This window comes from Bradyrhizobium sp. USDA 4501 (assembly GCF_054062115.1).
Window position 1 is genome coordinate 9,292,404 of sequence record NZ_JBSSEX010000001.1, and the last position, 112,511, is coordinate 9,404,914.

Here is a 112,511-nt window from a genome sequence, read left to right on the forward strand (position 1 = left end):
CTGCTGCTCCGTGTCGACGCGATGCGGGCGCGGGCGCGTGGCCTGGGCGACGGGGTGGAATCGGAACTCTCGCTCGTCGTCGATACGCTGTTTCCGATCGCCGCCGCGGCCGCAAGAGCGTGGCTGATCTCGCCGATCATCTGCAGATCGTGCTGTCGGATCCGACCCCGCTGTCGGAGGGCCGCAGCTTCGGCGTGCTCTCGCCGCAGATCTGCCGGGTGAGCAATCAGGACACCAAGCACGCCATGATCCTGGCCGGGCTCGGCTGGGGCCGGCTGCCGCTCTGGCAGGTGGCGCGCGACCTGAAGGAGCGCCGCCTGGTGCGGGTCGAAACCGGCGCGCTCGGCCGCAACGCCGCGCTCGCGATGGAGGCCTATCTCGCCCACCGGCTCGATGAACCGCTGGGACCTGCGGCACGTGCATTTGCCGATGCATTGACGCGGATCGCTGCGGGCACGCATGCGCCGAAGATCAGGGCGAAGACGGCGAAGAAACACTGAGCCGCAGCGATCGCTCGCCGGCCCTGTGGCGGCCGACCGCAAGCGCCTCAGTCCTCGATCTCGCCGCTGCGGATCGCAAGCCGGATGGCCTGCGCTGTCGTGGCGACGCCGAGCCGAAGCCGCGCGCGCCGCACATGGTTCTCGACCGTGCGTTCCGACAGGCCGAGCGATGCCGCGATGTCGGCCTGGCGTCGTCCCGCCGAAATCCAGCGCAACACCTCGCGCTCGCGCGGCGACAGGCTCGACGCACCGTTCGGCTCGTGCGCTTCCATCAGCCCGCGGGCGGCGCGGAAGGCCGCCGCGCCGACCATCGTCAGCGCCGCACGCGTTCGCGGCGACGCATCGATCCGCGTTCCGGCGAAGCTCATCGCGCCTTCGAGGCCGGTGCGCCCGAACACCGGAACCTGCAGCCCATGGAAACCGGGCCCGCGCGGCGTGCGCACCACGCGGTACTTCTCGCCGCGCGCCGACATCACCTTGGTCCAGAAAAACGCCTGGTCCACATCGAGGAAATTGCGCGTCACCGGACAATGCCGGACATAGGTTTCGGCATCGACGGTCACGCCTTTGCCGAACCAGTCGCCTTCGACCCAGTAGATCCGGTCAACCAGGTCCTCACGTGCCGGCGACGCCGAGAACATCACGAACCGGTCGTAGCCGAGCGGCACGCTCGCGGACCGCACCGCCGCCTGGATCGCGGGCAAGCTCTCGCTGCCCTCGATCGCAACCACGGCTTCGATGTAGCGGTCCATGCGGTGCCATCGTGTCGTGCGGAAGGCCGGTCGCGCGCGGCCCAGCGCGTTGAGGATTTTCCCTCAAGCGAGGTCGGCCTGCAAGGCGCGCGACATTGGCCCGCCACCGGCGGCGGGGCGCGGTTCACCCCGCCCGCAGGTTGAGCCGCCGTCCGCTCAACGCCCGCCGAGCGTATCGAGCAGAGCCTTTGCGGCTGCCTTGCCGACATTATTGGCGGCGAAGGGGCTGTCACCGGTGATCAGCTTGCGATCCTGATGGGTCTTGCCGGTGATGTCCTTGTTCAGGATCTCAACCCCGAGCGCCTGCAACTGTTCGCCGAACGCCCAGGTCAGCGCGCCCGGCATGTAGCCGATATCGGGCGTGGTCCGATCGATGGCGTCGGGAAATGCGCAGATCTTGTAGCCCTTGAAGGGATAGTCGCCCTTGGCTTCGCCGACCGCGGACGCCAGCAGCGCCGCCGGGCCATGGCAAAGCGAGATGATGTGCTTGTCGTTGTCGAGCGCCCATTTCAGGGCGGCCTTCACGTCGGTGCTTTCGGGCAAGCCGATCAGCGCACCATGGCCGCCGGGAATGAACACCGCGATGTAATCGGAATCCTTGCCGAGTTTTTTTTCGATCACGTCGGAGAGCTTCAGCGGCTGCTTCAGCCTGGCGAGATATTTCTGGTAGATGCTCTTGACCGCGTCGTCCTCCTTCGGAAACGCCCAGAGCTCGAATTTGACCGGATTGCCCGACACGGTCGCGATATCGAATTCGAAGCCCGCCTTGTCGAGGTGATACATCGGCAACAAGGTCTCGACGGGATGGTTGCCGGTCGAGAACATCGTGCCGTTCTGCAACAGCAGATAGCGCTCGTCCGCGGCGATCATCAGAATTTTCCAGCGGCCGCCTCTGTAGGCGTTGGGATAGTCAGCGCCGGAGAGATCCGACTTGGCCGAGGTGAATTGCCCAAGCGAGTAAGGCGACGGAAAGAAAGCATTGTTCTCCGCCGGATCGGGTACGGGACGCTTGTCCTGGGATTGCTCGGACATCGAGATATCCTCTCTCATCGTGTTGCGATCCGGCAAAGGTAAGCACGAGATCCGCGATGAGGAATGAGGGATTTCCCTCAACCCACTTTCCCGGGCATCCCTATCCCTGTTTCTGCAACACCGTGATGTGCAGGCGGCGGCGGATCTCCATGCCCTGGCGGCGATAGAGCGCGATCGCCGAGACGTTGCTGGTGAAGACGTGCAGGAATGGAATTTCGCCACGCGCCACGATCTGGCGGGCGACCGCCGACAGCAGCGCCTGCGCGTAGCCACGGCCGCGATGCTCCGGATGCACGCAGACGGCTGTCATCTCGGTGTAGTTCCCCGGCTTCATCCGTTCGCCGGTCATCGCGACCAGTTCGCCATTGATGCGGATGCCGAGAAAGCTGCCGAGCTCATGCGTCCGCACGCTGAACGGGCCGGGCTTTGTCAGCTCCGTCAACGCCATCATCGCAGGAACATCGGTAGCGCCGAGCGTGACGATCTCGACGCCGGGCGCAGAATGGTCCGCGGGCACGCCGATCATCTGCTCGCCGGTCTCGGCCAGCAGCACCTTGAACTGCGGCGGCACCGGGACAGGATCGGGCGTGAACAGCACCGCGATGTCAGGTCCCGACAGCAGTGCACCGAGCGCGGCAAAGCTCCTTGGCGACATGTCGACCATGTCGGCGAAGGGTGCGATCGCGAGCGGGAAGCGCCGCGCATCGGTGCCGCCTTCCGCCAGCTCGCGTTGTCTCGTGGTCAGCGCGCTCCAGATTGGGCGATCGAGCGGATGATTGGGCGGGACTTCGGACATGCGGCGCTTCGCTCCTGATTTTCCTCGAACAGAGCAAGAAGCGCCGGCAAAATCCAGCATGGCATGGTGCGGTTGCGGCTCACAATCACGACAGCAGTCGATCAGGTGATGCAGTCCACCGGGTCAGGCCACCTTCAGGCAGAGCTCGGTGCCACCCTTGAGCGGCAGCGTGATCGACACGAAGCCGTTGTCGGGACCGCGCACGAACTCCAGGAAATCCGCCTCGGCATTGTCGTTCATGACGTAGCCGCCGACGCGCAGTTGCGGCGCGACGATCTCGACCACCTGGCGCGCCAGCGTCGGCCCCTTGTCGCCCGGCCAGCCGTCGATCAGGATGAAGTCGACGGGACTACCAAGATCGCGCAGCGTCTTGCGCGCATCGCCCTCGCGGATGTCGGCGTAATCGGCAAGGCCGGCGTCCGCGAGATTGCGCTTCGCCGCTGCGACCTTGGCCGGCACGATCTCCGACCCGATCACGGTGCCGCCGCCATTGTCGCGCATCGCGGCGGCGAAATAGAGCGTCGACATTCCGACCGACGTCGCGAACTCGGCGACGCGCTGGGCGCGCAGGCCGCGGCACAACAGATAGATCAGCTCGCCCTGCTCCGGGTGGATCGAGAATCCCTGCTCGGCATAGTCGTGGGGGTCGCGGCTGCCGCTCTGCATCGGATTGCCGCGCACGGGCGCCCGGCGGGTGGCCTGCAGGCGCTCGATGACGGCGGTGACGCGGGCATCGCGGATCGCGCTGTGCGGTTCGGCGTTGTACATGAAGGGGCTCCTTTGCGACTGCGTCATTGCTGCAGGATCTCAGCGGCCGCGCGGTCGAGGATCTTTGCGATCCGCCGCGCCTCTGCAGCATCGCAGCCGCGCTTCTGGCGCAGCGCGCTCTTCAGCGCGTGACGGGCGCGGTGCACCTCGTCGGACGCCTCGCCGTCGAGATCGCTCACGCCGGCGAAGGCTTCGCGCACCTCCTCCATGCGGCGGCCGATCCGCGACAGCGCCTCGAGGATGGTATCCGCGGTCGTGCGGTTCTCGCCGAGATACGCCCTGCCCTGCTCGGTGATGTTGTAGAGCTTGCGCGCCGCGTCCTGGGTGACGCTGGCATGGCCGATCTCCTCGAGGAATGTCAGCGCCGGATAGATCACGCCCGGGCTCGGGCTGTAGAAGCCGTCCGACCGCTCTTCGATCCTCTTGATCAGCTCGTAGCCGTGCGCCGGCTGCTCGCCGAGCAGCGCCAGGATGACCAGTTGCAGATCCTGCGACGAAAGCCGCCGCGATCCCGGAAAATCACCGCCGCCACCCCGCCCGAAGAAGCCATGGCCGCCGCGGCCAAAGCGGTGACCGCCTCGGCCATGCCGGCCCATGGCGAAGAACCCAAACCGGAAGCCGTCATCGTCCCGGTCGCGAAACATCGATCGTCTCATTTGTGCATTCCTTACTGAAAACATATCTTACGATATATCTACAGATGGAGGGACAACAACCACATTTTCGTGAAATTTCCGAAATGGACGGCGACGACTGCTGGCCGAGGACTGGCCGGGCTCTCAGTCCGGGGCTTGCCGACCTTCATGCGGCTGGCCTATGGCTTTGAACGCCTTCCAGCCCCGCGACTCATGCGCCCCAAGACCTTCGAAGCCCATTGCCTGCGCCTGCCCGCCGCCACCAAGGTGGTGCAATGGGAAGGCACGTCGGTGTTCAAGGTCGGCGGCAAGATGTTCGCGCTGGCCGGCGGCTACATCGAGAGCACCGGCGGCTTCATGTTCAAGACCTCGAACATGGCCTATCACCTTCTGATCGAGCAGGGCCTGGCGCGGCCGGCGCCGTATCTGGCGCGCGCCAAATGGGTGCAGTTGATGGCGAACGACTCCCTGCCCGACGCTGAGCTCAAGGCCTATCTCGACCAGGCGCATGCGCTCATCGCCGGAAAGCTCACGCGGAAGTCGCGCAAGGCGCTCGGGCTCGACTGATCGGCCAAGCTGCGACGCTATTCAGCCACCCAGCGGCTTGTCGGAATCGCCCGACAGCAATTTCGGGAACAGCTCCTTGAAGGCGAACTTGTCGTCGCCCTTGGCGCGGTCGAAGCGCAGCACGACGTCGAACCGGCTGCCCTCCCATTTGGTCGGCGGGGTGCCCTTGCTGACCGGGATCAGCGGAAGGATATCGGAGATGATCGCCTTGTGCTCCCAGCACAGCAGCACGACGCCCTTCAGCGCCAGCACCGCAGGCACCAGCCTCGGCTCATCGCCCTTGCCAAAGCTTTCGTTCGGGGTCAGGCCGCGCCGTGCGGCAAGCGCCGAGATCGTCTCGGCCGGACGGCTCGACGGCGGCTGATTGGCCGTGGTGCCCGGTGTCGCGGCATAGATTGCATCGGGCTTGGCATAGTCACCGCCGGTGAGATCGGTGCCGAACAACGCGGTCCACGCGCCCGCACGCTCCCACCCACGGAGCACAAGCGACTCGGTGTCGGAGACGCCATCCGCGGTGAAACCGGGTCCCGGCCAGGAATCGCCCGGCTTCTCGGCATGACGGATGATGAAGAGCGTGAGCGCGTCCATGGGCGGCCTCTCGGGAGAAGATGTGTGGCAGGATCCGGCGTCGGCGACGTCGATCCTATCCCCGATACAGCCTCCGGTTGATGAACCGCATCACAGTTTGCGAAAACTCGCGCGGTACTGCGCCGGGGACACACCGAGCCGCTCGCTGAACACGATCCGCATCCGGTCGGCCGAACCGAAGCCGCAGTCGAATGCAACCGCCTTCAGCGGCCGGTCTGAGCCCTCGAGCAGCCGGCGCGCGGCGTCGACCCGCGCCCGCTCGATGAATTCGTGCGGCGTGATTCCGGTCTCCTGCGCAAAGGCGCGGCCGAAATTGCGCACGCTCATGCCGACGGCTTCCGCCAGCGACTGCAGCGTGTGGCGCTCGCCGACATGCTGCATGACATGCGCCTGCGCGCGCGCAATCGGCGAATCCTCATCGACCGGCGCGGTGAGATAGGGACTGAATTGCGACTGCCCGCCCTGGCGCTGCGCCACCACGACCAGCCGCTTGGCCACCGCGACCGCAACCTGCGGCCCGTGCCGCTCGGCGACCAGCGCGAGCCCGAGATCGATCCCCGCGGTCACGCCGGCCGAGGTCATCAGATGCCCATCGCGAATGTAGATGCGGTCGAAGATCACCTCGGCTGCCGGAAAGCGCGCCGCCAGCCGCTGCGCGTTCTGCCAATGCGTCGTCACCTTGTGGCCGTCGAGCAGCCCGGCATGGCCGAGCGCGAAGGCGCCGGTGCAAATCGAACCATAGAGCTCGGCGCGCGCGGGCGCCCCACGCAGCCACTGTGTCAGTTCGGGATCCGGCGCGGCGTCGGGCAATGCCGGCCCACCCGCCACCAGCAGGATATCGAACCTCTCTTGTGCCTCGGCGAAGCTGAGATCGGCCGATATCTTCATGCCGTTCGACGCGCGGAGCGGTTCGCAGTCGGCACCGACCAGCACGGTCTCATAGCCATCGCCCGCCGGCACAAAGCCGTTCGTCTCCGCGAACACGTCGACGGGACCCGCGACATCGAGCGCCTGAACCCCTTCGTGAATCGCGATCGCGACCCTCTGAACCGCCATGCCTTCTCCCTGCCCGCTGGCGCGAAACGACGTCTGGTTGGCCCGATCCGGCGGCGCGCGATCGTTGCGGGATCGGGCCAAAACGGGCGACAAGCACCCCACGGATCGCGCCATCCGGCGATCCGCACACACCGCAGAGACAAGCGCCGGGCTCGCGTGTTCGCACGCCACGGCATCGTCTTGCCACATCGAGGAGCGTCTTGAAATGACCGAGATCATCGCCGGCATCCGCGTACCCGACAGCGCGATGGCCCGCGCCGCCACCCAGCTGGTATGGGATACCGAGGACGCCCTGCTCTACAATCACAGCCGCCGCGTGTTCTTCTGGGGCGCGCTGACCGGCAACCGCCGCAAGCTGAAATTCGATCCCGAACTGCTCTATATCGGCGCCATGTTCCACGACATGGGCCTCACCGCTGCTCACGCGAGCCCCGATCTGCGCTTCGAGGTCGACGGCGCCAACGCTGCACGCGACTTCCTCAAGGGCTATGGCGTTCCGGAGCGCGACATCGAGGATGTCTGGACCTCAATCGCCCTGCACACCACGCCTGGCGTCCCCGAGCATATGCGTCCGACCATTGCGCTGGTCACCGCCGGCGTCGAGATGGACGTGCTCGGCATCGCCTACGACGATTTCTCGCACGAGCACCGCGACCATGTCTGCGCGCACCATCCGCGCGAGGCGAACTTCAAGGAGAACATCATCGATCATTTCGCCGCCGGCACCATCAGGAAGCCGCTGACGACCTTCGGCAACGTCAAGGCCGACGTGCTGGCGCTGAAGGACATGAACTATACCAGGACGAACTTCTGCTCGATCATCCTCGGCTCGAAATGGCCGACATGACGCGACGTCAATGGCGGTTGGCAGGACCGTGGTCGGGGCCGGGATCCCGACCGGCGGCCGCGTGGGAGAGCCGGCCCATGTAATGCGCCCAACCCTTGTCGTGGCTCTCGCACTGCGCGGCGTTCGGCAGGCCGCTATGGGTCATGCGGAGCAGCGTGCCGTTGTCCTGCTCCATCAGGTCGATCTCGATCAGGCTCGATCCCGGCGGCACTTCCTCGCTGCCCTCCCAGCCGAAGCTGTAGGCGAGACGATGCACCGGCACGACCTCGCGGAACGCACCGCGCGCGGCGCGGCTGCGATCGCTGCCGAGCCCTTTGAGGAAGTAGAGGCCCCCGGGATGCGTCTCGGTCGCAGCTTCTAGCCCCATCCAGCTCACGATCTTCTGCGGATCGGTCAGAAAGGCGAACACGGTTGCAGCCGGGGCTGCGATCTGGATCTCGCGTTGAACGATGAAGGCTTCAGTCATCGATCCATGCTCCATTGACAGTCGGTCCTGAGGGATAATTCGTGACAAGAGTGGTGCGTCAACCCCATGATGGTGTGATGCAATTGTCCTCGACGTTGAGCTGGCTGGTCGACGCCGCCGCCGAAACCGCGGGCGCCAATCGGTTGTTGGCGGACCTCGGTAGCCACCTTATCACGGATGGCCTGCCGCTTGCCGGCGGCGCTCTGACGCTCGAGGTTCCGCACCCCCTGATTGCAAGACGAACCTGGCTGTGGCGTGCCGACAATGGCGAGGTCATCGAAGCGCTCGGATTCGCGCCGGAACAACCTTTTGCGATGCCCGATATGGTCGGATCCGGCGACGCCGGCCGGCGCTGGCTCGGAACTCTCGCGCCCGGCCCGATCCACGAGGGCACGATTGGAACGCGGCCGGATGGCCCGACCCTCGGCTGGATCGGGACACGCGCCTTCACACCTGCCGAGGCGGATCAATTGCGCGAGGCGGCGCGGTTCATGGCCGCGCCGCTCGCCGCGCTCGCGGCGCGCGCGACACTGACGGCGGCGCTGGAGGCGTATCTCGGCCGGCGCAGCGCGGCGCGCGTGCTGGCATCGCCATTGCGGCGTAATACCGGCGAAACCATCCGGGCCGCGCTGCTGTTCGCCGACCTCCGCGGCTTCACCGCGCTGTCGGAAAGCCATCCGCCTGCCGAGGTGATCGCGGCGCTCGATGCCTGGTTCGACCGCATCGCGGGCGCCATCCACGCCTTCGGCGGCGAGGTGCTGAAATTCATCGGCGACGGCCTGCTTGCAATCTTTCCGGTCACGACCAGCGCGCGCAGCGCATCCGAGGCGGCATTGCGCGCGGTGTCGGCGGCGCGCGTCGGTATGGCGCATCTCGATGCAGAGCGACGCAAGCAGGGCTTGCCGCCGTTGCCATTCGGCGCGGCGCTGCATCTCGGCGAGGTGCACTGGGGCAATATCGGCGCCGCCGACCGCCTCGACTTCACCGCGATCGGCGCCGCGGTCAATCTGGTGAGCCGGCTCGAAGGGCTCTGCAAGCCGCTCGAGCAGACCGTGCTGGTTTCGGGCGCCCTCGCCGCCGAGACCGAGACGCCGCTGGTCGCGCTCGGCAGTCATGAACTGCGCGGCATCGCGCGGCCATGCGCGGTCTTCACTTTGCCGGAGACTTGAGCCGGTCATCTGAACAGGCGCAGCCATGGCGCCAGATGAAATGCGCTCATCAGCGCGTACATCGGGACCATACCCTGCAATGACAGCGGTCCCTGCATCGCGCCGCAGATCATGTCGGCCGGCGCCATCGCGGCAATCAGCGCCATCACGGCGAAGGTCGGCGCCGCCGCCAGCGACAGAAAGCGCGCCACGATGGGCCCGCGTCCGCTGAGCCGCCCCCTCACCCAATCCTCACGTGTTTCAATACCGGTCATCGTTCGATCTCTCTGGAGATGATCCATGTCATCATGTGCTAGGTTAGGACCGGGCCTCGGAGGGTGAGAGTGACAAGTGTGTCGGGATTCGAATGGACTCGCTGATCATAGCTGCGGCGCGAGCGCTCGCGGCGGGTGATCCCCTCGGCGCACTGAAACGGGTGGCCCTGCGCGACGATGCGCCGGCGCTGGCGCTGCGCGGCATCGCGATGGCCCGGCTCGGCGATTTCGCCCGCGCCAAGGAGCTGCTGCGGCGCGCAGGCCGCGCCTTCGGCCCGCGCGAAGCGGTCGCGCGGGCGCGTTGCGTGGTCGCGGAGGCCGAGATCGCGCTGGTGTCGCGCGACCTTTCCTTCCCCGGCAAGAGCCTCGCCGCGGCACGCGCAACGCTCGCGGCACGAGGCGATGCACTCAACGCCGCTCACGCCGGCTATCTCGAAATTCGCCGCCTGATGCTGATCGGGAGCCTCGATGCGGCCGAGCGCATGCTTGCTGGCCTCGACCCGGCACCGTTCCCGCCGGCGCTGCGGGTCGGCCATGAACTGGTCGTCGCCGGAATCGCGATGCGGCGGCTGCAGACCAAGCCGGCACGCGAAGCGTTGGCCCTCGCAAGGGAAGCCGCGCGCCGCGCCGGCATCGCCGAGCTCGCGGCCGAGGTCGAGAGTACCGCGCGCCTGCTCGCCACGCCCGCGGCGCGCCTGATCGCGCGCGGTAGCGAGCGGCCTCTCCTGCTCGAGGAGGTCGAAGCCCTGATGGCGTCGAAGGCGCTCGTCGTCGATGCCTGCCGCTACGTCGTGCGCGATATCGGCACGACGGTCTCGCTGACCCGGCGGCCGGTGCTGTTCGCGCTTGCCCGCGCGCTAGGCGAAGCGTGGCCGCAGGACGTGTCGCGCGGCACCCTGATCGCGCGGGCGTTTCGCGGCAAGCATGCCGATGAATCACACCGCGCGCGGCTGCGGGTCGAGATCGGACGGCTGCGCCGGGCGCTGCGGCCGCTGGCCGATCTCAGCGCGACACCGGACGGCTTTGTGCTCCAGCCGCATGGCCGGCGCGAGGTGACCGTGCTGGCGCTGCCGGTCGAGGAGGAGCATGCCGCGGTGCTGGCTTTTCTCGCCGACGGCGAGGCCTGGTCGAGCTCGGCGCTGTCGGTCGCACTAGGGGCGAGCCAGCGCACCGTGCAGCGTGCGCTCGACGCGCTGGCCGCCACCGGCAAGGTGCAGTCGGTCGGCCGCGCCCGCGCCCGGCGCTGGATGACGCCGCCGGTGCCGGGATTCACGACGACGTTGTTACTCCCTGCCCCGCTGCCGAACGGCTAGCATCGGGGCGCAATCGGAAGCGTTTTCGAGCGAAGCGGATACCGGTTCGCGTGAAGAAAACGCGTCAAAGCAGGATTCTGGAGCCTCGATTCTGATTCAATCAGAATTGAAGCTCCAGGCGACAGGAGCGCACATGAAAAAGGCCACGGCCGAGATCATCCGGGAATACGGTCCCTTCGACGGCGTGGAGAACGTCGGCGGCGTCAGCTTCGACGGCGAGCAGGTCTGGTTCGCGGCCGGCGATCGCCTGGTCGCCTTCGATCCCGACAGCGGCAACACCACCCGCACCCTCGAGATCGCGGCTCATGCCGGCACCGCCTTCGACGGCAAGCACCTCTATCAGATCGCCGAGGACCGCATTCTGAAGATCGAGCCGAACAGCGGGCGCGTGATATCCACCATCCCCTCACCCGGCGGCGGCCGCGACTCGGGCCTCGCCTGGGCGGAGGGCTCGCTGTGGGTCGGCCAGTATCGCGACCGCACCATCGTTCAGATCGATCCGGAAACCGGCAAGGTTCTGCGCACCATCGAAAGCAACCGGTTCGTCACCGGCGTCTCCTGGGTCGATGGCGAACTCTGGCACGGCACCTGGGAAGGCGATGAAAGCGACGTGCGGCGGATCGACCCGCAGACCGGCGAAGTCATGGAAAAGCTGGAGATGCCGCAGGGCGTGTTCGTCTCTGGCCTCGAGTCCGACGGCGCCGACCGCTTCTTCTGCGGAAGCGGCTCCGCCAACAACAAGGTGCGTGCCATCCGGCGACCGAAGCGCAGCCGCACGTGAAGCGATTTGCGATCACCTTTCGGCCAGTGAAAGAATAGAGCGGATCACCTGGCGCTTCTCGTCCGACAAACCCGCGAGCAGCGCCTCGTCGAGATGCTGTTCTCGGATGAGCCGTGCGAAGACAAGCGGGAGCTGCGAGTATCGATAGTCGAACATCTCATCGAGCTCCCTCCTTTGCTGGTGCAGATACTCGCCAACTTCCCACATCTCCGACGGCGTCGCTGCCGCAACGGCCCTGCTCTTGAATTCGACCATCACCTTGGCGAGAGCGCACTCCACCGCAGAATCATAGGCCTTGCGCGCAATCTTCTTTTCGGCCGGGGACCATTGGAGATCACGGTACATAGTGGCTCTCATACGCCTGGCATCGTGCCAACAATCAGGGCATTCAGCCGTGGACGCCCGGCCGATGCAATGACGCCACAACGTTGCCCCTTTGCCCGCCGCTCGGCAAGAACAATGCGTCTGTCCGAGCGGCGCGCTGCATGACGGAGTTAAAACCTCACGCTGGCGCCGGCACCGCCGTGGGCCGCGCCGCCGGCATCGGGCGGAACGTCATCATGATCAGGAACGCGCCGATGCCGACCGCCCAGGAGCCGACATAGAGCCACGTGTAGCTCGCAAAGGTGTCGTAGATCAGGCCGCCGGCGAGCGGTCCGGTCGCCATGCCGAGGCTGCCGGCCATCGCGGTGCCGCCGATCACCGTACCCATCATCCGCAGCGGAAAATTCTCGCGGATCAGCACGGAATACAGCGGCATGGTGCCGGCATAGATGAAGCCGAAGATCGCGGCGACCGCGTAGAATGCGGCGAGCTCGCGCACGAAGACGTAGCCGAGCGCGCCGAACGCCTGCGCCAGCAATCCGAGCACCAGCACGCGCTTGGCGCCAAAGCGGTCGCCGAGCAGGCCGAAGGCGATGCGGCCGCCCATCCCGGCGAGCCCTTCGACGCTGTAGATCGTCACCGCAGCAACCATCGGAATGCCGCAGGTGACCGCGTAACTCACGGTATGGATGATCGGGCCCGAATGGGTAGCGCAGCAGAAGAAATTGGTCGCGATCAGGATGATGAATTGCGGCGAGCGCAGCGCCTGCGCCAGCGACATCGGCGGTTCGCCGTTTTCGGAGACCGCTTCAGCGTGGTCGCCCTGCAGCGCCGGCGGGCGGCGCACCAGGAATGAGACCGGTATCATGATCGCGCCGACCACGCCCGAGACGATCAGCATCGCGGTGCGCCAGTCGTGGTGGGAGATCAGCCAGGCCGCAAGCGGCGACATCGTCATCGGCGCCATGCCCATGCCGGCCGACACCAGCGAAACGGCGAGGCTTCGATGGGTGTCGAACCAGCCGGTGACGCAGGCCATCATCGGCGCGAAGATCGCCGCCGTTGCCGCGCCGACCACCGCGCCGAACACGAACTGAAAGGCCAGCAGCGATGTTGTCTGGCTGGCCAGCGCGAGGCTTGCCGCCAGCACGACCGATCCGGTCAGCACCACCGGAAGCGGCCCGAAGCGGTCGGACAGCGTGCCCCAGATCATGCTGGTGAAGGCCATCGCGAGGAAGCCGATCGTCATCGCGCTGGAAATGCCGGTCACCGACCAGCCGGTCTCGCGCGCCATGGGCTGGAGGAACACCGGCAGCGAGAACATGCCGCCGATCGCGACACAGCCGAGCAGGCCGCCAGCCGCGACGATCACCCAGCGATAGGTTGAATTGCTCATTCCGGAACTCCTATGCAGCTCGTTCTGGCTGCAAGACGAACGGACCGGAGTGGAACCGACAGCTGGCGCGCCCGCCAGCTCACTTTTTTGCGAGCGTGGCGTCTGGCGCGGCTACCGAGATATTCCTTCTGGTCAGCGGCCAGCCAGACTGCACCCCGGCTTCGGTGCGATCTCGCCGAGTGCTCGCACCTGCACGAGTTCCGAACCCTGCGTCCTGGCGATGAACATGCTCATCGCCGCTTGATGGTCCTGACCGAGCGTGACAGGGCCGGTCGGCGACGGAATGGCGAGGTCCGCCATCGCGTCGATGATCGCCTCCTTGTCGAGCTTGCCGGCCTTCTCGGCCGCCGCCTTGAGCGCGATCAGCGTGTTGTAATGCGTCATCACATAGTTCGACACCGCGACACCCGGCTCTGCGGCGGCGCGCGCCTTCGCCACGAACGCCTTGACGGCCGGATCCTCGCTCGCCGCGACCGCCGGCACCACTGTGACCATGTTCTGGCCCTTGCCGCGGAAGATGCCGAGGTCGACCTCGGACAGTCCGAGGAATGCCACGGTGATGTCCTTTAGCAATCCGGCCTCGTCGGCCTGCCGGATGAAATCCATCCCGTCGCCCTTCAGCGCGAACAACAGCACCTTGGCCTTGCTCGCCGCGACCTCCTTGATCAGCGGTGAAAAGTCGGTCTCCGTCCCCAGCGTGTATTTGGTCGCGACCACCTTGCCGCCGAGCTTCTCGATCAAGGGCTGCGCGATGCCGAACATCTGGTGCGGCCAGACCCGGTCGGCGCCGAGCAGGAAGTACGTGTTGCCGAAGGTTTGCGTCATGTAGGGCAGCAGCTGGCCGAGCTCCTGGTTCGGCACCGCGCCGAACGAAAACAGATAGCGGCTGCATTTGCCGCCCTCGTAATTGGTGGCATAGAGCAGCGGCGTCTTCGAGCTCTCGGCAAGCGGCACCAGCGCATTCAGGTTGCGCGAGGTGATCGGACCGACCACCGCCAGCACGCCCTGCTTCTCGACCAGCGAGCGCATCGCCTCAGCGGCCGAACCCGGCCGGGTCTTGTCGTCGACATAGATAACCTCGACCGGCCGGCCGAGAATGCCGCCCACCGCGTTGATATCCTTGGCGGCGAGATCGAGCCCGAGTTTCGCCTGCTGGCCGTAAAGCTCGACCCCGCCGGAAAACGGCAGCACCGCGCCGACGCGGATCGGTTCGCCGGATTCCGCTGCGCACGAAGGCTGCAGCACCGCGGCGCAGACTAGCAGCGCGAGCGTCGTGCAGATGATCGAGCGTGATGCCATGTACGTCGTCCCTTCAAGCTTGATACAACCATGCTTGATCGAGGTTATCGGCGCGGCACTGAAGAATTCGTCAAGCGCGCCCCCATTTGCGTCACATTCGAGGCTATGCTCACTCCGCGCGTCGAGAATTTCCGCGCGCCTTCTTCCCCAAGATTTCAAGCCTATCGGGCAACCCGCGTTCGCGGAGTGCTCGTTCATGCGGTGTGACGATTGATGAAAAGATACCTCTTGCAAAACCGCTTCGTCCTGATCTCCGGCTGCTCCGGCGCCGGAAAATCGACGCTGCTGGCCGATCTGCGTGCGCGCGGCTATCCGGTCGTCGAGGAGCCCGGCCGCCGTATCATCGCCCATGAGCTCGCGTCCGGCGGCAAGGCGCTGCCGTGGGTCGATGCGGCAGCATTCCTGCATCGCGCCATTGACGTCGCACTGAAAGATATGGAGATGGCCAAAGCCCATTCCGGATGGGTGTTCTTCGATCGCGGCCTGGTCGACGCGGCGTCGGCGCTGCAGGCATTGACGGGCGAGCCGGTGCTGCACCCGACCTGCTCCGTCCATCGCTACCACAGATGCGTGTTCATGACGCCGCCGTGGCCCGAGATCTACCTCACCGATCCGGAGCGGCGGCACGGCTTCGAGGCCGCAATGGCCGAGTATCGGCGGCTGATGGAGACGCTTCCAACGCTCGGCTACGACGTGATCCACCTGCCGAAGGTATCGCCGTCCGCGCGCGCCGATTTCGTGCTGGCGACGCTCGGCGGCGGCATCCTGACTGAGGCCTGATCAGGCCGTCACTCCGCGGCCTCGCGCTGCGGAACGCCCTGCTCGACGTCGAGCTGCAAGATGTCGTTGAAGCGATTGAAGGCGCCGCACAGCGCGATCCGCCAGGTCAGCTCGACGATCTGCGCTTCCGAGAAATGTTCGCGCAGCCGTGCGAAGATCTCGTCGCGGGTCTTGTTCCAGTTGTTGGTTACGGCGATCGCATATTCGACCACGAGCTTGTCGAGCGCATCGAGCTCGGGATGATCCTGATAGTCGAGCAGCCGTTCGGCGCCCGCTTCCGAAACTCCCTGGATCGCGAGCTTCGGCGCATGGTGCGACACGCAATAATCGCACTTGTTGAGCAGCGATACCGTTACCAGCGCGAGCTCGAGATGCCGCTTCGAGACCACCGCCTCGTCGGCGAGATCGACCAGCAGCGACCACATGTGCTTGAAGATCGGCGGGCGCTGCGCCATGACGCCGGCCTGGTTCTCGAACGCGCCATAGGTGGTCATCTTGTCCCACAGCGGCTTGAGCTCGCCCGGCAGGTCGTTCCTGGTCTTGATTGACACGCGTGACATGGATTGCCTCGGATCGGAAATTGAACCAATGCAGCCTGCCCCGCTTCGCCTGATACCGCAAGCCGCAGGGCGGCATGGCAGGCGTCACGCTGGCCGCAACCCGCGGCGCGGTCCGGCAAGCGGAGCAATCGTCGGCTCAGAACGACGCCCCGCCTCCGAACCGGAACTCCTGCACGATGTCGTATTTACCCTTCGTGAGCGGCACGGCGTAATCGAAGCGCAGCGGGCCAAACGGCGAGGCCCAGATCAGGCCGACACCGACCGAGGTTCGCACCACGTTCCCGTCGTCGTATTGGAGGCCGCATTTGCAAGCAGCCGTATTCACCTCGCCGGTCGCGGCCCACGACGTCGGGCCTTGATAACCCCAGAGCGAGCCGGCGTCCGCATAGACAGCCCCCTTCAGCCCAACCTCAGAGGGCAGGAACCAGAACGGCATCTGCAGCTCCATCGACGCACCCCAGTATTTGGTGCCGCCGAGCGCATCCCCGACCGCGCCAAGGCTCGCATAGGTGATGTCGCGCGGGCCGATGCCGTTGGTGGCAAAGCCGCGCACCAGATTCGGCCCCATCTGGAAATGATCCAGCATGCGCAGATCGTTGTCGCCGACCTTGGTGAGCAGGCCGCCCTGCAGGTGGATCAGTCCGACCAGGTCGGACACCAGCGGCGTATAGTATTTCGCGTCGACCGCGCTCTTCAGATACGTCACGTCGCCGCCGACGCCGGCAAAGTCCTGCTTGAAGTCGATCAGCAGGCCGTCGGTCGGGTTCTTGTTGTTGTCGAGGGTGTTGTAGCTCAGGGTGTAGCCGATCTGCGAGGTCCAGGTCGCCCCTGCGGCCAGCTCCTTGCGCACCGGCAAGGTGGATTCGCCGTCGCCGTAGCAGCCATATCCATACAGCCCCGACGAGACCGAGTTGGTGGGATCGACGCCGCCGAGCACACTCTGGATGTAGGCAGGCGTCGGATTGAACGCGAGCAACGGGTTGGACGGATTGTTGTTGCAGTTCGCGTAGGCGCTATCGAGCGAGATTTCCTGCTGATAGAGCGAGTATCGCAGCTGGAGGGTCAGGTCTTCGCGCAAGGCCAGGCCGAGCCGCGGCGAGAACCCGATCGTCTTCACGCCATAGGTCGTGTAGTCCGTCGGCAATTGCTCCTTGTAATACGCATCGAGCCCGAGCGCGACGCGATAGTCGAGCAAATACGGTTCGACAAAGGACAGCGACAGGCCGCGCGAGTACTGGCCGTAGCTGACCGTTGCCTTGGCAAACAGGCCGCGGCCGAGCAGATTTCGCTCCGAGATGCTGACCTCGGCGAGCGCGCCGTCCGTCGTGGAATAACCGCCCGACACGGAGAAATCGCCGGTCGACTTTTCCTCCAGATCGACAACCAACACCACGCGATCGCTCGTCAAGCCGGGCTCGGTGGTGATCTTGACGGTCTTGAAGTAGTCGAGATTCTTCAGCCGCCGTTCGGCGCGATCGACCAGCGCGCGGCTATACGCATCGCCCTCGGAGAGATCGAACTCACGCCGGATCACGTAGTCTCGGGTGCGGCCGTTGCCGCGAATGTCGATCCGCTCGATATAGGTGCGCGGCCCCTCCTCCACGCGAAACACGATCCCCACCGTGTGGGCCTCGAAATTCCGGTCACCGTCCGGACGGACCACCGCGAAGGCGTAGCCGCGGCGCGACGCTTCGATCTGCATGTCCTCGGCCGATTTCTCGACCGCCTCGACATTGTAGAGCGAGCCTTCGCTGACGCGCGACAATGAACGCAGCGTCGTCGGATCGAAGCCCGCAATATTCGAGCGGAAACCGACCGTCGCAATGCGGTACTGCTGCCCCTCATCGATCTTGAACGTCACCTGAAAACCCTTGCGCTCCGGATCATACTCGGCGAGTGCAGCCACGACCTGGACGTCCGCGTAACCGTGCTTCAGGTAGAAACGGCGGATCAGGTCACGGTCGGCCTCGACCCGATCCGGGTCATAGATGTCGGCATTGCCGAGAAAGCTCAGGAAGTTCGTCTCATGGGTCTTGATCACGTCCTTCAGGCGCGCCGCCGAAAAACTGTTATTGCCCATGAACGCGATGGTCTTGATGCCGGTCTTCGCTCCCTCATCGACGGTGAAGACGAGATCGACGCGGTTGTTCGAGCGTTCGATGATCTCCGGCGTGACGTGCACGTCGTAGCGGCCTGAGCGCCGATAGATCTCGGCGATCCGCAGTGCATCCGACTGTACCATCGGCCGCGACAGGGTGCCCCGCGGCTTGGACTGCATTTCGGCCGAGAGCTGCTCGTCCTTGATCTTTTTGTTGCCCTCGAACGCGACGCGGTCGATCACCGGATTCTCGATCACGGAAACGACGATCCTGCCGCCCGCCTGATTGATCATGACGTCCTGGAACAACCCGGTCCCGACCAGCTCCTTGAGGGCGTCGTCGATGGCAGCTTGATCGAGATGGCCGCCGGGCCCCGGCCTGAAATAGGAGCGGATGGTCTCCGCCTCTACCCTCCGGTTGCCTTCGACCGTGATCGCATCAAGCGATTGGGCCGCCACCGGAGCCAACAATGGCCATATCACCGGCGTCCCCGGGATCGAAAAGCCCGACAGCACGATCGCCGCGACAAAGCCCCGCCACGTCTTCATTCCACACCTCGCGAACAACAAGCCCGTTGTGACGGGATGGTGATGGCTGCGGTGTGGCTGCAGGGTTGCGGAATTATTTCCAGTGGTTTGGGACTGTGAGCGCGATGCGACGCAGCCAGCATCGCGAATTGTTTCGGGCTGCGAGCGACGCTTACAGTTCAGAAACACTATGCTTACGAAAAGGCGCAATGCCGCCCACAAGCGACGCCTATGCTGGTCAATTGGTGGCTGAGCGCGCTGGAACGCGCGCCAATGACGTTATGATGAGGACCCAGTCGCGGATCATGCTTGCAAACACTCCGAAGATCCTGATCGTCGAAGACGATCTGCCGACCAGAGACCTGATTGCCCGCTACCTGCGCGACCAATCCTGCCTGGTGGCCACGGCCTCGAATGGCAGGGAAATGGATCGTTACCTCGCCGGGCATTCGCTCGATCTCGTCATCCTCGATCTGATGCTGCCCGGAGAGGATGGATTGACCCTGTGTCGCCGCCTGCGCGGCGACTCGACGATCCCGATCATCATGCTCACGGCGAAAGGCGAGGACCTCGACCGGATCCTCGGGCTCGAGATGGGCGCGGATGATTATCTCGCCAAACCGTTCAATCCGCGTGAGCTGCTGGCGCGGATCAACGCGGTGCTGCGCCGCCAGGCCCAGGCCGGCCTTGCCGGGCGCTCGGGCCAAAGCGCCGCGCGCCTGCGCTTCCAGGACTGGACCATCGATCTTCGCCTGCGCGAACTGCGCGATCCCGACGGCGCCCAGGTCCCGTTGACCAGCGCGGAGTTCGACCTGCTGCAGGCGTTCTGCGAGCGACCCGGCCGGATCCTCACGCGCGATGGCCTCTTGACCATGACGCGCAGCCGGCCGGCCAGTCCATTCGGGCGCAGCATCGACGTCTTGGTCAGCCGGCTTCGCCGCAAGCTCGATACGAGCGAAGGATCGTCGGTGATCCGGACGGTACGCACCGGCGGCTACATCTTCACACCGCATGTGGAGGACGCATGAGCTGGACCCGCAGGATTGCCGCGCTTTTCAGCTTCCACCGGATCAGTGGCCAGATCGCCGCGCTGATCCTGCTGTCGCTGGTGCTCATCCATGCGCTGATCGGGCTTTATTTCGTCAGCCAGAAGCCGAGATCGTTCGCGGACAGGCCGATCCATCAGTTCCAGCTGGTTGCCAAGCTTCTGGCCGAGGCCCCTGCGGCCGATCGCGCAACGCTGTTGCGCGCGGCCGATCGAGCCTTTCCTCGCCTGCACCTCACATTGCGCGACGCAGGTCCGGGCTCGTCTGACGGTGCTTCGTCAGAGCCGCCCGGCGTCGACGATATCGACGAGTTTTCCTCGAAGACAGCGCCGGCGGCGGCTCGGTTGCCGGACGGAGCCCTGTTCGAAGCGACGATCGGCCCGACGAAAATGCCGCCCTTCTTCGGCGGATTCTGGGTCAGCACATTCCTGTTCCTGTTCGTCAGCGTCACGCTGCTCGGCGTGTGGGCCGGCCGCGCGCTCAGCGCGCCGCTGTCCGCGTTCGCCCGCGCCGCCGAGAATTTCAGCATCAGCCAGGCGGCCGCGCCGCTGCCGGAGACCGGCCCGGAGGAAATCCGCGCCGCAGCAGTCGCGCTCAATCGCATGCGCGAACGCATCACCACGTTGATGAATGACCGCACGCGCATGCTCGCCGCCATCAGTCACGACCTGCGCACGCCGATCACCCGGTTGCGGCTCAGGTCCGAATATATCGAAAACGATGCCCAGCGCGCGGAGACCCTGCACGACCTCGATCAGATGCAGGCGATGCTGGAATCCGTGCTGTCATTCCTGAGCGGCGGCAGCGCGGCGAAGCCGACGCTTGTGAACGTCGCTGCGCTGCTGCAGACGATCTGCGAGCAATTCTCCGATTGCGGTCACGTCGTGCGCTACCAGGGCCCGAACAGGGCTTCGCTCCTGATCCGCCCGAGCGAGATCAGCCGCACCGTGACCAACCTGGTGGAGAACGCCCTGAGGTTCGGTAGCGAAGTCGATATCCGGCTGACCGCGTCAGCCGATCAGGCCACCATCGATGTCTCGGACGACGGTCCGGGGATTCCAGAGCACCGCCGGGCCGAAATGCTGAAGCCGTTCGTCCGCGGAGACGAGGCCCGCACCATGGACGAGACAAGCGGCTTCGGACTTGGCCTTTCGATCGCGCAGGCCATGGTGTGCGGGCATGGCGGCCAGCTGTCGCTGCACGACAACACGCGGCACGGCCTTCTTGTTCGCATCAAATTGCCGGGGCCCGTGCACCCTGGATCGGATCGAAGTGGGACGAGCGCGTCGCGACCCGCAGTTCCTGAGCTCGTTGGCTAGAGCAAATTCAGGATCGGGTTTGGCCCGCAGGATCATCCCTTCCTCGGATCGGCGCGCGTGTTGCGCAGCAGATTGTCGCGCAGCCTCGCGACGGTCTTCTGCACGACGGGAAATTCGTCTCCGAGCCCGGTGGCTTCGACCAGGGACACATTGATGTCCTTGTCGAGTAGGCGCCGGCCCGCCGCCGTCAGGCTCACGCGAACCTGCCGCTCATCGGCGGGATCTCTGACGCGGCTGATATAGCCGCTCTGCTCCAGCTTCTTGAGGATCGGCGTCAGCGTGTTGGATTCCAGAAACAGCTTCTCGCCGAGCGCGCTGACGGTCTGCTGATCCCCTTCCGACAGCGCCACCATGGCGATGTATTGGGTGTAGGTCAGGCCGACCGCATCCAGGATCGGCTTGTAGGCGCGGCCGAAGGCCAGATTGGCCGAATAGACCGCAAAGCACAGAAAATTCGAGAGTTTTCGGCCCTTGGTCTCGGCCTTGGAGGTGCGGGTCACGGGCGTCTCCGGAGTTTGTGATGTCGCGATCCATATAAATCGTATCCGATTAAATCGGAAGTGCTTGACACGATCAAGCATGAAGCCTATTTCGACGCGCACACGATTAGATCGGACACGATCTATATTCATCCCAAAGGAGCTCGCCATGACCGCCAATGCAAAGGTTCTCGTCACTGGAAAGACCCACGTCACCGCCGGCCCGAACGGCGCCGCCCGCTCGCGCGACGGCTTCCTCGACGTCAAGCTGCCGCAGCCGCACCCCGCCGCGGAAAACCTGTTCGCGGCCGCCTGGTCGGCCTGCTACATCGGCGCGATCCAGCTCGCCGCCGGTCAGCGCAAGGTCAAGCTCGCGAGCGAGCCCGAGGTCGACGCCGAGATCGATCTGAACCAGGCCGGCAGCGCCTTCTTCCTGAGCGCCCGCCTCAACGTCCACGTCCCCGGCGTCGAGCGCGAGGTCGCGCAGGAGCTGATCGAAGCCGCGCACGGCATCTGCCCCTACTCCAAGGCGGTCCACGGCAACATCGATGTCACGACCACCCTCGTCTGAAACGAGCACATGACGATCTCCGACGCGGGCCGGCCGCTTGCCGGCTCGCGGTCGGGCAAGTCCAGAAGACTGGAGTTCAAGATGACCAGCAAGCTGATGAAGGCAACGCGCCTGCTCGCAAGGACGGCCTTGTTCACCGCAAGCCTCCTGACCATACCGAGCGCACAGGCGCAGCAACCGGCCGGTTTCACGCGAACCGACCTGCAGCGCCACGACCTCAGCGTCGGCGGACGTGAAGCCGTGCAGGTGCGGGTCGACATCGCGCCGGGCAAGGCCTTCGGCCGCCACACGCATCCGGGCAAAGAAATCATCTACGTGCTCGCCGGCCCCCTCGAATACGACGTCGACGGCAGGCCGCCGGCGAGGCTGAAGGCCGGCGACGTGCTGTTCATTCCCGCCGGCACGGTCCATGCGGCGAGGAATGTCGGCGACGTCACCGCCAGCGAGCTTGCGACTTACATCGTCGAGAAGGACAAGCCGCTGCTGACCCTCGTGAAGTGACCGGTACCGCCTGCCCGCCCCGGCGCCTGGGCAGGCACGGCGACATCGTGTTCACTTCGTGCCGTGAGCCTCGGCCTGCCGCACCGGCCGCGCATTGAAGATCAGGAAGCTGAGCGCGGCCATGATCCACACCCCGATGCCGCCATAGAGCATCACCCAGCCGAAGCCGCTCGCGAGTGCCTGATGCACGACCGGGCCGGTCAGCTCCGGCGCGGCTGCGACGTCGCCGGCCGCGATCCGCTCGCCGATCGCGCGAAGTTGCGCGCCGTCCAGCGCCGGTAGTACCGCCTTCAGATGCGCCAACACGCCGCTTGCCAGGATGAAGCCCATCAGCGCGATGTTGACCGAAAGCGAAACCATCCGCGCGCTCATGTCGATGCCCGAGGCCATGCCGGCGCGGTCGCTCGAGACCGAGCCGGTCGTCGTGTTGGTGACCGGCGTGTTGGTGATGCCGAGGCCAATTCCGGCGAGCAGGCAGCCGGGCAGCATCGTCAGCCAGTCCGGCTGCGCGGCGGCGCTGGCGAATTTCAACAGCATGAATCCGGCGCCGATCGTGAACAGCCCCACCGGAATGATCAGTCCGGGCTGATAGCGCAGCGACAGTCGTTCGGCGAACGGCGGCATCACCAGCGTCGGCAGCGTGTAGGCCAACAAGGCAAGTCCCGCGGACACGCTGTCATAGCCGAGGCCTGCATGAAACCAGATCGGCAGATAGATCATGAAAGGCCAGTAGCTGAGGTTCATCGCCGCCGAGCCGACGATCGAACCGGAGAAAGCCGGGATCCGAAAGACAGAAAAGTCGAACATCGGCCGCCGGCTGATTCTCTCGGCAACCAGGAACGCGGCGAAGCTCGCCGCGGAGACGCCGAGGATCGCAAGCCCCTTCAAGCTGACGAAGCCGAGATCCGGCCCCTGCGTGATGTAGAAGGCGAGGCAGAACACCGCGACCGACATCGTCACGATACCGGCGACGTCGAGGCTGCTGGCCTTTGGGTCCCTCGATTCATGCACACCGCCGATCGTGAGCACGAACGCCGCGGCCGCGAACAGCACGTGGACGAGGAACACCCACTCCCAGCTCAGCACCGCGACAACGGCGCCGCCGATGATCGGGCCGAAGCCGAGGCCGATGCCGAAGATGACGCCCCACCAGCCCCAGGCGACGGCGCGCACCCGGCCGCCCTGGAATTCGTGCGAGAGCACGGCGATCTGGCAGATCAAGAGCGCGCCGCCGCTGAGGCCCTGCAGGAACCGGGCGAAGATCAGCATTTCGACGCTCGAGGCAATGCCGCAGATCAGCGAGGTGATGCCGAACGCCGCGATCGCGACCAGGAAGATGCGCTTGCGTCCATAGCGGTCCGCGACCGTCCCGATCGCCATCAGCACCGTGGTGACCGCGATCGTGTAGGCGTTCATGATCCATTGCAGCGCCTTGAAGTCGGCATGCAGCACTCGCTCCAGCGTCGGCAGGATCGCGGGGATGCTGGAAATCTCTAATCCGAACATCAGGCAGGCAAGGCATACGGCAGACAGCACGACAGCGCCGCGGCGGCTCAGTTCAGTAGACATGATCAGGCCCTTTGTTGTGGCAAGCCAACGGCATACCGCACGCTGTTGCCAGGGTGCTGGCAGCAGCCTCGGTCGATCGACTCACGATGTATTGAGGCAGCAGCGGCAGGAATCGGGTGGCCACGGCGCTTCACAACGCAAAGCTAGTCATGGCTTGAGCATTGGTGAATTGGATGACTAGATATTTCAGAGACAACAAATCCGGATGACTGACATGACCACGCTCGACGTCGACACCGTGAAGACATTCGTGACCATCGCCGACCTCAAGAGCTTTACGCGCGCCGCCGAAACACTCGGCACCACGCAGGGCGCGATCAGCGTCAAGTTGAAGCGGCTGGAAAGCCAGCTCGGCCACAGGCTGATCGAACGGACACCGCGCCTGGTGCGCCTGTCGGCGCAGGGCGCAGCTTTCCTCGCCCCCGCGCAGGAATTGCTCGCCGCGCATGATCGCGCCGTCGCGGCGTTGTCGCCCGTGCGCCCGCGTCGCTTCTCGCTCGGCATTGCCACCCATGTCGGAGGCGCGGAGGTCCCGACCTTGCTGGCGCGGCTGCACGCGCACGACCCGGCGCTCACCATCGAAGTCCGGCTCGAGGATTCCCGCGACCTGCTCGACGCCTTCGATCGCGGCGAGATCGATGCCGCCATCATCCGCCGCGAGGACGACCGCCGCGACGGCGAGATGCTGGTGACGGATCACTATGGCTGGTTCGCCACGCCGGACTTCGTCCATCGCGCCGGCGAGCCGCTGCGGCTCGCCGCTTCCTCGCCGTCCTGCGGCGTGCTCAACATCGCGACGCGCGCGCTGGCGGCCGCGAACATCCCGTGGACGGAAAGCTTCCTGGGCTGTGGGTCCTTTGCTGTCGCCGATGCGGTCGCCGCAGGCCTCGCTACGTCGGTGTTCTCGCGCCGGCTCGCCCCGGCCGGGACGATCGAGGTCAGCGGGCGGCTCGGCCTGCCTGCCCTGCCGCCGTCCGAGATCATGCTGCTGTCGGCGCTGTCAGATGCAAAATCACGCGCGGTGCTGAAGACGATCGTTGGTGCCTTTCGCGAGCATCATCGGATGCCTGCCAATCGCGCGGCAGAGGAAATCCATACCGTCACGGAAGTTGTCGGCTCCTGAACGATCTGTGCGCCGGCCGGCTATTGTGCTGAATGCGAACTTCGTGCGATTTCGCGGCAGCCACTTTCACGAACTTCGCATTCACAAAGCACACTAGAATCATAAGTTTGCTAGTGTCCTTATCGAATCCGAAGTTCGCTCCGAAGGTGCGGCAAATGATGCGAACTTCGGATTCGGGACACTAGCGGCGCGCGCTTCCGGCGCGCTTTCCCTCGAACAGCGCACGCTCCGAGGCGAGCGCCCTGGCGAGAAAATCGAGCGTCGCGCGGATGCGCGCGGTGCGCTTGAGATCGTCATGGGTCAATAGCCACAGCGCCGAGCGCGGCTCCGCGAGTGCTTTCGGCGTCAGGCGGCGCAGCGTGGGCGCGAGATCGCCGACATAGCAGGGCAGCAGGGCAAGCCCCAGTCCCGCCGCAGCAGCATCGCGCAGCGCCGGAAGCGCATCGACCCGGCAGGTGATCCGCACCGAACGCACGTTCTCGCGCATCCAGCCGGCGATGACGGTCCCCGCCAGCGCATCGTCGAGCCCGATCCAGTCGTGCACCGACAAATCCCCGTCGGCGCGGCGGGCGAGATACGGGCGCGATCCGTACACCGCATGGGCAATATCGGCAATGCGCCGTCCGACCAGCAGTTCGGATGGCGCCGGTATCGGCCGGATCGCGATCTCGGCCTCGCGGCGCGTCAGGTTCGCCATCGCATTCGAGATGATGATCTCCGGCTGGATGTCCGGATGCGCGGCGCGCATCGCCGGCAGATGCCGCATCAGCACCGCGCCAAGCGTGTCCGTCGTCGTGATCCGCACCGGCCCCGACGGCCTGAGGTCCTGCCCCGCCAGCTTGCGCTCGAGCGCAAGCACTTCGTCCTCGAGCCGGGCTGCCGACGCCGCCGCGATCTCGCCCGCCGGCGTCGGCGCGTAGCCGTCGCGGAAGCGCTCGAACAGCCGCGTTCCGCTCGCATCCTCGATCGTGCCGAGGCGACGAAACACGGTGGAATGCGTGACGCCGAGCCGGCGCGCCGCCCCCGAGAGGCTGCCTTCCCGCGCGACCGCGAGGACAAGCCGAAGGTCGTTCCAGTCGATGACGCTGTGCATTTTTGCAAACTCACTTCGCAGGGCTGGATAATATCTTATCACCAACGGACAGGCCATCTTCCCCGACGTTCAACCGACGGCCCCCCTCGTGAGGGCGCCGTCGATTGCCGAGAGGAGTTGGCAGGTGACGAGCGAGACCACCGAGACGTTGCAATTGCACGGCGCGCGGCCGGCGACGATCGACCCGCGGCGATGGCTGGCGCTGCCGGTGCTGCTCACCGGCGCCTTCCTGCCGATCCTCGATTTCAATGTCGTCAACCTGGCGCTGCCGGTCATTCGCGACAATCTCGGCGCCAGCCCGAGCGAGGTGCAGTTCGTGATCTCGGCCTATGCCGCGACCTACGCCGTCTTCCTGATCACCGGCGGCAGGCTCGGCGACCTCCTGGGGCGGCGGCGGATGTTCCTGGCCGGCGTCGCTGGCTTCACGATCGCATCCGTGCTGTGCGGCATCGCGTGGTCACCGGCCATGCTGGTCGCCGGACGGATCCTGCAGGGCCTCACCGCCACCGTGATGGCGCCGCAGGTGCTTGCCTCGATCCGCGTGCTGTTTCCGGCGGCCGAACAGGGCCGCGCGCTTGGCTTCTATGGCGCGACCTTCGGCCTTGCCAATATCTGCGGCCAGCTGCTGGGCGGCGTGCTCGTCTCGGCACATCCGTTCGGACTGGCCTGGCAGGCGATCTTCCTGATCAACGTGCCGATCGGCCTCGCCGCCTTCGTCGGCGGCCTGCTGTTCTTGACCGACTCGCGCGCCGCACACGCGCAGCGGCTCGACGTCGGCGGCGTCATCCTGCTGTCGCTCACGCTCGGCCTTCTGGTCTATCCGCTGATCGAGGGCCGGGAATCCGGCTGGCCTATCTGGATCGTCGCGATGCTGCTGGCCTCTCCGCTGATGCTCGCCGCTTTCGTCCGCTTCGAGGCGCGCCTCGAAGCCCGTGGCGGCGATCCGCTGGTCGCGCCGCATCTGCTGCGCAACAGCGATTTCGTGATCGGGCTGGTGATGGCGCTCGCCTTCTACATGCTGTCGTCGTTCTATTTGACCTTCGCGGTCTACCTGCAAAGTGGCCTGCACCAATCTCCGTTGGAGGCCGGCCTTGCCACCCTGCCCTTTGCCGCCGGCTTCTTCGTCAGCTCGCTGGTATCATCGCTGGTGATGCAATGGCTCGGTGCCCGCGCGCTGACGCTGGGCTTTGCGCTCCAGATTGTCGGCTTCGGTGTTGTGATGCTGTCGGTCGGCGGTGCGCTTCCGCAAAGCCTCGAATTCGGCCTGATCTGCGGCGGGCTTGGCTTCGGCACCGTGATGCCCTCGGTGATCAAGGCCGTGATCGGCAGCATCGATCCGCGCCATGCCGGGCTGGCATCGGGCATGATGATCTCGACCTTCCAGATCGGCGCCGCACTCGGCGTCGCGATCATCGGCGGCGTCTTCTACAGCCTGCTCGGGCCGCATCCACAGGCCGACGATTACGCGCACGCCTTCACGGTCGCGCTCGGCTGCAATGTCGCGCTACTGGCGCTCGGCGGCTGGCTGTCGCTGTGGCTGCCGGGCGAGCCGGCGGCGGGTTGAGATCGACACCGCCGACGGGGCTATTGCTTCGCGGCCGCGAGCGGCGGCGGAAACAGCAGCTTGAGCAGGATGGCGGCAAGCAGCGTCACCAGGGCGAGACCGGTGGAGAGATAGAGCGCGCTCGCATCGCCGAACCGGTCGATCACGATTGCATAGATCAGCGGCGCCGCCGCCGGCAGGATGAAGCTCGGGACAATGAGCCGGCCGACCAGCGTGCCATAGCTGCGATGATCGAACAGGATGAGCGGCAGCGTTCCCCTGGTGATGGTCAGAATGCCGTTGCAGGCGCCGTAGAGCAGCGCAAACGCAATCCCCATCTCCCGCGCTGATCCGCTGAACAGGCCGGCGATGAAGGAGAGCGGCATGATCAGGCAGGCCATCAGATTGAGCCCGAGCGGATCGATCCGTCCGCCGAACAGAACTTCGCAGAGACGCGCGGCGGATTGTCCGATCCCCCGCAGCGTTGCGATCCACACCGCAACGGTGACGGTGAGTCCGAGGCCGGTGAGCACCGCGATCATGTGCGCCGACATGCCGGCGTTCAAAAAGTTCGCGCCGGTCATGATCACGGCATAGAGCCCGCTCGCCGCCGCAAGCTGCCGTCGCCCCACCGCGCGCGGTTGCCTCGATGCCACCGCAGCAGCGCCCGGCACGCCGGCAAATCGCTGGTTCGGAATCAGCAGATGCAGCGGGATCGTCAATAGCGCAATGCCGGCACAGGCCAGCACCGCGATGCGCCAGCCGAAATGGTCTGAGAGCGCATGGCCGAGCGGCCAGAACACGGTGGCGGCCAAGCCACCAAGCAAGGTGATCCCGGACATCGCACGGCGCGCCTCCGGCCCGCCGATCCGGGCCAGCGCCGCGAAGGCGGCATCGTACAGCGTCAGCCGCATGCCGAGGCCAAGAACGATCCAGGATGCGAAATAGCTGCCGATCTGGTGCGAGAGCGCGAGACCCGCGCAGCCGAGCGCGTTGATCACCGCCCCCGCGACCATGACCTGCCGGCCGCCGCTTTTGTCCACCCACCTGCCCGCAAGGGGCGACGTCACGCCCATCACCAAGAGCGCCGCGGCAAATCCGCCGTAGACGATGTCGCGGCTCCAGCCGAGATCCGCGGCGATCTGCTCGCCGAACCCGCCGATCAGATAGTAGGTCGCGCCCCACGAGATCAGTTGAGCCAGCCCGAGGGCAATCACGACCCGGCGTGCGATCACCGGGCCGTTTCCCTGTCTGACGGAAGCGTGGAAGCGCCCGGCCCCAGCGGCCGCTGCATCAGCACGGTGTCGACCCATTGCCCGAGCTTGAAGCCCACCGACCTCAGCGTCCCCACCATCTCGAAGCCCATGCGACGGTGCAGCGCGATCGATCCGGCGTTGCCGCTGTTACCGATCACGGCGATCATTTGCCGCCAGGGTCCCGCCTCCGACCGTTCGATCAGCGCCCGCAGCAGCGCCGCACCGACGCGGCGGCCACGCAGGGCTTCCGACACGTAGACCGAGTCTTCAATGGTGTTGCGATAGGCCGGCCGTGGCCGGTACGCCGTCGCGTAGGAGTAGCCGGCCACCCGTCCGTCGATATCGGCCACGAGATACGGCAGCCCCGCGGCCAGCACGGCGGCACGGCGCCCGAGCATCTCGTCGAGTGTCGGTGGCACTTCCTCGAAGGTCGCCAGCCCGTTGAGCACGTGGTGCGCGTAGATGCGCTGCACCTCCGCCATGTCGACCTCTGTGGCGTCGCGGATCACGGTGTCTTCGTTGTCTCTCATCCTTGCCTCGTCTAGCGGCATCATGCCCGTGCTTCGACGGCGCGTCGGTGCACGCTGCGGGCACCACGGGCTCATCTCGACATCGCTGCGCGACAGTCCGACATCCGCCAGCAGGCGATCATCGAGCTCGCGCAGCGCCTGCCGGCGGCGGATGCGCGAATGCGGCGAGACCGCAAGATAGCGCCCCAGCTCGACGATGACACCGCCAATGGACTTGAGGGCGGACAATGCCTGCTCCCGGTCTGCCGAAGCCGTCGCTTGCCGGACTATGCGCCCCGGCGTTATATAAGTGAAGCTTTGACAGCTTATGCACGGCATAAGAGATACTTTGATGAAAAACCTCAACCTCGATTATCTCGAAAGCTTCGCAGTCGTGATCGACTGCGGCAGCTTCTCGGCGGCAGCCGAGCGGCTGCAACTCACGCAGCCCGCGGTGAGCCTGCAGGTGCGCCAGCTCGAGCGCAGCCTGAATGCGACGTTGATCGAGCGGGTCGGACGCAAGGCCAGACCGACCGCCGCCGGCGTCGCGCTGCTCTCCCATGCGCATCAGATCAATGCGGCGGTGGCGTCGGCGGTCGACGCCGTTGCACAGCAGACGACCGGAACGGCAGGCCGCGTGCGGCTCGGCACCGGTGCGACCGCCTGCATCTTCCTGCTGCCGCCGATCCTGAAGGAGCTGCGCGCCGCGCTGCCCTCGCTGGAGATCACCGTCACGACCGGCAACACCGCGGAGATCGCCCGGGCGGTCGAGGACAACACCATCGACATCGCGCTTGTCACGCTGCCGGTGTCGGGGCGCAGCTTCGAGATCACGCCGGTCGTGAACGACGAGTTCGTGCTGATCGCGCCCCGCGACATGCCACTGCCGGCGCGGATCACGCCGGAGGTGCTTGCGACCAGGCCGGTGCTGCTGTTCGAGCCGGGCGGCAACACCAGGCGCACCGCGGACGAATGGCTGGCCCGCGGCGGCGTGTCCTTGAAGCCGTTGATGTCGCTCGGCAGCGTCGAGGCGATCAAGGAGATGGTGCGCGCCGGGCTGGGCTGTGCGGTGCTGCCCGGCATGGCCGTCTCCGCCAGGACCAAGCAGCGCGACCTGGTCGTCCGGTCGCTGTCACCAAAGCTCTACCGCCGGCTCGCGGTGGTGATCCGCCGCGACAAGCGCCTCGATCGCGGGCTGCGGCAGACCTTGTCAGCGCTGAAGGCACTCTCGGCCAAGGACAATGGCCGCTAGAGCGTCGAGCGAGGCGGACGCCGGTCCGCGTCAAGAAAGCAGGCAAGACAAGAAGCGGGAGCTTCGGTTCTGATCCAATCAAAACCGAAGCCCTCGGAAGCACGCCGCGCGTTCTCCCCGTTCTACCCCTTACGTCGCCTTGCGCTCCTGCTCCGCGATCTTGCGGAACGCGGCCTCGCCGGCATCGGTCACCGCCGCCCATTTTGCGTTCGGCGTGGCCTCGGCTTCGTAATTGTCGTGCCAGTTCCACCATTTGTAGGTCGGGCCCTGCGGATAACCCTTCGGCGAGTCCTCCCAGAGTTCCTGGCGGCCGAGCGGCGTGATGTCGAGATAGCTCCACACCGTACCCATCGCCTCGTCGCCGCGGCTGTTGACGAAATAGGTGCGGAAGATCCGCTCGCCGTCGCGGATGAAGACGTTGTGGCCGTGCCACTCGGCAACGCCGAAGTCGGTGTCAAAACTGTCGGTGATCGTGTACCATGGCATGTCCCACTCCATCCGCGCCTTCAGCCGCGCGATGTCCGCCTGCGGCGCGCGCGAGGCGTAAGCCAGCGTGGTGTCGCGCTGGTTCAGATGGGAGAGATGACTGACCTGATCGGCGCCGAGCGAACAGCCGCGGCAGCCATGGTCCGGCCAGCCGAACACGCCGGGCTCGAAGAAGGCGCGGTAGATGATGAGCTGCCGGCGGCCCTCGAACAGGTCTAGCAGGCTCGCCTTGCCGTTCGGTCCTTCGAAGACATACGGCTTCTCGACGGCCATCCAGGGCATCCGCCGCCGCTCCGCCGCAAGCGCGTCGCGTGCCCGCACCTGGGCCTTTTCCTTCACCAGCATCTCCAGGCGCGCCGCCTCCCACGCCTCCCGTGACACCACCGGCGGCGTCTGCATCGCTGCCAGTCCGCCACGACCGTTTTCAGCTGATTTATTCATGATGGTCTCTCCATCTCCGATTTGGACGAACTCCGCTCCCCGAGCGCGGTTCCAGCGCCGGCGACCGTTCGTCATTGGCCATGCCGCAATCTGGCTCGGCAGCGCTAGCGAGCGGGAGTGACAAGTGTGTCGGGATTTTTCGCGCAGGTGGTCAGACCGCATCACCATATTTGTGATATGCTTGCACTTTGCAACTAACTATGCGAACCTCGCCGGCATGAAGCAAAGCGCTGCCCCTGCGTCCGATGATGGCCTCAAGCTAAGCGCCTGGCTGCCTTACCGCCTGTTCCTGGTCACAGCGCAGGTCGCCCGCCCGCTCGAGCGCTTCTACGGCGAGACGTTCGGATTGAGCCAGGCGGGCTGGCGCATCCTCGCCGTCATCGCCGAGCGCGACGCGGCCAACGCCTCCGAGATCGGTCGCGCCTGCGCGCTCGATCCGTTCGCGGTCAGCCGCGGCATCGGCCAGCTCACAGAGCTCGGCTTCGCGGTGCGACGCTCCGGCAAGTCCGACCGGCGCTTCGCCGCCGTCAGCATCACCCGCAGCGGCCGGGCCGCATTCAACCGGATCGCCGCACTCGGCAACGCGATCGAAGCGCGGCTGCTGGCGCGGCTGTCGGAGAGCGAACGCGCCACGCTCGATTCCGCCCTCACCCGGCTTGAGGGAGAAAGCGCGCGGATCGACGCCGGCGGCTGGCGCGCACTGCGCGATGACGCCGGCGCGCCATGACGGCCCTGCTGTTCGCAGTGACCGCGCTGCTCTGGGGCGGCGGCGCGCTGGCAACGGCGATGCAGGCCGGCGTGACGCCCGCGCCGTGGTCGGTCGCGCTGCGCATGGTGCTCGCGGGCGTCATCCTGCTCGGCTACGGCCGGATGCGCGGCGTGACGCTCTCGATCCCGCGCAAGGATCGGCCGGCGGTCGCGTTGCAGGGCCTGCTGTTCTTCGCCATTGCCTTCATCGCCTTCTATGAGGCATCCGCACGCATGCCGAGCGGGCTTGCCGCGCTCGTGCTGTCGACATCGTCGCTGTTCGCGGCCGTGATCGCGCGTGCCGTGCTCGGTGTGCCGATCTCTTCCGGATTCGTGTGGGGCGCGCTGTGCGGCGTTCTCGGCCTCGCGATCATCTTCCTGCCCGGCGTCGCCGCGCATGGCGCCGCGCCGCTTGCGGGATTCGCCTGGGCGCTCACTGCGGCCATCGCAACCGGCGCCGGGACAACGGTCGGTGCGCGCAACCAGCGCGCCGGACTGCCTGTCGTCTCCGTGCTCGGCTGGGGCGCGTTCGTCGGCGCGACAGCGAGCGCGCTGTGGGCCGTCGCGACGGGCACGCCGTTTGCGGCCGACATCTCGCCCTCCTACGTGACGAGCTTCCTCTATCTTGCGATTGCCGCGTCCTGCATCACCTTCATGCTCTATTTCGAGCTGGTGCGTCGGCTCGGTCCTGGCCGCGCGGCCTATACGCTTGCGCTGGTGCCGCTCGTCGCGCTCGTGCTGTCGGCGCTGTTCGAACACCTCGCGCTGGGTTGGCCGGTGCTCGCCGGCGCCGTCGCGATCCTCGCCGGCAACGTCCTGGTGCTGGCGCGCGATTGACCGGCTCGTCGGCGCACGCAAGGAGGCATGCGGCAAGTTGTCCCCGCCGGCGATCGCCGGCCGGTCAACCTCTTATTTCCCGATCGCATTAATCGGACGTTGTCCGGCTCGCATATAAAGAAGCAACCCGGGCCGACGAGGCGGCTTCGCAGGGTTACCCGATGGTGAATTCCATCCGCAAAATCGGCAACACCGAGTACTTCGCAATCCAGGCCGACGGCCAGGATGACTGGATCATGCGTCCTGCCCTCGGCCAGCGGCCCGCGCGGAATGCCGGGCTGCTGCTGGATGGCATCGCCTGATTCTTCAACACCGACGCGGGATTCATCTTCTATGATCTCGCGCGTCGCCAACTCGTCGATCGGCTGCAAACGCCCTGGGCGCGCGGCCACGACGGAAAGGACGCGCGCGACGATTATCTGAGTTACGGATTTCTCCAGAGCAAGGATGGCCGGTTAGTCTATCTCCTGCTTTATCACGCCGCGAACGCGACTGACCTGCATGTCATCGACCTCGAGCGCAGGGCGATCGTCCGCTCGGTTCTGGACATGCCGAGCGGCAACTCGCTGTGTCCGCCGGTTCTGGACCAGGCTGGCCGGATTCTGGTTTCCGCGTTCCGGCACGACAACGGAATCGTTGCACTGTTGCTGCGCATCGATCCGCAGACGGGCCATCACGATGTGTCGAGCTGCGAGGGATCGCGGGCGAGGTCGTTCCTGATCCGCTCGAGCCCGTGCGGCCGCTATTGGCTGCGCGCCGACAATTCCCGGCTCCCCATGATTACCGAGGAGAGCTCGCTCGTCTCCCGGTTGCTGGGCAGAGACACCACGGCGCGGCGGGAGTATTTCAGCTTTGCCGTCGAGATATGGCAGGCCTTTCCGCTGCGGCGGCTGCACTCCGTCGCGCCGATGTGGATGCAGGCGGAAGGGTTGCCCGACACGGCCCAGCTCGACCTCGACAGACGGAAGCAGGGATTGCCGCCTCGGCGAGGCGAGATCTACCGCAAGGTGTCGCAGTTACTCGATCGCGAAGCCACGCTTACGACCAACCAGATCAACGCGAAATCGCATCCCGATCTGTGGCCGGATCCGAACGGCCACTACGCCAATGTCAGCAGCAATCTCCGCGACTTCGAACTCTCCGAGCGCGACGTGATCGGCTGGCAGGGCGATAGCCAGGCTTTCTGGTTGAAGCGGCATGACTTCGTCGCCTGCGTCGGTGTGGACGGGACGGTTTCGCCCAAGATCATGCTGGAGCGGTTCGGGATGGACGACCGTCCCTGGCTGGCGCACGCCCGCGGCTGGTCGAAGGCGACGCCCATGCCCGACCGGCGTCTCGATATGCGGTTCGCGGAGGGGATGGTGACGGTCTCCGGCGCGCCGTGCGATCCGGTACACCGCGTCCGGGCGGTGCCCGTAACCGAGGATCATTTCAGGCCCGCGCCACCCGAGCCGCACGAAGAAGACAAGGATGCCGCGCTCGCCAAGAAGGCCGAGATGCTCGCCAAGCGGTTCAGCACCTACACCGTCGATCTCGCCTCGATGAGCGAGCCCGATTGTATCGCGGCCATCGATGCACTCACGGCGCAAATCGGCCCCGATATCAATGAGCGCCCTCACGACAACCACCTGCAGGCAGTGTTCCGTTGCGATGGCAAGCGGCTCAACGAGAAGAAGTTCTTCTCGCATGTTGCGAAGCACTGCCCCGGCGCCGCACCTGCGATCCGAAGGCTGATCGACGCGGTATGCACGCACATCGGACCGCATGCCAACGCCTGGTACGATCCTTACGGAGACGAGATTCCGACCGCGCTGTTCGGCTACGCCGCGTGGTGCCTCGCGCGCCTGGACAAAACGAGCAACGATGTCCTGCTGCGCTACTACGGGCTGGTCGATACCGACCACGAGAACTTCTTTTTCGAGAAGATCGCTCCGTTGATGCTGGAGAACGCAGGCGACGCGAGTCCTCGCCTGGAGCTCGCGGAGCAATTCTATTTCGGCGACCTCGGCAATGCCATCGATCACGCCGCGCTCTGGCGAATGGCGAAGATGGCCGAGCATGCGGCGAGCCTGATGACGGCGAAGCAGTATGCGGCGCGATTGCTGGCGCGCGCAGCCGCGACCTCCGCCGCGCGATCGAAGTCGGAGTTCGGGGATTATTGTTTCGACAATCTCGCGCGGTTCCTGACGGATCCTTCGCGATGGGAAACAGAGCTGCTGCAAGAACTCCGCCAGGCGGCGAGCGATCTCGCGCCCCAATAGCGCCGCGGCAGATGAAAATATCACGCCGGCATGTCACATTCGCCGTTCCTCGTTCGTCATGATGTCGTCAACCAACCCAGGGAAACCGACCATGACTGTCAGACTTGATCCGCTCGCCGCCGCCCCCAAGATCATGAAGATCTGGTTCGACGCGTCGGTCGCGATCTCCTCCAGCCTCGAGCCGAAGCTCGCCGAGCTCGTGAAGATTCGCGCCTCGGAGATCAACGGCTGCGCCAATTGCATCAATTTGCACACGACATTCGCCCGCGATGAGGGTGAGACCGAGCAGCGCATCTACCTGCTGTCGGCCTGGCGCGAAGCGCCCTGCTACACCGATCGCGAGCGCGCCGCGCTCGGCTGGACCGAAGCCCTGACTCGGATCTGCGAGCAGCACACCCATGTCGCGGCCTACGAGGCGCTGAAGGCGCATTTCACGCCGGAGGAGCAGGTCAAGGTGACCTTGCTGATCAACATCATCAACGGCTGGAACCGGATCGCGGTCGGCTTTGGCGGCTTCGTCGATCCGCACGTGATCAAGGCCAGGATGGCCGCGGCGTGACCGCGGAAACGGCACGAGACGACGCAGCGGCTGACTTCGCGCCGCTGCGTCCCGGGCTGATGCGCGTCGCCTATCGCATGCTCGGCTCGGTGGCCGATGCCGAGGACATGGTGCAGGAGGCGTTCATCCGCTGGATGAAGGCCGACCGCAGCGAGGTGCGCGAGACGGAGGCGTTCCTGCGCCGCACGGTGACGCGGCTCTGCCTCGATCAGCTCAAATCCGCGCGCCGCCAGCGCGAGACCTATGTCGGCCCGTGGCTTCCGGATCCCGTCGTCGAGGAGCAGGACGATGACGTCACCCTGCCGCTGATGCTGGCGCTGGAGCGGCTGTCGCCGCTGGAGCGCGCGGCCTTCCTGCTGCACGACGTGTTCGGACTTGGCTTCGACGAGGTCGCGGCAACCATCCAGCGAACGCCGGCGACCTGCCGTCAGCTCGCCGGCCGCGCGCGCAACCATATCCGCGAGGCGCGCCCGCGCTTCCAGATCGAGAAGCAGCGCGGCATCGCGCTCGCCGAGGCCTTCTTCGCGGCATCGCGCAGCGGCGACATGAAGGCGCTCGGTGCCATGCTGGCGGCCGATGTCAGCGTGCATGCCGACGGCGGCGGCAAGCGTCCGGCAGCGAACAAGCCGATCCTCGGCTTCGATGCCGTGATGCGCTTGCATGAATCGCTGGCGGCGCATTTCCGCAACCACAGCTCGCACCTGGTTCGCACCGGCTTCATCAACGGATTGCCCGGCTTCATCACGCTCGAGACCGACGGCGAGCTGTCGACCACCGCGCTCGACATCGAGGACGGCAAGGTCGTGGCGATCTATCTGGTGAGGAACCCGGACAAGTTGCGGCATCTGCACTAGGCGGCATGGCTTCATTCGGTCTGGATCGCCGGCCGATTGACGCGGCGACGATATCTGACTAAAGTCAGATATATGCTCGACCCCGTGTCCCGCGTCCGTCGCTTCAACCGTGCCGTGACCTCCGCCGTCGGCGCGCTCGACACCTCGTTCCTCGGGCGCGGCCGGCCGCTCGGCGCGGCGCGCGTGCTGAACGCGATCGGACACGGCCGCGCCGATGTCGGCGAGATCAGGGATTATCTCGGGCTCGATTCCGGCCTGATGAGCCGCCTGCTGCGCAGCCTCGAGGACGAAGGCCTGATCGAGACCACGGCGCATGGCGACGATGCGCGCCGCCGCATCGCACGGCTGACGGCGGCGGGTAGGCGCGAGTTCAACGCCTATGAGGCGATCTCCAACCGGCAGGCCAAGGACTTTCTCACCCACCACAGCCAACGCGAGGCGCTGCTGGCGGCGATGGACCTGATCGCATCGGCGCTCGGCCGCGACGGCACCGCCCTCGATGAGATGGATCCGCGCAGCGACGAGGCGCGCTACTGCCTCGGCGAATATTACGCCGAACTGGCGCGGCGATTCGAGAAAGGCTTTGACGTCAAGCTGTCGCGCGACCCTGAGGCCAAGGATATGGTGCGGCCGCGCGGCAGCTTCATCGTGGCGATGTCGGACGGCCTGCCGATCGGCTGCGTCGGGCTGAAGGGCAGCGGCGGCGAGTTCGCCGAGATCAAGCGGCTCTGGGTCGCACCTGGCGCGCGCAGCCTCGGCCTTGGCCGCCGCCTGATGGACGCAGCCGAGCAGGCCGCACGCGAGCTCGGCATCGCGGTGTTGCGGCTCGACACCAACAGCGCGCTGCCGGAAGCCGGCCAGCTCTATCGCAGGACGGGCTGGACCGAGATCCCGCGCTTCAACGACGACCCCTACCCCGATCTGTTCTTCGAAAAGCATCTCTGAACGGCGCGCGCACGCGGTGCCCGGGATCAGCATGTTGTCCGGCGCGATGCACTGGCCTAAGACACGGGCATGACCATTCGCCCCATCGTGCGCTATCCCGATCCGCGCCTTGCACTGCCGGCCGAGCCGGTGACCATGTTCGACGAGGCGCTGCGCGAACTGGCGCAGGACCTGCTCGAGACCATGCGCGCGGCGCCCGGCATCGGCATCACCGCGCCGCATATCGGCGTATCCCTGCGCGTCGTGGTGCTCGAGTTCGATGCCAGCGAGGGCGCGCGGACCTATGTCAATCCGGAGATCATCCGGACCTCGCCCGAGATAATCCTGCACAAGGAAGGCAGCGTCTCGATGCCCGGGGTCAACGACGAGGTCGAGCGTCACGCCCGCGTCCGCATCCGCTATCAGGATCTCGACGGAAACATGCAGACCGAAGAGTCCGACGGCCTGCGCGCCGTGTGCCATCAGCACGAGATCGATCAGCTCGACGGCGTGTTCTGGATCAGGCGGCTGTCCCGCATCAAGCGGGAGCGCCTGATCAAGCGCTTCGACAAAATCTCGCGGACGTGATCGTAGCCCCGCATGAGCGAAGCGACATGCGGGACAAGCCGCGATCAGCAGACGGAAAGGCCCCGGATATCGCTGCGCTCATCCGGGCTACGCGTCTTGCGCGAGCGAACCAACCTGCCTTCGTCCTACCCTCCCGCCATCAAATCCTTGGCCAGCGCCATGTAAGCCGGCAGCGTCACAGGGTCGTTGGCGGCGTTGCCGGCGGCCGGGTGCGAGGCGTAGCGCGCGATCACTATCTCGGCCTTCGGATCGATATAGAGGCCCTGGCCATAAACGCCGCGCGCCATGAAGGCGCCGTGCGCATTGTGCGTCACCCACCATTGATTGCGGTAGGACGCTCCCGGCAGTGTGGTGTAGCCGGCAGGCTTGAATTTCTCGGGATCGCCGCCGCGCGCGATGTCCTCGACCACTTGGGACGGTACGATTTGGCGGCCGTTGAAGCGGCCATGATTACGGATCGTCTCGCCGAAGCGGGCGAGATCGCGCAGCGTCGTCGACAATCCGCCGCCGCCGCTTTCGGTGCCGATGCGGTCAACGTGATAATGCGCATCCTCCTCGGCGCCCATCGGGGCCCAGATCCGCTCGGAGAGCAGGTCCGATAAGGTCATGCCGCTGGCACGGCGGCAGATCCAGGCCAGCACGTCGGTGTTGACGGTCTTGTAGGCGAACGCCTTGCCGTGCTCACCCTGCTTCTGCTGCGCGCAGAGGAAATCGAAAATATTGGTCGCGCCCTCATAGCCCGGCTCGATCGGCGCCATGCCGTTGGCACGCCGCAGCCCCCACACGTCGGAATTCTTGTCGGTATAGACCTCGGTGTATTTGAGGCCGGTGGTCATATCCATCGCCTCGTGCACGCGGGCATCGCCGAACGCGCTTGCCTTCAGCTCCGGCACGTAATCGGTGATCGGCGCCTGCGGATCGATCTTGCCCTCGGCGATCAGGATGCCGGCGAGCGTGCCGGTGAACGATTTGGTCACCGACATCGCGATATGCGGCTTGTGCGGCCTCAACGCGCCGAAATAGCGCTCATAGATCAGCTTGCCCCGGTGCAGCACGGCGATGCCGTCGGCATAGGTTTCCTCGAGCATGCGCGCGAAGGTCATCGGGCGGCCGTCCATCGTCACCGATGCCGACGCGCCGATATCATGGTCTTCGCGCGGCAACACCGACGCCGGCCCTGCCCCGCGCCAGACATTCACGGTCGGCACCAGCTGGCGGATGTTGCTCCAGGCCCAGCGCAATTCGGGGAAGCTGCGGAACGAGCCGTTCTGGAAGGTGATGGTCCTGTCCTGCGGCGGCGGAAAGCCCTGCATCCAGCCAAGCGTCTGCGGATCGGATTCGGCGGCGGTGAGATTTTGCTGTTGATTGGCGGCGGCTGCGACGGACATCAGGGCTGGCTCCAGAGCTGCGAATGCGAATTTCGTATCACGCGACAGCACCAGGCACATCCCGCGTTTGCGCCGGGGTGATCGTCGCGGCGAGCGCACGCGGCAACGTGAATGGCCGCGCGCGGCACATACCGGCTCGATCGGACACCCGACTATCGAGCCCGGGCCAAATCATTCCGGCACGCGGATTACCCCGCCGCCGCGCGCTCGATCGCGGCGATGTCGATGTTCTTCATCGTCATCATGGCCTCCATCGCGCGCTTGCCGGCGGCGCGGTCGGCGCTGTTGACGAGCTCAAGCAGCCGCCGCGGCGTGATCTGCCAGGCAAAGCCCCAGCGATCCCGGCACCAGCCGCACGGCAACTCCTTGCCGCCGTTGGAAGTGACCGCATTCCAGTAGCGGTCGGTCTCCTCCTGGCTGTCGGTGAGCACCATGAAACTGACCGCCTCGTTCGGCACGTAGTTCGAGCCGCCGTTCAGCCCGACGAAGCGGCGGCCGAGCACGGTGAACTCGACCGTGAGTTCCTCGCCCTGCCCGATGCCCGGTATCGGAGATTGATGGCCTGCGCCGACATGGCTGTCGGGAAACGTCGCAGCATAAAACTCCGCCGCTTCGCGCGCCCGGCCCTGATCGAACCAGAGGCATGTGACGAGATCGGTCATGGCAGTCTCCTTCCAGGGATCATCGAGCAGAATGGAGAGGGAATAATCCGTGATTATGGTCCTGGTTCGACGCGGCGCAGGCTTTCGTTCCACAACGTGTTTCGCCATCGCGGATCATGTTTCGCCACTTCGGCTCACGCGCATGATCAACAGCGGCACGATGACGATCACTCCCGCCATCAGCATCACTCCGGATAGATCCGAGAGATTCAGCATCCGGGCACCAAGAATGGCTCCGACGCCGATCGCCCAATTGATGACCGCGGAGTGGACCGCGGCCGCGGACATCGCCATGGAACCGGCCGCGCGTAAGATCCAAGTCTGGAGGCCCGCGAACAGCGCCGCGACGGCGGCGCCCCAGACGACGAGCAAGGTAACAACCGCGCCGGCCCCCAGTTGCGGGCCAAACCATCCAAGCCCGACAAGCGCGCCCGCGAGGGCCAGCAGTCCCCACGTGATGACAGATGTCATGAAGCGATCGATCAGAACGCCGGTCAGGATGTTGCCGACAAATCCTGCTCCGCCAAAACCGAACAGCATCACACCGATCATGAAGGGCGGCACATCCGCGATCTCGCCGAGGAAGGGTTCGATGAACGTATAGGCTGCGAAATTCGCTGCCGCCATGAACGCCGTTACGGAATAGATTCTCCGCAGGTCCTGTCGGCGCACCACCGCTGCCAGCGCTTGCCATCCCGCCGGCGATCCGGCCCGGAGCCGCGGAAGAACGCCGACCATCAGGGCGGACGTGCACAATCCGACCCCGCCGATCACGCCGAAAGCCGCGCGCCATCCGTTGTTCTGTCCGATGAGGTTGACGAGCGGCACGCCGATGACGGTTGCCATCGAGATTCCGCCGAACACGATCGCTGTCGCAACACCCATGCGATGAGACGGCGCGATCTGCGTTGCGATCGCGGCCGCCATCGCCCAGAAGAAACCGTGAACGACAGCACCGACCGCGCGCGCCAACAACAACCCCGTGAAACCGTCGGAGAGCATTGCCGCAAGATTGGTCGCAGACAACACCAGCATCAGAACAACGAGCAGCGGTTTGCGGGGAAAACGTTGCAGCAGAACGGCGGACAACAGACCGCTTGCAGCGCCGATCCAGGCATAGAGCGTGACCGTGAGCCCGACCGCGGCCTGGTCTCGACCAAGATCGAGGGCGATTTGGGACAACAGCCCGACCGGCGCGAACTCGCTCGTGACCATCGTGAACGAAGCAACGCCGAGCACGATGACGGCGAGCCAGACGCGGAGCCCGGGACTGGAAGTGTCAGTCGTCATGCAGGTGACCGGTGTGAACGGGGCGGCCTGATTTCCCGGATGACGCGCCGATAGTCCTGACGTCGCCTTTCATCCACGAACGCAGCCTTGAGGCTGTTGTCGGCGAGGCTCAATTGCTCCTCGGCAGTCAGGCCCAACGCCGCTGCTGCACGGACGAAATTCTCGTTGACGTGACCTCCGAAATACGCGGGGTCGTCGGAGTTGACCGTGACGCAGAGGCCGGCGTGGAGCAGCCGGCGCAGATTGTGACGTTGGAGATCGGGGAAGATCCGCAGCGCCACATTCGACAACGGGCACACCGTGAGCGGCGTCCCCTCGTCGGCAAGCCGCCGCATCAGTGCCGGATCGGCCTCGCATTGGACGCCGTGATCGATGCGGTCGACGCGTAGCCTGTCGATCGCTTCGGTCACGTAAACCGGCGGCCCTTCCTCACCGGCATGCGCGGTCGTCTTCCAGCCAAGCGCGCGGGCGCGGGCGAAGACCTGGTCGAAGGGTCCGGGCGGGTAGCCTTTTTCCGGTCCACCAAGTCCGAGGGCCAGCACGCCGTCGCGCCAGCGGCGCGCTGCCTCGATGGCGGCGAAGGCCTCTTCAACAGGCTTATGCCGGCGAACGCACAGGATCACGCCTCCGGTGATATCGCGTTGTAACCGCGCGTCTGCATAAGCGGCGCTGATGCCGTCCATGACAGCATCGAACGGCACGCCGCGCTCGGTATGGTCGGCAGGGGTGACGTAGATTTCCGCATGAACGACGTTGTCTTCCCGCGCGCGGGTCAGGTACGCGCGTGCCAGCTCATAGAAGTCGCGCTCCGTCCGAAGCACGGTCAGACCAGCCCAGTAGATCTCCAAAAACGACTGGAGATCGGAGAAGCGATACGCCGAGAGGATATCGGTCATCGAGCGGTACGGGATCGCCACGTCGTTCCGGCGGGCAAAATCGAGCAGCATGCCCGGCTCCAGCGTTCCCTCGACATGCACGTGAAGCTCGGCCTTCGGAACGGCCTTGATGTCAAACAAGGGAACGGAATTCATTGAACGCGATCTCTGGCCTCGGCGTGTTCCGCTTCAGAGCTTTTTCCCGCGCGTCCAACCGGATGCGCGTGCCGAAGCTCGTCCGCCGTACGAGCCCGACCTAGCAGCCTTTGTCGAAAGGTCGCCACGCATAAAATATGCGGGCGTTATCCGGCTGAGGCAGCCTCCCCGTGCATTAGGCAATGGTGGTGACCAGCCGCGCGGGGGCACCGTCGGCGAGCATGATGCGCTCCCACAGCATGCGTCCCGGAAGGATCACGAGATCCGCATCGGAGTTCGGACCCGTATTGACCTCGAGCGAGCTGAGCTGCCCGTCATACCAGCCGAGATCATTGAGGGCGATGTCAGCCGCGAGGATTTCCGGAGAGGCATAGACACGTAGCGATTTGCCCAGGAACTCGGATAAGCCGGTTCGCCATTCGGCCTGCCTGGGCGCCGACGCGGCAAGCAGCCGATGCGTCAGGTCGCACACCAGATGGACCTTGCGCGTCGAGGATTCGACGAGACGCTTCAGAGCGGCATCTTGGGCCGGCTCGAACGGACCCATGAGCAATCGGCGCGCCGAGATCCACTGGGTTTCCGACAGATCGAGAATGCCGCGCTCCCAGCGCGACACGGTCGCCTGATCCACACCCATCAATTCAGCGAGGTAGCTTTGCTTCATCTGACGAAGCAATCGCATTCGTCGCAATCCGCGGCCTTGATCACCCATCAACATTCACCCAACTTTGTTCTGCAACTCGTGGCGCTAGGTCAGCGAAGATATACCCCGCGGACACCGCTACCAGGAACGGCTGCGGCGCAAACTCCGCAGCCGTGCGCGCCTGGCGCTGGTCGAACCACAGGCATGTCACGAGCCCGGCCACGGCAGCCTTTCCTTTTTCGCATAGGGTGGTTGGCGAAACCGCACACCGCCATCACGATCGCAAAGCCTGTCCGGATCGGCCAATTCGGCCGCTATCGCGGCGATGACTGCCATTGAGCAGCGAAATCCGGGGTTCTCGCCTTTGGCAGGACCGGCCCCGGATCTCGCTGCGCTACATCCGGGCTACGCTTGGCCAAACGATTCCGGAATCAGCTGTCGGGGCGCGCGCCGCCCGCTCGTCCTCAGAGTCTGACTCATAAATCACCCAACCTTAGCTGCAGCCGCGAGTCTGCGGGTCAGGAGCCTGATGTGTGCAATCAGCAGCCAGGCAGCTTCGGTTGCCGCCGTCGCCTCGAAGTCCTTGGCGAGGCAGCGGCATCTGCCGAACCAAGCGAATGTGCGTTCAACTACCCACCGCCTCGGCAGAAGCTGGAAGCCTTTGACGCCTTGAGGCCGCTCGACGATCTCGACAGTCCATGGACCGCAGTCTGAGAGCGCGTCGAGGAGTTGATTTCCGCGGTAGATCCGGTCGGCAAAGACGTGGCGCAGCCGGGGGAAGTTCATCCGCACGTTCTTCAGCAGCGGTACGGCGCCATGGCAGTCCTGAACGTTGGCCGGATGAACATGAACCCCAAGGAGGAGGCCATTGGTATCCGTCACGATATGCCGCTTGCGGCCGTAGATGCGCTTGCCTGCATCGTAGCCGCGCGGTCCGCCAGCTTGCGTGGTTGGCGCACTTTGACTGTCGATCACGGCTGCCGTCGGCTTCGGTGTCCGTCCAAGCTTTTTTCGCGCCCGTCGGACAAGCACGCTGACAATCCTCTGCCACCGGCCTGTATCCCGCCATCTATAAAAATAGCCCTGCACCGTCGAATAGGGCGGGAACTCCTGCGGCAACGCCCGCCACTGGCAGCCGGTCGAAACGATATAGAGGATCGCTTCGATCACACGACGCAGCTCCGTCTTACGCGGCCGGCCGCGCCGGTTCGCTCGCGGCAACAGGCGTCTGATCACCGCCCACTCCGCATCGGTCATATCGCTTGCATAACGCAGATCGTCCCGCCGATATTGCTCCCGAGTGATCTTGGTCCAGGGCATCGTGCTCTCCCTCGAATCTTTGCAAATCCGATGGAATCACACCCCACTGAGATCACTCACCCATTTTTCAGTCAGGCTCTCAGGACGCAAGGACATGGAGAGAAACGATGACGCCCATCATTACCGCCTTCGAACGGTCGCCCGATGGCGGCAAGGGATTGGCGCGCGATACGCGCGTTCGCTGGGCGCTGGAAGAAACGGGCCAGCCTTACGAGGTTCGCCTTGTTTCGTTCCAGGCGATGAAGGAACCCGCGCATCTGGCGCTGCATCCCTTCGGCCAGATTCCGACCTATGAGGAAGGTGATCTGGCGCTGTTCGAGACAGGCTCGATCGTGCTCCATATCGCCGAGCGTCATGCCGGCCTGCTGCCCGGCGATGCCAATGCCCGCGCCCGCGCGATCACCTGGATGTTTGCCGCGGTCAACACGGTGGAACCGCCGATCCTCGAACTCATGACCGCCAGGATTCTGGAGAGCGACAAGCCCTGGACCAAAGACCGCCTGCCGCTGGTCATGGATCGCATCCGCGACCGGCTGAAGCAACTCTCCCCCCGCCTCGGCAAGGCCGACTGGCTCGACGGCGCGTTCAGCGCGGGCGACCTGATGATGGTGTCGGTGCTGCTCAGGCTGAGAGCATCGGGCATTCTCGAAGAATATCCGGGCCTGTCCGCCTATGTCGCCCGCGGCGAAGCGCGGCCGGCTTACCAGCGCGCTTTCGAGGCTCAGCTGGCGGTCAACACGGGTAAGCGACTGACCGGCTGAGGTTGGCGACAACAGGGACAGCGCCCTTGCGCGGACGGCAAAGCCCCCGGACATCGCTGCACTCGTCCGGGCCAGGTTTGCTAGTCGAATGGATCGTGTTCCGGCAGCGGTTCGGTCAGTTCGAAGCCTGGATGAAGCTGCGAAATAATCTCCAGTGCGGTGCGGCCGGGTGCGATCCCCGCGGGGTGCACGCCCGACGCATCGAAATACTGGTTGCTCAGCACCGCGACACCGCATTGCAGTTCCGGCACGACGATCACGACCGCTTCGAATCCGCCTCTGCTCGTCGCGCCGTTCTTTGTGAAAACGGTATGGCCCTGCGTGTCCGTGGTGAGCTGCCAGGCGAGGCCCATGGTGACGCTGGTCTTCTCCCCGCAGATGGGGAATGTCCCCCGGTTCTGCTGCGTCAGTGCGATCTGCGACCCGAGCGGCCCCTTCGGCGCCGCGATCTGCGCCGCAAGGAACTTGATCATGTCGTCGCCGGTGGTCTTCAGATCAAAGGCCGTGCCGCCGGTCGGCGTGTTGCGGTCGAAGACGATCGGATATGGCGGCTCGGAGCTCTTGCTCCAATGCCCGATACATCCCTGCGCGATCTTCCACGACGAATTGAGCACCGCTCCGGTCTGCTTCATGCCGAGCGGACCGGTGATGTATTCGGCCAAAATTTCGTTGTAGTTATGGCCCTTGTCTTTCGCAAACATCTGCGTGACCGCAAAGCCCAGGGTCACGAAGCCGATGTTGGAATACTGCCAGCAGCCCTGCGGCGGCGTATCATATTGATTCCACCAGTTGATGAGTTCACTGGAGGGCGGCTCGTCCGCAAACAGCTGCTCGCTGTAGCCAGTCAAGCCGTCCCCCGGCTGCTCCGGCATGCCGGAGGTATGGGTGGCGAATTGCACGAGCTGGATGGCGTCCAGCACCGGCGTTCCCACCGCGTTCGCGCTGAAGAGGTTCAGATAAGGGCCGATGGTATCGTCAAGAGAAGGCCCACCCGCCTTGACCGCCACCGCCAGCAATGTGCTGGTGAACACCTTGGTCACCGATCCGATCTCGAACACCGTGTCGGTCGTGACACTGAATGGCGCGGGCGAAGAGCCGGCCACGCCTGACAGTCCCTTGGGGTAGGCGTAGCCCTTGGTGCCGAACGACTTTTCGTCATAGACCGCGATGCAGCAGCCAGGGGCGTTGCTGATGCCGAGATATTTTTCGGCCGCCTGTTGAACGATCTGTGCCGGACTTGTCGTCGCCTCGATCATCTGGTCGCTCATTTCGCCCTCCTGCCGGTGAAGATGCACCATGTTGACCCTTGGTTGCATCCTCTCATACAACGTCGTTCAGAGCGAGTGAAATCACCGTGACTATTTGTTTCAAGTTCGCTCGGTGGAGCGTTCGCGCGGAAAAACAGCGTCGTCAGACGCCGGCTTGCGCCGACTTCCCGGCAGTCGCGAAGAGTCTCGCGGGAAATCGGCGCCGGGTTAGCCGAACGCGTAACCTGCCGCCTCGCGCGTGGCTTCAAGATGTGGCGGATTACGCTTCGCCGGTCCACCTGCGCTCGGCTGGATTATGCTTGCTGCCGGAGCATCGGAAATGACATGGTCGATCTCACACCGCCGATGCAGGCAGAGCGCAGGACTTCTTCGTGAGCACCAATCAAGCGATCAAACTTGCGGTGATCGGACGCGGCCTGATCGGATCGGCGGCTGCGCGGCATCTGAGCAAGATGGGCCACGATGTTGCGCTGATCGGGCCCGATGAGCCGGCGGATTTTTCGCGCCATGGCGGCGTCTTCGGCAGCCACTATGACGAGGGCCGCATCACGCGGAGTTACGATCCAGGGCCGTTCTGGCGGCAAGCGAACCGCGCTGCGATTTCGCGCTACGGCGAGATTTCAGCGGAGAGCGGCGTGGAGTTCTATCGGGAAGCCGGTGCGCTTCACATCGGCCGCAGCGAAACCACTGATGTTGCTTCGATCGGCAGGATCTGTGCCGAAGACGGGATCCGGTGTGAAGCCTATCATGATGCGGGGCTCGCGGAGCGCTTTCCGTTTCTGAAATCGACGGCGGGAATGCAGGGTTATTTCGAGCCACGCAATGCCGGATACATCAGCCCGCGCCGTCTGGTCCGCGCGCAGACGATCGCGGCCGAGCGCGCCGGCGCCCGGATTATCGACGAACCCGCGCTGGGGATTTCGGAAAGCGGCTCCGGCGTGACGATCCGGACGCAATCGGGCAGCGTCGAGGCCGAGCGCGTTCTGGTTGCGGCGGGCGGGCACACCCAATCGCTGCTCGGCCGCTCCCTGAGCTTTACGGTCTATGGGCGGACCGCAGCGCTGTTCCGGCTTGGTGCGGCGGAGACCCAACGCCTGGCCGGAATGCCATCGATGCGTTGTCTCGGGCCCAAGGGTGACAATCCCTACATCCTGCCGCCGATCCGCTATCCGGACGGCCAGACCTGGCTGAAGCTCGGCGGCGATCCGGTCGATCTTCCGCTCGACAGCGAGGCCGATATCAAGGACTGGTTCCGCTCGGGCGGATCGATTGAAGTCGCCGATCGGCTTCAAGGACAGATCCTTGAACGCATTCGCGACCTCGCTTTCGAGGAACGCCGCGTCGTGCCCTGCATGACCACCTTCGGCGACAGCGGACTGCCCTGCATCGGACCGCTTTCGGAGCGCGTCACGGTCGCGTTCTGCTGCTACGGCAAGAGCGCAAAATGTTCGGACGAACTCGGCCGGCTCGGCGGCATGGCGCTGCTCGGCGAGATCAGAGCCGAGCTCGCGCCGTGACGGAGTTTTGTGCGGCGTTTGCGTCCGAAAGTTCCAAGGCACGGGTAGCCCGCATCAGCGCAGCGATATGCGGGACGCCACGACACGCCCCGGATATCGCTTCGCCCGTCCGGGCTACGCTTGCTGAACCCGTAGGAGTGCCAACGCGGACGTAACGCGCCCTCACGATCATCACCCGAAGACGTGATGGATTACGTTTCGTTCATCCGGCCTGTTGGTGATGGTCTGCATCGCGCGACACAGCGGCGAGGATCTCGTTGCTCACGCAGCGTTGAGCCGGCGTGAGTGATGATTGCATTCAAGTCCGCCGATGCCGCGCACAAATATCTGACGAGGCCAGACTCCTTGGCCCCATAAACAACACGGAGAAACTCCATGACCAACGTCAAACTCCTGTCGGCTTCCTTGATCGCGGTTGCCATGATCGCGTCGCCGGCAATGGCGCGTGAAACCCACGCGATGTCCCGCCACGTCGCGGAGGCGAGCGCCGCCGCGCCGACCGAGCACGTCTATGTCGACGGTCGCGCCTGCATTCCGGCGCCGCGCGTCGGTTCATTCGCCACTGCGCCCTGGACCGGCAACAATGTCCCCTGCGAGCCGGGTCCATCTTATTGATCGCGTGGCGCGCATCGATCGGTCAAGCGGCCTCCTAGCCGCTTGACCAGCGCGATGTGCCATCGCTCCGCTGAAACAGTGAGTAGCCCGCATGAGCGCAGCGATATGCGGGACACCACGCGACACACGATAGAAAATGCCCCGGATATCGCTTCGCTCATCCGGCTACGCTTGCTCGATGGTTCTCATTGCGCCCAATGAGTTGATTTGTCGTTGCAGAAACGTTTCTTCGTCTTTGACTCCTGCCCGCGCGTCAGTCGCGTGATACGGACAGTCCGGCGAGAAGCGGAGCGTATGCCGTGAGCCTGCGGGATACGAACTCGGTGAAGAGCCGCACGCGCTTCGTCTTGCGTGTCTCTCCCTGTGTGAGAAGCCAGAGCGTTCCGTACATGTGCAGGTCGGTGCCCGGCACCCTCACAAGCAGAGGGTCGGCATCTCCGACGAAGCACGGCAGCGTCGTCATGCCGATCCCCTGCTGCACCGCGACGATCTGCGCCGCGGCATCTGTGGCCCGGAACGGAACCTCGGCGGCACGAACCTCGCCCTCGTGGGCCCAGTCCGGGATTCCGTGAATACTTATGACAATCCACCTGACGGGATCAGGCGCGCCCGCGCGCCACGCGGCCAGTCGATCGCGGGATATGTAGATGCCGCCGAACAGCTCCGGTCCCTTCAGGCCGTGAAGATTGAGCGGCAGGGTTTTGCGGTCGTAGACGACGCGGATCGCGACATCGGCCTCCCGGTTGGTCAGATTTGCCAGCTCACCGGACGACAGGATTTCCATCTCGATGTCCGGATGCAGTCGTGCGAAATCGGCGAAGTCCGGCATGAGCAGGTGTGTCGCGAGGGGCGGTGCCAGCGTCACCCGCAGAAGCCCGCGCACGCCCTGGTCGCGGCCGAAGACGCGCGTCTCCAGCTGGTGCGACGACGCTTCCATCTGGTCCGCGAGTTCGAGGACCTCCTCCCCCGCAGCCGTCAGGCGGTAGCCCGAAGGCAGCTTCTCGAACATGTGCGCTCCGAGCCGCTCCTCCAGCTGGGCGACGCGTCGCAGCACGGTCGAGTGGTTCACCCCGAGCCGTTCGGCGGCAGCCCGCACCGAGCCTCCGCGCGCGACGGCAAGAAAGTAGCGAACGTCATCCCAGTCGATCATGGTGCAATCCGGCACCGCTGGGGTGCGCCTTCCAAAGCCCGTCTCCAATACATCGAACAGCATCTCGTATGTGAGTAGCACGGGCGATCATCATAGCCCAAGCCGAATAGCCACGCCGACAAGCGCGGCCCAATTCCGAACGGCGGACACCGATCGTCGCGGCTGGCGTCAGTCATCCGGCCGGATCGATTTCGCACCACCGATGTGCGCGCTTCCGCACTCAACGCCTGACGCCGGCAGAGCTACGTCGAGGTTCTCGGGGGCCATCTCGCAAATGGGACCAGAGACGCTGTCCGACACCGACGAAAGGAGAAGTCATGGGAAAGCTTGAGGGTAAGGTTGCAGTCATCACGGGTGGATCGAGCGGCATGGCGCTGGCGAGCGCCAGGCGGTTCGTTGAAGAAGGCGCCTATGTTTTCATCACGGGCCGAAGGCAGGAGGTGCTCGACGAGGCGGTCAAGCTGATCGGCCGCAACGTGACCGGCGTGCGCGGCGACGCGGCCAATCTCGACGACCTCGATCGTCTGTTCGATACAGTCAAGCGGGAAAAGGGCAGGATCGACGTCCTGTACGCGAGCGCCGGCATCGGCAAGGCCGTCCCACTGGGCGAGATTACCGAGCAGCATTTCGATGCGACCTTCGACCTGAATACGCGCGGCACGTTGTTTGCGGTTCAGAAGGCGTTGCCGCTGTTCAACGATGGCGGATCGATCTTCATGACCGGGTCGGTCGCTTCGGTGAAGGGCTTTCCTGGTTACGGCGTATATGCGGCGAGCAAGGCGGCGTTGCGCGCATTCGCACGCACGTGGCTCAACGAACTGAAGGGCAGGAATATCCGTGTGAACGTGCTGAGCCCTGGGCCGATCGCCACACCGATGCAGGACCAGGTTCTCACCGAGGAAGCGAAGCGGATGTTCGAATCCCTGATCCCGCGGGGAAAGATGGGTCGTCCCGAGGAAATTGCGGCGGCCGCGCTGTTTCTTGCCTCAGACGATTCGAGCTTCGTGAATGGGGTGGAGTTGTCTGTCGACGGCGGCTTCTCGGCCATCTGAAATCGAATCATCACCAACACGGATCGGAGAAGCACTATGAGCTACGCGATTGTAGGATTCGGTAAGATAGGCCAGGCCCTCGCCCACGCCTTCGCCCGTAAGAACATCAACGTGACCGTCGCGAGCCGCCGGCCGCCCGAGGCGTTGGCGCCGCAGGCTCGGGCGATTGGACCGACGGTCGTCGCCAAGTCGTTGCGGGAAGCACTCGAGGCCGACACAATCATCCTGGCGGTCCCGTTCGGGGAGCATCGCGAGGTTGGGAAGGCCCTGCCGAGCTGGAAAGGCAAGACGGTCGTCGACGCGATGAACGCGTTTCCAGTCCCTGAAGAGCTGGACGGCGTCCCGTCCTCCGCCTTCGTCGCGAAGGCGTTCACCGGCGCCAAGCTCGTGAAAGGGTTCAATCACCTGGTTGCGGCCAAGCTGGCTGCCGATCCGATCGTCGAGGGCGGCCGCCGGGTGGTCTTTCTGTCTGGTGACGACGAGGACGCGACCGCTCCTGTGGCGGCCTTGGCGAAGCAACTCGGGTTCGCACCCGTCAAGCTGGGAAAGCTCAACGAGGGTGGCGCGCTGGTGCACGCACGCGGGCGCACTTGGGGCCCGCTCATCTTCCAGGATCTGTTCAAGAAGGAGCAGTAACGGATTTGCGATCCGTAGCCCGCATGAGCGGAGCGACATGCGGGACGAGACGCGGAGCGCCGATCGGAAAACCCCGGATGTCGCTGCGCCCATCCGGGCTACGCTTGCTATCTTGGCGATCCGCCCTCGCGTAAGACTCACGAGGGCGGTGTTCGCAAACTACGATCTTAATCAAGATGCCTCGATCGGCTCGGACATCGTTATCCGGTTCTTGACGCTAGGACGCTCCTGCATCGCTGCATACCATGCCAAGAGAGCCTCGCACTCGACCGGCACCGGCACCTTCACCAGTCCCGCGAAGATCAAGCCGCCGATGAGGGTGATATCGGCCATCGTGAATGCGTCGCCGGCGACGAACGGCTGTCGTTTCAGAATGCCGTCAAAGTAGTGCATCCCCCTGAGGGCCTTGTCGCGCTGACGGAATCCCCATTCGGGGTTCTGATAGATCTCGACATGAGGCCCAAGACCCGGCGTGGCGTGGTGGAAATAGACACTGATGGCATCGAGCAGCTCCAGTTCGGCGCGCTTGCTCATCATGTGGATCACGCCCTTGTCGCGCGGCGTCCTGCCGGTCAGCGTCGGCGCGCCATCGAGCGCGTCAAGGTACTCGGTAATGGCCGTGCACTCGCCAATGAACGCCCCGTCGTCGAGTTCGAGCACCGGCAGCGTGCCGGAGTAGTTCTTGGCGAGGAATTCGGGCTTCTTGTGCTCGCCCTTGTAGAGATCGACCAGTACGAACTCCACCTGCGACCGCAGGTTCTTCTCGGCCAAAGCGATGCGAACGCGGGCCGGATATGGGCCAGTTGGCCAATCGTAAATCTTCATCATGACTCCCGTCTACCTGTCACTTGGTAGGGTCAAATTAGCCTTCAAATCCGGCCGGTCAACGCCTATCTATCACTTGGTAGATAACGAAGCAGTGAGGCAATGAAGTGAGTTCGAGCTCTCGGGAGGCCATCCTGGCGTCAGCAAAGCGGACCGCGCAGGCACGCGGCTATGGCGGCTTGAATTTCCGCGATCTCGCGGACGAAGTCGGGATCAAGGCCGCCAGCATCTATCACCATTTTCCGAGCAAAGCCGATCTCGGCGTCGCCGTCGCGCAACGCTACTGGGAGGACACCGCCGCCCAACTCGAGTCGATGCTGGCAGAAACGGCCGATCCTGTCCGCTGCCTGCGTCGATATCCCGATGTGTTTCGCAAAGCGCTCGAGAGCAACAACCGCATGTGCCTCTGCAGCTTCATGTCGGCGGAAGTCGACGACCTGCCGGACGCAGTGAAGAAGCAGGTCCAGACCTTTGCCGACGTCAACGTGGCGTGGCTGAGCAAGCTGTTGGTGGCCGCGGGCCTGGTCAGTTCGAGAAAGAGCGAACAGCGGGCCCGCGCCATCTTCGCCGCCGTCGCCGGCGCGCAGCTCGTCGCCAGAAGCCGCTCCGATATTTCGCTCTACGACTCGATGATCGACAGCTATCGCGCCGCGGGTCTTCTGCCGGCATAGATGGCCCGAACGTCGGATCGAGATGAGGCGGCGACGCCCTACTCCCACTCGATCGTTCCAAGCCATGGTAGCGCGTAGCCCGCATCAGCGAAGCGATATGCGGGACACCAGGCGACACGCTGACAGGAGTGCCCCGGATATCGCGGAGGCCGTCATCGGGCGCGCGTTCGCGCGACCCGTTGGCTCATCCGGGCTACGCTCGCTGGTGCACGCACGCGACCGCATTTGGGGCCCGCTCATCTTCCAGGATCTGTTCAAGAAGGAGCAGTGATCGGCAGAAGTGCGCCGTTCGAAGAGCGGGGAAACACCCTGGCCGCGCCGGATGAACAGTGCGCAATTCGGTTCAACGGTGTCAAACAGCACCAGATATAGCAGCGCGTTCTCGCGACGATCATCGTCCGAGCCTTGATGTTGGTTTCACCCTCTTCGATCAGAGGGCGCAGGGAAGACCGGGTGCCGATCGCACCCATGGGCCCCGAGCAATGGGTAGGAAGCTCGGGGGTAGGACCACAGGTGTAACCGGAAACATCCGGCCTTCCCTGCGCGATGGTTGTGCGGCTTACTTCGTGCTCTCCCCGGCGAGACTGGGCTTTTTTGTCACCGTTTCGCGAAGATGCTTCGCATCTCGCGGAAGACACCTACCACTAGGGCGTCAGGACCACACGACTTCGCCGTCCACTTCATGCGCACTCGTCAGTCGCGCACTCGGCGTCCACCGCATCCCACACCACGTTCGTGACGACCGCGATCCGCCCCTCATGTCGGGTGGGATGCGCATATTGAACATCTGAGTTGGGTCAAACGCCAAGCGGAATATTTTCTTATCGCGGGATTGACGGGTTTTGCTGAGTTGCCCGTCGGGGTGATTTGTCGCGGGTGGCGCAAAGGGATTTGACTTGCGTCCCACCACTACATCGACGCCTAGCCGAGAGCCGCGTCGGGCTGGCGGCCTGGAATGGACAACCTTCCTAACAGCCACGTCACAACGTCTGGCTCAAGCAGACCAGAAACAAAGACCGAGTTCCAGTTGTTCATGCTCTTGTGCAAATCGTCCAGAGCACCACGTTCCTTTTCGAGTAATTCCTCCAACTCAGCTCGAATTGTAACGTTCTTTTCTAGAGCGCGGACTACTAGGCTCGGACGACGAAAGAACGAGCTCCAACGATCCGCCAAGTATTTCGCAATCGCCGACCTTTGAACGATAGACCTGACGTGAAAGCTGATGGCCGAATAGTGTGCGTGAGTATTTGGAATCGTTAGGACAACGGAAACCCGCGGCACATCACCGAGATCGTCAAATTGGGCCCTCACCAGCCGATCACCGAGGCAAGCATCGAAGTATGGGTGCAAGACTCGCTCACCTTGAGCTGCGCCAACACAAACCTCCTTCCGCTTGCTATTGCACTTGCACGCAGGAACGAGGTTCCTCGAGAACACCGCAAAAATTGGAAACGTAGCCTTCGGAAGGTAGTGATCAAGAGTACCACTGTGCATCGATCCGCACATTGGACATACGAGATGTTCCGTGGAGACTCGCATCGCTCGAATGTGGCCTAAATCTATCGGAGGCGACGCGTAGTGATCTCGCAGATAGTTCGCAATAGCGTCGGTCAGAGGTGGGTTCTGAACCAGCGTGGGATTGCCGCCGACAGCAATATACTCGGCATACCAATCCAGCACGTTCGGAGCCAAAGCCTGAAGCTGAGGGTAACTCTTCAAACGCACATTATTTGATAAAGAATGGAATGCCGCCCAGTCATCATAGATCGGCACTGGAATCTTATTCACTGCCAGCCTCGCCCTCAATCACCGCGCGCAGAGTATTGAGCAATTCCAATGACAGCTCGTCCTTGTACTGCTCGTAGACCTGCGGCCAAGGCAATTTCCGAGCGATTAATCTTTGCTCAACTTCAGATGCTAACTTGGACGGTTCATCCTCCCCAAACACGAAGTAAGAGATCGCCCCGACATCTGCGCCGAACGTTCGCAGAGTTGGTCGCTGTGCCAGCACTATTCCGTCACCGTCAACACTCAGCACCGTGACCTGCTCGCGAAATACTTCTCGGACAAAGTACGCTGAATGGGTCGCGATAATTGCAGCTGAGCCTGTCGACTCCAAGAGATTATCTAGGAGCGCGACAAAACGACCAATGAAGTTCGGGTGCAGATGGGTCTCGGGTTCGTCCAGCAATAGTAGCGAACCATTCTCAATATGCAGACTAGCTTGAGCAGCAAATTTTAGGAACGAAAGCTCACCACTGCTAAGAGGATACCCTTCGCCGTCTATGACACGTAGCGGCTCTTGCCTGACATTGATTGCCGCAAACTTCTCCAAAGTCTGCTTTTCCGACCCCCGCATTAACCCAGCTAATGACACGTAGCGCTCTGAAGATAGCGAACTCACCAAGTGAATTTGCCCAGGCTCAGCAATAGCATGCAGCGCCTCAATAAAGATGCTCCAGCGCGACTTCGATGCGACCGTTTGCACCGACCTCGCGACTTGAACGATGAGATCAGACACATAGTCGTTGCGTCTCGACCGACGCGCGCGGTTCATAGAGTAGCGCTGATACCAAATACGAGGTCGTCTCCTCTTGTCCGAAGGGAAGACAGACTCAGCTTCGTTGGTTGGCGCGAATGCCAAGAGGCGATTTATCAGCGGGCGACCGCCACTGACGCCATCGGTGAGCGATGACGATCCGTCCATCGCGGCACGCACGATACGACCCAACGTTTGGCTCTTCCCGACCCCGTTCTTCCCAATAATGACCGCGATCCGCTTCGGTAGATCGGCATCATGGTCAAAATGGAAACGCAAGTCATGGTCACTTCGTCGACCTGGCAGCTGGAATCGAATGGCTAGAGTCGAGGAAAGTCTTCCGATTTCCTCGCTCGATAGCCCGCGGAGAATCGGACCTGCATTTTTCAAGGCGAAGTAGGCATCAGAGCTTCGCATGAATGATAGCGAAAAAACCTCAGTCTCGACTGCCTTTTTCAAGATATCCGAATTCGCGTCGAACTCACCAAGAGCTACGAGATCGTTCACCGCGATGAGCGCTTGTGTGGCCTCTTCAGCACCTAGTGCTTGGACCACAGAACGATAAGCCTCCATGCTTGGCAGCATGGTGAAGAACTGGATTTGATCCCTTGGAATTTCTGTAGGCTGCCCGGTACTCGGAACCAATTGAGCCAACAAGCTTCTGTCGGTTCGACCCGGCTCTGCCGTAACGAAACCAACATAGCCGCTCGTCTCCGCGGGCCGATCTACGATTGACCCACGAAATGTATACTCGATACCCGTGTAGTGCCCAAAATCGTTCCAATTGTCGGCGGCTGGCGTGATCTGAACCGTATTGGGCGCTAAGTCTCCTTGCGGCCCAAGGAACACACGCCAGTTGGACTGACTGCCGCCGGTCGAATCCTTTTCCACCATGACGCTTGTTTCATCTCATCGGGGTTGCCACTTGGCTATAGTAGTCTCCCTTCACTCCCACTCAATCATTTCGAACGACGTTTCGTCGTTGATTTGCAAGCACAAACTTTCAAATTTGACAGACAAATGCCGACGGTATGCCCGCCGCAATTTTTTGGTCTTGAATTCACAGAAAAAATTGCTCCTCAAGAAGAACTGGCAATTCCGTTACCTATCGGAGTCTATCGACTGGATGGCGCGCCGCGTGCGAACTAAGACTGACATTGCTCGCACTGGCACGGAGCCTCAGATACCGTCAGAAATCAGGAAGGCACCTTTGGGTCCGGCGCCGCTCACTCCCACTGCTGTGTGCCAGCCATACAGGCCTGCTCCGCATTCCAAAGCCGCCCTCTCCATCAGCTCGGTTCGTGACGACTCAGGCCAGCTGTTCGAGCAGCGCCCTGGCGTCCCTCAAGATCGGCGTGTCGAAGCCTTCGGTGAACGCGCGATACCGCAGCAAGAGGAGATCGTGAGCTTCCGTGCATTTGCTTTGGTCACGCCACAGGCAAGAGAGGCTGGTCGCAGCGCGCAGCCCTAACGTCTTCGCGCTCTGGCGCTCCGCCACAGCAAGCGCTCGATGATAATTCTGCTCTGCCGCCGCCTGGTCGCCTCGCGCATTCAACATGTCGCCTCGAAGTCGATGCAGCTCGGCCTCACTGGACCGTTCCTGGGTCGCCTCGATGAGCTGCGCGGCCTCAACAAGGCATTGCTGCCCCTCCTGCTGATGCCCGACCTTGGCGTGAGCCTCGGCGAGAAGGCAGAGCGCGCGCGGCGTGTGCACCACAGCTCCGGCACCACGAAGCACCGAGAGCCCTTTCGCGAGCAAGGCGAGGCCGCCCTGCGCCTGTCCTACGGCAGTCAATGAGCGACCATGTTGGAGAAGTCCGAGGCCCAACCAGAGCGGAAAGCCATGCTCGTTCGAGAGAGCCACCAGTTCTTCTGCATGCCGCAGTGCATCATGCGGCAAGCCGGCGGCCGCCTCCACTGCACACACCTTGCTCAATACAAAGGCCACCGTGAACGGATGGTCGAGCAAACGGGCTTCTGACAACGCCTCGTCCGCGCGCGCGCGTCCCTGATCGATGTCGCCCAGAAGCGCCAACGTCACCGCCAAGTGACCCTGGCTCGCTGCGCGCGGATCGGCCACCGCTATGGCGGCGCAAATCGCGCGAGCGGCCGGATCTCTCAAGCCATCACACAGCTCGAGAAGGCCGCGCGCTGTCACAAACTCCCCGCGATAGTGGCAACTGGCGCCGTGGATATAGTGACCCAGCATCAGAGTGACTTGATCTTTTCTAGTCTCGCCCAATTTCTCCATCTGCTCGGCAAGCGACACCGCCAGCTCGTGCTCGGCACGAACCGAATGGAAGCCCCATTGGAAATAGAGCAGCGGAGCGAGACGGTCCGGTCGATCGAACCGCTCAGCGAGCGCCCGCGCCCTGACGAGGGTATCGGCCACCGCCGGCGCCGAATACCCCCGGGCTGCCATCAGAGCCCGCCCTAGGGCAATCTCAAGGTCGAGCTCGTGCAGTCTTGGCCGCGACTCCTCGGGCATGCTCGCCAGCAGTTCGAGCCCCTTCTGCAACTGCGCCACCGCTTCCGTCATCGCTGATCGCGCGACCGCCTGCTGGCCCGCTTTGAGCCGGTAGCCGACCGCCTTCTCGTTGAAACCGGCCTCCGTACAATGGTGGGCCATGAGTTGGGGCTGAGCAGCCACGATTTCAGGGAACTGGCTCTCTAACGTCGTCGCAACGCGAGTATGGATCTGCTGACGTCGACCGCGCAGCATGGTGCTATAGGCTGCGTCCTGCACCAGCGCGTGCTTGAAGGTGTACTCTGCATCAGGCGGGGTCCCCCGCTGGAAGACCAGTTCGGCGCTTGCGAGCTGCGCCAAGGCCCCGTCCACCTGTTGCTGCGGCATGGCTGCGACGGCGCTGATCAGCTCATGCGAGAACGACCGCCCAAGGGCAGCTCCGATCTGCGCCATCTCGCGCACGGGCGCCAACCGATCGAGCCGTGCCAGGAGCGAGGCATGGAGCGAGGTAGGGATGGCAAGCCGAGGCACGGGCCCCCTCGCATCAAAGCGGTCGCCAGCGTCCGCCAGCATGCCGCTCTCGATCACCGCCTTGGTCAATTCCTCGATGAACAGCGGTATGCCATCGGTCCGATCGATGATTCCTTCGACGATCTCCCGGGGCAACGCCTTGCCGCCGGTCACCCGCATGATCATCTCGGCACGCTGTCGATGCGGCAGCCGGCTGAGACTGATCAATGTCACGTGCGAGCGCCCGATCCAGGCTGGGGCGAACTCTGGCCGGAAAGTGATGATCAGCAAGACCCGGAGGTTGGCCACGCGGTCGACGATGCGGTCCAGCAGGTCGAGCGAGGTGGGGTCGATCCAGTGCACATCCTCGAACACCATCAGCACGGGCCGGCGCGCCGCCAGTCCCTCGAGCTGGGCCAGCAGGACCGCAAGCGTCTTCTCCTTGCGCTTCTGGGGGGTGAGGCTGAGAGGCGGATAGCTATTGCCGATCGGCACGGACAGCAGGTCCGCGATCAGAGGGACGGCCTCGCTGAGGTCAGCGTCTGCCTCCGCGAGCAGCGCTTCGAGCTTGCCCAACCGTTGCCGGTCCGTATCGTCGCGCCGGAATCCCGCGGCTCGCTCGAGCTGTGAGATGGTCGGGAAAAGCGCGCAGTCCTGATGGTGCGGCGAGCAGAAACGGCGCAAACGGATATGTAGATCATCACTCAGCCGCTCCAGCACGGTCTCGGCGAGGCGCGATTTGCCGATGCCGGGCTCACCCGATATCAGCACGACGGAGCCATCGCCGCGTTTTGTCTGCTGCCAGCGGCGCATCAGCAACTCGATCTGTTCATCGCGGCCGAGCAGTGGCGTTCTGGCTACCCGCAAGGCCTCGAAGCGGCTATCGACCGCGTTCGCACCGATGACTCGCCAGACCGGTACAGGCGCGCTAAACCCTGTGATGGACACGCTCCCGAGAGCGAGATACTCGAAGAGTCCACCGACGAGGCGACGGGTGCTGCCGTCGATGACCACCGTATCCGGCTCGGCCACCGCCTGCAGCCGCGAAGCCAGATTGGGGGTCTCACCGACCACCCCATGTTCCTGCGATGCGCCATCCCCGATGAGATCACCGACGATTACCAAGCCGGTGGCAATGCCAACTCGCACTCGCAATCTTGCCGACGGGCCGACATCGAGTCCTGCCACAGCCGCAACCAATGCTAGCCCGGCGCATACCGCTCGCTCGGCATCGTCTTCATCGGCCCGCGGATAGCCGAAATATGCGAGCACGCCGTCGCCCATGTATCTGGCGACGAACCCGCCAGATTTCTCGATTTGCTCGGCACAGCAGCGGTGGTACTTGCCAATGATTTCCCGCAAGTCCTCAGCGTCGAGCTTGGTCGAGAGTGCTGTCGAGCCAACGAGATCAGCGAACATCACCGTGAGTTGACGTCTCTCGGCCGCGGTCCAGGGAGCACGCACGGGTCTCGGTCCGGTCTCCGCGAACTCCGCAATCGCGCGCAACATCTTCTTGCGATGGCCGAGCGAGACACCGATTTTTTCGAGGTCGTAGTCGGTCAGATCGCGCAGAACGCTTGGATCAATGTCGTTCTCGGCAAAGCGCTGCGCGTATTGCCCCAGGCCGAGGATGTTGAGCCAGTCCGCAATCTGTTGCATCGGCTCCCTCGACTGTCTGATTGACGGCCAGCCGGATTTTTGACTACGGCAAGTAACGTTATCCCGATCCTTTCAGCATAGCATGCTTTAGTTCGCGGCGTTCGGCCGCGGCAAGCCTCGATCTTCGCCAAAATGGTGCAACGGTACAGGCGCTCGCTACCAAGCCGCGAGTGGCGCGATAAGAGCAACTCGATTGCCGTTTCGGCGGCAGGGAGCGTTGCGACTCCCAATTGAGGCGCCTCACGTGCTCCGGCCGCTCTGCACGCTGTAATGCGCCACAACGCTCTGTTCGCAGATGCGCGGTGGAATTCAGACTCCGATCGGGGTTAAGTGGAGGCCACAACCCGGATCAGCGCTCGGATATGAGAGGAAGTGAGAACGCCTCACCAAAACTACGCCACACTGCGCGATAGCAGCCAGCCGCTCCCCCTACTGCCACTCTATCATTTCGAACGACCCTTCGTCGTTGATTTGTAAGAAAAATTCCCCAAGTCTGACGGACAAATGCCGACGGTATACCCGCCGCAATCTTTTGGTCTTGAATTCACAGGAAAATTCGAGCCGCTCGCAATGTTGGCGATTCCGCTACCTATCGGAGACAATCGACGGATCAGCGCTGCTTGCCTAACCAAGGCTGCCGTGCCCGCACTGGTGCGGCGACGCTTCAAATACCGTCAGGGGCGCGGGCACTCGGGAACGTGATCGGCAACGGCATGGCGACGATCGTGATTGCGCGGACCGAAGGCGAGCTCAATTCAGTTCGTTGACCGATGTGCTCGACACCAGGAGTGGCGGCCGCCGAAACGATGGGGTCTCCCGCGGCGCTGATCGATGATACCCCCCACTGCCTGCTCGGAACCAGGCCTAGACCTTTGTCCACCCGCCCATGCGGTCCCTCAATGGCGCCCAAGGGACGGGCCGGCGTCGATCATGGACTATCTGCCCTTGCACTCGTAGCTTTTGATGGGTTCGAGCCATTCAAAACGCCGCTCCGACTTCAACATGTTCTTCAGCTTGCCCTCGTATTCGACCCGATACGCCTTCTTCAGGTGGTAATCTTGAAAGTACTGCGCGCTGCATGCCCAGGTTTCGTAGAGTACCAGGGTATCGGAATCTTCCACCGAACGGTGAAGATAAGTGTTTACGAAGTCCGGTTCATTTGACATTTCGTCGAGCACCTTTACGAGGCTCGAATAGAGTGCTTCGCGTGCTTCGGCCTTGACGGGCAAGTGAACGATGAATGAAATAGTCTGAGACATGGATAAGCTCCCAGAGTTGGATCAAGAGTACTCAATCAGCCGTTTCGGCGGCGTTTAGCTCGGCGCAGCCGTGGCGGACTTAAGCAGCTGTTAATCTGCGACGACATCCCCGGCTCCTAGTTATGGTTGGGATTGCGCTGTCCCTGATGGGCTGCGAGGCGGACACCTTCGACGAGAAGCGCATAATCTTCGGGACGCATCCAGGGTGGCCTTTCCTGCCACCGCTCAAGCTGCTCCACCGATTGCAGGGGTGTCCGGGGAAATTCAGGCATAGCGGAGCTCCATCTGGTCAGGTGAGATGGTTGATTTCCGACGGCTGGGGTTGATGGGCGGAGGTTTGTCGATGGCAGCGAGGGATCGACGCGTGAGCAGGAGCTGGCCGACGAGTTCGGCGAACCTGAGCGGGAGCATTTTGATGCAGTTGGTGTGAGCGGCGATGCGCAGCAGCAGGTAGGCAATCATCGCAGCGAGCACCTGAAGGCGGATCGCGTTGTCGTTGGCGCCGAGGAACTTGCGAATATCGAGATGCTGCTTGATCCAGCGGAACAGCAGCTCGATTTGCCATCGGCTCTTGTAGAGGGCGGCGATCTCGACGGCGCTACGGGCAAGGTCGTTGGTCAGGAGTGTGATCTTGCCGCCTTTCTCGCGTCTGATCTTGATGCGGCGGAGCGGGATTGGAAGGCGCGAATCGCCCTTGCTGGTGAGCTTCACCTCGTCATCGGCAAGGATTTCGAAGCCATCCCCGTTACGCTTGCGGATGGCGCGATGCCTGAGCGAGCGAAGACGGATGCTCGTCTTCGCCCGGGTAACGAAGAAAGCCTTGCTATCATTGATCTTCTGCCACCAGTCGAAACGGCAATAGCCCTTGTCAAACACATAGGTGGTGGCGGGCTGGATTGGGGTCTGTCGGCCGATCTCGATGTCATTGACGTTCGCGGCCGTCATCTCGACGCAGGTCGGGACATCGCTCCTTGGGTCGTAGACGACATGCAGCTTCATGCCGCGAATGCGGCCGTTCCACGTCGCCCAACTGCAGACCTTGCCGAGCGGGATCGGACTGGCGTCGATCAGACGCACCATCTCCATGCCTTCACTCCGCAGCTGGCGACGCGCCATCGCCGACAGCGCCGCAAAGGTTTGCGCGAAAATGCCGATCGGACGGCGGGCATTGGCATCGGACAACGTCGAGCGCGACAGCTTGCCGGTTCCCAAGTGATAGTGATGCTGCGAATTGGCGTTGAAGCCAGTCACCACCCCGCGCAGACTGCTGTTGCCGCTAAGCTGGGCATAGATCAGCGCCACCAGATGATCCCAGCTCCTGAACGACTTGTCGTAGGCATCCCCGTCCAGACGATCCACAACCGTCTGAAACTGCCGTCGATTGATCGGTTCAAGCAGCCTTCCAAAAATGCTACCGCGATATCGCATGCTCGGCCCTCTGTGTCTCGACAACCAGAAAAGACCGATTTGCCTCGGTCCTGCCGAGCATGCACCGCGACACAGTGAATCATTCCCCGGACACCCCTGCACCGATTGCGGGGGGACACGTTTTAGCGCTTCGCGCGCCTCGTCCGAACGCCCGAGATGGGCAAGCGACGCTGCAATATATTGGAAGGTGACAACGTAACCCGGACGCACGCGAGCAACTTGGCGCAACGTCTGCAGCGCAGCCGAGAAATCGCTTGAAAAGAACTGCAAAAGCCCACGCCAGATCAACCAAATCCAAATCAGGGGATCGTGTGGGCTGGCACGCAATGCCTGCTGCAGCCTTTCGAGTGCTTCCTCTCGATATCCGCCAAACCCGAGCACACGGCCAAGCATGCTGATGACAAACGCCCTGTTTGAATTGAGGGCAATTGCGGTGCGCGCTTCCGCGATCGCCGACTCCCATTCGCTACCCCACATCATCATGTGTGCCAGTACGGCATGTGCCGTCGCATCCTTGGCGTCGAGTGATACCGCGATTTGCGCTTGGTCACGCGCGGTAAAGCATGGTCCCATTGGTCAGAGTGTGCTCATGCCGCCATCGATAATGAGTTCGCTACCGATGGTAAAAGATGATTCATCTGAGGCGAAGAAGACGACGGCGTCAGCTACTTCCTTTGGCACGCCGCGGCGACCCGCTGGGATTTGGCCGACCAGGCCTTTGATCTCCGCATCGCCCATGCCGATCTTGCCGTGCAAAGGCGTAGCGATTGGGCCGGGGCTCACTGCATTGACGCGAACACCCCGCGGCAGGAGCTCGCCGGAAAGGGTGCGAGCGAGCGAAATTAATCCCGCTTTCGTCAGCGCGTAGACGCTGGAATTCGGCATGCCAATGTGGGCATTGATTGAGGTATTCAGCACAATCGAAGCCGGATTGGCGAGAATCGGCAACAGAGCCTGGATCAGAAAAAACGGCCCCTTCAAATTGACCGCCACCGAGCGGTCGAAGCCAGCCTCGTCCCACTCAGCCAATGGACGGAAGTCGCCGATGCCGGCATTGATGAAGATAGCGTCGAGGCCGCCGAAATTGCCCTGTATCTCAGCTGCTATCTTCTTCTGAGCGGCGACGTCGCCAGCATCCACATGGATAAGTAGCGCGTTTCCGAGTTCCTTGCGAGCGGCTTCCAGCGAGGCCAAATTGCTGCCGGTAATGGCTACGCGGGCCCCTTCCTCAAGGAAGCGGCGAGCCGTCTCGAGCCCGATGCCGCTGCTGCCGCCGGTGATAAGAGTGCGCTTGTTATTCAACCTGTTCATTTGACAATCGTCCTTCGATACGGTCCAACGGGGAAGCACCGCAATGCGGTTGCACCGACAAGCACAGCTGCGTCGATAGTCCGCGCCTTCTGAACTGCTCGCGACTTCCTGATGGTTTCCTGGAGCGGCGATTGATCGACCTCGATGCTTCCGGTCGGGACCATCAACGCACTCTTTGAGTGATCAATCGCCAGGAAATGAGTGTAGAGCCCCGATTATGATGGCTCAATTGTACCATGGTGTGAACAATTCTCGTGCATACCAGCAGAGCTGAAAGCTTGCGAACAAATCGTCGCGCGGGCGAGCAGCTCTCCGATGCCACCTGCAGCCACTTTCCTCACCTAACAAAACCATCGAATCGCGTCATATAAATCGGCTGAAAGTCCACGTTCGCCTTCTTGAACTCATCTGAAGGCGTGCCATAGATCACCCAGCGAGTGAGCTTGGCCATGGCGAAGAACTCTTTCGAGAACGGTGCGAAGCTTTCCACTTGATGGAATAGAGCCACCTTCGAATCCGCATATCGTTCGAATACGTCAACCGTATTCTGGTCCTCACCGATACTGCATTCGAACGGGAGCGCGCCCGGCTACCCCGTTTGCCAACTACTAGAATTGCAAGACCAATTTTCGCAGGCCCTATTGTGACGTTCAGACAGGCCACTCTATTAAGGGCTGTGGCCGACTTCTGTAAAACTTCTTGCTGTTTTTAGTTTCGAGAACGCCCGCACGTCTAGAAACTCAGCACCCCTAAGCCCACGCCCATAGAAGAAGCTATAGCTCGTCAGATTCCCGGATTGATTTGGACCCGAACGATGCGGCAACGAAATGGCTTACCTTCGGCTCGGTCTTGGCGTCGTATTGACGAACGGCGTCTTGGACCACGCGGTCGGCATTCGTAACCCGCTGATGCTGCCGCAAGTGCTCAAGCCACGATGCAACCAGGAATGTTTCCATGAATCGTCCCTCCTCGGCGGCATCTTCAAAGACATCCCAGGCGTACGCGCCGTCCCGTCGACGCTGCTGGCCAAGCTCCTGGAGCGCTGCCAAAAAGGCACCGCGTCGCTCAGGAATGATGTGGTATTCGACTGTTACCAGCACTGGTCCCCGATCCGGCTCCGCGTCGATCGTCAAAACCGGAACGGGCCAATGCATGGAGGGTGTGAGATCAATTTCCGCCCCGCTTTGCAGCTTCCATGGCCAACTCGACACAATTCCAATCAAGGCACCGGCAGCCGCAATGAAGTGAGCGGCCGGCAGGCTGAGCATCGAGGCAACTTGCCCCCAAATCGCGCTGCCCGCGGTCATGGCACCAAAAAAGACGGTTACGAACATGGCAAGCCCGCGGCCACGTACCCAATCCGGCAGGGAGACCTGTGCTGAGACATTGAGGGTCGCGAGGACCGCGATCCAGGAAAGACCAGCGACGATGCAGGCAAAAAGCGCAGTCAAGGAGTCATCTGCGAGGCCGAGCAGGATCAGGCTGACCGCTGTACCAACGGTGCCGAGTGCAACGAGCCGATCGGGCCCGAAGGTGGCCTTCATCCAGGGCAGGCCGAACGCTCCGCTGACCGCGCCTGCTCCAATCGCGCCCAGCATTATGCCGTAAAGCGCCGGCCCTCCCGCGATCTGGTTGCGCGCGACAAGCGGAAGTAGCGCCCAATAGGCGCTCGCAAAGAAGAAAAAGCTCGCAGCTCTTATCAGGGTTGCTCGCAGATGCGGATTGTACCTGGCATGGCGAAGTCCGATCACCAGGGCGCTTGTCAGACGTTCGGCAGGGAGCGCATGACCGCCGGACGTTGACGGGCGCCACCACCAAAGGGCTCCGATAACGCCGAAATTGCTAAGCGCGTTCAACCAGAACGGCGCGGCAATTCCCAATCCGCCGATGATCACGCCGCCCAGTGCAGGTCCGATCGCCCTGCTGATGTTGACGCCAACGCCGTTGGTTGCCACCGCTGCAGCCAGATCCTGCCTCGGCACAAGGCTGGGAACCACCGATTGCCACGCTGGCGCGGTAAACGCTGCGCCCACGCCGAGGAGGAACGTAAACAGCAGCAGGATGGGCGGATTGATGAAGCCCAGCGAGACGAGCACCGCACTCGCCGCCGCAACCAACGTGACAACGATTTCCGTAACGATCAGAAAGCGGCGCTTGTCGACGATGTCCGCAAGCGCGCCCGCCGGAAGCGCAAAGAGAAACATGGGCAGGCTGGTTGCGACTTGAACCAGAGATACGCTCAGCGGGTCGGCGTCCAGGCTCGTCATCAGCCAGCCGGACGCGGCATTGTACATCCAGGTGCCGACATTGGAGACCACGGTCGCAACCCAAACCACCGTAAAGGCCGTGTGGCGAAACGCGTTCCAGGGCAACGTGCTCGGCGGGTTCGTCGTCAGCTTGGGTTGCTGATCCTTCGCCCTCATCATTCGCTCCACTCAGGAGTGGCAGTAACTGGTGCCTGACGTGAGCGGCAGCATCTCTCCCTGCCCCAGCCGCAGTCTGCCGGCAACCGCAAGGTAGTACCCTTCCTCCAAGGCTTCGACCACAAGATCACTGAATAATCTGGCCTCACGGAGAGATGCCGGGTCGGAAGGTAGATCGGATAACGAGTAAACGGCGCCGCCCTCATCTCTCGATCTAATGGTTTGTCGGACCGAGGAACGCGCTATCGATCACATCCCCGATTGACTGCCAAACATTTCCGTCAAATTGCACAAGCCGCATCTGCTTGATCGGCCGAAAGTCGTTTGGACCAGTGCTTATCGCAATTCCGGGGAGCGTGACCGAACTCCGAAAATCCTTCAACGATGTGGCCTGTCGCATGATGTTCTCGCGCGACAAGTCGTCACCGCATTGTTCGAGCACTCGGGACAGGGTCTGAGCAACAGCATAACCAAAGAGAGCGTTGCTATCCGCCTTGTCGCCGCCGGGATAATACCTGTCCATGAACGTTGAGAACTGTTTGATCCCTTCGTCGTCTTTCCAGACCGGGTCGGTCGCATTTTTCAGGAAAGACGTCGAGATCACCCCCACCGCGTTCTGTACGTCGGCTGACCCCAGCGCGCGCACGGCAGGTGCGGCCACGTTGTTGAGGATGACGACCGGGTGCCAATCGATTTCTGCCAACCGCCCTATGGCGAGTGCAGCCATATTCGGCGAACCCGCGAAAAGCAGGACTCCTGCTCCCGACGCTTTCAGGACATCGATCTGTCTATCGATCGATTTGTCCGACATCTCGAAAGTACTGTCAGCTACGATCATGCGCGTCCAGTCTCCGAGCCCCTCCTGCATGCCTATCAATAGATCGCGCCCGAACTGATCGTTCTGCCAGAGGACTGCAAGCTTTTGGTCCGGATAAAACGCCTGCACAAAATTCGCGTAGATGCGCCCCTCGGCGCGAAACGGAGGCTGCCAGCCCATTGTCCAGGGAAACTCAGCGGGCTTACTCCATTCCTGGTCACCGGAAGCGACGAACAACTGTGGTATTCTATTCTCGTTCAGATAAGCGCGTACGGCCAAATTGCCCGGTGTGCCGAACGAGCCAGAAATCAGCAACACGTTATCATCTTCGATCAATTGGCGGGTCTGCTCCACGGCCTTCCTTGGGTTCGACCCGTCATCACGCGAAATGAACCTCACCTTCCGGCCATTGATGCCTCCGCGATCGTTGATCATGTCGAAATAGGCAGACTCCGTCTTTCCGATGGAGGCAAATTCCGTCAATGGACCGCTATAGGGCATGATGTTTCCAATGCGGATTTCGCCATCACCCGTGTCTTTCGTCTCCGAAGCCGCGAGAGGGAGCATCGGGGCGGCGAGCAGCGATGTTGCGAACACGATCTTTAGTATCATGCGCATTTGTTTGGCTCCCCTCGCAAGATTGGGTTACGCTTCAGTCGCTATCGTAGAGCTATCCGAGACGGATCCAGAGCGGCGTCGATATTGCAATTAGAACTTCAACATCGCCTCGACGCCCACGAAGTGAGCCGTCTTTGATGGGCCTGTATCCTGTATAAACTGCCCGGGCACGAATATAGAGTAGGACAGTGCAGCGCTGAACCAAGGGACCGGTTGCCACCCGAGTATCACGTCGGCCTGAGTTCCGATATAGCGGGAGCGACTGTCATCCGAAGGTCGCACGAGGTTCCCTCCAGGACCGTAGATTCCGTCGCCAAGACTTTCGCGCCAATAGAAGACTGTTGCCAGATCGAGGGTCCAATCTTTGTTCAATTGAAGGGTGAGCGTCGGGTGAGCGTTGATCAGGTTGTATGGCCCGAGCAGGCCGATCTCGCCGAAATACTTTCCTTTCGGGAATAGTGGATTGAAGGTCTGAAGATTGAGGTCGTATGGGTTACGGTCGCCGCTGATAATGTTCGCCCGCAGGCCAAGCCGCGGGCTGAAGGTCACGCCGGCGAACGTGTAGCCCGTATCGGAGGCAATGGACCAGGCGCGGATATCTCCGTGATCGAAATGGCCAAACTGAGCCATGCCTTCGAAATTCCAGTCCCAACCATTCGCGGCACCGAAAAACCGACTGCCGATTGTGTGCCGCACTTCCTCTCCGCTCCCTTGATTGTACTCTGCGGCGGCATTGCGGTAGCCGATGTAGTAGACATCAAGTCCCGGCTTGGAGCTGATCTCCGTCAATTGGCGCATGGCATAGATCGACCAGAGTGTTCGCTCTGGATCGAAGCGGTCATTGAAGCTGCCGACCAGGTTTCGGACCGGTCGTGCATAGAGCGCGTCAACCCGCCATGGAGCCGATTGAATCGAGGCCAACGCCGTATCGAAGGAACGAAGCACGTTCGGGCCATACCGCAAGCTGATCAATCGCTCAGTGCCATACGACAGGAGTTGTCGCCCTCCCCGCAAGGTAAGATCGGTGCCGCTGGCCAACGGCAGCTTCAGATCCGCGAAACCCTGCAGCACTTCAATCCCTGTTGCGTCGACGCCCCCAACTGTCTCCTTGTCCGTAACCCAGGCGCCAATCATTTGGCCGAACAGACGCAGGTTTGGGCCGAAATGCAGGTCCGCGTACGGTAGCATCCGGTACCATTGATACTCGTTGACCGGGAGCTCACCCCAATTGAAGTTGCGATATGCCTCCTCCCTGAACCGAAGCTCCAGGCCGAGCGTGAGGTACGCATCATCACCGAACTCTAGCGGAATATACTTGTATGGCTCCCACCAGGCTCCGGTCCGTTTCGCCGGGTCGCGCAAATAGGAATAGTCCTCGTCATAGCGCAGGAGCGTCGTCTTCAGCGGCGCGACATTCGCGTTTTCCGTTCCACTGACTTCCGCTGACAGGGCGTTGGCGGGTAGAGCGACGGCAAACGCAACGAAGATAGCCATCGCCGCGAGGACCTCCGTCACGGGGGCGGCCCCATCGACTAACTTTCGGGTTCCGAAAAATCCGGAAGAGTTAGCATCTCCGACAGCGTCGATCTGCATCTCTGTTGGCTTCGACTTCGTCCTCGAATTTGGAAACAGAATGGAACGTCAGTTTCTCGCTGCTTCTTTCAGCGTCGATTCCGTTAGTCGAGCAAGCAGCGAAAGTCCGCCCAATAGGGGGGGCACCACGAAACACCAAACGTTGTATTGCGCGTACAAGAGGGCCGCGGCAGCGCAGCCGGCGGCGAAAATGATGACGTTCTTGGACATCATCACGACCCGCGACCTGATTTGGTGCCCTGGCGCATCGTCCCTTACATAGATCATATCCGCAAGATCGATCATGATCTGTGTCGTCGTGCCGGTCATCAGCGTCGAGGGTGGTGCGCTTCCGAGATAGACCCGATGTACGGCGTTCTGTATCGCCATGGCCGAAACGAGCACCATTCCGGTAATCACCGCCTGCCAACTGTCGCCGTCCCGGAAAGGTCCGAACTCGATCGCGAGCACAGCGCCGACGATCAGCAGAAGGACCTTAAGGCTGAGCATGGCTTCGAAAACGAAGCGCCAGCGCGGCGTCAGTGCCGAGCTGAGCAGGCGGACAGCCATTACGACCGCACAGAAGACCGGAAGGGCCAGGAGTTTCGCAACAGCTCCCGATGTGCCGAGAGCCAGCGACGCGCCAAGCGTCACGAAATTCCCGGTAACATGGGCCGTGAAGAGACCTTGCAATGCGAGAAAGCCCGCCGTGTCGACATAGCCTGCAGTGAGGCTCAGGAGAAAAGGCACGATCATTGAATTTCCGCTCGACACCGGGGGCACTACCATCCCCGTTTGATCTCTACGCCGACATAGTTCGAGTCATGGCCGCCAGCGTTGCGCAATGCGTTACCGATCGAAAAGTGCACGGCCTCGATTGCGAATGAAGTTGCGCGGTCTATGGTCCAATCGAGCCGAATCTGGCCGTAACTTCCGGTATACGCACCCGGGCGCCCAGCAGTGTTCGGGACGGCTATGTTGGGTTGGGTATAGATCGCATCGGCCGTGTTCTGGCGCCATAGAGCCGCGGCAGCGAGCATGATCTTGAGTGACGAAGTCGGGCTCAGCGTCAGGGATGGCTTGATGTGAATGAGGTTGGTGTATCCGGTGTAACCTGCCAGGGTGAAATAGTAACCGTTGGGGAACAGCGGATTGAACGTCCCAAAGGTTCCTTTGGTGTTGCCGTCACCGGACGCCGCATCGAGTTGGATACCCACCCTTGGGCTCCAGTTCACATCGGCGAAGGTGTAGCCCGCGATTGAACCGACGGCCCAAGCCTCGATCGGCTGGAGGCCGATGCGTCCGGTCTGGTTCATCACTTCGAAGTCAAAATCGAAATGATTAGCGTTACCGTTCAGATGGACATCGAAAATGTCTCTCCGCTCGGCGCCGGAGGCATTTGCAAACTGTGCATTCCCCTGGGTGAAATTGGCATAGTAGCCGGCGATGAAGAGAGACTCGGAAAACTTATACTCTGTCCGCGCCATCCCGAAGGTCTGCTTGGTGACGCTGCTGTAATCATCGAATACCGTAGTGTCCCGAACCTGAACCGGCAGGCTGTAAAAGGTGATGAACCGCCAGGCTCCAGTTTCGTAGTCCGCCCAGGCGGCGTCGTAAGATTGTCGGACGTTGGGACCGTCGCGAACAGCTATGAAGCGCTGCAGGTCGAAGGCAAATTGCTGGCGACCGGCCCGCAGCTTCAGCGTTCCGCCTCCGATGGACTCGGTCAGAGCCACCCAACCCTGCTCAAGATCAAGCCGATCCCGATCGACCGGTGTCAACTGAGTTTTCCAGGGCGCATAGTCGGCCTGAAATTGCACGAAAGCCTGTAGTTGATTGTCTACGCGGAGATCGGCATGGAATTCGTTTCGGCTGATGACATAATTCTGGCTGCTGTTCGCACCGGTGCCGAAGTTCGCGGCGTTATTGGACTCGAACCGTTGGCGGGTGTTCGCACCAAATGAGAGATACGTGTATGGATCGACGCTCGACAGTGGAATGTATTTGAGTTCATCGAAGGGCTCACGCGTCACCCGCGGATCCGCCAGCACCGACCAGTCCTCCTGGAACCGGTTGAACATGATGGCAGGCCGCTGCGGCGCGGAAGCCTGAGACTTCTGATCATCCGCCCACGCCATCTGCGGCGCTGCAGCAAGCAGTACGCCTGCCGCACATACCTTCCGCAAAAGCCATCGTCCCAGCAGGAATGCCATCGCGCCCCCTACTTCGGTGCGGCCGCGTGAATCTCCGCAATATATCCGCCGGGGAACTGTAGCATGGCTTCGGCCCGTCCGTCAGACGTATAGGGCTCGACGAGCACAGTGGCGCCCGAGGCCTTGGCCTTCGTCAAAGTTCCCTGCAAATCGCTCACCTCATAGCCGGTCAGTTCCCGTCCGTACGGGTAGGGCAAGTGGCCATCGGTAACGAGGACCGTCATCTTTCCGAATACTGATTCAATATGGATACGTCGATATGTGTCTTTGGCTCGGCCGATCTCGACCCCCGCGGCATGTGCATCGTCGGAAACAACCTTCCCGTGCGAAAACCGCAGGAAGCTGCGGATAAAGGCATCAGCCCGCTCAGGCGAGACGTAAACGCGGTTCTCAGGAATCGTCTCGAAAGCCGCATAGGAAGGCTTCGTCGTGTGCCAATAGAGTTGCATATTCACGCCGCCCGGCCACTGGATCACCGCATCGCGTCCGATCGGATCCGGGAAGGCCGCCACGAGCACGTCAGCGCCCGAGTCCTTGGCTACGTTGATTGCCTCGTCGAGGTCCGTAACCAGATAGCCGGTTCGCTCGGCGCCAAAAGGATAAGGGACCGGCGTTTTGAATCCGAACACCGAGACGGTGCCAACCGGCGTCTGCAGCAGTTGGCTCGTGGTGCTGCTCGGCGTCGGTGTCACCGTGGCAACGACCTGCTTCGTGCTCTGACCTCCGAACGTAGAGAGAAAGCTGGCCACGAACTTGTCCACGTCCTCGGGAGCGACATAGACATGCGTGGTGTCGTATTGCGCGCCGACGCCGACCTGTGGCGTGGTATGCGCTCCCTGATCCCGCGCGATGGCAGCGGACGCGATCGTCAGCAACGATGAAATCAGCAGGATCTCGATCAGATAACGTTTGCGACACATGGAAGCCTCGAACAAAGTGAGTTGAGCTGTAGTGATCAAGCGCTTTGCGAGCGCAACGACAGGATTGACACAAGCACCAGGCCGGCGATCAGGCCTAGATGCTCGAAAAAGGCGTTCACGGCCAGGAAGCGATCGTGACCGGCTTTGGCCCAGAAATCGTTTGCGGTGAGCATGGCGACCGCCGTCAGGACGCCGAGCCCGCCGGCTCCCAGCCACACCCAGCGTCCAAGAATGACGAGCGCGGAGCCGCCGAGTTCGACGACAATGGCTGCCGCGGCCCAAAGCCACGCCGGCTGAAGTCCGAAATGCGCCTGTTCGGCAACGGCTCCCGGAAAATCGAGGGCCTTCTGAATTCCGCCGATCAGGAACGCTGAGACGAGCGCTATTCTGGCGGCCGCCACAACCCATGACCAAGACAGGATTGTCGCGACCCAGCTCGGCGCATCAGATTTGGCGAACATCTCACACCGCCCAGCAGGCGCAACCGAGGGCACCCCAGAAACTCTTGAGATCCGAAACCGGGAGCCTGCCAGACCATGCGCGCGCGTGGTCGTGGCCGTGCACGGTACACGCGTTGGCACAGCCGCACGTCTGCATTGCATTCGCGCTGATGGCCTGTGCCTTGCCGTCCTGTTCCACCCAGTTGCCGTACCCTCCAAAACTGCGCACCGGCGACCAGTCGGGCATCGCGGGCGGCGGCGCGGTATCGTCGAGAGCTTTGAACTCGCCCGCGCTGTAGACGATGCGCCCGCCGACTACCGTCAGATCGCTCGCGATTTCGGCGATTTCGTTTTCGGCGCAGGAGAAGAAATCCCGATCCGGTACGATCAGGTCGGCGAACTGACCCACCTGGATGCGCCCTTTCTTCCCCTCCTCATTGGAGAACCAAGTGACGTTTTCGGTCCACATCCGCAACGCGGTTTCGCGATCGAGGCAATTGCGCTGCGGATATATCCGCAGACCGCCCACGGTCATGCCGGTTACGAGCCAAGCCAGCGAGACCCACGGATTGTAGGAGGCAACCCTGGTTGCATCCGTGCCGGCGGAGATCTTCACCCCCTTGTCCATAATCTTCCTGACCGGTGGCGTAGCTTCGGCCGCACCAAAACCGTAGCGCTCGACGAAATACTCGCCCTGATAGGCCATGCGGTGCTGCACCGCTATGCCCCCGCCAAGCGCAGCGATGCGCTCGATGGACTGATCGGAGATGGTCTCGGCGTGGTCGAAGAACCAGTGCAGACCATCCAATGGCGTGTCCTGGTTGACCTTCTCGAACACGTCGAGCGCGCGCGAGATCGTCTCATCGTAGGTCGCGTGCAGGCGCCATGGCCACTTATTCTGGACGAGGACGCGGACGACATCTTCGAGCTCGCTCTCCATTTCCGGCGGCATATCCGGACGAGGCACGCGGAAATCCTCGAAGTCAGCTGCAGAGAACACCAACATCTCGCCGGCGCCGTTGTGCCGAAAGTAGTCAGTTCCCTGCTTGTACTTCGAAGTCTTTGTCCAATTCAGGAAGTCCTGCTTCTCCCCCTTCGGCTTCTGCGTGAACAGGTTGTAGGCCAGGCGGACAGTGAGTTGCCCTTCGTCCGACAGCTTCTGAATGACCGCATAGTCCTCAGGATAATTCTGAAAACCGCCGCCGGCATCGATCGCTCCGGTGATGCCGAGACGGTTCAGATCCCGCATGAAGTGCCGGGTGGAGTTGACCTGATATTCAAAGGGAAGCTTAGGTCCCTTGGCCAGCGTCGCGTAGAGGATGTTGGCATTTGGCTTGGCAAGGAGAAGCCCGGTTGGATTGCCCTTTGTATCGCGCACGATCTCGCCGCCGGGTGGTTCGGGCGTGTCCTTTGTGTATCCGATTACGCGCAGCGCCGCAGCATTCAGCATCGCGCGATCGTAAAGATGAAGGATGAAGACCGGAGTATCGGGCGCGACTGCGTTAAGTTCCTCGATTGTCGGCAACCGCTTTTCGGCGAACTGATGTTCGGTGAATCCGCCGACGACGCGCACCCACTGCGGCGGCGGCGTGATCGCGACTTGCTTCTTCAACATGGTCATGGCGTCGGCGAGCGACCAGACGCCGTCCCACCGCAGCTCCATATTGTAGTTGAGCCCTCCCCGTATGATATGGAGATGATTATCGATCAGCCCAGGCAGCACGCGCCGACCCTTCAGGTCAATGATCTTTGTTGAGGAACCGGCAAGCTTCATCACGTCGCCTACGTGCCCCACGGCCGTAAACAGCCCGTCTTTGATTGCTACGGCAGTCGCCGCCGGATTCGAGCGATCAAGTGTCGCAAACAAACCGTGATGCAGGATTAGATCGGGGCCCTGCTTGCTCATGCTTGCTTCTCCGGATTCTTGAGGCCATCAATCGGACCGACCGTGCGTCGGCCCGGTAGCATTCCGAAAATGTGGGAGTCGCAGCTCGAGAGATGGAATGCCTCGGAAAAGCTCGAGCCCCCTATGAGCAGTTTAGTGACCGGGATGATCTGCTCGCCAACCAGGATTCCTAGAAGCCCGACCAGCGCCACCATCGGTGGCGCTGGCGAGCGTACGTTGAGGAGATTGTAGATCACTCCGACGAGGAGGCCTGCAGCCAAAGACAACACATAAACCTTCATGACTGTCGTCCTATCTTCGGCATTTCCAGGAGTTACCGCGGGCCTGCCTCGGAAGCGTGCTCGCCGAGCGCCCACTTCGAGAAGCGCACCTGGATGCCGTATGGCGTATGGGCGCGGAGGATATCCATCACGCCCTCGTAGGTCTCGGCGCGTGCCCAGTCCTGCTGCAGTTCGAAGACGTATTGGCATGAGGTGATCGGAACGGCGCCGGCCTGTAGCAGGCGCTCCATGGAGCGGTTGTGTGCCTCGAGCGACAGATCACCGCAGGCATCTGCGGGAACGTAGATTTCGTAACCCTCCTTGAGCATGTCGAGGCTTGGAAACATCACGCATGCTTCTGTCCAGAGGCCGGCTATGACGAACTTCTTTTTGCCGGTCGCGGCGACGGCTTTGCGGAAGTTCGGATCGAGCCACGAATTCATAGACGTCCGGTCGATGATTTCGTGGTTCGGAAACAGATCTGTCACCTCCGGCATGAACGGACCCGAGAACGAGTCCTTGGCGACCGTCGATATTACGGTCGGAATCTTGAACAGCTTTGCCGTCTTGGCCAGGATTTGGATATTATTGAATACCACCAGCCGGTCATGCGACTGCACGCCCTGGTACATTGCGGGCTGATAGTCGATCAAGGCGATAGCGCTGTTTTGCGGGGTAAGCATATCAAGCTTGGACATTCGAGGGCTCCTGAGTTTGGTAGATGCAGATCAGTCGGAGGCGGCTTGTAATTGATGCTGTCCGTGCCGTTTCCGGAAGTGAAACGATTTCAGCTAGTCGATGAACACGCTGCATTTTTTCCTTCAACGCGTTGTGCGGACACAGCGGCGACTGGCGGGACGGCGATAGCGGCTGCGACCGCTAAAAGGCCTGACCCCTCGGGCTCCAAGCGCCGATGCCCTCTGGTGCTCGCGACCTGAGATTGTGCACTGCGGCGATATTTGCACTGATGATGGCAGCGGCTTCGAATGGGACCGTCACAGGCCGAAGCGTGGTCCGAGTTCTGCCTGTTTCATTCAACCCACTTCCCGTCCACGTCATGGGTGGGGCTATAGTATCGGCATGACGCTCATGTAAATTAGGCACTAGCCCGCTACCAAGTTTCTAATCGGATACCGCACCGTGCAAAATGAAGCTCCTCGTCCTGAACTCATCTACCCGCCAGAGCTGGAAATTTGGCCGTTTCCGGCGGATTGTCCGAATCGGGTGCTGATAGAAGAGATAGCCGACAAATGGACGATCCTGGTGGTTGCGGCGCTCTCGCGAGGCCCGACGCGTTTCAACCAGCTGAAGCGCGCGCTGGAGCCTGTCACTCAGAAATCATTGACGCAAACGCTCCGTCGCCTCGAGCGAAGCGGGATGGTTTCTCGAACGGTGCTTGATACTTCTCCAGTGGCGGTTGAATACGCCATCACCCCGCTCGGTCGTACGCTTGCGGGGCCGTTCTCCGCTCTATACCGGTGGGCCGTCGCATACCAAGACCCGGTCGAGGAGGCCCGACAACGGTTCGACACGCAACGGGGAAACGCCCGCAAATAATGAAATCATCGCATGCGCGGAAAGCAGCAAGCAGCAGCCGCATTGCGAATGCCGGACGCGCTCCCAAGCGCGGGGGAAGCCGCTTGTCTTCCTATCGATAGCTAGATCCACCAATAGTTCATTCGCTCGCACGCGCGGCACTTTCGCGTGCGTCGACTTAATACACTAGCCTCCACGCCCGACAATTACGAGAATTTGGACAAGGCCGAGTTCGGGCAGCCAAGCTGCATCAGATTCATCTCGCGAGTGAAATCGTTTTCACTTTCACCTGCTGCTTGAGTTGGTACAGCCCCGGCGAGCTACTTCCAGCTCTTGAATCAAGAACACTAATAGGTATAAGGGACCGCTCGGTCCAGTAAGATGCGTTTGGTTCAGGAGCGACAATGTCTCGAGTGCGAGAGTTTGATGAAACTGAGGTGCTGGATAAAGCGCTGCAGGTGTTCTGGCAGCAAGGATATGAAGGCACTTCGTTGAATGATCTTCTCGACGCGACAGGGCTTACGAAATCAAGCCTGTACGCTGCGTTCGGTAGCAAGGAGGAACTGTTCCATCGGATTGTCGAGCGCTACTTGTCCAAGCACGTTGAATTTCGTCAGGCATGCGCGCTGGCCGAACCAACCCCTCGGCGGATTGTGGAAAGTTTGTTGTACGGTATGGCAGATCTGCACGCTGGATCGCGTACACCGCCCGGCTGTCTCGTGACAAGCGCGGCACTCGCATGCTCGCCGGCAAATGAGCCAGTTCGCCAATATCTCGTTCGCAGCCGAAATGAGTTTGGCCAGATTCTAAGCGAACGGCTCGAAGCGGTGAAGGACGCCGGGCCGTTGCCTCCTGGCATGACGGCAACGGATGCCGCGCGCGGCTTGTTGTGTTGACCATTCAGGGAATGGCAGTTGACGCGAAGGGCGGCGCGACAAGGAACCAGCTTCGAGAAATCGTGCGCACATTCCTGCTCAATTGGCCAGAGAACTGAGCGGCAGATTCAGAGTCTCGCGCCAGCTGACCTCTTTGAAGGACGCTGGTGCGGCAAACCGCGCCAACTGTCACGCAACATTCGCATTGTCGATCGCAGAGCGGGGACGGAGTGCAACCATCGCGAACAGCAAGGCAACGCTCGCCATCGCGATTGACGCGTAGGGGGTCACCAGCAGCCCGGGCCCTTTCAAGAGCTGGCCACCGATGAAAGACCCGCTCGAGATTCCGAGATTGAAGGCGGCTATATTGAAGCCGGACGCCGTTCCAAGCGCATCGGGAGCCTCCTGCCTCGCCGTGGCAACAACGCCGGCCTGCATAACGGGCGGAATGGCGAAAGCAAACGCCCCCCAAGACAGCGATCACCACGAAAGTTGCCGCTTCATTGTGAATCGCTAATCGAAGCGAGACAAAAGAGACGATCAGTCCGGACAGCAGGATCATCATCGCGTTGCGTGTACCGACGACATCACTCAATGTCCCACCCGCCAGATTTCCACCGACAGTTGTCGCACCAAAGAGCAGCAGTGCGATATTGACGGCTTCCTCCGGTACGCCAGTGACGTCGGTCAGCAATGGCGACAGGAAGGTGAAAACTACAAAGGTGCCGCCGAACCCGACCACCGTTAGCAGGTACATGGTCGCGAGACGTCGATTCCCGAGAAGGCTCAGTTGGGTCGCAAACGAGGCGGGCTGCTGATGCGAAATTTCGCGCGGCAAAAGCCAAGTCAGACCAAGCACCGCGATAGTTCCCATGCCAGTGACAATAAGAAAGGGAGTACGCCAATTGAATAATTGGCCGATCCACGAACCGAGCGGCACCCCGACCACCATGGCGACGGTGAGCCCTCCCATCATCACGGCGATTGCGCTTCCGGCCCTTGCCTTGAGAACAAGAGAACTCGCACACGCCGCACCGACACCGAAGAAGACTCCGTGAGCAACCGCCATGACAATACGTGAGAGCAGCAATGTGGTGTAGTTGGGAGAGACGGCGGCAGACAAATTGCAGATCGTGGTAAGCGCGAATTTCTCCGCACCTTTTGCTTTTGAGTGCTCTGATGCATGAGGTGTCCACTAAAATAGGTGGACACCTTGTGATGGCAGCGGATGATCAGAAACTGCGGGTCAGGCTTGTTGGCCGGAACGGTCGCCGGCGCTACGAGGCGGCATCGAAAGAGCGTCTTGTGGCGGCCTGCCTTGAGCCTGGCGTTTCGGTATCGAGACTTGCGCTCGAACATGGGGTCAACGCGAACCTGCTTCGGAAGTGGATCAAGAAGGACGCCGCGGCCAGGTCGGCGCCGTCGTCGTCACCCTCGGCGTTCATCCCGGTTCACCTTGAGGGGACCGCCGAGCGGGGTTTGTCGCGGCAAGGCAGTGTGGCGGCGGTGGATTTGCCGGCGACTTGCGATGAAGTGGGTGGGTCGGAATCCAAGGGGTCTCCAGCTTTTTGTTCTCCGGCCAAAGTGAGCGCGTCGCTGCCGAATGGCGTGAAGCTCGCGCTGGAATGCGGGGATGTGGATGCATTGACGGCGATCATTGGAGCCCTGGGCCATGTTCAGACTGGGCGGTGACCTGCAGGTCTATCTGCACCGTGAGCCGATCGACTTCCGAGCTGGCATCAACAGCCTTGCGGTTCTGGTTCAGGAGACGATGGCGCTCGATCCGTTTGCGCCGGCGGTTTTTGCGTTCTGCAATCGCCGTTGCGACCGGATGAAGTTGTTGTTCTTCGACCGGTCCGGCTTTGTGCTGGTCCTGAAGCGGCTGACCGAGGACAGGTTCCGATGGCCGCGCCGCCAAGCGGCGGTCGTCACGCTGACGACCGAGCAATTGCACTGGATCCTCGACGGTATCGATATCGATGCGATGGTCCGCCATCCAGTACGGCAATATCAGGTTGCCGGCTGAGCTCTCGAGTTGAGCGGTTGACGCGTCGGAACGGTTCAGATTCAAGAATCCGATGAATCGAACCGGCGATCCGAGTGTTGAAGTGCTGTTGGCGCGCATTGCTGCGCTGCAGGCGGAGAACCGTCAGCTCGCCGACCGCGTCGTCAAGCTCGAGGAAGAACTGGCGCTGGCACGCCTGCATCGTTTTGCGCCACGCAGCGAAAAGCACGTCGACCGTCTCTTCAATGAAGCCGAGCAGGCCGCCGATGAGGATGACGCCGGCAGCGAAACGAACGATACCGCCGAACTTCCGGACACGGGTCTGCCATCGGTCGAAAGCACGACGGGAAAGAAGCGCGGCCGCAGGCCGCTGCCGGCGAACCTGCCGCGTGAGCGCGTCGAGTATGACCTGCCCGACGATCAGAAGGCGTGTCCTTGCTGCCGTGGCCAGATGCATCGCATGGGCGAGGCTGTCACCGAGCAACTTCATATCGAGGTGAAGGCGAAGGTTTTACAGAATGTGCGCTTCAAATATGCCTGCCGCCATTGCGATCGCACCGGGATCAACGCCCCTGTCGTGACCGCGCCGATGCCGACGCAGCCGTTGCCGGGTAGCGTTGCCACGGCCTCGACGCTGGCGTTCGCGCTGGTTCACAAATATGTCGACGGCACGCCGCTCTACCGCCTGGCGCAGGCCTTCGAACGCGCAGGCGTTCCTGTCAGCCGCGGCGCTTTGGGCCACTGGGTGATCGGCTCGAGCGAAAAGCATCTGTATCGCATCTACGACGCCCTGAAGCTGCGGCTCAGATCGCAGCCTCTCATCCATGGCGACGAGACGACGGTTCAGGTCCTCAAGGAGAAGGACAAAGCGGCCACCAGCACATCGTACATGTGGGCGTATCGCAGCGGCAAGGATAGTCACGAGCCGATCGTTCTTCTGGATTATCAGCCGGGCCGCGGCCAAATCCACCCGCAGACCTTCCTCGGCGATTACCGTGGCATCGTGATGAATGACGGCTATAGCGCATGGCGCACGCTGGAAGGGGCCACCCACATTGGATGCATGGCCCACTCCCGGCGGCGCTTTGTCGATGCACTCAAAGCGAGAAGGAAGGGTGGCGGGCCGCCGGAACAGGCGCTCCGGTTCTTCGAACAGCTCTACCGGGTTGAAAGGCAGGTGCGGGACGAGAAACCGGAGAACGGTGAAACACAGGCCGACTGCATTCGCCGCTTCCGCCAGCAACACAGCATTCCCGTCCTGAACGCCCTCAAGGTATGGCTCGATGACATGGCCCCGAAGGTCCTGCCTGACAGCAAGCTCGGCGACGCCGTGTCCTATACACTGAACCAGTGGGATTATCTGACGCGCTACACCGGGGACGGCAGCATGCCGATCGACAACAATCTTCTGGAACGCGACATCAGGGTTTTTGCAACTGGCCGAAAAAGCTGGCTGTTCAGCGACACCGTCGACGGAGCCAAGGCCAGTGCCGTCGTCTACAGCCTGATGCTGACCTGCCGCGCCTCACGTGTCGAGCCGTTAGCGTGGTTGCGCCACGTCCTCACCGAATTGCCTCAGCGCGCGGACGACGCCGATATTACCGACCTGCTGCCCTTCAACTTCCACAAAGCCGCAACTGCCTGAACGGCCCGGTATCGCCCGATACTGGGGCAATCCATCAAAAACCGCCAAACCGCCAGCGTCGACGTGCGGGGAAAATCGCGCTTACAGATCGTGAACAGTGCCATGAGCCCAATGGCCAATCCCCGGCGCGGAAGAGCGCCGGTCAGTGCGGAAAAGATTGGCGTACCAAGCGTGATGGATAGCGCGTAGAGGCTGACGAGGAGGCCGGCCGTTGGGATCGACACACCCAGATCGGTTGCGATCTCTGGAACAAGACCCACAATAACGAATTCGGTCGTACCGATTGCGAAGGTCGCAACCGCGAGGGCATAGAGAGCGGGGGGCATAGCGCTTGACCTCAATCCAGGATCACGACGGCAACGGCCTGCGCGACGATTTCCTCCTCCTCGACTGAACCGCCGGAGATTCCGACTGCGCCGATCATTTCCCCATCCCGGTCGCGCAGCACGACGCTGCCACCGAACCGAACGATCATGCAGCCAACCCAGCGGGCCGCCGCGACTTTCGAGTGATCTGCTAGTGTGAGCAGATCAGGCGCTTCCGTCGGCTCGGGAAGTTGTATCCGTAAACCCGCAAATTCAGACGCGTTACGGCTTCTTGGTCGGATCGTCGGCGGGGTCCTCGTAGACAGTATCCGTCGGCCCTGAGCCGGTGATCAGCACAGTTACCGCCTCGTCGCCGGTCATCGCGAAGTGCGCAGCGCCTGACGGTTCGGTGTAAACTGATCCGACGGGAAGCGTCCGGAGTTCTGCCTTGCTGAAACTGGGACCGTAACCGAACATCCAGGTCCCCTGCAGCACGGTGCCGACCCGATCCCCTGCGTGATGATGCGCGGCAATGGTCGCATGGGGGGCGACCTTAAGCAGTTGGCTGTACGGCCCTGGCTTGGACGGATCGCCTAGAATCGTAACGACCTGGACCTTGGCGTTGCCTGACCCGCCCACGCCACCGGTTGGCGCGATGGCAGTCAATTCGGCAGGCGTCTTGGAGTACTTTGGAAGTTGTGGCTCCGGCGACTGCGCTCCGGCGGCGGCGGCACACATGATCGTGCCGACGATGAAAATCGCTCTGCTGCGAAGCATGGCTTTTCCTTCCTTTCCCGGAATTGGTCGATCGAAACTCAGGGTGTCGAGCCTGGGCTACCTTTTGGATACTCAAGAAACTCCAGAGTCGTGCCGTCCGGCCCACGCACGTAAACGAGGCGAAGTCCGGTGCGCTCTCCGGACTCCACCCTTTGGACTCCGCTTAAAGCGTTCCACCCTACAGCACTGATCCGTTCCAATAATGCGTCGATGTTCTCGACCCGGAAGGCCACATGTACGGATCCCACATCGCAGGACCGAGGCTTCATTACCTTTCGGTCGTTCGGAGACCGGTATTCCAGAAGCTCGATCAAATGACCGGGCGCCTTCACCATTGCTATACGCGCCGCTGCCGCATTCACGCCGACCAACTCGTCGAGGAACGAGCTTTCATCGAAGTCCCAGGTATACAGGTGATCGAAGCCCATGACGTCGACCCAGAACGAAAGCGCCTGATCGAGCGACGAAACGGTGATGCCGGTATGCTCTGTACTCTCGATACGAAATGGAAGGCTTGCTTCGATCATGCCGATTACAACCTGGCACTCTTGTCCCAGAATTGACGGAGTTGCTCGCAAATGAAGTCCGTTTTTTCCTCGAACACCCAGTGTCCGCACTCTTCGATGACACCGCCCTCTGCTCGGTCCGAGAGTGCCTTGGCGCTGTCGAAGCAGTGTGCCCCAAAGGATCGGCGCCCTCCCCACCCCATGGTCGGAATCAAAAGCCTCTTCTTTGCGAAATCAGCGAGTTGCGCCGCTTTTTCATCGATGAAGGCGTAGTGGTTGAGGCTGGCCCGCAGGTTTCCGGGCTGCTTCATCTGAGTAACGTACCGTTGTAGTTCGTCTTCGCTGATTGCGTTGGGATTGTAGGCAAAGTCCCGAAAAAAGTGACGAAGATACTGTTCCTCTCGACCTTCGATCAAGAAACGCGCAGTATCCATATTCGCGTGCATCGACAGATGCCAATATGGCACTCGCGGATCCACGTAGTTCTTGTAGTCGAGTCCGAAGAACGGCGTCTCGATCGTCGCCAGAGACAGCGCGCGCGCCCCTGCCATGTAAGCAAGGGCGACGGACGGCGGCCCTCCAAGGTCGTGGCTGAGAATGTGGAATCGGTCGACCTTCTCAACGTCGGCGAGCTCTAGCAAATCCTGGGCGATGGTAGCCGGCATATAGTCCGCATACGGCTTGTCGCTGTCGGCGTACCCACGCAGGTCCGGAGCTATGAATCGATAGCGCTCAGCACACCTCTCAAAGATCGGCAGGAACTCGCGGTGATTTTGCGGCCAGCCGTGGAGGCAAAGCACTGCAGGCCCGGAACCGACCTCTACATAGTGCAGCGTCACGCCATTCACAAAAGCGCGCTTGCTAATCATCTGTCGTCCACCATTGCTGAGAACCTCCCGTTGCTATGCGTCAGCCAACAGCACCCATCGATGCTTATATCCGGCCGCATTCTCTGACCATCGCGAAGTCGGTGTGCATGTTGCGCAATTTAACGCGCGCGCGGAAGTGAAACGATTTCAGTCCTCGGATGAGCGGACTGCATTTCGGTCGGTCGGCTATTGGTGCACCAATGCCACGGACGATCCGCGATACGCGCTTCGTCACCGCCTCGGCCATCGCAACCGAAGTAGCAAACGTGCCAAGCGCTGGGCCTCCGCCACCAGCTCTCCAGCAACACTAAGGATCTAGCTTTGGCGCGATGCTCACCAATTCGGCGAACGAGGTTACGTTCATCTTCCGCATTACCTGACCTCGATGCGCCTTGACCGTTATCTCACTGATGCCGAGTTCGTGGGCCACCTGCTTGTTTAAGACACCACGAACGATCAGACCCATTACCTGCCGCTCACGTCGACTGAGCAGGGCATAGCGATCTCGTAGCGCCTGCATCTCAGCCTCACGGCGGAGCGAGGCGTCGCTTCGGTCGATGGCACCTCGAATTGCATCCAGCAACAAGGTGTCACTGAATGGCTTAGTCAAAAATTCTACGGCTCCAGCCTTCATGGCTTGGACCGTCATCGACACGTCTCCGTAACCGGTGATAAAGATGATCGGCATATCTGGGCGCTCGACTGCTACCCACTTTTGCAACTCGAGGCCATCGAGCCCCGGAAGACGGACGTCCAAAATCAAACAATGAGGAACAGAGACGCGTGGGCGCGAGAGGAAGGCCCGAGCGGACTCGAATGTCTCTGGCTGCCAGCCCGCGTTACGGATCAGCAATTCTAAAGATTCGCGTACGGAGACGTCATCATCGACGACGAACACGATTGCGTTTTCGTGTGACATAGCGAGCGGCCCTTTCGCTATCGATCTCTTTCTGGTACCTCTCATTCAGGCACGAATACTTTCTACCTCAACGGTCTCCGAAGGCAGCATTGAGCGCCTTCAGCAGAGCTTCGTCGCTGAATGGCTTGAAAAGGCACTCAATCGCACCTTGCTCAAGCATTCGCGGACCCGTCGAATCATCCCCATGCGCGGTGATGAAGACAATTGGAATTCTTTGATTGAGACGCGTCAGCTCTCTTTGGAGTTCTGGACCAGACATGCCAGGCATCGCGATATCGAGCACGAGACAGCCCGTCTGCCCCACATATCCCGACCCCAGAAATTCTTCGGCCGACGAAAACGCTAGAGCAGCGTAGCCGAGTTCCCTCAGCAGGTCCGGCAAGGACTCCCGCACGGACTCGTCGTCATCGACCACCGACACAAATGAACGAGTGACCATCATTCATTCCTCGTGACGCCGCCTCTGGCGGGCGCTCCTTTGGCGTCATGGCTGTGCGCGTTGCTTATAATCTCTGCGCGCCGGGGGATTGAAAACGAGAACGTGGCCCCCGGACCATCATTCAACGATGCCCATATGCGACCGTGATGGCTCTCAATAATAGAGCGACTGACCGATAATCCAATTCCCATACCGTCGTTCTTGGTCGTATAGAATGCGTCAAAAAGCTTTTCTACGGCCTCAGATTCAAAACCATGCCCCGAATCCTGCACGCTCAGGCGAATCCAATTACTTTGATCCCGCTCCGTCCTGATCGTCAGCGTTCTCGGTCGATCATCGATCACGCTCATCGCGTCAATGGCGTTCTGGAGCAAATTCAAGATCACTTGCTGGAGCTGCACCCGATCACCCGCGACAAGCTGACCGTCTTCGGCAAACTCCAGCCGCAAGCTGACTCCATCACGCTGAATCCTGTTTAATAATAGCGGAAGGACCTCTCGTGTTGCCTCGTTAAGGTCCACTGGTTGGGCTACAGGCGCCTTCCTATTGAAGAGCGACCGCAGGCGGACAACGATATCGGACGCCCGGTTGCCGTCGCGAAGCGTACGGCGCACCGTTTCGAGAGCACCTGCAACGTTTGGAGGATCGGCGGCTAACATGCGCAAGCAGGTATTTGCATTAGTGACGATGCCGGATAGCGGCTGGTTGACCTCGTGAGCGATGGATGCCGTGAGCTGACTCATAGTCGTCACCCGCGCCATATGCGCGAGTTTCGCTTGCGTGTCGCGCAGTTGCTCCTCTGCACGCTTTCGGTCTTCTATGTCGGTGTTGATTCCGAACCATTTGATGACGTTTCCAGACTCATCACGTAATGGATTGACGCGGAACAGAAACCATCTGTATGTGCCATCGAAGCGGCGTAATCGCGCTTCCTCCTCACCCGCCTGGCCCGACGCCATGACCGATTGCCACGCTTGAGCGACACCACTTCGGTCGTCTGGATGAAGAGCCGCTGTCCACCCAGACCCTTGGACCTGCTCCAAACTGAGACCCACATAATCCGTGTAGTGCTGATTGAAGAAGTCGGCGGAGCCATCCGCACGAGCGGACCACACGAGCGCGGGAATAGTATTGATGATGAGATTGAGATTGCGCTGGTTGGCTCGCAACGCTTCCTCAGCGCGCTTCCGCTCCTCTACGTCGATTTGAAGTACACACCAGCGTACGATGTCTCCGCCCTTGTCTCGTAACGGAAAGCCGCGGACGTTGAACCATCGGTAGACGCCATCGCTGCGGCGATGCCGGCTTTCCACTTCATATGGCTCACCAGTTTCGACCGCCCGCCTCCACGTGCTGATCGTCGCGGCTACGTCATCAGGATGGACGGCTCCGCTGGTGCCCCAGCGCTTCAATTCATCGGCGCCCATCCCGAAATATTCAAGCACGGGACGATTGACGGCCTCGACCTCTCCATCCGCCGTCATAATGGCTAGAGGAGCCGGAATTGCGTCCACTACCAACTGAATATCAATTTCTCGTACGCGGAGCGATTCCACAACTCGCCTAAGCTCGACAATCTCTTGTCTTCGATCTTCGCTAAGAGCAACAATCTCTTTGGTTCGCTGCTCGACTTCTTGATCTATAGTCTGGTCAATTTGAGCTCGTTGACTGAAGAGTTGCGCCTCCTGAAGGCCGCTCGCGATGTGATTAGTTGCGATTCTGAGGCGAAGCGTCTCTGCCTCTTCGGGAAACTCGGCGCGATGAGACGCAGCCACCAACACTCCTCTATTATCCGGGAGCAACCCAAACTGCAGCGAAACGGTCGAAAACTCTCTGTCGCCCATCGCAATCCGCTGCCTCAAGGGCCATGATTTCGGGTCTTGGCCCAGCGAATTGCTCAGAACGCTGCTCACCTCTTGCGGTTTGATGGCTCCGATCGATGATCTCGCTGTTCGCGCTACTTCAAGATATTCCATCTTGCTTGGATCTTTAAGACGAACGTAAGCAAAGTCCAGGTGGAGCATGTCCACCACGATGTTCAGAAAATCCGGAAGTGTCCGTGAGAACGAGCCATCGTTCCAAATAGAAGGATGAGCTAGGATCCTATTCAGATCGTTGATACAGCACTGAGCGTACTGGCTCTGCTCGGCAGAATGTTTGCTGTTGACCGCCATTTTAGATCGCTGCCCAGGACAACCCGGCGTGCTCAAATTACGCTCGGAAATAATTCCAGCTATCCCATTCCAACGGCGGCACGCTGTCCATTTGGAGGCCGTCGACAATGATCGACCACGATCGCGCAACATAGGCTACCATGCACCTCCCAACCGTCGCAAGTTTGCGCTTGCAGAGGTCGCTTATCGTTACGACGATCGCAGCGGCACACAAATGACACTTCAGACCACGGGTCATCGACTCAAAGAAGCTGAGGCCACGGCGCCGACCTGCCATGTCCTCCATCCCGTACTCCGCTGGCCGCCGGCGGCCGGCCACGGGTCAATCCTAGGCCGCCCACCGTCGGAGTTACTGAGAGCCAGCTCCGGCGAACAGGCCACAAATCATGGTTGCGAAAAACGACGGCTCTTCCTCTAATAGAGCGCCTCTTCCACGAAGGTCTATCGTACCTTGGTGTTGGTTTTGCGGAATACAGACGTGCTTCTCGAAGCTCCTCGGCCCCTCTCACGCTTCCGCGGCGAGCCTTTGCACTGATGGGCTTAATGCGGGTTGCGCGGGGCGCGCAAACTCAAACATACGAGCCCGCAGGGGCTCGGTAGCTCGGCTCAATGTGGCGCGCAGCCACTCTTGCGGCGCCTCACCCTCGTTCCGTTCATGCCACAGAACGCTCACGTCCTCCAAAGTCGTTTTGTATGGCAACTCGTGCATCGACAGTGGGTGCCTGCAGACCAACAACTTGGCGAGCGGCCGTGGCACGATAGCCATCAAATCCGCGTCCTCAAGTATTGAGGGAAGCGCAAGAAAGTGAGGCAATGAGACAGCTATACGCGGACTTCGCTTTGCCCCCGAAAAGGCCCGTTCGAAGGCGGCTCTATCGAACATTTCCGACCGCCGGGCCAGCCCACGTTCAGATACATAGCCGCCGACGGCTCCCTCATGCTCGCTATTCAACGAGACCACGGCTATGGAAAGGGCAGAAAATGCCTCAAGCGATAGCCTGCCGAGTCGCCGTGAAGAACTCGCGACGAGGACATCATCGTATGCAAAGAGCGAGCTTGCCCCGAATCGCTCAGGCACATCTGAGAAAGTACCGATTGCCGCATCAATCCGTCCGAGATCTATCTCCTCGGCCAGATCGATCCAACTATCCGGCCGGATTACGACATTAACGAGCGGCGCCTCCCGCCTTAACATGGCGAGGAGATATGGCAGCATCACCATGGTGGCAAAATCGCTCACCGCGATAGTGAACCGCCTCGTCGAACTACCTGGCTCGAATTTGGGTGAATCGATCGCGGCCTCCAGTGATTTCCACGCCTGGCGTATCAAAGGCGCCATCGCAACCGCGCGCGCGGTCGGTTGCATCCCCGCGGTCGTGCGAACAAACAATTCGTCGTTGAGCAATTCTCTTAACCGGGCAAGAGCGTGGCTAACAGCCGTAGGGCTGACACATATCCTCTGGCTGGCTCGCAGCACACTTCGTTCCTTCATGACCGCGTCGAACACGCGCAGAAGATTTAGATCAAATCTGTTGAGGGACATGGTCATGGCCAAACTGCTAAAGATGATTACTCGTTGCGGAACTTTAGGATGCAGCTCACTCTCGCTACATTACGATAGCTTCGTAGGCGCATCATTGTTATCGACCTAGATGCTTTCGATCGAGATCGTCTACGGTCTCTCAGTCAGCCATGGCGAACGGCTGAGAGTAGAGTCCCTGAAACTGACAGCTCAATTGCACCTTGGTGTAATCCGTGGCCCGCCCGACTGCCCCTGCAACAGTGCGTACGAAATCGTCGCCCAGCTCCAAGCGCGCTCTCGCTTCGTGCATGCGCCACAGCGTGCGCTCGCAAAGTCGTATGTGGCATCCTTTTGTGGCAGCAGGTTCTGGTAGAAACCAGGTCACAGGAACGCCCTTAGAACGGGGGCCAGCAGTTATTCTTCCAGCTTCCCTACATCATCCAAGCAGGGGGTGTCAGCCTAACGTCCATAGGCGAACTAGACCGATCGAGCATCGTGATCAGACCCCGGTGCGGGATGAGTTCCGGAACACTCGTGACAAGCTTTCTTTCGGTTCTGCTGTACCTGCATCACTGCGTCGTCCGGCCAACATCCCGAACATGTGAGCGGAGCGTCCTCCTTCGCGCTAAGCGGCTACGATGCTCGAGCCGACGTGCAGCTCCTTGCTGACAGGACGACGCTGCCCGCAGACGTGAATGCCGAATAATCCGACGAGGGCAACCAAAGAGGGCGCCGGCGAGCGCACGTTGAGAGAGCTATAGGTCAATTCAACAAGGAGAACCGCGCCAAGAGACATAAAATAGACCTTCATATGCTGGTGTCTGGGCGGGCTAAGAGGACAAGGGCCAAGAGAGGTTTTACCGGCTGACCACTCTTTGTGTGCGGTGATCGAGCTCGCGCTCAAGACGCACTCCCCTGTCCGTACTCTGCAATGCGCAGCAATACTCCATCGGCATAATAACAGCAGACGCTCGCGCTTCGGTCGGCTTAGATCGAAGCACGCAACTCTGGTCGACCACTTCGACGTCGAGAAAGGAGAACAGAACCCACCGCAAAATACGTCAAACTACGCGAACGCCGCCGCTGGCACTACTCCTACTCTATCATCTCGGAAAACGTATCGCCGTTGATTTGCAAGCACAATTCTTCAAGTCTGACGGACAAATGCCGACGGTATATCCGCCGCAATTTTGTTCTCTTGAATTCACAGAAAAGTTTGGGACGTTCGCGCTGTTGGCGATTTCGCCATCTATCGTAGTCATTCGAGTGATCCGCGGCACAGACGTGGTCAAGACGGCCGTTACGACATGGAGTTGAGCTTAGTTCAAATACCGTCAAGGAGCGCGCCGGTGCGGTCGTTCGATGGTCCGTACCTGCCGTGCCTGCCATAGCGCGACTGGGATGCGACCAGTTTAATGCATGCTACCTTCAGGTTTCGGCTGAGGACCGCGAACCGCGATTTGCAACGGTCCCCTCCGCACCATCTGAACCGTAGCTTTCAACCGCAATGCGATGCGACACACCACGAGCGATCGCGTAACACCCCGGCGCGTTACATGGTGCTAGCCGTCTACTTTAACCGCTATTGTGTTTTGTGGGCCCTTAGCGGTCTCCAGGCGCTGTAAACTACCTGAAGGATTCAAATCGTCGGCTGAGGCGTCGTACCTCTGATGATCCCGGTATCTTCCGCGCCCATCGGCTTGAAATCGAGGTACATGTCTGCGTGCGGGATCGCAGCTGCACCGGCTCGGGCCACGGCGAGATCCTGCATGCCCGACCCGGAGCCTGCCGCCACTGCGTCAAGAATGAATCCGTCGACGCGGATGGGCAAACCACCGATCAGATTGGTCCAACGACTTTCGTGCGCCAAGGTGACCTGAATCTCCACATCTGCGTGAGCGCCGCCGGTCGGCACGCCGGACAGCGCCGACGTCCGCGCCTTGTTGATGGATGACGTAACGCTCAGGCCTTTCGAGCCGTCCATGCGTCCGAACGCCAAGAGATTGCCGCCAGTATCGACCACCGCGATACACAGCGGTTGCCCGATGCGGGTGGCTTCCGTGATGGCTGCGTTGAGCACCTTGAGCGCACCGTCGAGCGTGAGCGTCTTCGTGTCCCTGACGTCGGTCATTGCCGCTCCTCGAACAGTCCTACCGAGAATTCGCGAGCCAGGGTCCGTGCCGCGGCAACAAGGGGCGCATCACCGCCGCGCCAGCCGATGAGAGACAGCCCCACTGGAATAGAGCCGGATGTCGCGACGGGAAGGTTCACCTGAGGAAGCCCGGTCAGGCCTGCGATGCCGGTCAGGTCGACGATCTCGTGCACCGCAGCGCGGATCTCCGACAGGCGCGCGTCCCGGCTGATCGGCAGAATGGGCGACGTAGGCAGGCACAGCACGCGCCGCCCGTCGAGCAGATCGTCGAGCCGCTTCGACGCGCTCGTGCGAAAAGCCTTGGCCGCAGCGAGGTCGGCCGGTGGCGTGCGGCCGTCGTCGGCAAACGCGCCAGCGACTTCCGAGGAGAACCGCGGGTTCACCCGGTCGACCCAATCGCGAAAGGTCGCCTGGAATTCGCATCTCTGCAGGATGCGCTGATGCCGCGCCCAGTCGCGAAGCTCGCCTTCGGCCAGGGGTGATACGATGGTCGCAGCGGCCTGATGTAGCCGATCAACGACCGGCTGGAGAGCGCCCTGCACTGGCGCGTCGGCGATGGCAAAGCAGTCGGACGCAATGATGATATCAGTCGGCAGGGCGTCGGGCACCTGCTCGCCGAGCAGCACGGCACCGACCCGCGCGAACGTCGTCGCATCGCGGGCGAAATAGCCGACGGTATCGAACGACGGTGCTTGGGTCATCATGCCGGCGACGGAGATCCGACCGTGCGTCGGCCGCAGCCCGTAGAGCCCGCAGAAGCTGGACGGCACGCGCACCGAACCGCCGGAATCCGTCCCCAAGGCAATATCGACCAGGCCGCCGGCGACGGCCGAGGCGGAGCCGCTCGACGAGCCACCCGGAACACGGTCCGGCGCGCGCGGATTGAGCGGCGTGCCGTAAAATTTGTTGATGCCGAGCAGTCCGAGCGAGATTTCATCGGTGATGGTCTTGCCAGTCAACGCGGCGCCCGCCCCCAGCAGATGGTCGACCGCCCAGGCGTCGGCCTCTGCTACCTCATGCGTGGCGGCCCAGTCCGGATTGCCGCAGCCGGTCACGGTGCCTGCGACATCAAACAAGTCCTTCACCGCATAGGTCAGGCCTGAGAGCGGCCCTGACCGGTTTGGACCGCGCTGGATGATGGGGCCTGGAACGAAGGCGCCGAGCGTGTCTTGCACTGTGTTTTCCCGATTGAAAAGGCAAGCGCGCCCGATCGAGCGCGCTTGCCGTCGCCTCATTCCTTGTAGAGCTTGCGGAAGTCGGGATGGGTGTGGAACCAGTACTCAAAGCCCTTGACGTTCTTCTGGACCGCGTAGTCCGCAAAGCGGGTGTAGAGCGGAATGCGCGGCAGATCGGTCATAACGATGTCGACCATCTTGTTCAGACTGGTCTTGTAGATCTCGGGGTCGCGCGTGAAGCGCGCCTCGTCGATCACCTTGTCGAGGCTGGGGTTGACGTAATTGGCGGTATTGAACACCGAGTTGTTGCCGCCATGGAACGTCCAGAAGAAGAAGTAGTCGGGGTAGTCGAGCCAGCCGTAGAATTCGGCGATGACCATCGGCATCGTCTTGCTGGCCATCTGGGCGAACCAGTTCGAGCCCGGCACCTTCTCGATCGTGAGCTCGACACCAATCGTCTTCAGCGCTTCCTGGATCAGGATGGCGGTCGGCTCACGCACGGTCGATTCCGACAGATCGATCGACAGCGTGGTCTTGAAGCCGTTGGGGAAGCCGGCCTCGGTCAGCAATTGCTTAGCCTTCGCGAGATCCTGGCCATGCTTGATCGGAACCGGCCACGTCGCATCCGGATAGGGTTTATCCGGGTCGCCGCCAAACATCGGCTTGGCGCGGTTATAGAGCGCGGAGCTGACGATTTCCTTGTAAGGGATGGCGTAGGAGATCGCTTCGCGCACTTTGGGATTGTCGAACGGGGCGATCTTGACGTTCATGTCGACGAACACGAGGTCGTTTTGCACGGGCACACCGATGATCGCGACCTTCCCCTGCTCTGCCAGTTCGGCATAGTCCTTCGGGGGCAGGCCGACCGACATATCGACGTCGCCCTTTTCCAGCAGCGCACGGCGCGTGCCGGCCGAGGCGATCTGCCGATAGATCACGCGCTTGAGCTGGGGTAGCGGGCCGGACTTCCAGGCGTCGAACCGAGTAAACACGGTCTGCTGACCGGGTGACCAGGACTCGACTTTGTAAGCACCACCGCCACAATCATTGCGTGATACCCACTCGAACGCCCAGGGGTCCTGTGGCGTTGCATGCTTCTTGGCGAGCTCTGAATTGACGATGACGGGCACGGGAACGACGAGGTCGGGCATCGTCAGCTTGTTGAACTGGTCGAAGGTCGCTTTGAATGTGTGATCGTCGACCACTGTGAACTGTTCGGGCTTGACCAGCGATCCCGCCGCCATTTGCACCGCCGGAAAGCCGCCGGCGGCGATAGCGCGGTCGAACGACCATTTGACGTCCTTGGCCGTGACCGGGCTGCCGTCGTGGAACGTGGCATCCTTGCGCAGGTGGAAGATGTAGGTCTTGCCGTCCTCGGCGGCTTCCCAGCTTTCGGCCAGCTCCGGGGTCATGACCTTGGCATCGTACGACACCGTGCCATCCGCCAGCTTCTTCTCGCCATGGCTGACGAGCCGGTCGTAGGCCTGCCACACCACCATGCGGCTGTGATCGTTGGCGGTCGGCACCATCGTGTCGAGGCCGTTGGGGCCCATCTCGGACACGATGACCATCGTGTCCTTGGCGATTTCGGCCGCAAGTGCGGGTGCGCCGGGCAAGGCAGCGGACGCTGTGAGCAGCGCCGCTGTGAGAAGTCTACGATCGAGCCTCATGTCGTGCATTCTCCTTGATATGTGAGTGGGAACGTGACGGCAGCATCAGAGACCGAGGTCGCCCAGCAGCTTCGGCCATTTGTGAGCCCACGGACGCGCTTGTTCGAACGCACCGGAGGCTGCGAGCACGGTGCGGTCCGCCAAATGGCGGCCGATGATCTGCATGCCGACAGGCAGGCCGGTCTCGGTGAAGCCGGCGGGAACGGTCGCCGCCGGCTGACCGGTCAGATTGCAGATGAAGGTGAAGCAGAGCCAGTCGCCGGTCGTGACCATCTTCTCTTCGATGATCTCGGGGCCCTGCATGTAGAGAGGGAACGCTGGCACTGCAAGCGTCGGCGTGATCAGCAGGTCGTAGTTGGCCATGAACCGCCACATGCGATTGCAGACCATCTGGCGCATCATCTTGGCGTCGGTGAATTCCTCCGCGGTCCACTGTCGCTGCAGCAGCGCGACGAGATGCGGCGACATCTCCTTTTCGTGCCCCTTCATCATGCGGCGCATGCCGGTCAGATCAGTGTCGCCGGCAACGATGGTCCAGAATTGCGGGAACGGATCGTCCCATCCGGGACTGGCGCGCTCGACTGTGCAGCCGAGATCAGTCTCGAACACGCGCACCGCCTCGGAGACGACGCGGCGCACCTCCGGGTCAACAGGCGCATAGCCCCAGTCTTCGCTATAGGCGATGCGAAGGCCCTTGATGCTTTCCCTGGTGGCAGCGACATAGTCGAAGTCGGCGGCCGGAATCGAATAGCGATCGCGCGGGTCAGGTCCGGTGATCACCTTGAGCATCAGCGCCGAGTCGGCCACGGTCCGGCTCATGGGGCCGACGTGTTCGAGCGATTCCCCAGCTTGACACGCCGGGATAGCGCTCATCGCGGCAACCTGGGTAGAGCGGCACCCGGCCCATCGAGGCCTTGATTCCGTACAGTCCGCAGAGTGCAGAGGGAATCCTGATCGATCCGCCGCCATCGGAACCGATCGCAAATGGCGCGACGCCCGCTGCGACCGATGCACCCGAGCCGGCGCTCGATCCGCCGGACGTCATGTCGAGATTCCAGGGATTGCGCGTGGCCGGGAAAACAGGATTGTGACCGACGCCGCTGTAACCGAACTCCGGCACATTGGTCTTGCCGATGATGACGGCGCCAGCGTCCTTCAGCCGTTCAACCACGATGTCATCCTCATCAGGCACGAAGTCCCGATAGAGGGGCGAGCCCATCACGGTCAGGATGTCCTTGGTGGCGACGAGATCCTTGATTCCGATCGGCACGCCCGCCAGCAGGCCCGGATCCTTGCCGGCTGCAATCTTGGCGTCGACCGCGGCGGCGGCGGCGCGTGCCACATCGGGCGTCGGCGTGCAGAAGGCATGGATGTGGGGTTCGAGCTTCTCCATGCGGCGCAGAACGGCTTCCGTGACCTCGGCGGCAGAAAGCGTCTTGTCCCTGACTTTCGCCGCGACGGTCATGGCATCCATACGGCAGATCTCGTTGTCAGCGCTCATCGGTTTCTCCAGGTGGTGAAGGAGCAAAATGGCAAGCGGCGAAGTGGTCCGGACCTACCGCGCGAAGTGGCGGCATAACCCTGGTGCAAATATCCGCCCCCTTGGGACAGCGGCCGTAGAAGCGGCAAACGTTCGGATCCGGATCGATGGGGCTGCTCGGACTGCCGTCGAGCCTGACCCGCGCTTCTCCGCGCCGTGCCGGATCCGGGATCGCCGCAACGAGGGCCTGCGTGTAAGGGTGAAGCGACGCCGTGAAGAGCGTCTCGGCCGGCGCGATCTCGACGATCTTGCCAAGATACATCACGACCACACGCGAGCAGAGAAGCCGCACTACGTTGAGATCGTGCGACACGAACAAATAACTCATCGACAACCGGGCGCGCAGGTCGGCGAGCAACCGCAGGATCACGGCCTGGACCGACACGTCAAGCGCAGAGGTCGGTTCGTCGAGGATCAGCAGCGAAGGTTCGACCGCGACGGCACGCGCGATGCCGACGCGTGCGCGCTGGCCGCCGGACAGCTGATGCGGATAGCGCTGCAGCAGCTCTTCCGGCAATCCGACCAGTGCGGCCGTGGCGCGCACGCGCTTGTCCAGCTCAGCGCCGTTGGTCATCCCGAGCAGCCGCTTCAGCGGATCGGCGATTGCCAGAAAAGCGCGAAACGAGGGATTGAGGCTTTCGGTCGCGTCCTGGAACACGACCTGAATGCGCCGCCGGCTCGGCGAGGCTGCAAATTGGGCTTGCGTCACGGCGGTGAGATCCTCACCACCGATCAGGACCTGGCCGACCGTCGGATCGATCAGCCGGCCAAGCAGGCGAACCATGGTGGATTTGCCGCAGCCGGACTCACCGACCAGGCCGACGCTTTCGCCGGCACCGATGGTCAGATCCACATCGTCGACCGCATGCAGCCGCGCGCCGCGCCCTCTCCGCTTGATCGGGTAAAACTTGGACAGCGATTTGACTTCGAGCAGCGGCATCATGACAGCGGAAACCGGCAGCGCACGAGGTGCGCGGGCGACAATTCGGTCCAGGGCAACTCCGCCTCGTCACAGATCAGCTGCCGCCGCTCACAGCGGCCGCTGAAGCGGCATGGCGGCAACGCACCGCGCAAATCGGGCAGATGACCGGGAATAGAATTGAGGTCGTCCAGACGGGATTCGGGCACGGGCGTGGCAGCCAGCAGCTGGCGCGTATAAGGATGTGCCGGATGCTGCAGGAGCGCCTCAGTCGTCCCGATCTCGACAATGTGCCCGGCGTGCATGACCGCGATCCGATCGCAATACTCGCCGGCTAGGCCGAGGTCGTGCGTAATCAACAGCGTCGACATCCGCGTCGACCGGCTCATCTCCCTGATAAGATCCATGATGACGGCTTGCGTCGTTACATCGAGCCCCGTCGTGGGCTCATCGGCAATCAGCACGGACGGCGTGCAGGCCAGCGCCATCGCGATCATCACGCGCTGGCACATGCCGCCCGAGAGTTCGAACGGATAGGCGTCCGCCCGACGTTCGGGATCGGGGATGCGGACCCGCGCCAGGGCCGCAATCGCCGCTTTCTTGAGATCGCGGCTCGGCAAGCCGGCATGCTCCTGCAGCACGTCCTCAATCTGCTTGCCGATCTTGCGGATCGGATTGAGCGCCGTACGGGGGCTCTGAAAGATCATCGCCATCTCGCGCCCGCGAATCTCGCGCATGGTCTCTGGCCGCGCGGCCAGAAGATCGATTCCGCCCATCGTGATGCTGCCCTTGGTGATCCGCGCGGCTTCATCGTTCAGGCCCATGACGGTGTAGGCGGTAACCGATTTTCCGGACCCGCTTTCACCGACCACGCCGACGATCTCGCCGCGCGTCACGGACAGGCTCACGCTGTCGAGTGCGCGCACCACGCCGTGACGGGTACGAAATTCCAGGGAGAGGTCGTCGATCTCGAGCTGTGCCATCAGACGCGCTTCCTCGGATCGAGCAGGTCGCGCAGTCCGTCGCCCAGCATGTTGAAGGAAAACACCGCGAGCACGAGCGCCGCGCCCGGGAACATGAAGGCCCACCACTCGCCGGAAATGATGTAGCTCGCGCCTTCCGACACCATGATGCCCCACTCCGGCGTCGGCGGCCGCACCCCGAGTCCGATGAAGGACAGGCCGGCGGCGTTGAGGATCGCCCAGCCCATGTTGAGCGAGGCCTGCACCATCATCGGCGGCAGAATGTTCGGCACGATGTGGTTGACGAGAACGCGCATAGCTCCATTGCCGCCCATGCGCGCCGCCTCGACATAGCCGAGCTCGCGCCGCACGTTGACCTCGGCGCGCGCGAAGCGGCAGTAGAATGGCAGGTTGATGATCATCGTGGCGATGATGATGTTGGCGACGCTGTTGCCGAGCGCCACCACGATGCCCATCGCCAGCACGAACAGCGGGAACGCCATGATGGTGTCCATGGCGCGGCCAATGATGCGGTCGGTCCAGCCGCCGAAATAGCCGGCCATAGAGCCCAGCGCGAGGCCCACTACGAACGACAGCGCTACCGCCGAAACCGCCATGCCGAGGTCGAGGCGTGTCGCCACGATGACGCGGCTGAGGATGTCTCGGCCGAGCGCATCGGTGCCGAACGGATGCAGCGCACTGGGTCGCGCCAGCTTGGTGGTGGCGGAGGTCAGCAGCGGATCATAGGGCGCGATATAAGGGCCAAAGATCGCGAACAGCGCGAGCAGCGCCAAAATGATCACGGCGACCAGCGTCAGGCGATTTTCGCCGAAGGCATAACCGGTGTTGCGGGCGAGCGTGATGATGCTCATCGCTCAGCCCTCGTACCGGACGCGGGGATCGACCAGCGTCGCGAAGATGTCGACAGCGAGATTGAGCAGAACGTAGAGCACCGCCATCATCAGGACGAAGCCCTGCACTGCGGCGTAGTCGGAGGCGATTACGGCCGATACCGCATAGGCGCCGACGCCCTGCCAACCGAACACCTGTTCGATCAGGACGTTGGAGCCAAGCAGGAACGAGAACACCATGCCGAGAACGCTGCTCACGGGTAGCAGCACGTTGCGGAATGCGTAGGTCATCAGGATCTTGCGGACCGGCAGTCCGCTGGCGCGCGCGGTGCGGATGAAATCGCTGCCCAGCGCCTCCAGCATCGCTGCCCGCGTGATGCGCGCGATCGGCGCCAGCGCGAACAGGCCGAGCGATATCGCGGGCAGGATCAATTGGGACAATGCCGCGCGGAGCACCGGCCAGTCACCCGCAATGAGGGCGTCGACGGTGTAGGCTCCGGTGACGTGCGGCGGCGGCGAAAAGGTAATCTCGTTTAGGCGGCCGAGCGGCTGCGGCGCCCAGCCGAGCAGGAAATAGAAGATATATACGAACAGCAGACCGACGAAGAACGTCGGAAAGGCTGCACTCACGGTGACGAGCCCGCGGCAGGCATGATCGACCCCACCGTTGATGCGGGTCGCAGCCCACACGCCCATCGGGATGGCGATGCTGATCGCGAACAGCAGCGCGAAGGACGATAATTCGAGCGACGCCGGCAGCCTTTCGATCAGATCGGTCAACACCGGCTGGCCGGTCGTGAGCGAGCGGCCGAGGTTGCCATGCGCGAGGTCAATCACATAGTGCAGGAACTGCACCGGAAGCGGGCGATCGAGTCCAAGTGTAGCGCGGATGTTCTCGATCGATGCGGCGTTCGCGGCGGGCCCAGCGAAGAAGGCCGCAGGGTCGCCGGGCAGCGCGTGCGAGATGAAGAACGTGAGAACAACAACTCCGATCAGGCTCGGGATGGTGCCCAGCAAACGTTTCCAAACGAAAGCCATCAGCGGTTCGCCTGCCGTTACTCACCGAAGCGACGGCATCGCTGCCGGAGCGCATCAACGTGATCGGGCCCCGTCAACGTCAGACGCAGCCGGGGGCAATCGACATGCATCACAGTCATGCAAAAGGTTAAGCAAGCGCTATGCCAGCTCGGTCGTTCCGGTGATCGAGCCAGCAAGTTCTCGAACTGGAGGTTTTTGGGATGCAACGCCGTCGCGCTCGCGCCGAAAAAGAAGCGATGTTGAGCCATCGCTGCTTCAGTTTTCGCCACATGCATCTAATTCATGCACTGGCGCGATCGCCTCAGTGGACCTGCGGCGTGTTGACCCAGACGATCCGCGCTTCGTCCGGCCCGACATTGCGATAACTGTTGGTCAAATAAGCCTTGAAGAAGAAGGAGTCGCCGGCCGTCATCAGATATGTGGTGTCGTCGACGGTGAGTTCGATGGTTCCTGACACGAGGTAGCCGACGGCTTCGCCCCGATGGGTGATGAGGTCGACCTTCTCGCCGCCCGGGGCGACCACATGAATGTTGCCCTCGAGCAAATTGCCCGCGGCGATCGGCACCAATCGCTCATAGGTCACACCGGTGCCGCCGCGCAGTGCGTCCACCGGCACCTTGAGCCGGTCCTCAGGCTTCTGCACCAGCTTGTAGTCGTCGATCTTTAGGCCAAAAAACGAGGCCATGTCTCGGTCGAGCGCGTGGACCATCTTGTCGAGCATGGGCAGCGACGGCATGACCTTGCCGGCCTCGATCTTGGAAATCATGCTCTCGTCACATCCGACGACCTGCGCCAGGTCTCTCATGCGCAGCCCCTTGGACAACCGGGCACGCCGGAGGCGCGGTCCAATATTCAAGGCATTGTTTTCGGACGTCACGTTACGTTCCCAGCAATGCAAGCGGGCTAATACTATGCATATAAATCACATGATTTACCAGCATGTCATGGCAAATCTAGAGGAAAGTTGGAGAAGCCCCTCGCCCGCATAAAGACCGCCTTGGCTGAAAACGAGAGTTTGTTGGGATTTTGCTTCACGGGGCTTCAGGTCTCGCCGGCGTCGATGCGCGGCCTCGGGTGTCCTGGCGTAATGTCGAACTCCGGCGCGGCAAGGCCTGACAGCACGTGCGTGGGAACGTACATCTCACGGACGATTGGTTGAGGCCCACTGCGAATAGTTTCCGGTGCCGAACCGGTCGAGCGGCGGCGCCGCCGCTTTCTGTGTTAGACGACCGCGCTAGGAAAGCCCGCTACTGGCCCGTTGCCGACTGGCTTCGGGTGCCACAACGTCTGCTTTGAGAATCGTAGCCGATCGAGATCGTGCAAACCGTCGGACGTGAGCCATTTCGTAGCTAACGCTAGCTTTGGATGGAGCGCAGCAAATCGGCAGATTATCCAGAGCGCTAGTCATTCGAGTTTGGAGGAGTGGATAATCTGCAAACAGTCTGTCTGCTTTGCACTGGACCTGCAGATGCTCGGAACTGGAGCTTTGGATGCCCAGCCCTTCTGTACGAGTAAGCACGCTGCAGTACTGCGCCAGCCTAAGTGCGGTGGATTCCTGACTCGACCGGCATTAAGTCAAGCTCACGGCTTCAGTCAGAGCCTAACGCTAGGGGGCAACCGACCAAGACTAGGCTAGATTGCGCATAACAGCCCGCGCTACTCCCACTCAATCATATCGGACGACGCTTCGTCGTTGATTTGCAAGCGCAAATTCCCACTACCTATCGGAGTCAATCGACCGGATGGCGCGCCGCGTGCGGTGCCAAGACTGACACTGCTCGCACTGGCACAGAGCTTCAGATACCGTCAGAGGTCAGGAACACACCTTTGGTCCCGGCGCCGCTCCCCCACTGCTGTGCGTCGGCCATGCAGGTCCGCTTCGCAATCAAGGCCGACCGAGGTCAGCCCTTAGCGGGATGCTTTGCTGACATCAAATGGTCGGCATCTGCGGCGACGCGCTTCTCGAGGAAGCTTATGACCGCCTTGATGCGGGCGATGTGCAGCAGATCCTCATGGACGGATAGCCAGATGTCGCGGACGGAGAAGTAGCTGGGTAGGATTGGGTGCAGGTCCTTGTTGTGGGCTGCCACATAGGACGGCAACATGGCGATGCCGAGCCCGTTCGATGCGGCCACGTACTGGGAGACCAGGCTGGTACTGCGGAACACGACATGAGCCGGCCGCAGGATGTCGGAGAGCCACCGGTTCTCCTTGAGCTGTATGTGCTCGTCGATGAAATCGATGAAGTCGTGGTTGTCGAGATCCTTCAGGGCAGACGGCGTGCCCGCGCGCTGCAAATAGGCACTGGAGGCGTAGAGAAAGATCCTGAATTCGCCAATCTTCTTGACCGAGAGCCGTCTTCCCTTTGGTCTGAAAAAGCTGATGAAGATGTCGGCCTCGCGGCGCGTCATGTCGAGAAGCCGTGTATCGGTAATCAATTCGACCTGAATCGAGGGCCAGGCCTTGCTGAAGGCGGCCATGCAGGTCGTCAGGTACATGCTGCCGATGCCCTCCATGGCAGCAATCCGCACCGCTCCAGCGGCGTCCGCCTTTTCGGACCCCACCACGGCCTCGATGATCGCGTTGGCGTTGTTCTCCATGCCTTCGGCAAACTGGAGCAGCCGCAGACCTGCTTCGGTGAGGGCGAAGCCTGCCTTGCTGCGCTTGAACAATGTGGTGTTGAGGCTGCGTTCGAGCTCCCTCACGCGCCGGCTCACCGTGGTGTGGTCGACCTTCAACTTCTGGCCCGCGCGAATGAGATTTCGGGTTCGCGCCACTTCCAGGAAGAAGATGACGTCGTCCCAATTGTAACGCAGCGTTCGCGCAGCCTTTGCCACCTCGGCCGTCCTGATATGCCCGTTCGCGAGCTTCGGCATCTAACGCTCGCCATTTTCGGGCATATCGGCTGGCCCGGCAATCGTCACGCGGCGATGATCGGAGCGTAGGTCTCGACGAGCCGATTGGCGAACATATCGACCTTGGGGATCATCAGTTTCTGCCGGCAGACTGCCAGATCGATGTGCTTGGGCATGACGGCACCGAGCTTGAGGCTACGCGGCGCGACGACATTGATGTCCCAGAGCGGAAAACCTGTCGGTGGGATCACGAGGCTGCCGCCGGGATAGGGCGAATCGACTCGGTTTGCCAATATCACCGCCACGCGATTGTCCTCGGCCCTTGGAATGGCCAGCAACTCGCGTTCGAACGGCTCGCGCAGCGAGGCCGGCCACAGGATAATGTCCGCGGCCGCAATGCCGAGGCAGCGCGAGACCTCGGGGAATACGGCGTCGTAGCCGGACATGACGCCGATCCGACCGAAGGGCGTCTCGAACACCGGATATTCGTCGCCCGCCTTGGCCCATTTCCGCTCTTCGGCGGTCAGATGTGTCTTGCGATATTTGCCGGCTTCCTTCCCATCAGGGCCGATGAGGAACGTCGTGACGTACAGTCCGGCTGCGGCAAGCTCGACCGTCGGAAGCGCAATCAGGCATTGGTAGCGAGACGAGATCGCGGACGCTTTCGCCAGCAGAGCCGTCGTCTGATCGGCCAGTGCGGCGGCCTCCACCGCGTCGGGAATAGCGGAGCGACAGAATGCATATTCCGGCAGCGCAAGAACCTTGATGCCGAGCTTGGCGGCGTGATCCACCATGTCGAACACGTCATCGGCCGGACAGTCCTTCATCACATGCATCTGCACGGCGGCTACCTTCGCCACAGACTTGGCAGGGATCAGCGGCTTCTCGGCGATCCGGTAGACGGGCGTCTTCTCATACGGCAGCGCCATCAACCCGTAAGTCTCGGGACGGCGATCGGCGATCTTGTCGTTCGCCGCGTAGATCGACTTCTCGTGGGCGGCATCCAGATCGACATCGGCGATGGCCATGCCGTGGGTATCGTGGGGCACCTTCGACAGCACGCGTCCTTTGGGGTCGACGATCATGCTGCCGCCGGGATAGTAGATCGACCGCTCATAGCCCGCCTTGGTGGCGGCCACGAGCCACAGGCCGTTCTCATAGCTGCGGGCCGGTCCCCACATGTCAGCCTGGTCCATGGCGAAGAAATTCGCCATGTCGACGATCACCTCCGCGCCCTGCATCGCCATCGCGCGGAAGATTTCGGGAATGCGGCCGTCAAAGCAGATCAAGAGGCCGATCTTCCCGAGGTCCGTCTCCACCACGGGGCAGCCGCGCTCGCCGAACGCAAACCAGTTCTGATCATGCGTCGCGAGAAACTGCTTGTGGTAATGGCAGACTGTTTCCCCGTCGCGGCCGAACATGATGCCGGTGTTGAAGATCTTCTCCTTGTCCGGGTCCCACTCGGTCACACCGCTGGCGACGTAGATGCGGTGCTTCCGGGCGAGCGCGGCGAGCGCCGTCACGAACGGCCCATCCTTCATCGTTTCGGCAAGTTCGCGGCAGTGCTCGGCGGAGTCGAAGAGGTAGCCGGTGTCCATGCACTCGGGGAACACGACCAGCTCGGCTCCCTGTCTCACCGCGTCCTCGACATATTGAGTCGCCAGCGCGATGTTGTGGTCAAAATCCCCCAAACGGGCGAGCGTCTGGACGGCGGCAGCGCGGAAACAGCGCTTCGTCATGTTGGTCTCCATCTTTTGAAGGTTGATCGGATCAGTCTCGCTTGACTTCCCGCCAGAAGCGGTCGAGGCAATGGCGCTTCAGGTTGATGAACTCCTCGCCCGTCGTGACGTCGAGGTCACGCGGCCAAGGCAGATCCACCGGAACGATTTCCGCCACCCGGGTCGGCCGGCGCGTCAGCAGCACGACCTGATCGGCGAGCTGTATGGCCTCCTCTAGATCGTGCGACACGAGCAGCATCGTCGTCCTTAGCTTCATGAAGATGTGCTGGAGCCGCTCGCGCATAAACAGCGTCATCTCGTAATCCAGCGCAGAGAAGGGCTCGTCGAGGAACAGCACCTCGGGTTCGGTCACCAGCGCGCGTAAGATCGAAACCGTCTGCTGCTGGCCTCCGGACAACGTGTAGGGATAGGCGTTGAGGTCGAACGGCACGTCGAAATCGGCAAGCAGCTTCTCGACGCGCCGGTGGCGCTCCTTGCGATCCACCCCCATGACCTTCAGGGGATAGCGGATGTTGTCGATGGCGCGCATCCAGGGAAACAGCGCCTCCCTGTAATTCTGGAAAACGTAAGATATCCCGGTGTCGCGAATGGTCTGGCCGTCGTAGAGCACTTCACCTGCATCCATCGGCATCAGGCCGGAGATCATGTTGATGAAAGTGCTCTTGCCGCAACCGTTCGGGCCGAACACCGAGATGAACTTTCCCATCGGCAGGTCGATCGAGAAGTCGTCATAGATCGTCGTGCCCTGGAATCGCTTGCTCAGCCCGCGAATGGTGACGTGGGCCTGCCGCGGCTTGGGCGACGGGTCGTGGGACATGTTGTCGGTGACGGGCCAGTCTGTGGTGCGGATCGCGGTCACGTTCCCCATCGGATTGTCCACTTAGTTTCCGAGATCGGACTTGGCGAGGATCTTGTCCTTGACGTTGATCGGACCCGTTACCACGCCTTCCTTGATGAAGACGTCGACCAGCGCCTGGTACGACTTCATGTCGGTCTCGTTCAGGTCCTTGAAGCCGCGCAGATAGGGCTGGGCCAGGAATTCGAGTTGATCCTCCTTGGTGGGCGTGTACTTGGTGAGGATCGGCTTGTACTTCGCGAAATTAGCGTTCACGAGATCGGTCGCCTCGTCGATGACTGCGACGACCTTGCGCGCCACCTCGGGCCGCTCTTTCAGGAACTTCGTGGTGATCAGCGACGCCCCGGAATAAAAGGGATCGGCGATCACGCGCGCGACCGGATTGGTCATGGCGCGGTAGGCCTTGCCCGAGGCGACCGCGATCGATCCGACCGGCTCGAGCGACAGCGTCGCATCGACCGTCCCACCGACGATGGCAGGCACCTGCATGGCGACTGCGAGGTCGACCAGCTTGACGTCGGTATCAGGATCGAGGCCCGCCGAACGAACCATGTAACGGGAGATGGTGCGCCACTGAATACCCGGGACGTGGCCAAGCGACTTGCCCTTCAGGTCGGCAAAGCTCTTGATTGGGCTGTCCAGCTTGACGATCAGGCCGTCATTGATGCGATCAACCGCGATCCCTCCACCTTGCAGGCCGAATACCTTCAGCTTGCCGGGAAACTTAGCCTCCGCGAGCATGGCGATGCCGGCCGCCGCGCCCGGAGGGCCAAAATCGGCTCGTTCCGCGATCAACGCGTCGATGATCTGGTTTGGCGCTTCCATCTTGGTGGAAACGATGTCGATGCAGGCCTTTTCGAACAGCTTCTCTTCGAGAGCGACATAATAGGCCGTGGTTTGCATGATCGGCAGCCAGACTGCCGTCACCTTCTCGGTCTTCTCGCAGGCCGCATGTGCGCCGGTCGCGCCAAACAGGACCGTGGAAGCTGCGAATGCCGCGAGAAATCTCTTCATCTGCATGGTGGCCTCTTCGTTTGGATTGTGCTGGCTATCTGCCGGACCAGTGAATGAGCGAACGTTCGATCATCAGAAGCATGAGGTTGAGCCCGTATCCCATCGCACCTGCGATTAGGATGGAGCCGTACATGTCGGTGAGCGAGTAGGAGATCTGCGCGTCGATGATGCGGTGGCCGATGCCGTCAGTCGCGCCGATGAACATCTCGGCGACGATGATCACCACCAGCGCAAGCGACACGGCGGTTCGCAGGCCGATGAAAGTCTGGGGCAAGGTTTCGTAGAAGATGACGTCCTTGAAGATGCGGAGCGACGAGGCGCCCATCGAGCGCGCTGCCAGGATGCGGGTCTGGCGAGCATTCATCACGCCGTAGGCGACGTTGAAGACGATGACCAGCCAGGCGGCGAAAGCGGCAACTGCGATCTTGGCGAAATCGCCGAGGCCGAAGAGCAGCAGGAACAGCGGAAACATCGCGGTTGCCGGCGTGGAGCGAAAGAAGTCGACCAGGAATTCGACCGAGCGATAGATCGCGGCTTTGGCGCCAAGCACGATCCCGATGGGAACACCGGCCGCAACGGCGATCAGGGTCGAATAGCCAACGCGCGCGATGGTGTGGACGAAATCGCCGGTCATCTTTCCGGCCGCGATGCTTGCCGCGGTGTCGCGCAGCGTGCCGACCGGCGACGGCAGCAGGTCCTTGTTGACCAGCTGCCCCTTGAAGGCGATCCACCAGAACGCGAACAGCAGCAGCGGCCCGATCGCGAGTTCGATCGCGCGCTTCGTCTTTGGACTCGAGATCGCCCTGGTGATCCGTTGCATCAACATCCTCGTGGCCTCCGCGTTTTGCTGTGCGCTTTCCGCCGTGAGCACGAGAAGTGTTGGCTTCAGGGACGAGAAAGAAAATGGCGAGATGTGCAATCAATCGTGCAGGAATGCATATTGAAATCAATCGTTTGGGTGATCGATTTGCAGGCTTGCAGTGCACAGCGCTTGAGCAAATCGCGCATTTTCGCCCACGCGAACGGCAGCGAAGCATGAAGGCGATCGCGTTTGGCGGGCGGATCTTCCGGTGATCGAAGGGACGCCTGGGCCTGCTCTTGGCCCTTCTAAGACATGCGGGACCGGCCGAACGTCCGCTTTGCGCCAAGGGCTGCCTTCGCCCAACAAGCTCCGACCTTTCTGCACGCTGCAATGCGCCACAGTACTCACCTAGCGAAAGCAGGATGAAAGTCTGGCCCCGATCAGGTTAAGTGGAAGTAACAACTTTGAAGAGTGCCCGGCGATGAAAGGAAGCGGAGAACTGCCTCACCCAAACCTACGCCAAACCACGCGGTAGGAGCCGTTCCCACTACTCCCACTCTATTATCAACGAACGTGCTAAGCCGTTGAGAAATGAAGCGAAAAAATATTTATGAAAGACCAAATACCGTCACGAGGACCGTCAAAAAAAGCGGATTTTGAAATCATTGAGTTTTTTGGCTTCGACGCAAACTCAAACATTTCGCCATCTATCGCCGAGCACGCTTCTTGAGATGGTCAGCGCCTCCCGAGAGAGAAAGTGTCAGCAACATCTCCATCATAGATCGACGCACCTCAAAAGGCGATGCATTGCGAACGATTCATGCGCTAGCTCCCCTCGGTGTTGTCAGGCTCAGTTCGCGCCCCTTCCCATTCGGCTATGTCGCAATAGACAATCGCCGGGCAGGAATGCTCACCGCGAAAAATTATCGCACAAAATGGTGACCTAGATGAAAACTCCAACCGACGGTGTTTCGACATGAAAGAGCCATTTAAGCAGAACGACGTTTTCAAACACATCGATGGAGACCAGTTGAACGCGTGCGTTGGCAACAACGGTGGTCCATACGACCTTTACGACTACGCCAAAGGATATTTCGACTCGACCAAGACCCTCCTGACGCACGTGCAAGACGATGGGAATTACATCGACCTCATCGTGTATCCGATTTGTTTCAACTTCCGCCACGCCATCGAGCTATACATCAAATACGTCATTACCGATCTCTCGAAGGCTAAGGGGACAGGCCATCGTTTCAAATCAAGTCACACCCTTGGGAAGAACTGGATTGCGGCGAAAAGCCTCCTCGGGCGTATCGAAACCACGGAGGAAGACGTCGCCTATTTTGAGAAAGTCGTTGCCTGCATCGACGAGGTTGATCAAAGCAACGGCCAGACTTTTAGATATCCCGAGAACATCAAAGGCGATCAGCACCTCAAGGAATGGTCGACCATCAATCTGCCGACTATTAAGGCGCACAACGAGAAGGTCGCCGCCATCGCTCACACTTGGCATGGCCGGATCGAATCCGCGCTGGAAAGCAGTCACATTGCTGCTGCGGACAATGATTAGCGACGCAGCTTCTTCGGCTTGACAACGCCATTCGCAATGGTTTCCCCCTTCACCTGCGCAGGCGAGCCGCAAAACGGTGTAGCGCGACCCGATCGCTGTCCATCATCAGAAAACCGCGGGACGGATAGTCGTCAGTGCCACCCTGCAGAACGCGCCGATCGTCGATCTGCGACACCAGGTACGCGAACGGCGGGTTGAAACGGCGAAGCGGCCAGCCCGTCGCTTGATGTAGTTCTTCCGGCCCGACGGTCGCCGTCCCGGATTTTCCCAGCGCGAGATCGACCAGAGCAACTACATCCGCTTCGGGATAGCTTTTTCCCGTATGTGGGTCGAAGGTGATGAAGAGGTCCGCGGTCGTGAACATGCGCGGTAGCCGACTCGAGATGAATGAAGACGTCCTGAAATAGCCGTCGCTTTCGAGCTCGGCGATGGCGAAGGCCAATTCGTCGATGCTGGATTCGGGGAAGGCCTCAATCAGGTCCTGCTCGGGAACGAAGCAGTCGAAACCTTTCTCGGACTGTTCGGATACCCACAATCCAATGCGGACCGCCAAGGGCCCAAGCTCACCGATCTTCAAGCTGACCTTTGCTTTTGACCGCGGCGCAACCAGCCGACCGATCGCCCTATCCCTCGCCATCGGCGGCGCCTCTCCTCCAGCAAGCCATGCGTCGATATTGTCGATCACCAATTGGCAGATCGCGGCAAATTGCAGGATGTCATCGCCGACCAGCGGCACTGTTTCGCCGAGCCGAGCCTCCCCGGCATGTTCGGCGAACTTTGCATCGGCCACACCCAGATTGTGTCCGATTACGTGGCGCTTCTGAATGTTCAACGTCAAGACGGCAAGGGCTTCGGGCGTTAAGCTTCCGAATGGATCGAAATCAAATTCTCCGAAGTGCTTTCGTCCCCGATCGATACTTTGGAAGGCGTTGCCGACCGACTTTGTATCGGCGGCAGCGGGTTCGCGCGTCGTCGCCTTGTGCAGGTAGACTGTCTTCAGGGTCGCTTCGAACGCAGTGAGGACGTCTTCGTGCGCGTTGCCCATCATGCGATAGGCAAGTTCCTGCCGTTCCGGACCGAGCTTCCCTGCAAGTTCGACTTGTTCCCGAACGAGTTCGGCCTCTCGGGCAAAGTGCAAGTGAATATTCGGCGCTCCGCAATCCGGACAGAACAACGAGATCGCGTAAACCCCGTAGTCGCGGCCGCATTCGTCACACACCAGTTCGCGGAGAAGATCGCTTCGAGCAAACCGCGGCGCTGGTTTGGGTGACGGTCGCGGTCCCGCCTCTATCTTAACGAATTTGTTGCCGGAGTTTTTCCGGGCGAGGTCATCGAACATGCCGTGAATTGCCGCCGCGGCGTCGGCGTGAAAAGCGTGGGCGACAATTTCCTTGGCGGCGGCGACGTCATCCGGATGAGTGAAATTCTGGTCGTCGTCCAAGGTCCCGCTATACGGACAGACGGTCCCCGGGGTGCCCGGCGGGTGTGTCATGCGCGTCGTCAAGGCCTCTGGCAGGATGAACTCCGGCACGCGATCGCCCAGAAGAAAAAGACGCGGATGGGCGTTTTCGTTGGGCGAATAACGGTAAACGCGCCCGTCCGGCGTCTTCGGGAGTGGAATTTCAAGGGTCAGGTTATTGCCTGAGCCACCCGTCTTGTACTTTTCCAAATTGCGGAATCGCATGGTTGACCCTCGGCTCGATTGGACTCGCTTACGGTATGCTGACTTTGGGATCGGTGGCGCGAACCGCACTGCTGAGTTTGGCGGGATCTACGCCCTTCCCTTTCGCCCATTCGAGGAGGTTTGCCGGACGATAGGTCTCGTCTGCGCGCCAACGCTCAAACACCGATGCGTCGACGGTCTCGTTGATCCTGCCCGTCGTGGCCTGCGTTCCTTGGTCGGGCGGCAGGCCGACGGGACGGTAGAACGGTCGCGAAAAAAAGCGATAGAAGCCGTGCGCGAACTCGCCATAGGAGTCAGTAACGGGTGGCACGACCTGCGCCGTGTCGATGACGACCTGATCTCGGAAGGCGAGGCCGAGGCCGGCGGCTTTGTCCATAAGCCATTTCAACGGGCGCTGCGCCAACGGGTCGCTCGCGTATCCGCCGCCGACGTTGGCGTGAGCTCCGACGAACCAGCGCTGCTCCACATGATCAAGCGGACGATCCGGAGGGGCCGCCTGCCCGGTCCTTATCGTCCGGGTCCAGAAAGTCGGCTCGAAGTTCTTTCGGTGTTCGTCCAAGGCGAGTGCGTGAAAAGCGTTTTCGTTATCCAGCCGGAGATGCGTGTCGAGGAACTTGTACTTGTGGACCTTCGCCGCTGCGCTTCCTAGAGGAAGTCCCAGTGAGCCGACGGTGTCCCAGACGCCGATCATCTTGACCTTGGTCGGCCGCGAATACCGGGTCAGCCACTGTTCCTCGATGGAGGCGTCCTTCGGCAGCGGCTTGCCCAGTAGCGACCTAATCGTGGGCGCGTCGTAGATGCGGTACCGCGCGTAGAGCTGCTCGATCGACAACGGCGCGCCCAGTTTGAGGACGCCGCACTTGCAAATGAGTCCCGACAGGCTACGGGCCGTGTATGCTCCGCGGCTGAAGCCAAAGACGAAGATCTCATCCCCTTCATCGAAGTTCTGGATCAGCCAAGTGTAGGCCTCGATGATCTCGTCGTCGATGCCCCAGCCGGTGATGCCGCCGCGCGCCAGCCTCGCCGCGCTGCGTACCGACGCCCTGGCTATAGTAGACGCGCTGATCGGCGCTCTCTGCCGTCAGACTCTTCAAGCGCCAGACGTTGGTGTTGTTGTTCAGCGTATTCCAGGTGCCGTCGAGATATATCGCGAGCCGTTTCACGGGTGCCTCCGTGGCGCGCCTAGCGCGGGTAGCGCCGCCGCACGCCGTACCGCTGGCGTAGCGAGTCGGCGTTGGCGTCGAGAATGTGAGCCTTCTTCGAGACGAATGTGAGCCTGGACGAAACCTCCGTCGACTTGGCCTTCAGGTTGACGACTTCGTAGGCTCCCGTGTGGTCACCGATGGAATGGATGATCACGTCGCCAGTCTTGGTCGTCTTGAGATCGATGCCCTCTTCGTAGAGCAGATCGCGGATCTCCTGTCGGGGATGGTCGTACATGTTGTCGTAGTTGGACGAGCAGATCGCCACCGCCGGATCGACGTGCCTCAGGAATTTCTTGGTCGTGAAGCCGTTGTCCGCACCATGGTGCGCGAGGATCATGACGTCGGTTTCGCTGGTGAGGATGCGGCACCTGCGGAGCCTCGCGCCGATCAGCGAATCCTCAACGTCGCCGAGGCTCAGGACGTTGAAGCTTCCCTCGCGGAAGAGCTTCACGGTCGAGTTGTCGTTGGCGTTCTCCACGATATGGTACGGGTTGTAAAACATGTCGTTGAAGGCGAGCGCGGACGCGTGGTCCAGGCCTTGGATGTAGGTCGGAGTGATATGCCTGATGATGGGCACAAACCCGGTGTTGCGACGCCTCGCACGGTACTCGGCGATCGTCGCGAGGCAGTCCTCGCCGTGACCGTAGTCCTTGATCGGGTTGTAGCCGGGACACTCGATGCGGCGCGGGCGGATTAGGTTCAGCAACTCCGGCAATTCGTACTTGTTGCAGTGGTCGGAATCCCAACTGGTGATGTGGAGGCCGGCCGCCTCGTCGACGCCGCAGATTTCCATCTCGCTCTCGACCTGACGCGCCGGCTGTCGTCGGTGAGCCGGCCCTCGATCATCGTGAAGCGCCCATCCACGAAGTAGGAGAATGACGAACCGGAAGTGCCAAGATGATAGGCGCGAAACCGCGTGCGGATGCTTCTCATGCGAGATCTCCCCATGACGACGACCGCGGAAAACGGGCCGGCACGTACGTCGTCAGCGTAGCGTCGGCGATCTCGAATCCATGGCGTGCGAGCATGTCGAACTGGGCTTCCGACGGCGCCTTGAGATCCGTTGGATGCCGGAGCGCGAGCTCAGCCTGGTCGTCGGACTGGAAGGAGTCGTAGAAGGCCGCGGGCCTGGCCGTTCCGCTTTTGACATCGATCGCGCGCACCGAATTGCCCATGCGCAGGAGGACCCCGTCGACTGTCCCGTTCGCGATATCCGCGATCAGCATCCTGCTGCGCAGCGCTCGGATCTGGTCACCGGCGACGTCGAAG

Annotated in this window: 108 protein-coding genes and 2 pseudogenes (2 of these 110 cut by a window edge); 34 read left to right on the forward strand and 76 right to left on the reverse strand. The window is 62.1% G+C overall.

What is annotated here, in order from left to right; translation table 11 throughout:
* A pseudogene (locus tag ACVWZM_RS43545) lies at nt 1–500 on the forward strand (LysR family transcriptional regulator) (it extends 222 nt beyond the left edge of the window).
* A 47-nt stretch (nt 501–547) separates the two neighbouring features.
* Here the strand turns inward: ACVWZM_RS43545 and ACVWZM_RS43550 are convergent.
* The 5 genes from ACVWZM_RS43550 to ACVWZM_RS43570 form a co-directional block, all read right to left on the reverse strand.
* Nucleotides 548–1,252, reverse strand: a complete 705-nt coding sequence (locus ACVWZM_RS43550) for a PA1136 family autoinducer-binding transcriptional regulator (protein ID WP_456856351.1) — start codon at nt 1,250–1,252, stop codon at nt 548–550.
* A 156-nt stretch (nt 1,253–1,408) separates the two neighbouring features.
* A complete protein-coding gene (hchA, locus tag ACVWZM_RS43555; protein WP_456856352.1) occupies nt 1,409–2,284 on the reverse strand; it encodes a glyoxalase III HchA in 876 nt (291 codons plus the stop codon).
* Between the two features lie 100 nt (nt 2,285–2,384).
* A complete protein-coding gene (locus ACVWZM_RS43560) occupies nt 2,385–3,080 on the reverse strand; it encodes a GNAT family N-acetyltransferase (protein ID WP_057019827.1) in 696 nt (231 codons plus the stop codon).
* A 123-nt stretch (nt 3,081–3,203) separates the two neighbouring features.
* Nucleotides 3,204–3,848 (reverse strand): O-methyltransferase, encoded by a 645-nt coding sequence (locus tag ACVWZM_RS43565; protein WP_456856353.1) that lies wholly within the window; start codon nt 3,846–3,848, stop codon nt 3,204–3,206.
* A 23-nt stretch (nt 3,849–3,871) separates the two neighbouring features.
* Complete coding sequence (locus ACVWZM_RS43570) at nt 3,872–4,504, reverse strand: PadR family transcriptional regulator (protein WP_456784706.1); 633 nt, start codon at nt 4,502–4,504, stop codon at nt 3,872–3,874.
* 192 nt (nt 4,505–4,696) lie between these two features.
* Here ACVWZM_RS43570 and ACVWZM_RS43575 point away from each other — a divergent pair, with 192 nt between their 5' ends.
* Nucleotides 4,697–5,050: an MmcQ/YjbR family DNA-binding protein gene (locus ACVWZM_RS43575; protein ID WP_057019824.1), complete on the forward strand. Its 354-nt coding sequence runs from the start codon at nt 4,697–4,699 to the stop codon at nt 5,048–5,050.
* Nucleotides 5,051–5,071: 21 nt separating this feature from the next.
* Here the strand turns inward: ACVWZM_RS43575 and ACVWZM_RS43580 are convergent, their stop codons facing one another.
* Entirely contained in the window at nt 5,072–5,638 is a 567-nt protein-coding gene (locus ACVWZM_RS43580) for a hypothetical protein (RefSeq protein WP_018271230.1), read from the reverse strand.
* A gap of 90 nt (nt 5,639–5,728) precedes the next feature.
* Nucleotides 5,729–6,694 carry a GlxA family transcriptional regulator gene (locus ACVWZM_RS43585; protein ID WP_456856355.1) on the reverse strand — a complete coding sequence of 322 codons (966 nt, stop codon included), beginning with the start codon at nt 6,692–6,694 and terminating at the stop codon, nt 5,729–5,731.
* Between the two features lie 205 nt (nt 6,695–6,899).
* On the opposite strand from ACVWZM_RS43585, the gene ACVWZM_RS43590 reads away from it, so the two are divergent.
* Nucleotides 6,900–7,541, forward strand: a complete 642-nt coding sequence (locus ACVWZM_RS43590) for an HD domain-containing protein (RefSeq protein ID WP_057019820.1) — start codon at nt 6,900–6,902, stop codon at nt 7,539–7,541.
* Nucleotides 7,542–7,548: 7 nt separating this feature from the next.
* Here ACVWZM_RS43590 and ACVWZM_RS43595 read toward each other — a convergent pair whose 3' ends face one another.
* Nucleotides 7,549–8,007 (reverse strand): SRPBCC family protein, encoded by a 459-nt coding sequence (locus ACVWZM_RS43595; protein ID WP_057019819.1) that lies wholly within the window; start codon nt 8,005–8,007, stop codon nt 7,549–7,551.
* Nucleotides 8,008–8,084: 77 nt separating this feature from the next.
* Here ACVWZM_RS43595 and ACVWZM_RS43600 point away from each other — a divergent pair, with 77 nt between their 5' ends.
* Complete coding sequence (locus ACVWZM_RS43600; RefSeq protein WP_229193509.1) at nt 8,085–9,176, forward strand: adenylate/guanylate cyclase domain-containing protein; 1,092 nt, start codon at nt 8,085–8,087, stop codon at nt 9,174–9,176.
* Nucleotides 9,177–9,181: 5 nt separating this feature from the next.
* Here ACVWZM_RS43600 and ACVWZM_RS43605 read toward each other — a convergent pair whose 3' ends face one another.
* Nucleotides 9,182–9,430, reverse strand: coding sequence for a hypothetical protein (locus ACVWZM_RS43605; protein ID WP_411781884.1), 249 nt, complete (start codon nt 9,428–9,430; stop codon nt 9,182–9,184).
* 92 nt (nt 9,431–9,522) lie between these two features.
* On the opposite strand from ACVWZM_RS43605, the gene ACVWZM_RS43610 reads away from it, so the two are divergent.
* Nucleotides 9,523–10,743 carry a helix-turn-helix domain-containing protein gene (locus tag ACVWZM_RS43610; protein ID WP_076831834.1) on the forward strand — a complete coding sequence of 407 codons (1,221 nt, stop codon included), beginning with the start codon at nt 9,523–9,525 and terminating at the stop codon, nt 10,741–10,743.
* Nucleotides 10,744–10,876: 133 nt separating this feature from the next.
* Nucleotides 10,877–11,524 carry a Vgb family protein gene (locus ACVWZM_RS43615; RefSeq protein ID WP_057019817.1) on the forward strand — a complete coding sequence of 216 codons (648 nt, stop codon included), beginning with the start codon at nt 10,877–10,879 and terminating at the stop codon, nt 11,522–11,524.
* A 12-nt stretch (nt 11,525–11,536) separates the two neighbouring features.
* Here ACVWZM_RS43615 and ACVWZM_RS43620 read toward each other — a convergent pair whose 3' ends face one another.
* The 3 genes from ACVWZM_RS43620 to ACVWZM_RS43630 form a co-directional block, all read right to left on the reverse strand.
* Entirely contained in the window at nt 11,537–11,869 is a 333-nt protein-coding gene (locus ACVWZM_RS43620; protein ID WP_018271221.1) for a hypothetical protein, read from the reverse strand.
* A gap of 157 nt (nt 11,870–12,026) precedes the next feature.
* A complete protein-coding gene (locus ACVWZM_RS43625; RefSeq protein WP_141342056.1) occupies nt 12,027–13,244 on the reverse strand; it encodes an MFS transporter in 1,218 nt (405 codons plus the stop codon).
* Between the two features lie 132 nt (nt 13,245–13,376).
* Nucleotides 13,377–14,543 (reverse strand): ABC transporter substrate-binding protein, encoded by a 1,167-nt coding sequence (locus tag ACVWZM_RS43630; RefSeq protein ID WP_057019815.1) that lies wholly within the window; start codon nt 14,541–14,543, stop codon nt 13,377–13,379.
* Between the two features lie 213 nt (nt 14,544–14,756).
* Here ACVWZM_RS43630 and ACVWZM_RS43635 point away from each other — a divergent pair, with 213 nt between their 5' ends.
* Entirely contained in the window at nt 14,757–15,323 is a 567-nt protein-coding gene (locus tag ACVWZM_RS43635) for an AAA family ATPase (protein ID WP_456856356.1), read from the forward strand.
* Between the two features lie 8 nt (nt 15,324–15,331).
* Here ACVWZM_RS43635 and ACVWZM_RS43640 read toward each other — a convergent pair whose 3' ends face one another.
* Nucleotides 15,332–15,883, reverse strand: a complete 552-nt coding sequence (locus ACVWZM_RS43640; RefSeq protein WP_076831821.1) for a carboxymuconolactone decarboxylase family protein — start codon at nt 15,881–15,883, stop codon at nt 15,332–15,334.
* Between the two features lie 136 nt (nt 15,884–16,019).
* Nucleotides 16,020–18,530 (reverse strand): outer membrane protein assembly factor BamA, encoded by a 2,511-nt coding sequence (bamA, locus tag ACVWZM_RS43645; RefSeq protein ID WP_456856358.1) that lies wholly within the window; start codon nt 18,528–18,530, stop codon nt 16,020–16,022.
* A gap of 284 nt (nt 18,531–18,814) precedes the next feature.
* Here bamA and ACVWZM_RS43650 point away from each other — a divergent pair, with 284 nt between their 5' ends.
* Together ACVWZM_RS43650 and ACVWZM_RS43655 are read left to right on the forward strand one after the other, a co-directional pair.
* The gene (locus tag ACVWZM_RS43650) at nt 18,815–19,537 is read left to right on the forward strand and encodes a response regulator (protein WP_057020047.1); all 723 of its coding nucleotides are present in this window, start codon (nt 18,815–18,817) and stop codon (nt 19,535–19,537) included.
* Nucleotides 19,534–20,874, forward strand: coding sequence for an ATP-binding protein (locus tag ACVWZM_RS43655; RefSeq protein ID WP_076831815.1), 1,341 nt, complete (start codon nt 19,534–19,536; stop codon nt 20,872–20,874). Before ACVWZM_RS43650 ends, ACVWZM_RS43655 begins: the two co-directional genes overlap by 4 nt.
* 32 nt (nt 20,875–20,906) lie before the next feature.
* On the opposite strand, the gene ACVWZM_RS43660 is transcribed toward ACVWZM_RS43655, so the two are convergent.
* Nucleotides 20,907–21,404 (reverse strand): MarR family winged helix-turn-helix transcriptional regulator, encoded by a 498-nt coding sequence (locus tag ACVWZM_RS43660; RefSeq protein ID WP_456856861.1) that lies wholly within the window; start codon nt 21,402–21,404, stop codon nt 20,907–20,909.
* Nucleotides 21,405–21,522: 118 nt separating this feature from the next.
* Here ACVWZM_RS43660 and ACVWZM_RS43665 point away from each other — a divergent pair, with 118 nt between their 5' ends.
* Entirely contained in the window at nt 21,523–21,924 is a 402-nt protein-coding gene (locus ACVWZM_RS43665) for an Ohr family peroxiredoxin (protein WP_057019809.1), read from the forward strand.
* 96 nt (nt 21,925–22,020) lie between these two features.
* On the forward strand, nt 22,021–22,425 hold the full coding sequence (locus ACVWZM_RS43670; RefSeq protein ID WP_210262558.1) for a cupin domain-containing protein: 405 nt from the start codon (nt 22,021–22,023) through the stop codon (nt 22,423–22,425).
* 51 nt (nt 22,426–22,476) lie between these two features.
* Here ACVWZM_RS43670 and ACVWZM_RS43675 read toward each other — a convergent pair whose 3' ends face one another.
* Nucleotides 22,477–23,994 carry an MFS transporter gene (locus ACVWZM_RS43675; protein WP_456856359.1) on the reverse strand — a complete coding sequence of 506 codons (1,518 nt, stop codon included), beginning with the start codon at nt 23,992–23,994 and terminating at the stop codon, nt 22,477–22,479.
* 214 nt (nt 23,995–24,208) lie between these two features.
* Here ACVWZM_RS43675 and ACVWZM_RS43680 point away from each other — a divergent pair, with 214 nt between their 5' ends.
* Entirely contained in the window at nt 24,209–25,117 is a 909-nt protein-coding gene (locus ACVWZM_RS43680) for a LysR family transcriptional regulator (protein WP_456856360.1), read from the forward strand.
* A 181-nt stretch (nt 25,118–25,298) separates the two neighbouring features.
* Here the strand turns inward: ACVWZM_RS43680 and ACVWZM_RS43685 are convergent, their stop codons facing one another.
* The gene (locus tag ACVWZM_RS43685; protein ID WP_456856362.1) at nt 25,299–26,210 is read right to left on the reverse strand and encodes a LysR family transcriptional regulator; all 912 of its coding nucleotides are present in this window, start codon (nt 26,208–26,210) and stop codon (nt 25,299–25,301) included.
* Nucleotides 26,211–26,334: 124 nt separating this feature from the next.
* Between ACVWZM_RS43685 and ACVWZM_RS43690 the strand changes: the two genes are divergently transcribed.
* Nucleotides 26,335–27,774 carry an MFS transporter gene (locus ACVWZM_RS43690; protein WP_456856363.1) on the forward strand — a complete coding sequence of 480 codons (1,440 nt, stop codon included), beginning with the start codon at nt 26,335–26,337 and terminating at the stop codon, nt 27,772–27,774.
* Nucleotides 27,775–27,794: 20 nt separating this feature from the next.
* Here ACVWZM_RS43690 and ACVWZM_RS43695 read toward each other — a convergent pair whose 3' ends face one another.
* On the reverse strand, nt 27,795–28,988 hold the full coding sequence (locus tag ACVWZM_RS43695) for an MFS transporter (protein ID WP_253587071.1): 1,194 nt from the start codon (nt 28,986–28,988) through the stop codon (nt 27,795–27,797).
* Entirely contained in the window at nt 28,985–29,767 is a 783-nt protein-coding gene (locus ACVWZM_RS43700) for a GNAT family N-acetyltransferase (RefSeq protein WP_253587072.1), read from the reverse strand. Before ACVWZM_RS43700 ends, ACVWZM_RS43695 begins: the two co-directional genes overlap by 4 nt.
* A gap of 103 nt (nt 29,768–29,870) precedes the next feature.
* On the opposite strand from ACVWZM_RS43700, the gene ACVWZM_RS43705 reads away from it, so the two are divergent.
* Nucleotides 29,871–30,770, forward strand: a complete 900-nt coding sequence (locus ACVWZM_RS43705; protein WP_456856365.1) for a LysR family transcriptional regulator — start codon at nt 29,871–29,873, stop codon at nt 30,768–30,770.
* A gap of 129 nt (nt 30,771–30,899) precedes the next feature.
* Here the strand turns inward: ACVWZM_RS43705 and ACVWZM_RS43710 are convergent, their stop codons facing one another.
* Nucleotides 30,900–31,697 carry a DUF899 domain-containing protein gene (locus ACVWZM_RS43710; protein ID WP_456856367.1) on the reverse strand — a complete coding sequence of 266 codons (798 nt, stop codon included), beginning with the start codon at nt 31,695–31,697 and terminating at the stop codon, nt 30,900–30,902.
* 217 nt (nt 31,698–31,914) lie between these two features.
* Between ACVWZM_RS43710 and ACVWZM_RS43715 the strand changes: the two genes are divergently transcribed.
* From ACVWZM_RS43715 to ACVWZM_RS43750, 8 genes are all read left to right on the forward strand, one after another.
* Nucleotides 31,915–32,424, forward strand: a complete 510-nt coding sequence (locus tag ACVWZM_RS43715) for a MarR family winged helix-turn-helix transcriptional regulator (RefSeq protein WP_456856369.1) — start codon at nt 31,915–31,917, stop codon at nt 32,422–32,424.
* Nucleotides 32,421–33,281, forward strand: a complete 861-nt coding sequence (locus tag ACVWZM_RS43720) for a DMT family transporter (protein WP_253587076.1) — start codon at nt 32,421–32,423, stop codon at nt 33,279–33,281. Before ACVWZM_RS43715 ends, ACVWZM_RS43720 begins: the two co-directional genes overlap by 4 nt.
* A 161-nt stretch (nt 33,282–33,442) precedes the next feature.
* A complete protein-coding gene (locus tag ACVWZM_RS43725; protein WP_253587077.1) occupies nt 33,443–33,583 on the forward strand; it encodes a hypothetical protein in 141 nt (46 codons plus the stop codon).
* Between the two features lie 246 nt (nt 33,584–33,829).
* Nucleotides 33,830–35,542 (forward strand): hypothetical protein, encoded by a 1,713-nt coding sequence (locus ACVWZM_RS43730; protein ID WP_456856372.1) that lies wholly within the window; start codon nt 33,830–33,832, stop codon nt 35,540–35,542.
* Between the two features lie 91 nt (nt 35,543–35,633).
* Nucleotides 35,634–36,101, forward strand: a complete 468-nt coding sequence (locus ACVWZM_RS43735) for a carboxymuconolactone decarboxylase family protein (protein ID WP_057019801.1) — start codon at nt 35,634–35,636, stop codon at nt 36,099–36,101.
* Nucleotides 36,102–36,160: 59 nt separating this feature from the next.
* Complete coding sequence (locus ACVWZM_RS43740) at nt 36,161–36,955, forward strand: sigma-70 family RNA polymerase sigma factor (RefSeq protein WP_143271150.1); 795 nt, start codon at nt 36,161–36,163, stop codon at nt 36,953–36,955.
* Between the two features lie 72 nt (nt 36,956–37,027).
* Nucleotides 37,028–37,900, forward strand: a complete 873-nt coding sequence (locus tag ACVWZM_RS43745; protein WP_141342111.1) for a bifunctional helix-turn-helix transcriptional regulator/GNAT family N-acetyltransferase — start codon at nt 37,028–37,030, stop codon at nt 37,898–37,900.
* Between the two features lie 69 nt (nt 37,901–37,969).
* Nucleotides 37,970–38,467: a peptide deformylase gene (locus ACVWZM_RS43750; protein WP_057020041.1), complete on the forward strand. Its 498-nt coding sequence runs from the start codon at nt 37,970–37,972 to the stop codon at nt 38,465–38,467.
* A 125-nt stretch (nt 38,468–38,592) separates the two neighbouring features.
* Here the strand turns inward: ACVWZM_RS43750 and ACVWZM_RS43755 are convergent, their stop codons facing one another.
* The 6 genes from ACVWZM_RS43755 to ACVWZM_RS43780 form a co-directional block, all read right to left on the reverse strand.
* On the reverse strand, nt 38,593–39,855 hold the full coding sequence (locus ACVWZM_RS43755; protein WP_456784684.1) for a serine hydrolase domain-containing protein: 1,263 nt from the start codon (nt 39,853–39,855) through the stop codon (nt 38,593–38,595).
* A gap of 188 nt (nt 39,856–40,043) precedes the next feature.
* Entirely contained in the window at nt 40,044–40,517 is a 474-nt protein-coding gene (locus ACVWZM_RS43760) for a VOC family protein (protein WP_253608996.1), read from the reverse strand.
* 114 nt (nt 40,518–40,631) lie between these two features.
* The gene (locus tag ACVWZM_RS43765) at nt 40,632–41,756 is read right to left on the reverse strand and encodes an MFS transporter (protein WP_456856374.1); all 1,125 of its coding nucleotides are present in this window, start codon (nt 41,754–41,756) and stop codon (nt 40,632–40,634) included.
* A 47-nt stretch (nt 41,757–41,803) separates the two neighbouring features.
* Nucleotides 41,804–42,838: an adenosine deaminase gene (locus ACVWZM_RS43770; RefSeq protein WP_229190650.1), complete on the reverse strand. Its 1,035-nt coding sequence runs from the start codon at nt 42,836–42,838 to the stop codon at nt 41,804–41,806.
* A gap of 175 nt (nt 42,839–43,013) precedes the next feature.
* Complete coding sequence (locus ACVWZM_RS43775) at nt 43,014–43,550, reverse strand: helix-turn-helix domain-containing protein (protein ID WP_076831778.1); 537 nt, start codon at nt 43,548–43,550, stop codon at nt 43,014–43,016.
* Between the two features lie 414 nt (nt 43,551–43,964).
* Nucleotides 43,965–44,801: an IS5 family transposase gene (locus ACVWZM_RS43780; protein ID WP_456827749.1), complete on the reverse strand. Its 837-nt coding sequence runs from the start codon at nt 44,799–44,801 to the stop codon at nt 43,965–43,967.
* A 107-nt stretch (nt 44,802–44,908) separates the two neighbouring features.
* Between ACVWZM_RS43780 and ACVWZM_RS43785 the strand changes: the two genes are divergently transcribed.
* Nucleotides 44,909–45,562 (forward strand): glutathione S-transferase family protein, encoded by a 654-nt coding sequence (locus ACVWZM_RS43785; protein ID WP_456856376.1) that lies wholly within the window; start codon nt 44,909–44,911, stop codon nt 45,560–45,562.
* A gap of 80 nt (nt 45,563–45,642) precedes the next feature.
* Here ACVWZM_RS43785 and ACVWZM_RS43790 read toward each other — a convergent pair whose 3' ends face one another.
* Entirely contained in the window at nt 45,643–46,818 is a 1,176-nt protein-coding gene (locus ACVWZM_RS43790) for a serine hydrolase domain-containing protein (protein WP_456856378.1), read from the reverse strand.
* 383 nt (nt 46,819–47,201) lie between these two features.
* Here ACVWZM_RS43790 and ACVWZM_RS43795 point away from each other — a divergent pair, with 383 nt between their 5' ends.
* Entirely contained in the window at nt 47,202–48,347 is a 1,146-nt protein-coding gene (locus ACVWZM_RS43795; protein ID WP_456856380.1) for an NAD(P)/FAD-dependent oxidoreductase, read from the forward strand.
* 375 nt (nt 48,348–48,722) lie between these two features.
* Entirely contained in the window at nt 48,723–48,962 is a 240-nt protein-coding gene (locus ACVWZM_RS43800; RefSeq protein ID WP_456856381.1) for a hypothetical protein, read from the forward strand.
* A 253-nt stretch (nt 48,963–49,215) separates the two neighbouring features.
* Here ACVWZM_RS43800 and ACVWZM_RS43805 read toward each other — a convergent pair whose 3' ends face one another.
* The gene (locus tag ACVWZM_RS43805; RefSeq protein ID WP_076831767.1) at nt 49,216–50,112 is read right to left on the reverse strand and encodes a LysR family transcriptional regulator; all 897 of its coding nucleotides are present in this window, start codon (nt 50,110–50,112) and stop codon (nt 49,216–49,218) included.
* A 317-nt stretch (nt 50,113–50,429) separates the two neighbouring features.
* Here ACVWZM_RS43805 and ACVWZM_RS43810 point away from each other — a divergent pair, with 317 nt between their 5' ends.
* Complete coding sequence (locus tag ACVWZM_RS43810) at nt 50,430–51,164, forward strand: SDR family NAD(P)-dependent oxidoreductase (RefSeq protein WP_456856383.1); 735 nt, start codon at nt 50,430–50,432, stop codon at nt 51,162–51,164.
* Between the two features lie 36 nt (nt 51,165–51,200).
* Nucleotides 51,201–51,800: an NADPH-dependent F420 reductase gene (locus ACVWZM_RS43815; RefSeq protein WP_456856385.1), complete on the forward strand. Its 600-nt coding sequence runs from the start codon at nt 51,201–51,203 to the stop codon at nt 51,798–51,800.
* 171 nt (nt 51,801–51,971) lie between these two features.
* Here the strand turns inward: ACVWZM_RS43815 and ACVWZM_RS43820 are convergent, their stop codons facing one another.
* On the reverse strand, nt 51,972–52,625 hold the full coding sequence (locus ACVWZM_RS43820; RefSeq protein WP_456856862.1) for a glutathione S-transferase: 654 nt from the start codon (nt 52,623–52,625) through the stop codon (nt 51,972–51,974).
* Nucleotides 52,626–52,732: 107 nt separating this feature from the next.
* Between ACVWZM_RS43820 and ACVWZM_RS43825 the strand changes: the two genes are divergently transcribed.
* The gene (locus ACVWZM_RS43825) at nt 52,733–53,296 is read left to right on the forward strand and encodes a TetR/AcrR family transcriptional regulator (protein WP_456856387.1); all 564 of its coding nucleotides are present in this window, start codon (nt 52,733–52,735) and stop codon (nt 53,294–53,296) included.
* Nucleotides 53,297–54,217: 921 nt separating this feature from the next.
* Here the strand turns inward: ACVWZM_RS43825 and ACVWZM_RS43830 are convergent.
* The 17 genes from ACVWZM_RS43830 to ACVWZM_RS43910 all read right to left on the reverse strand — a co-directional run bounded on the left by ACVWZM_RS43830 (nt 54,218) and on the right by ACVWZM_RS43910 (nt 76,336).
* Complete coding sequence (locus tag ACVWZM_RS43830) at nt 54,218–55,084, reverse strand: hypothetical protein (protein WP_456856389.1); 867 nt, start codon at nt 55,082–55,084, stop codon at nt 54,218–54,220.
* Nucleotides 55,077–56,729 carry an AAA family ATPase gene (locus tag ACVWZM_RS43835; RefSeq protein WP_456856391.1) on the reverse strand — a complete coding sequence of 551 codons (1,653 nt, stop codon included), beginning with the start codon at nt 56,727–56,729 and terminating at the stop codon, nt 55,077–55,079. The genes ACVWZM_RS43830 and ACVWZM_RS43835 overlap by 8 nt, the downstream gene beginning before the upstream one ends.
* Nucleotides 56,730–57,144: 415 nt before the next feature.
* Nucleotides 57,145–60,471 carry an AAA family ATPase gene (locus ACVWZM_RS43840; protein WP_456856392.1) on the reverse strand — a complete coding sequence of 1,109 codons (3,327 nt, stop codon included), beginning with the start codon at nt 60,469–60,471 and terminating at the stop codon, nt 57,145–57,147.
* 935 nt (nt 60,472–61,406) lie between these two features.
* On the reverse strand, nt 61,407–61,730 hold the full coding sequence (locus ACVWZM_RS43845) for a putative quinol monooxygenase (RefSeq protein WP_456856394.1): 324 nt from the start codon (nt 61,728–61,730) through the stop codon (nt 61,407–61,409).
* A 264-nt stretch (nt 61,731–61,994) separates the two neighbouring features.
* Nucleotides 61,995–63,158, reverse strand: coding sequence for an IS4 family transposase (locus ACVWZM_RS43850; protein WP_057015126.1), 1,164 nt, complete (start codon nt 63,156–63,158; stop codon nt 61,995–61,997).
* A gap of 576 nt (nt 63,159–63,734) precedes the next feature.
* Nucleotides 63,735–64,469 (reverse strand): SDR family oxidoreductase, encoded by a 735-nt coding sequence (locus ACVWZM_RS43855; RefSeq protein WP_456856396.1) that lies wholly within the window; start codon nt 64,467–64,469, stop codon nt 63,735–63,737.
* Between the two features lie 337 nt (nt 64,470–64,806).
* Nucleotides 64,807–64,977, reverse strand: coding sequence for a hypothetical protein (locus ACVWZM_RS43860; RefSeq protein ID WP_456856398.1), 171 nt, complete (start codon nt 64,975–64,977; stop codon nt 64,807–64,809).
* A 265-nt stretch (nt 64,978–65,242) separates the two neighbouring features.
* Nucleotides 65,243–66,895 (reverse strand): MFS transporter, encoded by a 1,653-nt coding sequence (locus tag ACVWZM_RS43865; protein ID WP_456856399.1) that lies wholly within the window; start codon nt 66,893–66,895, stop codon nt 65,243–65,245.
* Nucleotides 66,896–67,106: 211 nt separating this feature from the next.
* The gene (locus ACVWZM_RS43870; RefSeq protein ID WP_456856400.1) at nt 67,107–68,327 is read right to left on the reverse strand and encodes an ABC transporter substrate-binding protein; all 1,221 of its coding nucleotides are present in this window, start codon (nt 68,325–68,327) and stop codon (nt 67,107–67,109) included.
* Nucleotides 68,328–68,417: 90 nt separating this feature from the next.
* On the reverse strand, nt 68,418–69,920 hold the full coding sequence (locus ACVWZM_RS43875) for an alginate export family protein (protein WP_456856402.1): 1,503 nt from the start codon (nt 69,918–69,920) through the stop codon (nt 68,418–68,420).
* 48 nt (nt 69,921–69,968) lie between these two features.
* Entirely contained in the window at nt 69,969–70,655 is a 687-nt protein-coding gene (locus ACVWZM_RS43880) for a YoaK family protein (RefSeq protein ID WP_456856403.1), read from the reverse strand.
* A 26-nt stretch (nt 70,656–70,681) separates the two neighbouring features.
* Nucleotides 70,682–72,112, reverse strand: a complete 1,431-nt coding sequence (locus tag ACVWZM_RS43885; RefSeq protein WP_456856404.1) for an alginate export family protein — start codon at nt 72,110–72,112, stop codon at nt 70,682–70,684.
* An 8-nt stretch (nt 72,113–72,120) separates the two neighbouring features.
* The gene (locus tag ACVWZM_RS43890) at nt 72,121–73,032 is read right to left on the reverse strand and encodes a glyoxalase (RefSeq protein ID WP_456856406.1); all 912 of its coding nucleotides are present in this window, start codon (nt 73,030–73,032) and stop codon (nt 72,121–72,123) included.
* 35 nt (nt 73,033–73,067) lie between these two features.
* Nucleotides 73,068–73,493, reverse strand: coding sequence for a DoxX family protein (locus ACVWZM_RS43895; protein WP_456856863.1), 426 nt, complete (start codon nt 73,491–73,493; stop codon nt 73,068–73,070).
* A gap of 1 nt (nt 73,494) precedes the next feature.
* The gene (locus ACVWZM_RS43900) at nt 73,495–75,378 is read right to left on the reverse strand and encodes an amidohydrolase (protein WP_456856407.1); all 1,884 of its coding nucleotides are present in this window, start codon (nt 75,376–75,378) and stop codon (nt 73,495–73,497) included.
* Entirely contained in the window at nt 75,375–75,659 is a 285-nt protein-coding gene (locus ACVWZM_RS43905; protein WP_456645957.1) for a XapX domain-containing protein, read from the reverse strand. Before ACVWZM_RS43905 ends, ACVWZM_RS43900 begins: the two co-directional genes overlap by 4 nt.
* A gap of 32 nt (nt 75,660–75,691) precedes the next feature.
* Complete coding sequence (locus tag ACVWZM_RS43910) at nt 75,692–76,336, reverse strand: hydrolase (RefSeq protein ID WP_456856410.1); 645 nt, start codon at nt 76,334–76,336, stop codon at nt 75,692–75,694.
* 442 nt (nt 76,337–76,778) lie between these two features.
* Between ACVWZM_RS43910 and ACVWZM_RS43915 the strand changes: the two genes are divergently transcribed.
* Nucleotides 76,779–77,195 (forward strand): winged helix-turn-helix transcriptional regulator, encoded by a 417-nt coding sequence (locus ACVWZM_RS43915; RefSeq protein WP_456856412.1) that lies wholly within the window; start codon nt 76,779–76,781, stop codon nt 77,193–77,195.
* A gap of 383 nt (nt 77,196–77,578) precedes the next feature.
* On the forward strand, nt 77,579–78,070 hold the full coding sequence (locus ACVWZM_RS43920) for a TetR/AcrR family transcriptional regulator (protein ID WP_456856414.1): 492 nt from the start codon (nt 77,579–77,581) through the stop codon (nt 78,068–78,070).
* Nucleotides 78,071–78,074: 4 nt separating this feature from the next.
* Here ACVWZM_RS43920 and ACVWZM_RS43925 read toward each other — a convergent pair whose 3' ends face one another.
* Entirely contained in the window at nt 78,075–79,181 is a 1,107-nt protein-coding gene (locus ACVWZM_RS43925) for an MFS transporter (RefSeq protein ID WP_456856865.1), read from the reverse strand.
* An 86-nt stretch (nt 79,182–79,267) separates the two neighbouring features.
* Here ACVWZM_RS43925 and tnpA point away from each other — a divergent pair, with 86 nt between their 5' ends.
* The 3 genes from tnpA to tnpC are packed head-to-tail and all read left to right on the forward strand — an operon-like array spanning nt 79,268 to nt 81,699.
* Entirely contained in the window at nt 79,268–79,741 is a 474-nt protein-coding gene (gene tnpA, locus ACVWZM_RS43930; RefSeq protein WP_456855941.1) for an IS66-like element accessory protein TnpA, read from the forward strand.
* A complete protein-coding gene (gene tnpB, locus ACVWZM_RS43935) occupies nt 79,722–80,075 on the forward strand; it encodes an IS66 family insertion sequence element accessory protein TnpB (protein ID WP_253637931.1) in 354 nt (117 codons plus the stop codon). The genes tnpA and tnpB overlap by 20 nt, the downstream gene beginning before the upstream one ends.
* Before the next feature lie 52 nt (nt 80,076–80,127).
* Complete coding sequence (gene tnpC, locus ACVWZM_RS43940) at nt 80,128–81,699, forward strand: IS66 family transposase (RefSeq protein ID WP_456856416.1); 1,572 nt, start codon at nt 80,128–80,130, stop codon at nt 81,697–81,699.
* Here tnpC and ACVWZM_RS43945 read toward each other — a convergent pair.
* The 25 genes from ACVWZM_RS43945 to ACVWZM_RS44065 form a co-directional block, all read right to left on the reverse strand.
* Complete coding sequence (locus tag ACVWZM_RS43945; protein ID WP_456856417.1) at nt 81,630–82,025, reverse strand: MFS transporter; 396 nt, start codon at nt 82,023–82,025, stop codon at nt 81,630–81,632. The genes tnpC and ACVWZM_RS43945 overlap by 70 nt on opposite strands.
* 11 nt (nt 82,026–82,036) lie before the next feature.
* Complete coding sequence (locus tag ACVWZM_RS43950) at nt 82,037–82,174, reverse strand: heme-binding protein (protein WP_456856419.1); 138 nt, start codon at nt 82,172–82,174, stop codon at nt 82,037–82,039.
* Nucleotides 82,175–82,286: 112 nt separating this feature from the next.
* Entirely contained in the window at nt 82,287–82,781 is a 495-nt protein-coding gene (locus ACVWZM_RS43955) for a cupin domain-containing protein (protein WP_456856421.1), read from the reverse strand.
* Nucleotides 82,782–82,819: 38 nt separating this feature from the next.
* Nucleotides 82,820–83,308 (reverse strand): VOC family protein, encoded by a 489-nt coding sequence (locus ACVWZM_RS43960; RefSeq protein WP_456856422.1) that lies wholly within the window; start codon nt 83,306–83,308, stop codon nt 82,820–82,822.
* Nucleotides 83,309–83,313: 5 nt separating this feature from the next.
* On the reverse strand, nt 83,314–84,156 hold the full coding sequence (locus ACVWZM_RS43965; RefSeq protein WP_456856424.1) for an alpha/beta fold hydrolase: 843 nt from the start codon (nt 84,154–84,156) through the stop codon (nt 83,314–83,316).
* Between the two features lie 307 nt (nt 84,157–84,463).
* Nucleotides 84,464–85,054: a response regulator transcription factor gene (locus ACVWZM_RS43970; RefSeq protein ID WP_456856426.1), complete on the reverse strand. Its 591-nt coding sequence runs from the start codon at nt 85,052–85,054 to the stop codon at nt 84,464–84,466.
* A gap of 88 nt (nt 85,055–85,142) precedes the next feature.
* The gene (locus ACVWZM_RS43975) at nt 85,143–85,517 is read right to left on the reverse strand and encodes a response regulator transcription factor (RefSeq protein WP_456856427.1); all 375 of its coding nucleotides are present in this window, start codon (nt 85,515–85,517) and stop codon (nt 85,143–85,145) included.
* Entirely contained in the window at nt 85,514–87,688 is a 2,175-nt protein-coding gene (locus ACVWZM_RS43980; RefSeq protein WP_456856429.1) for a PAS domain-containing sensor histidine kinase, read from the reverse strand. The genes ACVWZM_RS43975 and ACVWZM_RS43980 overlap by 4 nt, the downstream gene beginning before the upstream one ends.
* Nucleotides 87,689–88,193: 505 nt before the next feature.
* Nucleotides 88,194–89,237: a LysR family transcriptional regulator gene (locus ACVWZM_RS43985; RefSeq protein ID WP_456856430.1), complete on the reverse strand. Its 1,044-nt coding sequence runs from the start codon at nt 89,235–89,237 to the stop codon at nt 88,194–88,196.
* 598 nt (nt 89,238–89,835) lie between these two features.
* Nucleotides 89,836–90,021, reverse strand: a complete 186-nt coding sequence (locus tag ACVWZM_RS43990; RefSeq protein WP_456856432.1) for a DUF1427 family protein — start codon at nt 90,019–90,021, stop codon at nt 89,836–89,838.
* 828 nt (nt 90,022–90,849) lie between these two features.
* On the reverse strand, nt 90,850–91,341 hold the full coding sequence (locus tag ACVWZM_RS43995; protein ID WP_456856433.1) for a GlcG/HbpS family heme-binding protein: 492 nt from the start codon (nt 91,339–91,341) through the stop codon (nt 90,850–90,852).
* On the reverse strand, nt 91,338–92,597 hold the full coding sequence (locus ACVWZM_RS44000) for an amidase (RefSeq protein WP_456856434.1): 1,260 nt from the start codon (nt 92,595–92,597) through the stop codon (nt 91,338–91,340). Before ACVWZM_RS44000 ends, ACVWZM_RS43995 begins: the two co-directional genes overlap by 4 nt.
* Complete coding sequence (locus tag ACVWZM_RS44005; RefSeq protein WP_141342861.1) at nt 92,594–94,207, reverse strand: ABC transporter substrate-binding protein; 1,614 nt, start codon at nt 94,205–94,207, stop codon at nt 92,594–92,596. The genes ACVWZM_RS44000 and ACVWZM_RS44005 overlap by 4 nt, the downstream gene beginning before the upstream one ends.
* Nucleotides 94,208–94,252: 45 nt before the next feature.
* A complete protein-coding gene (locus tag ACVWZM_RS44010; RefSeq protein WP_456856435.1) occupies nt 94,253–95,026 on the reverse strand; it encodes an amidase in 774 nt (257 codons plus the stop codon).
* Complete coding sequence (locus tag ACVWZM_RS44015; protein WP_456856437.1) at nt 94,971–95,708, reverse strand: amidase; 738 nt, start codon at nt 95,706–95,708, stop codon at nt 94,971–94,973. Before ACVWZM_RS44015 ends, ACVWZM_RS44010 begins: the two co-directional genes overlap by 56 nt.
* Nucleotides 95,698–96,687 carry an ABC transporter ATP-binding protein gene (locus ACVWZM_RS44020; protein WP_456856866.1) on the reverse strand — a complete coding sequence of 330 codons (990 nt, stop codon included), beginning with the start codon at nt 96,685–96,687 and terminating at the stop codon, nt 95,698–95,700. Before ACVWZM_RS44020 ends, ACVWZM_RS44015 begins: the two co-directional genes overlap by 11 nt.
* Entirely contained in the window at nt 96,687–97,757 is a 1,071-nt protein-coding gene (locus ACVWZM_RS44025) for an ABC transporter ATP-binding protein (RefSeq protein ID WP_456856438.1), read from the reverse strand. The genes ACVWZM_RS44020 and ACVWZM_RS44025 overlap by 1 nt, the downstream gene beginning before the upstream one ends.
* Nucleotides 97,649–98,500: an ABC transporter permease gene (locus tag ACVWZM_RS44030; RefSeq protein ID WP_456856439.1), complete on the reverse strand. Its 852-nt coding sequence runs from the start codon at nt 98,498–98,500 to the stop codon at nt 97,649–97,651. Before ACVWZM_RS44030 ends, ACVWZM_RS44025 begins: the two co-directional genes overlap by 109 nt.
* Nucleotides 98,501–98,503: 3 nt before the next feature.
* Nucleotides 98,504–99,520 carry an ABC transporter permease gene (locus ACVWZM_RS44035; protein ID WP_253625997.1) on the reverse strand — a complete coding sequence of 339 codons (1,017 nt, stop codon included), beginning with the start codon at nt 99,518–99,520 and terminating at the stop codon, nt 98,504–98,506.
* A 298-nt stretch (nt 99,521–99,818) separates the two neighbouring features.
* A complete protein-coding gene (locus ACVWZM_RS44040; RefSeq protein WP_456856441.1) occupies nt 99,819–100,394 on the reverse strand; it encodes a cupin domain-containing protein in 576 nt (191 codons plus the stop codon).
* Between the two features lie 1,024 nt (nt 100,395–101,418).
* Nucleotides 101,419–102,393, reverse strand: coding sequence for a LysR family transcriptional regulator (locus tag ACVWZM_RS44045; protein ID WP_456856442.1), 975 nt, complete (start codon nt 102,391–102,393; stop codon nt 101,419–101,421).
* A 44-nt stretch (nt 102,394–102,437) separates the two neighbouring features.
* Entirely contained in the window at nt 102,438–104,111 is a 1,674-nt protein-coding gene (locus tag ACVWZM_RS44050) for a carbon-nitrogen hydrolase family protein (RefSeq protein WP_456856443.1), read from the reverse strand.
* Between the two features lie 31 nt (nt 104,112–104,142).
* Nucleotides 104,143–104,979, reverse strand: coding sequence for an ABC transporter ATP-binding protein (locus ACVWZM_RS44055; RefSeq protein WP_456856444.1), 837 nt, complete (start codon nt 104,977–104,979; stop codon nt 104,143–104,145).
* Between the two features lie 12 nt (nt 104,980–104,991).
* Nucleotides 104,992–105,987, reverse strand: a complete 996-nt coding sequence (locus tag ACVWZM_RS44060) for an ABC transporter substrate-binding protein (protein ID WP_456856446.1) — start codon at nt 105,985–105,987, stop codon at nt 104,992–104,994.
* A gap of 28 nt (nt 105,988–106,015) precedes the next feature.
* A complete protein-coding gene (locus tag ACVWZM_RS44065; RefSeq protein ID WP_456856447.1) occupies nt 106,016–106,801 on the reverse strand; it encodes an ABC transporter permease in 786 nt (261 codons plus the stop codon).
* A 958-nt stretch (nt 106,802–107,759) separates the two neighbouring features.
* On the opposite strand from ACVWZM_RS44065, the gene ACVWZM_RS44070 reads away from it, so the two are divergent.
* On the forward strand, nt 107,760–108,353 hold the full coding sequence (locus ACVWZM_RS44070) for a hypothetical protein (protein WP_456856448.1): 594 nt from the start codon (nt 107,760–107,762) through the stop codon (nt 108,351–108,353).
* A 49-nt stretch (nt 108,354–108,402) separates the two neighbouring features.
* On the opposite strand, the gene ACVWZM_RS44075 is transcribed toward ACVWZM_RS44070, so the two are convergent.
* The 4 genes and pseudogenes from ACVWZM_RS44075 to ACVWZM_RS44090 all read right to left on the reverse strand — a co-directional run.
* On the reverse strand, nt 108,403–110,037 hold the full coding sequence (locus tag ACVWZM_RS44075) for a hypothetical protein (RefSeq protein WP_456856449.1): 1,635 nt from the start codon (nt 110,035–110,037) through the stop codon (nt 108,403–108,405).
* A gap of 28 nt (nt 110,038–110,065) precedes the next feature.
* A pseudogene (locus tag ACVWZM_RS44080) lies at nt 110,066–111,200 on the reverse strand (DUF2235 domain-containing protein).
* A 19-nt stretch (nt 111,201–111,219) separates the two neighbouring features.
* Nucleotides 111,220–112,035 (reverse strand): hypothetical protein, encoded by an 816-nt coding sequence (locus ACVWZM_RS44085; protein WP_456856451.1) that lies wholly within the window; start codon nt 112,033–112,035, stop codon nt 111,220–111,222.
* Between the two features lie 136 nt (nt 112,036–112,171).
* A protein-coding gene (locus ACVWZM_RS44090; RefSeq protein ID WP_456856452.1) for a patatin-like phospholipase family protein crosses the window boundary here: on the reverse strand, nt 112,172–112,511 show its final stretch. It continues 875 nt past the right edge of the window; only the last 340 of its 1,215 coding nucleotides appear in the window; the start codon falls outside the window, past its right edge — the gene reads right to left on this strand; its stop codon occupies nt 112,172–112,174.

Excerpts from the sequence above, each read along its gene's own strand:
- ACVWZM_RS43855 (WP_456856396.1), bottom strand. The coding sequence starts at position 64,469 with ATGAACAGGTTGAATAACAAGCGCACTCTTATCACCGGCGGCAGCAGC.
- ACVWZM_RS43735 (WP_057019801.1), top strand. The coding sequence starts at position 35,634 with ATGACTGTCAGACTTGATCCGCTCGCCGCCGCCCCCAAGATCATGAAG.
- ACVWZM_RS43880 (WP_456856403.1), bottom strand. The coding sequence starts at position 70,655 with ATGATCGTGCCTTTTCTCCTGAGCCTCACTGCAGGCTATGTCGACACG.
- ACVWZM_RS43740 (WP_143271150.1), top strand. The coding sequence starts at position 36,161 with ATGCGCGTCGCCTATCGCATGCTCGGCTCGGTGGCCGATGCCGAGGAC.
- ACVWZM_RS43590 (WP_057019820.1), top strand. The coding sequence starts at position 6,900 with ATGACCGAGATCATCGCCGGCATCCGCGTACCCGACAGCGCGATGGCC.
- ACVWZM_RS44030 (WP_456856439.1), bottom strand. The coding sequence starts at position 98,500 with ATGAGCATCATCACGCTCGCCCGCAACACCGGTTATGCCTTCGGCGAA.
- bamA (WP_456856358.1), bottom strand. The coding sequence starts at position 18,530 with ATGAAGACGTGGCGGGGCTTTGTCGCGGCGATCGTGCTGTCGGGCTTT.
- ACVWZM_RS43565 (WP_456856353.1), bottom strand. The coding sequence starts at position 3,848 with ATGTACAACGCCGAACCGCACAGCGCGATCCGCGATGCCCGCGTCACC.
- ACVWZM_RS44075 (WP_456856449.1), bottom strand. The coding sequence starts at position 110,037 with ATGCGATTCCGCAATTTGGAAAAGTACAAGACGGGTGGCTCAGGCAAT.
- ACVWZM_RS43870 (WP_456856400.1), bottom strand. The coding sequence starts at position 68,327 with ATGCGCATGATACTAAAGATCGTGTTCGCAACATCGCTGCTCGCCGCC.
- ACVWZM_RS43910 (WP_456856410.1), bottom strand. The coding sequence starts at position 76,336 with ATGTCCAAGCTTGATATGCTTACCCCGCAAAACAGCGCTATCGCCTTG.
- ACVWZM_RS43820 (WP_456856862.1), bottom strand. The coding sequence starts at position 52,625 with ATGAAGATTTACGATTGGCCAACTGGCCCATATCCGGCCCGCGTTCGC.
- ACVWZM_RS43640 (WP_076831821.1), bottom strand. The coding sequence starts at position 15,883 with ATGTCACGCGTGTCAATCAAGACCAGGAACGACCTGCCGGGCGAGCTC.
- ACVWZM_RS43720 (WP_253587076.1), top strand. The coding sequence starts at position 32,421 with ATGACGGCCCTGCTGTTCGCAGTGACCGCGCTGCTCTGGGGCGGCGGC.
- ACVWZM_RS43620 (WP_018271221.1), bottom strand. The coding sequence starts at position 11,869 with ATGTACCGTGATCTCCAATGGTCCCCGGCCGAAAAGAAGATTGCGCGC.
- ACVWZM_RS43895 (WP_456856863.1), bottom strand. The coding sequence starts at position 73,493 with ATGTTCGCCAAATCTGATGCGCCGAGCTGGGTCGCGACAATCCTGTCT.
- ACVWZM_RS43600 (WP_229193509.1), top strand. The coding sequence starts at position 8,085 with ATGCAATTGTCCTCGACGTTGAGCTGGCTGGTCGACGCCGCCGCCGAA.
- ACVWZM_RS43610 (WP_076831834.1), top strand. The coding sequence starts at position 9,523 with ATGGACTCGCTGATCATAGCTGCGGCGCGAGCGCTCGCGGCGGGTGAT.
- ACVWZM_RS43745 (WP_141342111.1), top strand. The coding sequence starts at position 37,028 with ATGCTCGACCCCGTGTCCCGCGTCCGTCGCTTCAACCGTGCCGTGACC.
- ACVWZM_RS44065 (WP_456856447.1), bottom strand. The coding sequence starts at position 106,801 with ATGCAACGGATCACCAGGGCGATCTCGAGTCCAAAGACGAAGCGCGCG.
- ACVWZM_RS43685 (WP_456856362.1), bottom strand. The coding sequence starts at position 26,210 with ATGCACAGCGTCATCGACTGGAACGACCTTCGGCTTGTCCTCGCGGTC.
- ACVWZM_RS43725 (WP_253587077.1), top strand. The coding sequence starts at position 33,443 with ATGGTGAATTCCATCCGCAAAATCGGCAACACCGAGTACTTCGCAATC.
- ACVWZM_RS43960 (WP_456856422.1), bottom strand. The coding sequence starts at position 83,308 with ATGATCGAAGCAAGCCTTCCATTTCGTATCGAGAGTACAGAGCATACC.
- ACVWZM_RS43650 (WP_057020047.1), top strand. The coding sequence starts at position 18,815 with ATGCTTGCAAACACTCCGAAGATCCTGATCGTCGAAGACGATCTGCCG.
- ACVWZM_RS44050 (WP_456856443.1), bottom strand. The coding sequence starts at position 104,111 with ATGACGAAGCGCTGTTTCCGCGCTGCCGCCGTCCAGACGCTCGCCCGT.
- ACVWZM_RS43890 (WP_456856406.1), bottom strand. The coding sequence starts at position 73,032 with ATGTGTCGCAAACGTTATCTGATCGAGATCCTGCTGATTTCATCGTTG.
- ACVWZM_RS43850 (WP_057015126.1), bottom strand. The coding sequence starts at position 63,158 with ATGCGATATCGCGGTAGCATTTTTGGAAGGCTGCTTGAACCGATCAAT.
- ACVWZM_RS43875 (WP_456856402.1), bottom strand. The coding sequence starts at position 69,920 with ATGCAGATCGACGCTGTCGGAGATGCTAACTCTTCCGGATTTTTCGGA.
- ACVWZM_RS43715 (WP_456856369.1), top strand. The coding sequence starts at position 31,915 with ATGAAGCAAAGCGCTGCCCCTGCGTCCGATGATGGCCTCAAGCTAAGC.
- ACVWZM_RS44000 (WP_456856434.1), bottom strand. The coding sequence starts at position 92,597 with ATGAGGCGACGGCAAGCGCGCTCGATCGGGCGCGCTTGCCTTTTCAAT.
- ACVWZM_RS43975 (WP_456856427.1), bottom strand. The coding sequence starts at position 85,517 with ATGATGGTCACTCGTTCATTTGTGTCGGTGGTCGATGACGACGAGTCC.
- ACVWZM_RS43905 (WP_456645957.1), bottom strand. The coding sequence starts at position 75,659 with ATGAAGGTTTATGTGTTGTCTTTGGCTGCAGGCCTCCTCGTCGGAGTG.
- ACVWZM_RS44055 (WP_456856444.1), bottom strand. The coding sequence starts at position 104,979 with ATGGGGAACGTGACCGCGATCCGCACCACAGACTGGCCCGTCACCGAC.
- ACVWZM_RS43985 (WP_456856430.1), bottom strand. The coding sequence starts at position 89,237 with ATGACCATGTCCCTCAACAGATTTGATCTAAATCTTCTGCGCGTGTTC.
- ACVWZM_RS43790 (WP_456856378.1), bottom strand. The coding sequence starts at position 46,818 with ATGATCGAGGCGACGACAAGTCCGGCACAGATCGTTCAACAGGCGGCC.
- ACVWZM_RS43550 (WP_456856351.1), bottom strand. The coding sequence starts at position 1,252 with ATGGACCGCTACATCGAAGCCGTGGTTGCGATCGAGGGCAGCGAGAGC.
- hchA (WP_456856352.1), bottom strand. The coding sequence starts at position 2,284 with ATGTCCGAGCAATCCCAGGACAAGCGTCCCGTACCCGATCCGGCGGAG.
- ACVWZM_RS43675 (WP_456856359.1), bottom strand. The coding sequence starts at position 23,994 with ATGTCTACTGAACTGAGCCGCCGCGGCGCTGTCGTGCTGTCTGCCGTA.
- ACVWZM_RS43625 (WP_141342056.1), bottom strand. The coding sequence starts at position 13,244 with ATGAGCAATTCAACCTATCGCTGGGTGATCGTCGCGGCTGGCGGCCTG.
- ACVWZM_RS43805 (WP_076831767.1), bottom strand. The coding sequence starts at position 50,112 with ATGATCGACTGGGATGACGTTCGCTACTTTCTTGCCGTCGCGCGCGGA.
- ACVWZM_RS43885 (WP_456856404.1), bottom strand. The coding sequence starts at position 72,112 with ATGGCATTCCTGCTGGGACGATGGCTTTTGCGGAAGGTATGTGCGGCA.
- ACVWZM_RS43990 (WP_456856432.1), bottom strand. The coding sequence starts at position 90,021 with ATGAAGGTCTATTTTATGTCTCTTGGCGCGGTTCTCCTTGTTGAATTG.
- ACVWZM_RS44070 (WP_456856448.1), top strand. The coding sequence starts at position 107,760 with ATGAAAGAGCCATTTAAGCAGAACGACGTTTTCAAACACATCGATGGA.
- ACVWZM_RS43595 (WP_057019819.1), bottom strand. The coding sequence starts at position 8,007 with ATGACTGAAGCCTTCATCGTTCAACGCGAGATCCAGATCGCAGCCCCG.
- ACVWZM_RS43730 (WP_456856372.1), top strand. The coding sequence starts at position 33,830 with ATGCCGAGCGGCAACTCGCTGTGTCCGCCGGTTCTGGACCAGGCTGGC.
- ACVWZM_RS43760 (WP_253608996.1), bottom strand. The coding sequence starts at position 40,517 with ATGACCGATCTCGTCACATGCCTCTGGTTCGATCAGGGCCGGGCGCGC.
- ACVWZM_RS43845 (WP_456856394.1), bottom strand. The coding sequence starts at position 61,730 with ATGTCTCAGACTATTTCATTCATCGTTCACTTGCCCGTCAAGGCCGAA.
- ACVWZM_RS43665 (WP_057019809.1), top strand. The coding sequence starts at position 21,523 with ATGACCGCCAATGCAAAGGTTCTCGTCACTGGAAAGACCCACGTCACC.
- ACVWZM_RS43920 (WP_456856414.1), top strand. The coding sequence starts at position 77,579 with ATGTCTCGAGTGCGAGAGTTTGATGAAACTGAGGTGCTGGATAAAGCG.
- ACVWZM_RS43770 (WP_229190650.1), bottom strand. The coding sequence starts at position 42,838 with ATGAATTCCGTTCCCTTGTTTGACATCAAGGCCGTTCCGAAGGCCGAG.
- ACVWZM_RS43995 (WP_456856433.1), bottom strand. The coding sequence starts at position 91,341 with ATGACCGACGTCAGGGACACGAAGACGCTCACGCTCGACGGTGCGCTC.
- ACVWZM_RS44015 (WP_456856437.1), bottom strand. The coding sequence starts at position 95,708 with ATGAGCGCTGACAACGAGATCTGCCGTATGGATGCCATGACCGTCGCG.
- ACVWZM_RS44005 (WP_141342861.1), bottom strand. The coding sequence starts at position 94,207 with ATGAGGCTCGATCGTAGACTTCTCACAGCGGCGCTGCTCACAGCGTCC.
- ACVWZM_RS43750 (WP_057020041.1), top strand. The coding sequence starts at position 37,970 with ATGACCATTCGCCCCATCGTGCGCTATCCCGATCCGCGCCTTGCACTG.
- ACVWZM_RS43580 (WP_018271230.1), bottom strand. The coding sequence starts at position 5,638 with ATGGACGCGCTCACGCTCTTCATCATCCGTCATGCCGAGAAGCCGGGC.
- ACVWZM_RS43570 (WP_456784706.1), bottom strand. The coding sequence starts at position 4,504 with ATGAGACGATCGATGTTTCGCGACCGGGACGATGACGGCTTCCGGTTT.
- ACVWZM_RS43670 (WP_210262558.1), top strand. The coding sequence starts at position 22,021 with ATGAAGGCAACGCGCCTGCTCGCAAGGACGGCCTTGTTCACCGCAAGC.
- ACVWZM_RS43655 (WP_076831815.1), top strand. The coding sequence starts at position 19,534 with ATGAGCTGGACCCGCAGGATTGCCGCGCTTTTCAGCTTCCACCGGATC.
- ACVWZM_RS43780 (WP_456827749.1), bottom strand. The coding sequence starts at position 44,801 with ATGCCCTGGACCAAGATCACTCGGGAGCAATATCGGCGGGACGATCTG.
- ACVWZM_RS43785 (WP_456856376.1), top strand. The coding sequence starts at position 44,909 with ATGACGCCCATCATTACCGCCTTCGAACGGTCGCCCGATGGCGGCAAG.
- ACVWZM_RS44020 (WP_456856866.1), bottom strand. The coding sequence starts at position 96,687 with ATGCCGCTGCTCGAAGTCAAATCGCTGTCCAAGTTTTACCCGATCAAG.
- ACVWZM_RS44085 (WP_456856451.1), bottom strand. The coding sequence starts at position 112,035 with ATGGAAATCTGCGGCGTCGACGAGGCGGCCGGCCTCCACATCACCAGT.
- ACVWZM_RS43775 (WP_076831778.1), bottom strand. The coding sequence starts at position 43,550 with ATGGGTGATCAAGGCCGCGGATTGCGACGAATGCGATTGCTTCGTCAG.
- ACVWZM_RS44060 (WP_456856446.1), bottom strand. The coding sequence starts at position 105,987 with ATGCAGATGAAGAGATTTCTCGCGGCATTCGCAGCTTCCACGGTCCTG.
- ACVWZM_RS43900 (WP_456856407.1), bottom strand. The coding sequence starts at position 75,378 with ATGAGCAAGCAGGGCCCCGATCTAATCCTGCATCACGGTTTGTTTGCG.
- ACVWZM_RS43560 (WP_057019827.1), bottom strand. The coding sequence starts at position 3,080 with ATGTCCGAAGTCCCGCCCAATCATCCGCTCGATCGCCCAATCTGGAGC.
- tnpC (WP_456856416.1), top strand. The coding sequence starts at position 80,128 with ATGAATCGAACCGGCGATCCGAGTGTTGAAGTGCTGTTGGCGCGCATT.
- ACVWZM_RS44010 (WP_456856435.1), bottom strand. The coding sequence starts at position 95,026 with ATGAGCCGGACCGTGGCCGACTCGGCGCTGATGCTCAAGGTGATCACC.
- ACVWZM_RS43635 (WP_456856356.1), top strand. The coding sequence starts at position 14,757 with ATGAAAAGATACCTCTTGCAAAACCGCTTCGTCCTGATCTCCGGCTGC.
- ACVWZM_RS43950 (WP_456856419.1), bottom strand. The coding sequence starts at position 82,174 with ATGATCGTTCGGTTCGGTGGCAGCGTCGTGCTGCGCGACCGGGATGGG.
- ACVWZM_RS43585 (WP_456856355.1), bottom strand. The coding sequence starts at position 6,694 with ATGGCGGTTCAGAGGGTCGCGATCGCGATTCACGAAGGGGTTCAGGCG.
- ACVWZM_RS43755 (WP_456784684.1), bottom strand. The coding sequence starts at position 39,855 with ATGTCCGTCGCAGCCGCCGCCAATCAACAGCAAAATCTCACCGCCGCC.
- ACVWZM_RS43865 (WP_456856399.1), bottom strand. The coding sequence starts at position 66,895 with ATGATGAGGGCGAAGGATCAGCAACCCAAGCTGACGACGAACCCGCCG.
- tnpB (WP_253637931.1), top strand. The coding sequence starts at position 79,722 with ATGTTCAGACTGGGCGGTGACCTGCAGGTCTATCTGCACCGTGAGCCG.
- ACVWZM_RS43810 (WP_456856383.1), top strand. The coding sequence starts at position 50,430 with ATGGGAAAGCTTGAGGGTAAGGTTGCAGTCATCACGGGTGGATCGAGC.
- ACVWZM_RS43680 (WP_456856360.1), top strand. The coding sequence starts at position 24,209 with ATGACCACGCTCGACGTCGACACCGTGAAGACATTCGTGACCATCGCC.
- ACVWZM_RS43945 (WP_456856417.1), bottom strand. The coding sequence starts at position 82,025 with ATGCCCCCCGCTCTCTATGCCCTCGCGGTTGCGACCTTCGCAATCGGT.
- tnpA (WP_456855941.1), top strand. The coding sequence starts at position 79,268 with ATGGCAGCGGATGATCAGAAACTGCGGGTCAGGCTTGTTGGCCGGAAC.
- ACVWZM_RS43575 (WP_057019824.1), top strand. The coding sequence starts at position 4,697 with ATGCGCCCCAAGACCTTCGAAGCCCATTGCCTGCGCCTGCCCGCCGCC.
- ACVWZM_RS43980 (WP_456856429.1), bottom strand. The coding sequence starts at position 87,688 with ATGGCGGTCAACAGCAAACATTCTGCCGAGCAGAGCCAGTACGCTCAG.
- ACVWZM_RS44045 (WP_456856442.1), bottom strand. The coding sequence starts at position 102,393 with ATGCCGAAGCTCGCGAACGGGCATATCAGGACGGCCGAGGTGGCAAAG.
- ACVWZM_RS43615 (WP_057019817.1), top strand. The coding sequence starts at position 10,877 with ATGAAAAAGGCCACGGCCGAGATCATCCGGGAATACGGTCCCTTCGAC.
- ACVWZM_RS43630 (WP_057019815.1), bottom strand. The coding sequence starts at position 14,543 with ATGGCATCACGCTCGATCATCTGCACGACGCTCGCGCTGCTAGTCTGC.
- ACVWZM_RS43965 (WP_456856424.1), bottom strand. The coding sequence starts at position 84,156 with ATGATTAGCAAGCGCGCTTTTGTGAATGGCGTGACGCTGCACTATGTA.
- ACVWZM_RS43840 (WP_456856392.1), bottom strand. The coding sequence starts at position 60,471 with ATGCAACAGATTGCGGACTGGCTCAACATCCTCGGCCTGGGGCAATAC.
- ACVWZM_RS43710 (WP_456856367.1), bottom strand. The coding sequence starts at position 31,697 with ATGAATAAATCAGCTGAAAACGGTCGTGGCGGACTGGCAGCGATGCAG.
- ACVWZM_RS43605 (WP_411781884.1), bottom strand. The coding sequence starts at position 9,430 with ATGACCGGTATTGAAACACGTGAGGATTGGGTGAGGGGGCGGCTCAGC.
- ACVWZM_RS43835 (WP_456856391.1), bottom strand. The coding sequence starts at position 56,729 with ATGGTGGAAAAGGATTCGACCGGCGGCAGTCAGTCCAACTGGCGTGTG.
- ACVWZM_RS43800 (WP_456856381.1), top strand. The coding sequence starts at position 48,723 with ATGACCAACGTCAAACTCCTGTCGGCTTCCTTGATCGCGGTTGCCATG.
- ACVWZM_RS43815 (WP_456856385.1), top strand. The coding sequence starts at position 51,201 with ATGAGCTACGCGATTGTAGGATTCGGTAAGATAGGCCAGGCCCTCGCC.
- ACVWZM_RS43705 (WP_456856365.1), top strand. The coding sequence starts at position 29,871 with ATGAAAAACCTCAACCTCGATTATCTCGAAAGCTTCGCAGTCGTGATC.
- ACVWZM_RS43955 (WP_456856421.1), bottom strand. The coding sequence starts at position 82,781 with ATGCTTCGCAGCAGAGCGATTTTCATCGTCGGCACGATCATGTGTGCC.